This is a genomic window from Marinobacter sp., assembly GCF_040882185.1.
Lineage (GTDB): Bacteria > Pseudomonadota > Gammaproteobacteria > Pseudomonadales > Oleiphilaceae > Marinobacter.
In genome coordinates, this window is sequence record NZ_JBBEBW010000032.1 from 57,672 (window position 1) to 173,014 (window position 115,343).

Below are 115,343 nucleotides of genomic sequence, written 5' to 3' on the forward strand. Positions count from 1 at the left end.
GAGTGTTCGGACGCCCTGGTGTCCTGAGTCACGTTACTTGACCGTCAAGAGACTCAATTGCCGCTTTATTTGAAAGAGTAGCCCGGCGGGACACTAGATATCGTTCATCTGGCCAACTTGCCTGGCCAAACGCATTGATTCGTTCTCTTCCATTGCCAAAAGCTCCTCAAACAGTTCCTCTGCCTCGGGAATCTCTGCCCGGCCTGCGAGGTAACGGTAGAGCTCGGTTACCTGATCATGGAAATCGAAAATTTCCCGGCAGATACCGTCGAAATCCAATTTGGTGTAGTGCTCATTGCAAGTTCGATGGGTCTGGATCGTTTTATCGGCCATGTGATCGTACACACGGGTCTCGAGAATCTTTTTATCAGCTTGCCGCTCGAATTCCGAGACGATGCGCTCCAGTTCTGCTTCGTGTTTGGCGAGATAATCCAGCAGCGCCCGGGCACGCTCCTGTTCGTGTTTGTCGGCGCAATCAGCCAGACAGGCCGACAGGTTCCCATGCAGGTTACTCGTCCATTCGATCAGATCACGAAAGGTCTTTATATCCACGTGTCTCTCCTTGAGAAGGGTTGGCCACTCAGTATGCCAACCCCCGACCTGTCATGACAGCCATTCCAAAGCCACAGGATTACAAAGCGTTTAACCTCCCCTTTGGATATTTCTTGGCAGGTCGTCGTCTACGGAGAGTTCTGTCCGTTCCGGGTCGTGCGGTCATCAGATGCCATCAGCGCGCATTCAGAACATTACTCTCGCCCCGACCACCGCGAACCAGTCTTCGGTGCCCCCACCGGAAGCCCTCGAAAGATCCGCCGTGTCACTGTATTTACGCTCGTGAACCACGCCGATGTAGGGGGAGAAAGCGCGGTCGAGCAGATCGTAGCTCAGGCGCAGGCCCAGTTCTGTCGAATTCAGACCTTTGCCAACGCCGATTTCCCTGTCCTCCGACAGTGCGACCAAGGTTTCGAAAGTTGCAGACACGATCCAGTAGTTGGTCACCAACAGCTCATACTCTGCTTCAAAATCGACCGACGCATCGCCTTCGTCACTGACATAAAGATTGGTATCTATCTCAAACCAGTATGGCGCCAGTCCGCTGAGCCCCAACACCCCGTACACCCGGTCCGGTCCTTCCGGAGTATCAACACGGAGTCCGGCCTTGGCATCCCAGAAATCATCCACTGGCATCTGGCCGACAAACTGGTTTTCCAGAGTTTCCCAGGCATTGTGGGCTTCTTCCCATTCACCGCTGAACAACCAGCGGAACTTCAGCTCGTCGGTGCCATAAAAGGCATCGCCTTCTATAACGCCCAGTTCCTCATCGGAATCGCTGTAGCGATATTCCAGTTTTTCCGCCGACACGCCCCAGAAGGTTTTTGCCGTCTGGGTTTCCTTGGCGGGGTCTTGCTGAGCCTGCAACGGCCCGACGGCAGTGACCATTGCTATCGCGAGACCGGCCAGGGGGAAGCGGCGTAAAAAATTCATGACTCACCCCCTGGTTGCACGACCTGGCCGCCCCCGGCCATCTGATCGTCAGGGCCACCCTCGACAATGATCTTGCGGAACATGCCAGACGCGGCGTGGTAGGAGAGGTGGCAGTGGAAAGCCCATTCGCCGGGGGCATCAACTTCTGTTTCCATATACACGGTTGTGGCCGGGGCAACGCTGATCACGTGTTTGATCGGGTTCCACTTGCCTTCCCCGACATCGAGAATCGACCACATGCCGTGCAGGTGCATCGGATGGGTCATCATGGTTTCGTTGACGAATTTGAAGCGTACCCGCTCGCCGTATTGCAGCACTATGGGTTCTGCATCCTCGTATTTGACGCCGTTAATGCTCCACTCGTAGCGCTCCATATTGCCAGTCAGGCGTAACTCGATTTCCCGGCCCGGTTCGCGATCTTCGAAGAGCGGCTTCAGAGCTTTCAGGTCCGAATAGGACAGAAACTTGCCACCATTCGCGGCGGTCGGGGTCAGCCCACTGCCACTGGCGTAGAACGGATCGGTCGGCATGGAGTTACCGTCTGCGCCATGTCCCATGGCTGAATGGTCCATGCCTGCCATATTCGAGTGATCCATACCTTCCATTTTTGAATGGTTCATGCCGTCCATTTTGGAGTGATCCATACCCTTCATGTTGGAGTGATCCATGCCTTCCATATTACCGTGATCCATATGACCGGCCATGTCCGCCATGGTCAGCAGCGGTGCATCCCGCATGTCCGGCACTTCCGCCGACATGCCTGCCTCTGGCGCCAGGGTGCCACGGGCATAGCCGGAGCGGCCCATGGATTCGGCAAAAATGCTATAGGCTTTCTCGTCCTTGATATGGACGATCACGTCGTAGGTTTCAGCCACACCGATCCGGAATTCTTTAACGGTCACCGGCTGCACGTAGTTACCATCCGCTTCGACCACAGTCATCTCCAGACCGGGAATACGAATATCGAAATAGGTCATGGCTGATGAGTTAATAAAGCGCAAGCGCACCCGTTCACCCGGTTCAAACAGGCCCGTCCAGTTTTGCTCTGGTCCCTTGCCGTTAATCAGGCCGGTAAAACCCTGCACGTCTTCGACATCCGCTTTCATCATCCGCATGTCGCCCCACATCATGCGGTCCTTCAGTGTGGTCATAAATCCCTGTTCCGCCGATTCGCTGAAAAAATCACCCACCGTCTGCTGCTGACGGTTGTAATAATCGGCAGACATTTTCAGATTCCGCATGATGCGGTCACCGGAATGCGGATGCTTGTCCGTCAGCTGCACCACGTAATCCCGGTCATACCGGAACGGCTCCCGGCCGACCGGCTCAATGACGATAGCCCCGTATGCACCGTTAGGTTCCTGAAAGCCGGAATGGCTGTGGAACCAGTAGGTGCCGTTCTGGATAATGGGGAACCGGTAGGTAAAAGTTTCGCCCGGCGCAATACCCGGAAAGCTGATACCCGGCACACCATCCTGCTCAAACGGCAGGATCAGGCCATGCCAGTGAATAGAGGTCATTTCATCCAGATTGTTGGTGACATTGATGGTCACTTCCTCGCCTTCTTTGAAGCGCAGCTCCGGACCGGGTGAGGCACCGTTGTAGCCGATGCCTTCCTTGACGAAATCACCGGTATCAATCTGCACCCGGTCAACTGAAATATTATACTCGCCTGCCGTTGCCGCCAGCGGCAGCAGGCTGGCAATCAGCCATGTCGAAATAAACGTTTTCATCACAAATTCCTGTTATCGGACTTATTCGAAACGGATATCACCGTACATGCCAGCCTGGTAGTGGCCGGGGACATTGCAGGCAAACTCAAGATCAGTGGCATCGGTGAATTGCCAGATAATCTCCTGAGTGTCGCCGGGCTCCATCAGCACGCTATTCGGGTCGTCGTGCTTCATTGAATGGCCACCACCCATATCCATTGCCATCATTTTGTGGTCGATACGGTCGCCTTTGATCACACCGTGCTCCACCATCATCTGCATTTCTTCCTGGTGGGCCTCATGCATCGCAGCCGTGCCAATGTTGAACTCGTGAACCAGGGCGCCCTCGTTACTGACCTTGAACCGGATGGTCTCGCCGTTTTCCACCGAAATCGTTTCCGGCTCGTAATAGTTATCAAACATGGTCACCTCGATGGTCCGGGAGACATCTTCGGCCTTGCCCGGCTCGCCGGTAGCGCCACCATGGTGACCGCCATGCCCCGGTGCAGCGAACGAAGTGAAAGAAAACGAAATTGCAGAAAGACTTAACACTGACATAAGAAAAAGACGCTTCATTTGCAGTATTCTCCACTTGTGAAAACAAAAGGGCTCGGTGACGGTCCCGTTCTGGACTGGTTGCATCTTGACGCCTGAACCTGAATTCTTGCTGAAACAAGTTTCGGAAAATGCCAGATAAAATGTGGATACCATCCAATGAGATTACTGCTGGTTGAAGACGACAGCTTGCTTGCTGACAGCCTTGTTAACCGACTGACACGGGAAGGTTTTGTGGTGGATCATACCCCCTCTGCGGCGACCGCTTTTGCACTGGGTGCTCAGGAGGACTATCGCATCATTGTGCTGGATCTCGGGTTGCCTGACGGCAATGGCCTTGATGTGCTGGCGCAATTACGCGAAAAACGGCTGAACATGCCGGTCCTGATCCTCACCGCCCGGGGTGGTTGGCAGGATAAGGTCAACGGTCTCAAAGCAGGTGCCGACGATTATCTGGCGAAGCCTTTTCAGGCCGAAGAGCTGGTTGCCCGGCTGCACGCACTTATCCGGCGCAGTGAAGGCCGCGTGCGAAGCAATCTTATTGTTGGGGACTACCAGTTGGACGAGACCCGTCAGCGGGTTAAAACGCCGGACGGCAAAGATCATACCCTGACCGGCACCGAGTTCCGCTTACTGCGATGCCTCATGAGCCGGCCCGGTCAACTGTTCTCCAAAGACGAGCTGATAGAACAACTTTACAACCTCGACGACTCCCCGTCCGGCAATACCATTGAAGCCTATGTACGGCGAATCCGGAAAATACTGGGTCAGCACGCTATAACCACCCATCGCGGCCAGGGTTACAGTTTCGATGGCGCACAATAAGCCCTCGCTCACTCGCCAAAGATCCATACGTGCCATATTGCTTGGCCTGCTTCTACCTGCCGCGCTGGTATTCATGGGTGCTGCCTGGCTGGTACATGGCGCTTTGTTGGATCGCATGGCCAGAACCTTTGTGGAAGACAGGCTCGCTCAGGAAGCCCAGTTCCTGGAACAGCAACTGCGGGACTCCTCCATTGAGGGCAAACCGACGCTTAGCGCCGGACGTTACTTCGAAGAGGTGTTCCATCACGCCCATGCGATTCGTTACGGTCAACAGCAAACGATTTCGCCAGCTACCTGGCAGCCTGCACTCGAACCATTGCTGGAGGACGCCGCCGACGGCTTTATCGATAAGCAGATATCCAGTGGGCTACAAGCCGGACCCACCCATTTTCTCGCCTATCGCAGTACGGTAGACATCAATGGCCAGCGCGCCATTATTCTGGTGGCAGAGGACCTTACCGCCCTGCACCATGGCCAGCAGGAATTGCATATCTGGACGGCGGTTGTGTCCGGAGGCTTGCTACTTATGCTGGGCGCTGTGATATTTCTCGCTGTTACCCTGGCGCTCCGCTCGGTCCGGAATATGCAGCAGGAACTGGCGGCACTTCAGCACGGCCAGCGACTCCGCCTAAGCGATGAAGCCGCCAGTGAATTCCGCCCTTTGACCGGACAAATTAATGAGCTACTGGACACCCTGGATCAGCGGCTGGAGCGCTCCCGGCTGGCAGTTGCCAACCTCTCCCACAGTGTCAAGACCCCGATTGCCGCAGTAAAACAGTTGCTCACGGATTACCAGCGGCCCTTGGACCTCGCCATGCGCGAGCAAATGGCCGACCGGCTGGCGGATATTACCCGCCAGTTGGAAACCGAGATGAGTCGTAGCCGTTTCGCCGGCCCTCAGATCGGTAAAGCCGCCTGCCCTGTTCTTCAGGCCCGGGATCTGCTCTGGACACTGGGCCGGTTGCACCCGGATAAACACTTCGAACTGGACACCAAACTTGACTCGGAGCAAACCTGGGGCATTGAAGAGCAGGATCTGGGCGAAATACTCGGCAACCTTCTGGATAACGCCGGTAAGTGGGCGCGCTTCCAGGCTCTGTTGAACCTGGCCATCGTACCTGGCGCCGGGGGGACTTCAGATGCACTAAGGATACAGGTTTCCGATGATGGCCCCGGTGTAGAGGCCAGGGAGCGTTCGGGGCTTGGTACACGAGGCTTACGGCTGGACGAACAGACTCCGGGCCACGGGCTGGGGCTTGCCATCGTGCAGGAGATCGTCGCACGATACTCTGGTTCGATAACCTTTGATGTCAGTCATGCCGGAGGGTTAAAAGTACTGGTTGTGCTCCCGGGTACAATTGGAAAATAACCAGGGAGCGTTCATCCTCGGCCGGGACAGCAGGAAAACATTATGAAAATCGGTGAAATATCGAGTATGACCGGTATACCGGTAGAGACTATTCGCTATTACGAGAAAATCGGATTGTTATCCGAACCCGAGCGGGAAGCCAGCAGTTACCGGCGTTATCAACATCACCACGTGGAGCGGTTGCTGTTTATCAAGCGTTGCCGCAATCTGGATATGGCTCAGGATGAAATCCGCGATCTGGTAAAGCTAGCGGAGCAACCCGGCGCCGATTGTGGCGAAGTGGATGCCTTGCTGGCTCGCCACCTCCATCATGTTCGCGAGCGGCTTCAAGAACTCAATCATCTCGAAAAAACCTTGGAGCAGTTGCAAAAAGCGTGTTCTGAAAACCGCACCGTCAGCGAGTGCGGCATTCTTGACGAGCTGACAGCCGACCTTGATAACGAACCCGCAATTGCCCGCCACAATCATATCCCCCGCAGCCACGGCAAGCGCTAGCGTAGTGATCAAACACTGCGAAGAAAATATTCATAGAGCGTTGACTCTGTAGTTGCTACAGGGTTTTTAATAAGAAGCATCTAACCCAAGAGGTGCTTATGGCCAATTGTTGTTCTCCCCCTGACCCGAAGTCGCCCGCTCCCGGTTTTCGAAAAGCCCTGTGGATTGCGCTCTGGATCAACCTCGCGATGTTCCTGATAGAGGGCCTGGCGAGCCTGCAGTCCGGATCTGTCGCCCTGATGGCAGACGCCATCGACTTTTTTGGTGACAGCGCCAACTACATACTCTCTCTCAGTGTGCTCTCCCTGGGCATGCTCTGGCGTGGACGCGCTGCCATGGTCAAGGGCATAACCATGTTATTGTTTGGCATCGCGGTGCTGGCCAGAGCGATCTGGGTGCTTCAAAGTGAAACTACGCCGGAACCGCTTACCATGGGCGCGGTCGGGCTGTTGGCGCTGGTGGCCAATGTCATCGTAGCGCTGACGTTGTTCCGCTTCCGTGAAGGCGACTCTGACATGCGCTCGGTCTGGCTATGCAGCCGCAACGACGCCATCGGCAACCTTGCCGTGATGGTTGCTGCACTGGGTGTTTTCGGCACCGGTACTGCCTGGCCGGACCTTGCGGTTGCTGCCATTATGGGAGGTCTTGCGATCACCTCAGGCATCAGCGTGATGCGACATGCCCACAGTGATATAAACCAGGCCTGCCTCGCAGCGCAGTAAACGCGAGCATCCGTTTACTGCGCTGCGCGTAAAACCGGGGGATGTTTGCAGAATTACCCGATAGAATGGATACTCCTGTTGCCTCCACAGAGCCTCAGACGCTCCGTAAACACGTACTCCGGTGATTGAATGTTCTCGCTAGAAATGCTGCTCCCCTACGACTTCTCGCCGCTAACGGTCATTGTTTTCGTTACGGTTCTCGGGTTGTATGTCACAGGGTTGAGATTGATGCCCTCGGAAGACCGACCCGGTGCTTTGCGCATTTTCACCTTTCTGCTGGGACTCGGCATCTGTTATGCCGTCATGCAAACCGTCTTCGATTACTACTCCCAGTACATGTTTTTTGTCCACCGGGGCCAGCATCTGATTCTGCATCATCTGGGACCTTTCCTGATGGCGCTGGCAAACCCACTGCCGGTGATCCGCTTCTGGAATCGCCAGATACCCCAGCGGGTCCGACCCTTCCTGACCCCTTTTGGCCTGGTTTACCGGGCGCTCCAGCAACCCTTCATTGCTGCGTTTCTGTTTGTCGGCCTGATCTACTTCTGGCTGTGGCCGAGCATTCATTTCGACGCCATGCTGAGCCGCGACCTGTATTGGATTATGAACTGGTCCATGTTGCTGGACGGAATGTTGTTCTGGTGGTTGATCTTTGATCCCCGTTCTCCGGCTCGATCAGACGCCGTCGGCTACGGCAAACGGATGTTGATGCTGGCTCTGGTGGCACTGCCCCAGATGTTTCTTGGCGCCTGGATCGTTTTTAACCGCGGCATGGTCTATGACGTCTACGAAGTGTGCGGCAGGGCCTGGCCCATGGCACCGGAAACCGATCAGCTGATTGGCGGCGTCATTACCTGGGTGCCGCCAGCTATGATGAGCATTATCGCTATTCTGATCATACTGAGGCGGGCGATGCATGAGGATAGCAAAATGACCGGCAAACGGGATTGGAAACCACAAGAGGCTCATCAATGAGATCAAACGCCATTACTCAGTGGAAAAACATCTTGCCCCGGGTCGCTGTCGTGCTTTCCCTGCTGTTACTTGCAGGCTGCTTTTCCAATGATGACCAGTGGAATGCCAAAGACATCAGCAGCTTGATGCCAGACCTGCAGTTCGACCTCACCGGGAGCAATGGCAACCCCGTGAAAGCAGAAGATCTCAGTGGGGAGGTGAGACTGGTATTTTTCGGATTCACCCATTGTCCCGACGTCTGCCCCACCACTATGGTGCAGCTAAAACAGGCCATCGAGCAGATGCCCGACGAGTTGCAAGAGGATGTTCGCATCATCTTCGTCAGTGTGGACCCGAAACGGGATACCCCCGAACAACTGGCTTCCTATGAATCGTTCTTCGGGGATCGAGTAAAGGCACTGACAGGCGCAGAGCCACAACTGCGGGAACTGGCCAAGCGTTACCGCACCACGTTTGGCTATGGCACGCCGGACGAAAACGGACATTATGACGTCTCACACAGTAACGCAGTCTACGTGTTCGACCAGCAAGGCAAAGCCCGGCTATTGATTCGCGATGGGCTTCCCACCGCGAAAATACGCGAAGACCTGACCTCGCTGGCAGCCCAGAGCTAAGGGCCTACTGGGGAATGATCCACGCCACCATCAGCGGGATATAGGCCAGCGCGAACAGAGTGCTCAGCAAGGTCGTCCCCGCAGCTTGTCGTGGCGATGCGTCCAGCAGCGTCGCGATGACCACCGTGTTCGCCGCCATCGGCGTAATGGAAACGAGAAACAGGGCCTGGTAAACCGCCAGGTCGTAGATCTGGAATAGCCAGCTATCCAGTCCCCAAAGCAAAAGGGCCACAACCGGCCAGACTACAAACTTGCCGAAGAACGCCAGCCCAGTAAAACGCATGTTACCGGCCAGCCCGCGAAAACTCAGAATACTCATACCAATAATCATCATGCCAAATATGCTGTAGGCGCCCCGCAGATTATCAAACAGGGGCGTCAGCACATCGGGAATTCCGACCCCTGACAGATTCAACGTAACGGCCAACGCAAAGGCATATATGGAAGGCAATCGGGCCACTCGGCGCAGGCATTCCGGCACTCCGTAGCGGCCTCGAGCGGCGAGGTAAAACCCGACAGACGTTTCGTACAGCGTCGTGCCCAACATGCAGACGATATAAACGCCCACACCCTGTTCGCCAAACAGCAAAAGCGCCACCGGAATACCGAAATAGCCTGTATTGCCAGTGCCCGCAGCCAAAGGCAGGATATTGGCACTACCATCGCTTAAAAGCCGCCGGCCGATCAGCAAATGGGCCACGCCAATCACCGTTGAAAGCACAAACGTCAGCAAGGGAAGCAGGACTACCTCAAATGATAGCGGCGCCTTCATCACGCCATAAAAAATCACAGAAGGGGTGATGATGTAGAGCATGATTCCGGCAATATGCTTGCCGCTGGCCTCAAGATAGCGCCCGGCAATCCACCCCAGGGCCACGGTGATGTAGAGGGGGAGCAGCTTGAAAAGCAGGATAAAAGCCGCGGCCATGGCAACTCCGGAGAAAGTTTATTCAGCAAAGTTTACCAGCACGTTGGCACGAGAGCATTGCCCCGTCAGGACAAGCTATCGCCTCGATAACCCAGTCGTTAATGCCTGAACTTCCAATTGCGGTATAATCCAGACACGCCAAATTAATACCTGACTAATTTAGTCTGATATTGTACAATCAGTCATCAAAAGCCTCATCTAACAACGACCTTTAAAGCGTACAGCGGAGTCCGGATTCGGCCCCGACAAGCACTTGAGGCAAGACATCCAGAGTTTCCAGGCAGGGTCCCGAAGACTCATTCTGGTAAAACAGCGGGCCTGGCGGCCCCAATGAGAGAATACGGAGCGACGATCATGGCGAACAGCGACCAGCAGGTGAACGAGCTGATCAAACGGGAATATGAGCACGGTTTCGTCACAGAAATCGAGGCTGATACGTTTGAGCCTGGCCTGAATGAAGATGTTATCCGGCGCCTGTCAGCCATCAAGGGTGAACCTGAGTTCATGCTGGAATGGCGACTGAAAGCTTACCGTCGCTGGCTTGAGATGGACGAGCCGGAATGGGCTCACGTGCATTATCCAAAGGTCGATTACGACAGTATTTCGTACTATTCAGCCCCGAAGAAGAAAGAAGATATGCCCCAGAGCCTGGACGAGGTTGACCCCGAATTGCTGCGCACCTATGAAAAACTGGGCATTCCCCTGCACGAACGCGCCGCCCTGGCCGGTGTTGCAGTTGATGCGGTATTCGACTCAGTATCTGTGGCGACGACTTTCAAAGAGCCGCTGGCCAAAGCCGGGGTTATCTTCTGTTCGATTTCGGAAGCCGTAAAAGAGCACCCGGAACTGGTAAAAAAATATCTTGGCTCGGTAGTGCCTGCGGGCGACAACTTCTTCGCCTGCCTTAACGCGGCGACCTTTTCCGACGGCACTTTTGTCTATGTGCCCAAAGGTGTGCGCTGCCCGATGGAGCTGTCCACTTATTTTCGGATCAACGCCGCCAATACTGGCCAGTTCGAGCGCACGTTGATCATTGCCGAAGCTGGCAGCTATGTCAGCTATCTGGAAGGCTGTACAGCGCCCATGCGGGACGAGAACCAGCTCCATGCGGCCGTTGTTGAACTGGTGGCCATGGACGATGCCCAAATCAAATATTCCACGGTCCAGAACTGGTATCCGGGCGACGAAAACGGCAAGGGTGGCATTTACAACTTTGTCACCAAGCGTGGCGCCTGTATCGGGAAAAATTCCAAAATTTCCTGGACGCAAGTTGAGACCGGCTCTGCGATTACCTGGAAGTACCCAAGCTGTGTATTGCGCGGTGAGAACAGTGTCGGCGAATTCTATTCCGTCGCACTGACCAATAATTATCAACAGGCCGACACCGGCACCAAAATGATTCACCTGGGCAAGAACACCAGTAGCACCATTATTTCCAAGGGTATATCGGCTGGGCACAGCAGCAACGCGTATCGCGGCCTGGTGAAATTCGGGCCAGGCGCCGAAGGCGCACGAAACTTTACCCAGTGCGATTCCCTGCTGATTGGTGATAAGAGCGCCGCTCATACGTTTCCGTATATCGAAACCAAGAACAAGGGCGCCATTCTTGAGCACGAAGCGACCACGTCAAAAGTGAGTGACGAGCAAATGTTCCTCTGCCGCCAACGTGGCATTGATCCGGAACAGGCGGTATCGATGATCGTCAATGGCTTCTGTCGGGAAGTGTTCAAAGAGTTGCCGATGGAGTTTGCGGTCGAGGCTGGCAAACTTCTCGAAGTGAGCCTCGAAGGCTCGGTGGGCTAATACCGCCTCCGAAGCGACCTGGAATTCAGACAGATTAAACGAGAGAGAAATCGATCCATGCTGAGCATAAAGAACCTGCACGCCACCGTTGAGGGAGAAGAAATCCTCAAGGGCATCAACCTGGAAATCAAGGCCGGAGAAATCCATGCCATTATGGGTCCTAACGGCTCAGGCAAGAGCACCCTGTCCCAGGTGCTTGCAGGCAATGAAACCTTCACTGTGACACAAGGTGAAGTGCTGCTGGACGGCAACAACCTGCTGGAACTGGAAACCGAAGAGCGGGCACGGGAAGGCATTTTCCTGGCATTCCAGTACCCGGTGGAAATTCCCGGCGTCAGCAACATGCAATTCTTGCGCACGGCGGTGAACGCTCAACGTCAGCACCGCGGCGAACCTGAAATGAATGCTGCCGAGTTTATGAAGCTGGCTAGGGAAACCTCAAAGCAGGTCGACCTCGACCCCAGCTTTCTGAAGCGTGGTGTCAATGAAGGCTTTTCCGGGGGCGAGAAAAAACGTAATGAGATTCTGCAGGCCCTGCTGCTTCAGCCCAGACTTGCAATTCTGGACGAAACCGATTCCGGGCTCGATATCGACGCCCTGAAAGTTGTTGCGGACGGCGTCAATGCGCTCAAATCCAAGGACCGGGCGGTACTGATGGTGACCCATTACCAGCGTCTGCTGAACCACATTGTGCCGGATTTTGTACACGTGCTGGCCGATGGACGTATCGTCAAATCCGGCGGCAAGGAACTAGCCCTGGAACTGGAAGAGCGTGGATACGGCTGGCTCGGCATTAATGAAGCCGCCACCGTCAGCTAAGGAGAATGCAGGAATGATCGCAGCACCCAAACTTTCCAGCACGTTCCTCCAGCCTTCGGGGAATACCCTGCCGGAGCCATTGCTGGCATTGCGCAAACAGCGGGGCACGGCGTTGGTCGATATGCCGTTACCCACGCGCAAGACCGAGAACTGGAAGTATTCCAGTCGCTACCTGAAGATGGACGACGTGCTGGCCCCAAGCCTGCCCGCTGCTGGCAAAGCTGGCCCGGGGCTGGCGGTTGCAGGTTATCACGTGGTGTTTCACAACGGGATAATGGTACCTGAAGCCAGTGACTATCCCGATGTCGAAGGCATCGAAATTCAAAGTTTTGCGGATCTGGATGACGACGAAGCCCGGGAACTCGCCGAGCGGCTCGACAATACTCTCGACAGCACCGCCGTGCAGTTGGCGCGCCTGAATAGCGCCCGCTTTGAGGACGGTTTGTATATTCGCCTGAACGCAGACGCCGTGCTTGATCAGCCGCTTTACATTGTGTGCGAGACCGACGCCAACTCTCCGGGTTCGGCTTATCCGCGCATCTATGTTGATGCGGGACGCCACAGTAAAATCACGCTGGTGGAGGAATATATAACCAGCGGCGCCGAGTCCGCCATGGTCAATACCGTAACGGAATTTGCGCTGTCAGAAGGCGCCCAGGTAACCAGCATCCGGCTCGCTCTGGACGGAGACACGGTGCAACACATCGGCGCGACCGGTGCGCGACTGAAGAACAACGCGCGCTTTGAGAGCCATACCGTCGGATTTGGCGGCCCTCTTCGCCGTCATGACCTGCAGGTTCGCCTTGAAGGTCCAGGCGCGGAATGTGTGCTCAACGGCGTGGTCGTAACCCAGGGCAAACAGCATTACGACAATCACACGAGCATTGAACACGTAGCGCCGCACTGCAACAGCGAAGAGACCTATCGCAACATTGCAGCGGACGAGTCCCACGCCATCTTCAATGGCCGTATCCATATACATCCGGATGCCCAGAAGTCGAATGCCAACATGAGCAACAAGAATCTGTTGCTCTCAACCGGCGCAGAAATCGATACCAAGCCAGAGCTTGAAATCTACGCTGACGACGTTAAATGTGCCCATGGCGCTACTGTTGGCCAGCTCAATGCAGATTCGATTTTCTACCTGGTCTCCCGCGGCATTGGCCGGAGGGAGGCGCGGGCGCTGCTGAGCATGGCATTTATCAATGAGCTGGTTGAGCGCATTCCGGTCGAGCCGGTCAAAGAGACCGTCCAGGCCCGTCTCAACCTCTTCTTCGAACAGACGTTTAACGAGGCCTGATCGCTATGACGGACCTTTCCGTGGCTAAAGCAGTTTCCAGACCGGGGTTTGACGTTGAGTCCGTGCGACAGGATTTCCCAATCCTGTCGCAAACGGTCCAAGGCAAGCCGCTGGTGTATCTGGATAACGGTGCATCGTCCCAGAAGCCAACGGCCGTGCTGGACGCCATGGATCATTACTACCGGCAGATGCACTCCAATGTTCACCGTGGTGCCCATACCCTGGGCGACCGGGCAACAGCAGCGTTTGAAGGCGCTCGTGAAACTGTTCGGGCATTCCTGAATGCCCCCAGCACCCGGGAAATCATCTGGACCCGCGGCACCACCGAAGCGATCAATCTGGTTGCTAACGGCCTTGCCAGCAAACTTGGGGCCGGTGATGAAATCCTCGTGAGCGTGATGGAGCATCACGCCAACATTGTGCCCTGGCAGATGCTGGCCGAGCGCACTGGCGCGAAACTGATCCCTGTTCAGGTAACGCCTGGGGGCGAACTGGACATGGCATCCTTCGACAGCCTGCTGGGTGACAACACCCGGATTCTGGCACTGACCCATGTGTCGAATGTGCTCGGGACGGTGAACCCGGTGCAACAGCTGGTGGCGAAAGCCCGAAAATTTGACGCCATCACTGTCATCGACGGCGCCCAGGCAGTGCCGCACTTCCAGCCGGATGTACAGGCGCTGGATTGTGATTTTTACATGTTCTCCTCCCATAAAATGTTTGGCCCCACCGGCATCGGTGTGCTCTACGGTCGTGAGTCGCTGCTGGACGCCATGCCACCCTATCAGGGCGGTGGTGAAATGATTGAGCGGGTCAGTTTTGAGAGGACTACCTGGAACACTCTGCCTTACAAGTTCGAAGCAGGCACGCCAGCCATTGCTGAGGCCGTAGGTCTCAGTGCTGCCATCAACTACCTGAATACGCTGGACAGAGTCGCCATGGAGCAAGCAGAGCAGGAACTGCTTGCCCGGGCCAACGCTCTGGTTGAGACGGTGCCGGGCATGGAAGTGATTGGCACTGCCGCCAATAAAGTACCGGTGATGTCCTTTAAAATTGCCGGATTGCACCCCAGTGATATAGGAACACTGTTGGATCAGCAGGGTATCGCGATCCGCACCGGCCATCACTGTGCCATGCCCCTGATGGATTTTTATGGTGTGCCTGGTACGGCCAGAGCATCTTTTGCATTTTACAATACGCTGGATGAAGTCGAGCAGCTGTTTACCGCGCTCAAGAAAGTCCAGCGTCTGTTTTCTTGATGGAGGCGACACTATGACGGCTGAAACTTTTACCCCGACAGTTGGTGTCACCATGACGCCCACCGCCGTGAATCACGTCCGGAAGCAGCTCGCCAAAAAGCCGGATGCCAAGGGCATTCGTCTTGCGATTAAAAAGAGCGGTTGCTCCGGCTTCAAATACGAGACCCACTGGGTCGAGGAAGTTTTGGAGGACGACCAGGTGTTCACCGTGGAGGGTGTCGATATCTACGTCGAGCGCAAGCACCTGCCAGTGGTGAACGGTATTGAAATTGACTTTATCACCGAGGGCGTCAACTCCATGTTTTACTTCCGCAACCCGAACGCCACGGCTGAGTGCGGGTGCGGCGAGAGCTTTTCAATCGCTTAAGCGACACCCCTGTTAACCGGCGAGGCCAGAAAGATTCATGCAAGAACGGGAAGTTGTTCTTACCAAACGCGAGGTGGAAGCCCGCCTCGTGCCTACCGGCACCGAAATCATGATACCGGCAGACACCTTTGTGACCATCACGCAGTCGCTCGGCGGCAGTTTCACGGTCGCGGTTAACGGTAATCTTGCCCGAATTGAGGGCCATGAAGCCGATGCCCTCGGTAAAAAGCCTCTGGAAAGCAGTTTCGACACCCCCACCGACGGCACCATCAACGAAAATCAGATATGGGAAGCCATCCGCAACTGCTATGACCCGGAAATTCCGGTCAATGTGGTAGATCTGGGGCTGATCTATGACTGCCAGATCACCAACGGTGAAGCGGATGGCAACGAGGTCTTTATCAGGATGACCCTCACAGCCGCAGGCTGCGGCATGGGTCCGGTGATCACCGAGGATGTCAAACGCAAGGTGGAACACGTGCCCAACGTGGACAAGGTGACCGTCGAGCTGACCTTTGATCCGCCCTGGAACAGCGATATGCTGACCGATGAAGCCAAACTCGAACTGGGTATGTTTTAACTCCCACTGCACGTTCGCCAGGAGACAAGTAATTAATGACTGCGGCACCGGAAACGTTCATCAACAACCCTCTCGGCAAAAGCGTCACCATTGAGGACGTTACCGAGGATTTTGAGTTTCTGGATGACTGGGAAGAGCGTTACGCCTACATCATCGATCTGGGCAAGCAGTTGCCGGAGTTTCCGGATGATGAGCGTCAAGAAACCAACTACGTTCATGGCTGCCAGAGCCAGGTATGGCTGATCCACTACGTTGATCAAGCCAGTGGCAAGCTCTATCTGCTGATTGATTCCGACGCGATGATTGTCAGAGGGCTCGCCGCCATCATCCTGATCGCCCTCAATGGCCGGGAGCCTCGGGAATTACTAACCACCGATATCGACGAACTGTTCGAGCAACTCGACCTGTTCCGTCACATTTCGCCCACTCGGGGCAACGGACTGAGATCAATGGTTGGAAAAATACGGGACATTGCAGCGCGGGAATGCGCATAGTCTCTTGACCGCCTAATAAACCACCGCATAGTCACCCGCCTGAATATTAATGACACCCCCATATTCCGGCATCCAGGCGCGGCTGGTATCCAGACTCAGGCTATGGATGTGCAGTTCAACGCCGGTATCCCAAAGCTGGGGTGGGGCATCGGCCAGTGCCAGAGAAGACTCGCTTCTCAGGACGCTCATCCGCGCCCCTGGCAGCATCCCGGAATCCGTACCGACATCCAGTAGAATATCCTTCCCATCGACCTGGAGAATGGGCACAAGCATGGGCTGGCAGGCCAGTTTGAAGACGATTTCCTCAGTGATATCACCCAGCGCTTGCTCTACTGCCTGGCCGTAGCCTGTGCCGAGAAAGCGGCTACCACCAAAAGCAACTTTCTCTGTCCGAGGCACATCCCATCGACCCTCAGTCGAAAAGCGCTCTTCCATGACAATTTGGCCAGTGAAGCCATCATGTACGACCACATCCACCACAAAGGCCCTGCTGGTATCCGCACTGAACAGGGCCCGCTTCACATTGCTGTAAGTGGACGTATTCCAGGCATTTTTATCATGGACATCCAGATCACGAATGACTCCGGAGACCACGAACTGGACACCCATCTCCCGGCTCACGGCTGAATATTTACCCAGTCGGTTATCCTGGGAAAGACGGGTAGGCGCCCTGTCCAGGCTGGCAAACATTTGCCAGTTTTGCGCTAAAAAAGGCTGCACTTGGTCAGTGCGTTGAAAATTCTGATACAGCAGTTCAGCGACATTCTCTCCCGCGTCATGAAAACTGCCCCACGCACCGTGCTGTGGGGACTCAACAGTAAAGCCTGCCACCGCGATTTTCTTACGGTAACGAGGCGCGTTGTCATTAGGACACTGAGTATGAGGTACAAACTCAGGATGTTGCTGCTCCCGCCGTATTGTAGTGGCAAACTTGTCAAGCTTGTTCTGGGTGACTCCAACTTCTTTGGTAATGACCAGATGGACAGGCTCTAACTCTCTGTTTTCAGCTTCAGTCTTGGGGCCTGCTTCCTGGGGAGTAGCTTGTATGAGTGCTGCTTTCCGGGGAGACTCTTCAACAGGTACATGCGCCACTGCCACCCAAGGGCTCAAGGTTAAAAGCACCCCCAAGGCAAGAGCCTGGCACTTTGGGACCTGGCCAGGGCGTGTTCGTTGTGTGGTAATCGCCATTCGATGTGCTCCGGCGTGATTGACTGGTAAGAAATCGTATGGAGATATCCAAGACTCCATCGACGATGTCTTGGATTACGGGTTACAGGCTTCGCTCCGAACATGAAATATCCGTGCCATAATAAAAAAACGTTGAGTTCGCAAGCCCTTGGATTTACCCGCTCACTTATTTCCCGCTCTGACCTGTGATTTTCCTCTTTCCCACCGGCCATCGATTGCCGTCGTCCTCACCGATTTAAGATAAATCACTTAAAGTTCGCAGCCTTTTTCGATGAAAACCTGGCGGTGCACCCGGACACCACCTGTCGTTTTTACAAGGCCAATACAATCCGTTACCGCACTGCTGATGCTGACAACCCAGCAATGCCCTACCCTAGCGAGCATTGCTGTGCTGATGAATCAAAAACGCCTGCATTCTTAGAAGGCAGGCGGCTCAAATTAAAATAACGGAGCTGTACCCCCCATGCATTCAGTGTCTCGACTTACTCTCGTCATAGGACTGTCTCTGGCAACCACAACCACGCTGGCAGGCGCTCAGAAGTTCCAGACTGCCCGGTCATTGGGCATGGCGGGCACCGGGGTTGCGGTTGCACATCCGGGCACCGCCAATAGCACCAACCCGGCAATGCTGGCAGCACCACAACATGGGTGGGCAGATGATTTTGCCATTATTCTGCCTTCAATCAACGCCCGGGTGGCGGATAAGAAAAAAACCGTCGACCAGATTGACGACATTCAGGAAACTATTGATCGTCTTGAGCAGGACACGGATGCTCTTAATACTGGGGCGGCCCAGCAGAGCGCGGGCGAGCTTCGTGACCAGCTTCAGGCGTTCGATCAGGATACCGTGCGCCTCGATGCTGGCGCTGGTCTCAGCATTGCCTTGCCGGGGCCTTCACTGGCAGCGGGCATCTTTACCAATGCATCCCTTCGCGTGACCGCTCGCGGTGAATACGACGAAGACGATGATGCGAGACTGGCAGCGATTGAAGCCGGGGTCCTGAACCCGAATTTTGCTGACGAGCTGGAGTCCCGGGGTCGTGTGCTCGCCTCGGCGCTGGGTGAAGTGGGCGTCAGCTTTGCGCACTCCCTGGAACTGGCCAGTGGCAATCGATTGCAGCTTGGCGTCTCACCTAAATATGTTCAGATGAGAACCTTCCAGTACACTCGGACGGTTGTCGAATTTGAAGATGACGAATTCGACAGCGGCAATTCTGAGACTGACAAAAGCGGCCTTAACTTTGACCTCGGCGCCGCTTACGCTTTCGGTCACAGCCAGCAGTGGAATAGTGGCATTGCCATTAAAAATGTGATTCCTATGGAGCTGGATTCAGCTGCCTCCCGTCCGGACGACGACGTTCGCACTTACGAACTTGACCCCCTGATCACCGTAGGCATAGCCCATAGCGGTGACTTCCACGTTGTCACCGCTGATCTGGATCTGACCGAAACTAAAGCTTTCGGCTTCGGTGACGATACCCAATGGTTGGCGGTTGGTGCGGAGTTTGATGCCTTCCGATATGCCCAGTTGCGCATGGGGGTGCGGCAGAATCTGGCCAGCAACGATAACAACGAAGGCATCGAAGAGGAGACCCAACTGACATTTGGCATTGGCCTCTCACCTTTTGGCGCCAGGCTCGATGTTGCAGGCCTGGTAAGCGATGCTGACACCGGCGTAGCCCTCGAATTAGGGGCTGCGTTCTAGCACACCACATTCTTCGGGTCCGCCCACCGAAGGCTAACCGGACCCGGTAAACGGACACGAATTTCATGGGTGCAATCCAACTACAAACAGAGCACCGCGATCATTGGCACCCTGAATTCCGGCGTTTTTTTCGGCCGATGGTCTGTTTTATTTTAATGCTGCTTATCACCGCCGCCAGCTTACCCCTCCAGGCCCGTAATCTCAGCGTACAAGTAGACGAGCCACGCCAGTCGCTGGCAGGTCATGTCCGTTACCTGATGACGGACGTTGATACCGAGTTGGCAGAGGTTCTCAGGCGTCCAGCGTCCGAATGGCAGCAGGCGCCGGATGACATTAATCTTGGTTACCACCAACAGACCCACTGGTTTTTAATTTCCGTCACCAATGCCGTCGCAGAGCACCTCGATCATTATCTCGAACTCGGTTATCCAATGCTCGATTCCGTGGCCTTTTACCAGGTCCGCCAGGACGAAATTATCCATGCCGTAGAAACCGGGGACGCCAGACCATTTGGCAGCCGTGCCATCGAGCATCGGAATTTCATCTTCCCGGTCAGCATGCCAGCGGGTTCGACGACATCGATTTATTTGCGCGTTCAGACTGAGGGGGCCTTACAAGTTCCTCTGATGTTGTGGCAGGAAGACGCGTTCCATGCAGCGAGCGAACGGGCCCTCACTCTGCAAAGTATGTTCTACGGCATTCTGCTAGTAATGGCCGCGTTCAACCTGTTCCTGTATTTCTCATTTCGCGAACGCGCCTATCTCTACTATGTACTGATTGTTACTTCTACCCTCGGGCTGATGACTGGCCTGAGCGGCTTTGCATTCCAGTATGTATACCCGGAACTGCCCGGGGTGCACCATGCCCTGATCCTCACCATTGTGCCCTTCAGCCAGTTCGCAATGTGTCTGTTTGCCCGGGAATTTCTGGAACTGGAGGACCTGCACCCGGGGTGGAGCCGGATCTTCCTGGCGATGATGGCCGCAGCACTTTTGTGTATGGCAGGTGCGCTGATACTTGATTATGGCCTCTCAACCCGGCTTTCAGTATTGCTGGCGATTCCCGTCGCGCTGATCAATCTTTGGGCAGGCATCCATCTTTGGCTTCAGGGTGATCACAACGCCAAACTGTTCTCCGTAGCTTGGCTGGCATTGTTGACCGGCAGCCTGCTTACCGTTTTGAACAAGCTCGGCGTACTGGGAAGCTCTGTTTTGACAGAGCACGGCATTCCCATCGGGGCGTCCACCCAGGCAGTATTGTTTTCCTTTGCGCTAGCCGATCGGTTCAACCGCCAGCGCGATGCCTACTTACAGGAAAAGCAGAATTCTCTCGACGCAATGGAGCAACAACGGGAAGCCGAACGAGCGCTTCACCATGCATCCACTCATCACGAACTGACAGGTTTGCCCAACCGAACCATTTTCGAGCGGGTAACCGAAGCAGCGCTACGACAAAACCCTGAGCTGGAAACAGGTATTTTTCTACTGCACCTGAAAAACTTTGACGACGTCAATAAAACTCTGGGGCACAAACAGGCAGATACCCTGCTGCAGGATTTCGCTCAGCGACTGAACGGGCTACTATCCAGACAGGGCGGTGCCCTGCCCCTTGACGCCTACGACCACCGGTTTTTCTGTGTTTCGCACGTCGAGGGTGTGAGCTTTGCGTTTACAGTCCAGGGAAGCGATCAGCAAGCTATCCTGGCTCGCATCGACGCTCTGGTTGATCAGTTCTCCAAGCCGCTCGAATTCAAAGGACTGGCGCTTGAACTTGGTCTTGTATTCGGATGTAGCTTTGCCAGTGAGACCGAGCGCGAACCGCAAGTGTTATTGCGACAGGCCTTTATTGCTTTTGACCAGACAGTGTTCGGCGACGGTAACCTGCCGGTCTATGCGCCGGAAATGAACCCCTACAGCCCCCGGCGTCTGACCCTGATGACCGAGCTTCGGGAAGCACTCCGCACCGAAGGTCTGACACTGCATTTCCAACCGCAGATTCACCTTATGACTTCCCGGGTCGCAGGCTTTGAGGCACTGATTCGCTGGCAGCATCCTGAGCACGGTTTCGTACCACCGGATGAATTCATACCGATGGCCGAGCAGACCGGCCTGATAAAACCGGTCACCCGCTGGGTGCTGAACGAAGCCCTGCTGTTTTGCACCCGGCTGGACGAGGCCGGCTGTGATGCCACGGTCTCGATCAATATCTCAGCAGTCAATTTGCGGGAGCCGGGGTTCTGTGAGGACGTCTGTGCCTTGCTCAAGAAAAATCGGGTCGCGGCCCAGCGTCTGGTGCTGGAGGTTACGGAAACCGCCGCCATGCTGGATCCGATCCTCAGCCTTCAAGCCCTGCGGGCGTTGCGGGCTGCAGACGTCAGAGTGTCCATTGATGATTTCGGTACCGGACACTCGTCGTTGTCATACATTCGCAAGTTACCGGTCAATGAAATCAAGATCGACCGATCCTTCGTTATGGAAATGGACCGCAATAAAGGCGATGCGACGATTGTTCGCACCACCGTTAACATGTGTCATGACCTCGGTTATGAAGTGGTAGCGGAAGGTGTGGAAAACGAAAACATCCAAACCCTGCTCAAAACGCTTGGCTGTGATCTCATTCAGGGCTACCACATAGCCAGACCCATGAGCAGTGATGCGGCGCTGGCCTGGCTGGCAGTAACATCCTGGTCAAAAACCCGGACGCCGGTGACTGGATAGCCAATAGCAACGGTGGTCTGCCTCGCAAGTTTGCGATCCCGCATCAAGGCGCTGATAATCACGGTTTCAAGCGACTCACCTCAGGACTCTACATGGAAACCTACCTCGTTGGAGGCGCTGTTCGTGATGCTCTGCTCGGCCTGGATGTAAAAGACCGGGACTGGCTGGTAGTTGGCGCCACCCCCGAGGAAATGCTTGCCAAGGGGTTCCGCCAGGTGGGTGCGGATTTTCCGGTGTTTCTTCATCCCCAGAGCCAGGAAGAGTACGCCCTCGCCCGCACCGAGCGAAAACAGGGCCGCGGCTACCACGGCTTCAGTGTTTACAGTGCCCCGGACGTGACGCTGGAAGACGACTTGTTGCGGCGGGATTTAACCATCAACGCAATGGCCCAGGCTTCCGATGGCAGCATCATCGATCCGTTCGATGGTCAGTCCGATCTTGCCAATCGCTCGCTGCGCCATGTATCGGACGCTTTTGCAGAAGACCCCTTACGAATCCTCCGGACCGCACGCTTCGCTGCTCGCTTCAACGCTATAGGCTTTACGGTGGCGGCTGAAACCCGGCAACTTATGACCGAAATGGTCCAGGCTGGCGAGGTAGAGCACCTGGCTCCGGAGCGGATCTGGCAGGAAATCGCCCGGGCGCTTCAGGAACAGACCCCCCCGGTTTTTTTTGAAGTTCTTCAGGCCTGTGGCGCACTGGCTCGACTTATTCCCGAACTGATGGACCACGCACGTCTGCAACAAAGCATGAACAGCCTTGGCTGTACCTGCCGCGCCCCGGCCTCTACCGATGTACGCTTTGCAGCCCTGCTGTCAGTATTGACTTTCGATGAAGTCACAACAAGGGCGGCCACCATGAAGGCGCCAAACGAGTGTCAGGAACTGGCACAGGTAACCGTGCGGTTGGGCGCCCGACTTAGCCTGGCAACGTCGCCAGAGGAGAAACTCAGTTTATTGAACGAAGCGGATGTCTGGCGCAGGCCAGAGCGGTTCGAGCGTTTATTGACAGTATGTCGTTGTCTGCCCAAACCTCTGACGCAGGACCGGGCGAATGAGTTCCATAAAGCGCTGGCCGCCGCCCAAAAGGTTCAGGCCCGTGAATTGATGGCTCAAGGCTATGAAGGCAAAGCCCTGGGCGAGGCCATCCGGCAGGAGCGCCTGCGTCGTATTACAGAGCTTTAACTGCACTAGTGTCCCGTCTGGTTAATTCGCTAACCTACTGAGCCTCTGATTAACTCCTGGATCGTCGCTGGCTGAAGTTCGCAGCCTCAACATGTAAACCGGCGTCGCCACAGGTGGTACACTATTTTCCACTGATCTCAGATACGAGGAGCTTTGTATGCGTGACGTAGTGATTGTTGCTGCCAAAAGGACGGCTGTTGGTGCATTCGGGGGCGGACTGTCCAGTTTGCGAGCAGATGAGCTTGGTACCGCTGTGATCAAGGCCCTGCTTGAAGAAACCGGTATTGCCAGCGACCAGGTTAACGAGGTCTTGCTGGGGCAGGTGCTGACGGCCGGAGTTGGTCAGAACCCTGCAAGGCAATCTGCCATCAACGCAGGTTTGTCCGCCTCAGTGCCTGCCATGACGATTAACAAGGTGTGCGGTTCCGGGCTCAAGGCCGTTCACATGGCCGTTCAGGCGATCCGCTGTGGCGACGCCGAGCTGATTATAGCGGGTGGCCAGGAGAGTATGAGCCAGGCACCCCATGTGCTGCCAAACAGTCGCAACGGCCAGCGCATGGGTAATTGGACCATGATCGACACCATGGTCAATGATGGCCTGTGGGATGCGTTTAATGGCTATCATATGGGCATCACCGCTGAAAATATTGTCGAAAAATACGGCATCAGCCGGGAAGAACAGGACGAGTTTGCCGCTGCTTCCCAGCAAAAGGCGGTTACCGCCCAAAAAGCCGGTTATTTTGACGGTCAGATCGTGCCTGTCAGCGTGCCCCAGCGTAAGGGCGACCCGATAACCGTCAACCAGGATGAAGGCCCTAGGGAGGGCGTGAACGCAGAAGGCCTTGCGAAAATGCGGCCAGCCTTTAAAAAAGACGGCTCGGTGACAGCAGGCAACGCCTCGTCCCTGAATGATGGTGCCGCTGCAGTCATTGTCTGTAGCGCAGAAAAAGCCAAAGAACTCGGACTGACGCCGCTGGCCACTATTCGCGGTTATGCCAACGCAGGCGTTGATCCCGCCATCATGGGCACCGGGCCCATTCCTGCTACCCAGCGCTGCCTCGAACGCGCAGGCTGGTCAGTGGACGATCTTGATCTGATCGAAGCCAACGAGGCGTTCGCCGCCCAGGCCATTTCCGTTAACCGTGATCTGGGCTGGGACACCGCTAAAGTCAATGTGAACGGCGGTGCTATCGCTCTGGGGCACCCTATCGGTGCTTCCGGCTGCCGTATCCTGGTCAGCCTGATTCACGAAATGACCCGTCGCGATGCTCATAAAGGTCTGGCTACGCTGTGCATCGGGGGTGGCATGGGCGTGGCACTGGCGATCGAACGCTGATTCGCGGTGTTTAATGTTGTCCTTTACGAGCCGGAGATACCGCCGAATACCGGTAATATTATCCGGCTCTGCGCCAACACCGGCTGTCGCCTGCACCTGATTGAACCTCTAGGATTTACCCTTGAGGATAAACAGCTCAGGCGGGCAGGCCTGGATTACAGTGAATACGCAACTGTTCAGGTACACCCGGGCTATGAGGCCTTTCTGCAGGCGGAACAACCCCGAAGGCTTTTTGGGCTGACCACCAAAGGCAGTCTGCCGTACCAGGAGGTGGACTATCAGGCTGGCGACTATCTGATGTTCGGCCCGGAAACCCGGGGCCTGCCAGAGGTTATCCGTAATCTTTTGCCGACTGAACGGCGGATCCGCGTGCCCATGCGCCCGGACAGCCGTAGCCTGAATCTATCTAATACCGCAGCGCTGGTGGTCTACGAAGCCTGGCGACAACTGGGTTTCAATGGCGGAGGCTAGCGTACTGATCATCTTATTAGCGGACACAGAAAAGCGAGCTTGCGAGCTCGCTTTTCTGTTTGCATAAATCTGCTGCTCAGTGCGTTTTTTCTTCCTGACTGGCCTCACCTTGGGCTTCGTCCTGCTTACGTTTGACGGCCTGGGCGTAGATAGCGTCGAAGTTGACCGGCGCCAGCATCAGAGCCGGGAAACTACCCTTGCTCACAATGCCATCGATCGCTTCCCTGGCGTAGGGGAACAGGATAGTGGGGCAGTAGGCGCCCAGCATCTGACCCAGTTGTCCGCCTTCAATGCCTTTTAGCATAAAGACACCGGCTTGCTGGATTTCTACAATAAACGCCACTTTCTCATCAATCTTCGATGTTACCGTCAACGAAAGCACGACTTCATACTGATTGTCGCTGACCTTGGTATGCTTGGTGTTCAAGTCCATGTTGACCTGAGGCTTCCACTGGTCCTGAAAAACTAGCGGGGAGTTCGGTGACTCAAAGGACAGATCTTTAATATAGATGCGCTGCAAAGCAAACTGCGGTTGATTTGTTTCTTCGCTGCCTGCTGCCGCCTGCGGGTTCTCAGCCATGTTCAATCCTTTCGTTTTCTTTCGCGGGCCTCAATACGACCCGATTGTAATTGAAGACCGGGCCGTCGCTTGCTCGCCCGACCCGCGTGATGATATGAAACAGTGCGTCAGATTACGCCCTAATACAAGATCAGCCTGCCTGAGCTATTTTTTGACCAGCGGCAGATTATTGCTTTTCCAGTCAGCAATGCCGCCGTTAAGGCGCGTTACATTAGTATAACCCTCTGCATTCAGAACCTTGACCGCGGTAGCAGAATGCTGGCCCATCTTGTCAACAACGATGATCTGCTTGTCCTGGTGTTTCTTGAGTTCGCTTGCGCGTTCTTTCACCGCGCTCAAGGGAATGTGCAGGGAGCCTGTGATACGACCTTCGTTGAATTCCTTTCGTTCCCGAACATCGACCACAATTGCCTTGTCCCGGTTAATCAGGTTAACAGCAGCTTGAGCACTGACTTTCTGCCCTCCACGACGGGTTTCGAGAACGAACAGTGCCGCCAGCAGCGCCACGAATGCTGACACCAGAATGTAGTGATTAACGATAAATTCAAACAACCTGTCCATTAACGCGCCCTGCTGATTTTAATTTGGCGAGATTATACACATCCGGGGGCGGTGACAGAAGGCAAGAGCATTAGCCGGAAACCACCAAAGCGGGTAGAATCGACCCTTTCATTCTTCAGGTAATCCCTGCATCCGCTGCAAGCGGTTACCCACAGCAACCGGATTGAGTGATGACTGACACACGCACACCAACTGCCCTTATTATCCTTGACGGCTGGGGGCACCGCGACCCGGCTGATGACAACGCCATCAGTAATGCCAGCACCCCATTCTGGGACAAGCTCTGGCAGCACCAACCCAAAACCCTGATCAACACCTCCGGCATGTTTGTCGGGCTGCCCCAGGGCCAAATGGGTAATTCCGAAGTCGGCCACATGAATCTGGGTGCTGGTCGGGTGGTGTATCAGAGCCTGACCCGTATTGATAAAGATATTGAAGATGGTACGTTTCCCGACAATAAAGTCCTGTGTGACGCGATCGACAGGGCCATACGTAATGACCGCGCCGTGCATCTGATGGGACTGCTTTCACCCGGCGGCGTCCATTGCCATGAAGACCATATGCTTGCTGCGGCCGGTCTTGCTGCGGCTCGAGGCGCCAAAAAAGTTTATATTCACGCCTTTCTCGATGGTCGGGATATGCCGCCCCGCAGCGCCAGACCTTCCCTCGAAAAAGCCTCCGCAAAGCTGAACTCGCTCGGCGTTGGCCGGGTGGCTTCGATCATAGGCCGCTACTTTGCCATGGACCGCGACAATCGCTGGGACCGCGTTGAAGCGGCCTACAATCTGTTAACTCAGGGTGAAGCAGAGTTCTCTGCAAGCAGTGCCACAGAAGGTCTTGAGCAGGCTTACGAACGTGGTGAAAATGACGAATTCGTGAACGCAACCCGAATCCAGGCGAGCAATGAGCCGGACGCTAACGTAGAGGACGGCGATACCCTTATCTTCATGAACTTCCGCGCTGACCGCGCTCGTGAAATTACGCGAGCATTTGTGCAACCCGACTTTGACGGTTTCGAACGCCGCAAGCAGCCGAAACTCGCGGACTTCGTGATGCTGACGCAGTATGCGGCCGATATCAAAACCTCCTGCGCCTATCCGCCAGAGACCCTCACCAACGGCCTCGGCGAATACATGGCGAACCAGGGCAAAACTCAGTTACGCATTGCCGAAACCGAGAAATACGCCCACGTCACTTTCTTTTTTAATGGCGGACTGGAAACTCCGTTTGAAGGCGAAGATCGCATCCTGGTGCCATCGCCCAACGTTGCCACTTATGACCTGAAACCGGAAATGAGCGCGCCGGAAGTGACCGACAAGCTGGTAGAAGCCATCGGCAGCGGCAAGTATGACCTGGTAATCTGCAACTATGCCAATGGCGACATGGTGGGCCATACCGGCAAACTGGACGCCGCCATCAAAGCTGCTGAGTGCATTGATCAGTGCGTAGAACGTGTCACCAAAGCCCTCGAAGAAGTCGGCGGCCAAGCTCTGATCACTGCGGACCACGGCAACTGTGAACAGATGACCGACCCGAATTCGGGCCAGGTCCACACGGCGCATACCATTGGGCCTGTACCACTGGTTTATGTTGGCCCGCGCCGCATCGGGTTATCGGATGATGGCAGCCTGAGTGATATAGCGCCTACCCTGCTTCAGCTCATGGGCGTTGAACAGCCCAAAGAAATGACCGGGCATAGCCTGGCCAATCTTGACTGAATCAGTCGCCGTGAGGTTCAACTTCAACCAGCGACGCCAGCATTATGCCCGCTGAAGTCCGTGAAAGCGCCGGATACCCCCGGCGCTTTCACGTGATCAGAACCCCGAGAAATGCTCTGGGCCTTATCCTGACAGGCTGGCTGCTGTCCGCAGGCCAACCGCTAATGGCAGAGCAGGAGGTAACACCAGCCCAGGTCGCAGCTCTCAAAGAACAGATCAGTGACATTGATGAATGGCTTAAGGACGCTGAGGAAGATCGCAGTGATCTGGAGCAGGAACTGGTTGCAACCGAACGCTCCATCAATCAGCTAACCCGGGAGCGTCGATCGCTCGAAACCAGAGCCCGCCAGCAAAAAGAAAAACTGGACGAACTCCAGATACAGGCGTCCGAACTGCTATCGACCCTCGACCGGCAGCGGGAAAGCCTGAAAAAACAAATCCGGGCGGCGTGGATGGAAGGCGACGCTCCGGCAGTCAAGGTACTGCTGAACGAAATAGATCCGCAAACCATCGCTCGCACCATGACCTATTATGAATACCTGAGCAGCGATGCCATCCAGCGCCTTGAAGACTTCAACGCCACCCTGAAGAAGCTCAACGCCACCCAAAAGAGCACACGGGCAACTCAGGTAGAACTGACTCAGCTTCAGGCTCAGTTGGCCGAACGCCAATCCCAGCTCACGGATCGCAAGCAGCAGCGCGAGCGGACTTTGACAGCGCTCAAATCCGACATCAGCAGCCGGGAATCTGAGCGGGCATCACTGGAGGCCGATCGCAGCCGTCTAGAAGATCTGTTGCGGGAAGTCGAAGAAGCCATCGCCCGAATTCCATCGCCCAATGAGTCCAAGCCTTTTAAAGCACTGAAGGCGAAACTGCCCTGGCCCGCCCGCGGCAAGGTAAATCACAGGTTTGGTGATAGTCTGGCGCAGGGTAAACTCAAGTACAACGGCATACTGATTACCACCGGCAAAGAATCGGATATTGCAGCCGTGCACTATGGTCGAGTGGTGTTTGCCAATTGGCTAAGAGGGTTTGGACTGATGACCATCGTCGATCACGGGGATGGTTATATGAGCCTGTATGGCCATAGCAGCAGTTTGCTAAAAAGCCCCGGGGATTGGGTTGATGCAGGTGAAGCAATAGCCGTTGCAGGCCGCTCCGGCGGTACTGACGAGGCAAGCGTTTATTTTGAGATTCGCTACAAGGGTAAGCCACAGAACCCGCAAACATGGCTGAAGCGCTGATTCAAAACCGTTTTTGAGAGCTGACAAATGCCTGACGGACCGCCATACTGTCGGGGTGATGCGCCGATACTGGCGCTCGAAAGCACAACCAGTAGACAGGATGCGTAGATGATACGGGCCAGATGTAAGCACCAAACCGTTTTTTTTGCTGCTCTGCTAAGCGCGGCTAGCCTGCTGGCGCTGTCGGGTGCCACCTACGCTCAGGAACTGGACCCGGAGAGCCAGCAAATGCTGGAGGCAATCTCCGAAGGCAGGGAGCTCGAAATACAACTGCCCGACCCGGAAGAACAGTTGCCCCTGGATGATCTTCGGAAATTCACCGAGGTGTTCAGCCGCATCAAAGACGCCTACGTAGAAGAAGTCGACGACCGCACCCTGCTCGAGAACGCGATAAAAGGCATGCTTGGAGGGCTGGACCCTCACTCAACTTACCTCGAACCAAAAGCGTTTGAACAACTGGAAGAAAGCACCAGCGGCGAATTCGGTGGCCTTGGCATCGAAGTCGGCATGGAAGACGGGTTCATCAAAGTGATATCCCCCATCGATGATACCCCGGCCCAGAAAGCTGGGGTACAGGCAGGCGATCTGATCATCAAACTCGGTGACCGGCCAGTCAAGGGCATGTCCCTTGAAGAATCGGTTAACATGATGCGAGGCAAGCCGGGCTCCACCCTGACCCTCACCATCATGCGTGACAACGAAAGTGGCCCGATAGAAATAGATGTGGTTCGGGCCGTCATCAAGGTGACGAGCGTGAAATCGCGACTGATCGAAAGCGGTTATGGCTACATTCGCCTGACCCAGTTTCAGGCCGAAACCGGCCAAGAGTTCAGGGATGCGATCGACAAACTCGAAGCCGAAAACGACGGCACTCTGGACGGACTGGTCATTGACTTGCGCAACAACCCGGGGGGTATTCTGCAAGCCGCGGTTGAAGCCGCCGATGCCCTGATAGATGAAGGCCTGATTGTTTACACCGAGGGTAGAATTCAGAGCTCCCGGCTGCGGTTCAGCGCAAAGCCCGGCGATATGGCTGAAGGTACCCCGATTGTCGTGCTGATTAATGGAGGGTCCGCATCCGCCTCGGAAATTCTGGCAGGTGCATTGCAGGACCATAACCGTGCAGTGGTTATGGGCACGCAGTCCTTCGGCAAGGGTTCAGTGCAGACCGTCATCCCGCTGGACGAAACCCACGCCATCAAAATGACGACTGCACGCTATTATACCCCTGACGGTCGCTCCATCCAGGCCAAAGGCATCAAGCCGGACATCGAAGTCAAGCCCGCGCGTCTGACTGAAGTGGATAACCAGCCTTTCTTTACAGAAGCCGACCTGAGCGGTCACCTGCTGAACGGGGACGAGGACAAGCCTGTCAAAAAACAGGCTGATTCCGAGCAGAACACGGCCACTCCGGCGGCCAGCGATTACCAGCTCAGCTCTGCGATTAACCTGCTGAAAGGCTTACAAATACTTGATAAGAGGAAAGGCGGGACCGACTGAACCCATGCGAACCGCACTAAGAGTTACCCTTTTAATGCTGCTGGCACCACTGGTGTCAGCGCAGTCTTCCGTCAGCTCTTCCCTGGCTACGCCCAACTTCACTGACAGTCAGACCCCGCCCACCATCGCCATCATCATTGATGATATGGGTCACAACCTGAGTCAGGGGCGAAGACTGGTGGAGATGGAGTATCCCATTACCCTGGCTTTTTTACCCTTTCGGCGGCACACCACTGAACTTGCCAAGGCAGCTCATGCCCACCAGAAAGAAATCATGCTGCATGCTCCAATGGCCAACACCCGGAACATCGGCCTTGGCCCAGGCGGGCTCGATGGCTCCATGGATGAACCCGCGACAATTACAACATTAAGGCGCGCCATTCAGTCAATTCCCCATGTTCGCGGTGTCAATAACCATATGGGTAGTTTGCTGACCCAACTGCAGCCGAACATGGACTGGGTAATGACTGAACTATTTCGCTATCCGTTATATTTCGTCGATAGCCGCACGATTGCCACCACCATTGCCGGTGAGACCGCTGCAGCACACCAGGTACCAACCCTGACACGGGACGTGTTTCTGGACCATGAACAGACCGAAGAGTATGTCGACGCACAGTTTCAACTCTTGATAGAAACCGCAAAACGCAATGGCAGCGCTATCGGCATCGGCCATCCCCATAAAGTCACCGTCGACTACCTGATTAAAAAACTGCCGGAGCTGGACGAACAGGGTATTGCGGTGGCCACGGTAAGCGGGATCTGGGCTATCAGGAATAGCAATCGGGAGATGTTTAGCGTAGGCGAGAAGCAGGCCCTGCGGCCTGCCCTGGCGAAGAAAGACTGATTCAATCTCTTATTTCAATGCCTTGCGCTTTCATAAACGCCTTGGCTTCCGGGATCGTAAACTGACCAAAGTGAAATATCGACGCTGCCAGCACGGCATCAGCGCCCCCCACGGTAACCCCGTCCGCCAGGTGTTGGAGCTCACCGACCCCACCTGATGCAATTACGGGCACCGCTACCGCGTCACTGATCGCACGGGTCAGACCCAGATCAAACCCCGAGCGGGTGCCGTCCCGGTCCATGCTGGTCAGCAACAGCTCACCGGCGCCCATCTCCGTCATTTTAAGAGCCCACGCCACGGCGTCGAGGCCGGTCGGCTTGCGGCCACCGTGGGTAAAAATCTCCCAACGCGGAGACTCGCCTGCGCCGCTGACCTGTTTGGCATCGATGGAAACCACAATGCACTGGCTGCCAAAACGATCTGCTGCCTCGCGGACAAAGCCCGGGTTAAACACGGCCGCGGTATTGATGCCAACTTTGTCAGCGCCTGCATTGAGCAAGTTACGGATATCCTCTACGGTGCGAACACCACCCCCGACCGTGAGGGGAATAAAAACCTCACTTGCCATGCGCTCGACGGTTTCGTAGGTGGTGTCGCGGCTTTCGTGGCTGGCGGTAATATCCAGAAAGGTGATTTCGTCGGCACCCTGCTCGTTGTATTTGCGCGCGACTTCCACCGGATCGCCAGCATCCCGGATATCAACAAAGTTAACACCCTTCACAACCCGGCCTTTGTCGACGTCAAGACACGGAATAATACGCTTGGCCAGTGCCATTTCAGTTCCCCATGCCGTTCTGGGTGCTATTCCTGGCACTATTATGGGCGCTATCACCCAGGCTGTCGCACCAGGCCTGGGCCTCGGCAACGTCAAGCGTACCCTCATAGATTGCCCGGCCGGTTATGGCCCCTAGAATGCCCCGGTCGGCCACATCGGCCAACTGCATAAGGTCATCCATATTGGTAACCCCACCGGAGGCGATTACCGGAATACTGCACGCTTCCGCCAGCGCAGCGGTAGCTTCGACATTAACCCCCTGCATCATGCCGTCACGGCTGATATCGGTGTAAACGATGGCAGCCACACCGTCATTGGCAAATCGCTTCGCCAGATCCGTCGCTTTGACCTCCGAAACTTCTGCCCAGCCGTCGGTCGCAACCAGGCCGTCCTTGGCGTCCAGCCCGACAATGATATGGCCCGGAAAACGGCGACACATTTCAGTGACGAATTCAGGCTCTTTCACGGCTTTGGTGCCAATAATGACCCACTGGACACCTGCCTGCAGGTAGGCCTCAATGGTTTCAGCAGAACGAATGCCTCCACCGATCTGGATTGGCAGGTCCGGATATTTGCGCGCAATCGCCTGGACGATCTCGCCGTTTACGGGCTCGCCTGCGAATGCGCCATTCAAATCAACCAGGTGCAGGCGGCGTGCACCGGCATCAACCCAGCGAGTGGCGACGTCGACGGGGTCATCAGAGAAGACGGTCGAGTCTTCCATCCGGCCCTGGCGCAAGCGAACGCATTTGCCGTCTTTCAGATCAATGGCGGGAATAATAAGCATGGGGTATATCCGTTATCAGTGTGTCAGTCTGGTTTCAGCGCGAGTGACAGGCCCAATCGACTAGGCGCCCGTCCACCGAACAAAATTCTTCAGCAACTGCAGGCCCGCCCGATGGCTTTTCTCAGGGTGGAACTGCACCGCAAAAATGTTGTCGCGAGCAACAGCGGCGGCGAGGTCAACGCCATAATGAGTACGCCCGGTCATGTCCGGATTCCCTTCCGCCTCGGCGTAATAGCTATGCACAAAATAGAATCGATCCCCATCGGGAATGTTATGCCAGACCGGATGATCAGTGGTTTGATAGACCTCATTCCAGCCCATGTGCGGCACCTTGAGGCGAGTTTCACCCTCTTTCAGGTCATGACCGAAAAACCGCACTTCCGAGGGAAACAGGTTAATGCAATCTACCCAGCCGTTTTCTTCACTCCGGGACATTATAGCCTGCATGCCGACGCAGATCCCCAGCAAGGGGCGGTCTGCTGAGACTTCACGCACGAGGTCATCGACGCCCAGCCGCAGAATTTCCGCCATGCAATCGCGGATCGCACCGACGCCAGGCAGGATGACCCGGTCTGCCTCCCGGATATGGTCAGGGTCGGACGTTACCAATACACGGGTATCTGGCGCCACGAGCTCCACGGCTTTGCTGACGGAATGGAGGTTACCCATTCCGTAATCAATAATGGCGAGGGTTTTCATGTCAGGAAAACTCCGAAACGGTTAAAGCGAGCCTTTGGTAGAAGCAATAACTCCAGCCATGCGCTCATCCGGCTCGATCGCCATGCGAAGAGCGCGCCCGAACGCCTTGAACACCGTCTCAATCTGATGGTGAGTGTTCTTGCCCTTCAGGTTGTCGATATGCAGCGTCACCATGGAGTGATTCACAAAGCCATGGAAGAACTCGCCAAACAGGTCGACGTCAAAGCCACCCACGGACCCACGAGTATATGGTACATCCATGGTCAGGCCAGGCCGGCCTGATAAATCAATAACAACCCGTGACAACGCTTCATCCAACGGCACATAGGCGTGCCCATAACGGCGAATGCCTTTCTTGTCGCCAACCGCCTGCTTGAAGGCCTGACCCAGGGTAATGCCAATGTCTTCCACGGTGTGGTGATCATCGATGTGCAGATCACCCTTGGCAACGATATCCAGATCCACCAGGCCATGACGGGCGATCTGGTCCATCATGTGATCAAGAAAATGTACACCGGTCTCGAATCGGGACTGGCCCGTGCCGTCCAGATTGATTTCAACAGTGATTTGGGTTTCCAGGGTATTACGTTCTACCCGAGCCTTACGTTCGGCCATGGGGTCTCCAGGTCATTGAGCGGCTAAAGCCGGTAACTGATGGACAGAGATTATACCTGTTCTGTTTGCAGGCGTCCTGCTTCAATCCCGGCGTATCGGAGCTCTACCGACCGGATTGTCAAAACGCTTTTTTAAGATTCGCCATGTAGGTATCCACAAGACTGTTGAACTCGTGCTTGATCACCGGGCTGATGGCCAGTTTCAGCAGGCCTGGCAACGGCAGAGTCAGCTCCGCTAAAGTCTGGAACTTGGCTCGCGTCGTCCCTGTGTCTTTGCCGGTGAGGGTCCAGGAGCCTTTCACCACCCCGTTGCCCTCACCTTTTACCGGGGTCCAGTTAATTTTCCCCGCGTCTTTGTCGGCCACATATTTACAGGCGTATACCGACTGGAGGGAATGCTTGTCGACACCGACCTTTTCCATTTCCCAGCGATAAACGCCATCACCCAGGTCAATCAACTGGTTGACCTTCGGGAAGTGGCTGGCTGACCTCGGCACATCAGCCAGTAATGCAAATACGTCTTCAAAAGAGCCGGGGATCTCGATATCGCGATTCAGTTCAATGGATACGGTAATAGCCACGAAGGACTCCTATCTTATTATTGGTCTGCCCTGACGGACACTCTGGTTACCCGACTGGCACGACCAGCCGAATGGGCCTGCACCCTTTGACGTTGAATAGCGTATTCTCCCCTAACACTACCGTATTGTCATATGGCATGGCCTTTAAATTTGCCTTGTCTACGTTATCCTTGATGACATCCGGCATTAAAGCCCTGCCTCTACCCGAAAGGATGCTGAACCAATGAAAGTAGTCCGTAACATCGTTCTCGCACTGCTCGCAGTGATCGTTTTGGTGGTGATTGCCATTGGGGTAGCCATATTTGTGATTGACCCCAATACCTACAAGCCGCAAATAGAACAGGCCGTGGAAGACAAAACCAATCTTGATCTGGTTCTCGCCGGCGACATTGGCTGGTCGATCATTCCTCTGGGTCTGGAGCTGAACGATGTCGAAGCAACTCTTGATGGCGAGCGCCTGGTCAGGTTGGACCAGCTGGTTGCCCAGGTCGATTTCTGGTCCCTGATCGCCATGTCGCCACAGGTGAACACATTTGTACTGGACGGGCTGGATGCAAGATTGAGGGTTGCCGAGGATGGCACGGGTAACTGGACACGGGTAATGCCCGAGCCGGAAGCCGCCGCCGAGCCTGCCACAGCGGACACTTCTGAAACGGACGCCCCGGCTGACCCGGCCTCAAACCAAACAGAAACCGGCGACGAACCCCTGAAATTCAGCGTGGAAGATATTCGCATTACCAATGCCCAGGTGCACTACGATGATCAAAGCACCGGTCAGTCGATCACTCTTGAAGACTTCAGCCTCAGCGCAAGCCAGATCGCGCTGGGCAAAAAATTCCCCCTTGAGCTCGCCTTCCGATTTGCCACTGGCGAGCCCGAGTTCGATGTGGATGGTCGCATCAACGCCCAACTGTTCGCCAACGAGACTCTCAACGAATTTGAGATCAACGGGCTGGACAGCCAGTTCAGCCTCAGTGGTGCGCCGTTCGGCGACGAGACAGTGCAGGCAAGGCTGACGGGCGCCCTGAAAGCCAATACCGAAAACGAGACTGCCAGCCTGACAGATTTTCGGGCAGCACTGGCCAATATGGAGCTGATCACCAACCTGAACGTCAGCGGTTTTGGGGACCAACCTACAGTAAGTGGGGATGTAAATATTCCGGAATTCTCCCTCAAGGAATTACTCTCCACCCTCGGCCAACCCGCTCCTGAAACTCAGGACCCTGACGTACTCAACGACATCGGGTTCTCGACCGACATTGGCGGCCCGGCCGGTCAGGTGGAACTTAGCGACCTCACCATCAGAGTCGATGACACTACCTTTGAAGGTAACGCAAGCTACGCCCTGAGCAATAGCGCGATTGGGCTCAACCTGACCGGTGATAAATTCGACGCAGATCGTTACCTGCCACCCGCCAGTGAGGAAAGTGAGGCAGATTCGGGGTCTGGCGCCGGGGAAAGCTCTCCTGAATCTGCAGAAGCAGCAGAAACGGCGGAATCAGACCTGCTTCCGCTGGAAACGCTTCGTGAGTTGGCACTCGACATCAATCTCGGTCTTGATGAGCTCATCATCAGCAACCTGAACATTGCCGAAATCAAAACAGTCGTCACCGCCGATAAGGGCCTGCTCAAGGTGAACGAGTTCAGCGGTCAGCTCTACTACGGCGAGTTCAACGCCAACGTTACCCTGGACGCCCGCACAGACAATCCGAAGTGGGTAATCGCCAACCAGGTCACCAATGTAGAAACCTTGCCCTTACTGACCGATCTTGCGGAAGTGGACCTGCTTTCCGGCGCAGCCAACATGGATATGAACATCAACACCCGGGGCAATCGTATGTCGGCGATTCGGGAGCAAGCCAAGGGTGAGATCAACTTCAACCTCGCCGAAGGAAAATTCACCCGCATGAACATGACTCGCATGGCCTGCCAGGGTATCGCGCTGGTCAATGGTGAAACACTGTCAGCCTCTGACTGGGGCGAAAGCACACCTTTCAACGACATGAAGGGTACCATCCAGATAGATGGCAACACGCTGAATAATACCGATTTGGTGGCTGCACTCGCGGGTATGGAGCTGCGTGGCGACGGCACCGTTGACCTGAAAGCCTCCGAACTGGATTACGAAATTGGCCTTAGGGTCGTGGGTGAAATTCACCGGGATGAAGCCTGCCGCGTAACAGAATACGTGGAAGGCGCTGTTATCCCGCTTGAATGCCGCGGCAATTTGACCGAAGAGCCTGCGAGCCTGTGTTCTTTCGACGGCTCCCGATTCCGCGACACCCTCAAGGATATGGCTGCCAGCGCGGCCCGCCAGAAAGCCACCAAGGAAGTGGAAAGAGCCATCGACGACAAGGTCGGAAAAGAGCTTGAGAAGCGCCTTGACGGCGAAACGTCGGACAAAGTGAAAGACGCTCTCAAAGGCCTGTTCAACTGATGCCAGCAAGCTTTGCCGAACGACTGTTGCGCTGGTACGACAGCCACGGCAGGAAAAACCTGCCCTGGCATGATAACCGGACGCCCTATCGAGTCTGGCTATCGGAAATCATGCTGCAGCAGACCCAGGTGGCGACAGTCATCCCTTACTACCGGGCCTTTACGGCCCGGTTCCCGGACGTCCGGACCCTGGCTGAAGCTCCGGTTGACGATGTTCTGGGGCATTGGTCTGGCCTCGGTTACTACGCTCGGGCCCGCAATCTTCAGAAAGCGGCTCAGACCATAGTTCAGGAGCATCACGGAGAATTTCCCGCTGATCAGGAGCAACTCGAAGCCCTCCCCGGAATCGGGCGTTCTACCGCCGCCGCCATCCTGGCCCAGGCCTTCGACCACCGCGCCACCATTCTTGATGGCAACGTCAAGCGGGTACTGGCACGTCATCATGCGGTGCCCGGCTGGCCAGGAGACACCAAAGTTCTCAGACAACTCTGGGGGCATGCCGAAACCCACACCCCACACCAGCGAATTCGCGACTATACCCAGGCCATCATGGATCTGGGGGCCATGGTTTGCACTCGCAGCCGCCCCGCTTGCGAGCACTGCCCACTGACCTCGACCTGCCTGGCATACCAGCGCGGCGAGATGAAGCTCTACCCCGCCTCCAAACCCAAGAAAACAAAGCCTGAGAAAACCACCTGGATGGTGATACTGGAAGACCATCACGGCCGAATCCTGCTGGAACGCAGACCCCCAAGCGGTATCTGGGGCGGCCTCTGGAGCCTGCCGGAACTGGACGCTGCCTATAGTGCAGATGAGCTAAGCGAGGCTTGTGAGAGTAGTTTCGGCCTGGATTGCGGCGAGGCACAGCTCGATGCGGGTTTTCGCCACACCTTCAGCCATTACCACCTGCATATTCAGCCAGCCAGACTGACGGTTGCAAACAGGGCCTACAGCGCAGCAATCGCCGACCGAGACGACCAACGCTGGGTCTACCGGGATGAAGCCCTCTCCCTGGGCCTGCCAGCCCCTATACGCACCCTACTCACCTCCCCGGCGCAACCTGTGCTGCTCTGATCTGCTACCATCCGCTCAATCATCGACAATCGGCAACCGCCCAAAGGAGTTCCCATGAGCCGCACGGTTTTATGCCGCAAGTACAACGAAGAACTCGAAGGCCTCGACATGCCTCCGATGCCTGGCAAGAAAGGTGAGGACATCTACAAAACCGTTTCGAAAAAAGCCTGGCAGGAATGGCAAAGCCAGCAGACCATGCTGATCAATGAAAAACACCTCAACATGATGGACCCCAACTCCCGCAAATATCTGCAGGCTCAGATGGAGCGCTTCCTCAACAACGAGCCGTTTGATAAAGCCGAAGGTTATGTGCCGCCCGAACAATGAAATAATCGAGGCAACTTGAAATATGAGCTCAGCACCGCCAAAGAGCGGATTTACCAGACACGCCGTAGATCATCCTTGTAGGCTCGCAATTGCCATTTATGGCAATTGACGGTCTGGTAAATCCGCTCTTTGGCGGTGCTCTCAAGCTGTGGAAGTGACTAATCAAATTTTTCTGGCCAGCCTTGACTCAGGCATCCTAAACCGGTTTAATAGCGCCCCGTTGCACATCAGACCTGCAACATGCCCGGATAGCTCAGTTGGTAGAGCAGAGGATTGAAAATCCTCGTGTCGGTGGTTCGATTCCGCCTCCGGGCACCATTATTACAATGACTTAGCCCGCCTTGTGCGGGCTTTGTTGGTTCTGGAATTGCAGCACCTTGCCCCTTCCTCTAAGCTCCCCAACTAACTGTTTTGGAGGTTACCTGCTTGAGTTATTAAGGGATTCAATTCTCCGCGAGTGGCTGGACCTGTTGGCCATCGACAAGGACGGCAATCTGGTGATCATCGAGAACAAGCTCGATGACAGCGGCCAGGATGTGGAGCGGCAAACACCAACTATCAAGGAATCCTTGGCAGTTCGCCCGATTGATTCTGAGAGCCGTCTGGCAAAGGAATGACGCCTCGTTATACTGACCCTTTTACACCGAACGACAAGGAACAGTCATGACTGAACAAAAAGTACGGATTTTCACCTCAAGCGATGGCCAGGCGCAGCTGGAAGTGGCGCTGGATCAAGAAACCGTTTGGCTCAGTCTGGACCAGATGACCAGGCTGTTTGACCGGGAGAAATCTGTAATTTCCCGGCACATAGGCAGTGTTTTTAAGGAAGGCGAGCTCGACCGGGATTCAGTTGTTGCAAAAAATGCAACAACTGCCGCTGACGGCAAAACTTACCAGGTCGATTACTTCAACCTGGATGTCATCATCTCCGTTGGCTATCGGGTGAAATCCCAGCGTGGCGTGCAATTTCGCAAATGGGCCACCCAAGTTCTGAAAGACCACCTGGCCCAAGGCTAGACCCTTAACCAGCGCCGCCTCACCGAGCGCGGCATAGAGTTCGAGCAAGCCGTCAACCTGCTCAGTCGCACCCTGACCAATCAAGGCCTGGTATCCAACCAAGGCGAAGCTGTTGCCCGTGTGATCAGCGATTACGCCCGTTCCTGGAGCCTCCTGCAGGGCTACGACAAGCAGCAGTTGGCTGAAGTGGGCATCAAGCAGTTGGATATGCAGCCGCTGGAGCTGGATGAGGCGCTGCAAGCCATTAGCGAGCTCAAGCAGATCTTGATCGCCAAAAGCGAGGCCACCGAACTGTTCGGCCAATTACGCGGCGATGGCCTTACCTCTGCCCTTGCTACGATAGAGCAATGCTTCGGCGATGAGCTGTTCTATCCGAACATCGCCACCCGCGCCGCTCATCTGCTCTAATGTGTCATCAAGAACCATCCGCTGGCGGACGGTAACAAGCGCTGTGGTTCTTTTCTGTTTTTGTGGTACCTGCGCCGAAATGCGACATTACTGGCAAGGCCAGGAGAACAACTTATCAAAGACAATACCCTGGTGGCATTGGCCCTTCTGGTGGCTGAAAGCCTGCCGGATCAGAAAACCCGATGATCCGGCTGGTTGAGCACTTTCTGCTGTTGAAGGAGCCCGCTTAGGAAATAGGACGGTTGTATGACTGAAGATCAGTTGGAACAACAATGCCTGGAATGGTTCGCCGAAGGCCGCGGGGAAGTTGCCCACGGACCAAATCTTGCACCGGATGGTGAGTCCCCGGAACCGGCTGACTACCGGCAGGTGTTGTTACTGGCCGCTCGACTCAGTCATACCGCCACTCAAGGCATCCCGAAGATGGTAGGGGCTGATTGATGTATTGCGTTTAATTATTGAGCTACACCCTCCTGCTGCCCAGAGCCGATAGTCAGTAGAAGAATCTTAAAGACCTGTCGCGCCACAGACTCCATACGTTTTTATTCCCCGTTTTCTTTACCCAAATCTGCTAACAGTTCCGCCATAGTTCTTAAACAGTCTAATAACGCGATGATGTTCCTGCTGGATGGGCGCAAGATAGAAAGCGGAGTTTTATGGGGCAAGGAGATGGCTATGACTACGTTAGGGCAAGGAGATGGCTATGACTACGTTAGCGCAAGGAACGATTGACACCTTCAGAGGGCATTTAGGCGGCTCTGTGTTTGAGCCTGCAGATGCCGGATATGACGAGGCTCGTCAAATCTGGAATGCCATGATTGACCGGAAGCCTGCGCTGATTGCTCAGTGCCATTCGGCGGATGATGTGGTGGCCGCGGTTCACTTTGGGCGTGATCAGTCTATGCTGGTTTCAGTCAAGGGCGGGGGCCACAACATCGCGGGCAATGCAGTGTGCGACGACGGCCTGATGATCGACCTGTCGCAAATGAAGGACATTAAGGTCGATGCTGATAAACAACGTGCCTGCGTGGGGCCGGGCTGCACACTGGCAGATTTTGACGCAGCTGCCCAGTTGCATGGATTGGCGACGCCGCTGGGTATCAATTCCACCACGGGTGTCGCGGGACTAACCCTTGGCGGTGGATTTGGCTGGCTCAGTCGTAAGTTTGGCATGACTGTCGATAACCTGATTTCCGTGGACATGGTTACCGCTGATGGGCGTCGGACTCGCGCCAGTGCCACAGAGAATCCGGACCTATTTTGGGGTACGCGAGGCGGCGGCGGAAACTTTGGAATTGTTACCCGGTTCGAGTTCCAGCTTCACTCTGTGGGGCCGGAATTGCTGAGTGGGCTGATGGTTTTTCCGTTTGACCAAGCTACGTCGGTGGTGACTCAGTTTGCGCGATTCACTGAAACCATGCCCGATGAACTCAGCGTGTGGTTGGTAATTCGCCATGCGCCGCCACTGCCCTTTCTGCCTGAGTCGGTTCATGGTGAGCCGGTTGTCGCCTTGGCAATTTGCTATGCCGGGGACCCGGACGCTGGAGAAAAACTGATCGAGCCCCTGCGCTCCTTTGGCAAGGCGCACGGAGAGCATGTTGGAGTTCAGCCTTACGCTGATTGGCAGCAGGCGTTTGACCCGTTGTTGACGAAAGGTGCGCGGAATTACTGGAAGTCCCACAACTTCGTAAAGCTGACCGATGATGTAATTCAGGTTGCGCTGGAGTTCGGGGGCAAGCTGCCATCGCCCCACTGTGAAATCTTTATTGCTTCAATTGGGGGGCAGACTGGCCGGGTGGCGCACGACGCTATGGCCTATTCCAGCCGAGACGCAAACTATGTGATGAATGTGCATGGACGCTGGGAAACGCCCGAGGAAGATGAGCATTGCCGCCAGTGGGCACGCGCATTCTTTGATGCCGCCAAGCCTTATGCCAGCGGTGGCGCTTACATCAACTTTTTGACCGATGATGAGGCTGATCGGGTCGAGTTTGCCTACGGGGAAGCCTACAAGCGGCTGGTGGAGGTTAAGCAGAAGTATGATCCGGAGAACCTGTTCCGGGTTAATCAAAATATCCCTCCCCGCTGACAACTCCCTTGGCTTTGCAATTCGGGGGGAAACGCCAAGCCTAACTCAGCTTTTGGCTATGCCCCGCATCATTCCCTATTGGTTTTTGTAAGCGCGATTTAGCGTAAGACACTGAAGAAAAATATTTTATAGCACCGATGTGGTGCGGGAGGAATGATTACGGTGCGGAGTTGGCTGGCCGAAGGCCTGCAGCCGGACTTAACCCTCCAGGGTTGCCAGATGTACAAGTACAGATTGCCAAGGAGAGCCCGGCAATTGCAGACTACGCCCGAATCTCTCCTGCGATGCTCCATAAGGATAAATCATGCTTCTTGCCCTGCTCGCCATCTTTGCTGGTCTCGTTCTGCTGGTCTGGAGTGCAGGCCGTTTTGTGGAGGGCTCTGCCGTGACCGCCAGCCATTTCGGCATGCCGCCATTGCTGATCGGTATGGTAGTGGTGGGGTTCGGCACTTCGGCCCCGGAAATGGTGGTATCCGCACTCGCTGCGAGCCAGGGCAACCCCGGTCTAGCCCTGGGCAATGCTTACGGTTCGAATATTACCAACATTGCTCTGATCCTGGGGATCACGGCGCTGATCAGTCCGATCGCTGTCCACTCTCAGGTCATGCGCAAGGAGTTACCGATTCTGACGGCGATCACGCTGCTGGCGATCTTGCAGTTATGGGACGGCATGCTAAGTTTTATAGATGCGTTGGTTCTGATTGGCGTTTTCGTCGTCTTGCTGGCGTGGTCTATCCGTCAGGGAATGACTCAAAGGCTCGATCCAATGGGCTCCGACATTGAAGCGGAACTGAAAGCCCACTCTATGCCGGTAAAATCCGCGGTGCTCTGGCTGATTGTGGGGCTGGCACTGCTGATTGTAAGTTCGCGCATCCTGGTGTGGGGTGCGGTAGATCTGGCCTCTGCATTCGGTGTCAGTGACCTGATCATCGGCCTCACCATTGTGGCGGTTGGCACCTCCCTGCCAGAGCTGGCCTCGTCGGTCATCGCGGCCCGCAAGGGCGAGCACGATTTGGCGTTGGGCAACATTCTCGGCTCCAACCTGTTCAATACTCTGGCGGTGGTTGGTATTGCCGGGCTGATCTCGCCAATGGCTGTTGCGCCTGAGATATTGAGCAGGGACTTGATGGTGATGGCGGCACTGACCCTTTCACTATTTGTCCTCGGCTACGGCTTCCGTGGCCCAGGTTGCATCAATCGCGTTGAAGGTACGTTTCTGCTGGCGTGCTTCGTGGGCTATACCAGCTATCTGGTGGTCACGTCTTTCGGCCAATAGTGGGCGGCCAGCAATTTTTCACAAAAATTTAACCTATGTTATGCAAACGTGACAGATTGCCGTATAGGCTCTACTACCTATAGTCAGGACCAACACACCTGAAACATTCGCCCGAACCATTCCCTGAAAGGAATCGAGGCCCAACACTCACGTTAGCAGCAAGGGGCCTTAAGTGGTTGACCGCATATCTACAGGCATTCCAGGCTTGGATGAAATCATGCTTGGAGGCATGCTTCCCCAACGCACTTATATGGTTAATGGGGGTGCGGGAAGCGGTAAAACCACACTAAGCCTGCACTTTCTTACGCAAAATCCCGAAGAAGACTCGCTTTATATAACCTTCGACAAGAACAGCGACACGATTCAATGGCTAGCGGATACGTTGGGCCTCACCTCTCTCAAGCTTCATTTTCAGGACATGTCTCCAGGCTTGCTACACGAGGAAGTCAGCGCCGCCTTTGATGTGGTCCCAAGCTCCGAGCTGGGGCTAAGCCCGGTGTTGCAGCGAATCTGTGATGCGGTCGATGAATTCCGACCTGCACGGATCGTTATAGAGCCGCTGTCCTCGTTACTTTACCTGTCGCCGGATGGTTACCAGTTCCGCAGGCAATGCCAGGCGCTTTTTAATCACCTGGCGGCGACTGGCGCCACCGTCCTGTTTACCTCCGAAGCTGGTTCCGCCACCTTCAGTGAGAATGCAGGCGGCGATCTCCAGTTTATCTGCGATGGCGTCATTGAACTACAAAGCATGCAGGAAGGACGCAGCATCAGTGTTACCAAATTCCGAGGTTCCGGTTTCGCTGACGGCGCGCATTTCCTACGCCTGACCGCTAACGGCATGCGAGTGTTTCCACGATTGGTGCCAGAAGACCACGCTCGGAGCTTCGAACGACACCTTCTTAGTTCGGGCATTCCCCGAATTGACGAGATTCTGAACGGTGGCATCAATCGGGGCACGGTCACCATCATTTCCGGTCCCACCGGTGTGGGTAAGACCACATTGGGAATGGAATTTTTGCTCGCTGCCGTTAGGCGAGGCGAAAGCAGCGTGGTGTATACCTTTGAAGAAGACAACTGGACCATGATGGATCGCTGTCGTTCAATCGGGATGCCAATAGATGAAATAATCGAAACTGGCAAGCTGCATATCCGCCCTGTGGAACCCATGCGCTACTCCCCGGACGAATTGGCTTTGGCTGTCCGTGAAGAAGTGGAGTTACGCGGGGTGCAAACCGTGATGCTGGACAGTTCTTCCGGTTATCAGATGTCGGTATCTCGCCTGTCGGTGGCGGGAGACGAAATCATTGAACGTTTGCACGCACTGTGCCGTTACTTGACCGGTATGGGCGTAACGGTCCTGATCATCAATGAAACTCCAACGATCGCCAGCGATAACGTTCAGCCGACTGATCCTCCTATCAGTCATCTCGGCGATACTCTTATCCTGCTGCGTTACCGGGAGGATCGGGGCGAAGTGTGCAAAACCATCGGTGTACTCAAGAAACGTACCGGCGATTTCGAGAAAAGTCTGCGCGGATTTGAAATCAGATCTGATGGCATCTGGGTCGGTGAGCCGCTTTACCATCTTCGGGGAATCTTACGAGGAATTCCCTGGCAATCCCAGGATCATAATGGCCCAGATATAACAAGATCCTGACGAGGAGAAAGCGGTTTTGGCACGTTTACTGGTATCACTCACCCAGCCGGGCAACAAACAGGTTTTTCACGAATCCCTGCCTCAGCATGAAGTTATAGAGGCTTCAGGGTCCTGCCTACCGGACGAGTCGTTCGAAATAGCAGTGGTAGACCTGACCACGTTTTTGCTGTTGCGAAAGGATCTTCAAACCCGTCGGAGTGAGTTCGCTCCCGCGCTGCTGCCAGTATTGCTGCTTCTGCAGCGTGATCAAGCACCTTGGGTTCGCAACCTGTTAGGAACCGAAGTACATGAAATTCTGATCCGGCCTTCCTCCCGTTTGGAACTGGAAGCGCGAGTCGATAACTTGCTGAAGCTTCAGGCGCTTTCAGCGCAGCAGCGTGCGGATCTCAATCTCTCCGAGATTGCCCGTAAGCGTACCCACCGCGCTTATCAGGTGCTGGCTGCAGGAAACGAGCTGGTATTGCGTGGTGAGAGCGAGCAGCAGCTATTCCAATCGGTCCTCGACAGTCTGATCAGCCTCAGCGATTACGCGCTTGCCTGGATCGGAGTGACTCAGGAAGATCAGGCCCAGAGTATGAAAATTCTGGCCAAGGCCGGAGGTATCGGTGACTACGCCGACCAATTGCAACTGAACTGGCAGAATGGTCTGCACAGCAAAGGCCCAGGCGCGGTGGCGGTAAGGACTCAGAAACCGGTGGTCTGCCAGAACATTGCCATTGACCCTGTGTTTCGCCCCTGGCGCCGGCTTGCAAAAACCTATGGCATACAGTCTGCAGTGGCTATTCCACTGATATTCGGTAAGGACGAAGTTGGCTTGCTCGCCATCTACAGCGCGCAAGTACAGGCGTTCACGGATGACGAAGTCCACCTTCTCGAGCGTCTGGCGGCAAATATTTCCTTTGGCGTTGGTACCCTGCGAGTCCGAAGCCACCTCAAGGAGCAACGCGCCCTGGCCTGGAATAGCGCTTACCGAGACTCACTGACCGGGCTGCCTAACCGGCAGTGGGTCATGGAAGAGCTCCACAAGCTGGATGCAGAATTCGCCCGACACCATCGAGTGGCTGCCGTTTTGTTCATTGACCTGGACGGGTTCAAACGCATTAATGACAGCCTGGGTCACGAAGTGGGTGACAATCTTCTGCACGCTGTCGCACAAAGGCTCGAAGGGGTGGCACGAGACGAGGATTTTGTCGCCCGTTTGGGCGGGGATGAATTTCTCGTTCTGATGCGCTTCGACGAATCGGATGAGCTGATCACCAGCACCGATGATCCAGTCTCTGCAGTGGCACAGGCAGCGGCAAATCTGGCTCAACGCCTGATCGATGCACTCAAAAAGCCCTTCCAAGATGGTGTTCTGGAACACCACCTAGGGGCCAGCATCGGCATCAGCCTTTACCCCGCCGATACCACCAAGGCCAGCACGTTGGTCAATTGTGCCGACATCGCCATGTATGAGGCGAAATCGACAGGCCGGGGACGTTATCGCTTCTATTACACAGAGCTGTCGACCAGGCACCGCGAGAAGCTGGCCTTGAAGAACGACTTGTATCGAGCGGTTGACACCAGTGCGTTCCGTGCCTATTTCCAGCCCATTATCAACATCTGTTCCGGACAGGTTGAGTACATAGAAGCGTTGATGCGATTGGAACTCCCTGACGGCAGTGTCGCTACGCCCGCCTATTTCCTGCAGACGCTGGAAGAAACCGGGCTGATTTCGCGGTCCGCTCAGATGATGCTCAAAGAGGCCTGCAGCAGCCTCGCCCACTGCCGCCAGATATTGCCGAACCTGAAGTTGTCGGTAAATCTATCAGCTAACCAATTGTGGCAGGCCGACCTCATTGACCAATTGGAAGATATGCTCCGTAGCCACGACTTACCGGCCAGTGCACTAATGCTGGAAGTCACTGAAGGTTACATGATGGCGGATATTCGCAAGGCCGAAGGCTTTCTGGAAATCTTGCATGAGCGCGGTTTTGAAATTGCCATTGATGACTTCGGCACTGGGTATTCTTCCCTGAGCCGTCTCAGAGCGTTGCCCGTCAGTAAGCTCAAAGTTGACAAATCCTTTATGGACAAGGTGCCCGAAGACTGGGAGAGCCTGGAAATGGTTAAAGCCATTCTTCAGATGGCTAAAAGTCTGGGGTTGGATGTCGTCGCCGAAGGCATCGAAACCTCCTCCCAACTCCAGGCGCTTGTCGAGGCTGGCTGCAATCTTATTCAGGGTTTTCTGTTTGCTCGCCCCATGCCCGCTGATGAGCTACTGGCCTACCTGAATCTGCCAGCGACCGCTGCTACCCAAATCGCACGGCCTTCCGTATAGCTGAAGCAAGAGCACTCCGCTCAATGTGCCCATAACCTCGCCTGAAACGAACTCTGACGCCAGAGGGCGGCAACCCAAAGTGCATGCAGGTTGATCAGAAGTGCCAGCACCCATTCAAAGGCATCATCCATCTTGCTGTACAGATCAGGTACTACAGCTGTCAGGATAACGGAGAGGATTCCCACTGACAGCGTGACTTCGCACAGCCACAAAAGGCGTTTTCCACTTACATGCCAGCGCGGGTGACCTTTCAGTGCCGAGCTGATCAGCAGTTGCGCAATATACGTCAACGAAAAATACAACACGACGCCGATACGACGAGTGACATTAAAACCTTTTCCTTCATGGCCAAGCGCTAATGTGTAGGCGGCGAGCGCGACGCACGCCACCAGCCCCAGCCATGGAACCCAACGCCAGCCGCGGCCAGGTGCGGCCAGTTGCAGCAACCATCGGCCGTTAAGCCACCAGAACAATATACCGAGTAAAGCCGCAGGCAACATGGCACCTTTGAAGACAAAATAGGCCGTACCGTAACGCCCTGTTCGGCTGATGCTGGTGCAACTTTCCCAGTAGGGCACGCACCAGGATACGTAGCCTTCGAAGATCGAGATGGCGAAGGTCCCATGGATGGTGATCAGCGGGACAAGTCCGGCTGCGAGCGCCAACCACCATAATGGAATGCTGCGACTCCGGGTTGCAATATTCATCCCACCTCCGTTAACACAGATCTCTCCGAAATATTAGATGCAAGCGACACCCTCAGCCAACACCTGGCCACTTCCAATATTTGTAATGGGAATCATTTGCATCTTTGAAGCCAGGTGCTATTCTCCCATTTGTTGGTTGACTCTAATTCGCAACCAGGCAACCAGGAGACCATGTGATGAGCAGCAGAACAGCGACACAGCTGGCAGGCAACGCCAGTAGCATCTATCAGGCATGGCTGGATTTGAAGCGACAAACCAGTCCTGACACGCAAACCTCTTCAACGAAGAACGCCCTTCCTTCCAGCCACACCCCACGACGACGAAACACCTCACCATGACATTTTCAAACGTTGGTTTTGTGCGAGCGCTGGTCACGCTGGCCTGGCAATTTCAGCTCTGGCCGGACCCGAAAAATCTGCTAGCCCGCAACAACCCAGTTCCTGAAAGCTGACACCACTCCTGATAGCGCATTGATTGCAGCTTCATCCTCTTTTCATTGTGACAACCATCTTGTTTATTGGGCTTGGGATACACCACCAGTGCGCTGGCGGCCCCGGATTCAGCGACCAACTCAAGTTGTACAGGTGGTCCAACCAGCTATTCACTGCTAATTCTTGACACCAAAGTTGCCGAAGCCTTAACTCAGATCTCACAGACTGTTCAAAAATTCAAACAGCGGAGATACATACAATGATAAAAAAACCCCTGGTGGTCCTCACTACCCTGCTCGTCGCTTCACAGCTTCAGGCTCAGGGCGCAACCGACGAGACGCTGGAGAAACTGGGACAGTTCAAGGTGACCGGCAACTCTGAATTCACCACCATTGACCAGAACAGCAGTAGCGCGGACGCCCTCCGCAATGTATTGACTAAGATTTCAGTGCCCAAGGGTTTTGAAATCACTCTTTATGCTCTGGTGCCGGATGCCCGTCATATGGCAGTCGGTCCGCAGGGTGTGGCAACGTTTGTAGGCACCCGCAAAACAGAAGTGTGGGTGGTAACTGACCGGGACAAAGATCGGGTGGCAGACGAAGTGAAAAATTTTGCTCCATCGATTTCAAAGAAAATTCCCAATGGTCCCTGTTTCTCCCCAAGCGGGGTCCTGTACATTGCGGAGCAAAACCGGGTTCTGGCCTATCCCGCAGCTGAGTTCTTTTATGAAGGTACGGATGTCGTCGCCGCAGAGCTGATCGCCGGTGGCGAATTGGTTCCGGAGGAATACGTAAGCTATAACCATACTGCGCGCATTTGCGATGTGGGGCCGGACGACAAGGTTTATATCTCTCTCGGCCAGCCTCACAATGTGCCGCCCAAAGATTTATTGGAGGACTACCAGTCCCGGGGTATCGGCGGCATTATTCGCATTAACCAGGATGGTAGCGACCGGGAAGTTTATACCTTGGGTGTCCGCAATTCCGTTGGCCAGGACTTTAACCCTGCAACCGGCAACCTGTGGTTTACCGACAACCAGGTAGACGGCATGGGCGACGACATACCGCCGGGCGAAATCAATCGACAAACTGAGCAAGGACAGCATTTTGGCTTTCCTTACTACGGTGGTGGCGAGGTTCGCACAGCAGAATACAAGGGCGATGAGCCGCCAGCCGATGTAATTAACCCGGTGAGTGAAACCGTTGCGCACGCAGCGGATCTGGGGATGATGTTCTACACCGGCAACATGTTCCCGAAGGAATATCAGGGCGGCATTTTCTCGGCTCAACATGGGTCCTGGAACCGTTCCGAACCGGTTGGCGCCCGGGTAATGTTTACTCCGATCGATGCAGAAGGCAACGTAACAGGGGAAACCCGTCCGTTTGCTGACGGCTGGCTCACAGATAATGGTGAGTACCTGGGGCGCCCGGTGGATGTTGCCCAACTTAAAGACGGCTCGTTGTTGGTATCAGATGACCTGGCAGGCGCTATCTATAGGATCGCCTACACCGGCGAATAATAACGACCTCATCGGTTAGCGCTGACTGAGCCGATAGCACGTACCGGGGGCCCCTGCCCCCGGCTTTTTACAGGACTAATACCTTATGTGTTTTTCCACGTCGCTCGTCAGGCTCGGTCTGACTGCAATTGTGTTCCTGGCTGCCCCTCACACTCATGCTGCTGATCCTGCCCAAGGTAAAGTTTTGGCACGGCAATGTCAGACTTGTCACGGCCTCAACGGTATTGCCCAGATCCCCATCGCACCGAACATCGCCGGAGAAAGCCAGATCTACCTTGAGCGCCAACTCAAACGCTTTCGTGACGGTCAGCGCGAACATGAAATGATGACGGTGGTCGCCAAGAATCTCACGGATGCCGAGATAGAGGATCTGGCCGCCTGGTACGAATCCATTCAGGTAACAGCTGTTTTACCCGAATAAGGCGCTGCACCAGGGCAATATCAACTGCGAATTAGCCAGACGGGACACTAATCTGGGGCTCACCGACGTTTAACATTGATTTACATTTTAGAAGCTCTCTTCGCAGCTCGCACGAGTGCTGGAACTTCTCAGAAGGGATTGATTTCCAACGCAACAACCCGTAAAAAGTGAAGCCTTTGGCACCAGCCTGTAAAACTTGTTGCACCCTGCTTCACGCAGGGACAGGCAAAATCATTCGCGCGGGAAGTCGATCACCGCTATCGTTTAATAGCTTATTCAGTAAAGGTTACCCGACGAACCGGTCCCAGGAGTAACTCATGGCGGAGAACGCGCCTTTAATCTGCAAAGATATTTACAAGAGGTTTGACCAGCTTGAAGTGCTTAAGGGCGTCTCACTGGAAACCTGCAAAGGAGATGTCGTCTCGATGATTGGCAGTTCCGGCTCCGGCAAAAGTACTTTTTTACGCTGCATTAACCTGCTCGAAACACCCACCTCCGGCGACGTTATTGTGCATGGTGACCCAATTCGGTTCAAAACCGACCGAAAAGGGGAGCGTGTCCCGGCTGATAACAAACAGGTTGAGCTGATTCGTGCCAAGCTCTCCATGGTGTTCCAGAGCTTTAATATGTGGTCACACATGACAGTACTGGAAAACATCATTGAAGCGCCAATTCACGTCCTCAAGGTCCCCCGCAAGGAGGCCATTGAGCGCGCAGAAGCCTACCTTCATAAAGTCGGAATCTACGAACGTAAGGATTACTATCCCGCCCAGATGTCCGGTGGACAGCAGCAGCGGGCTGCCATTGCCCGGGCACTGGCGATGGAACCTGAGGTGATGCTGTTTGATGAACCCACCTCAGCGCTTGACCCGGAGCTGGTCGGTGAGGTTCTCAGAGTCATGCAGAGCCTGGCAGAAGAAGGCCGCACCATGATCGTAGTTACCCACGAAATGGCTTTTGCCCGGGATGTATCTACAAAGGTCCTGTTCTTGCATCAGGGGGTGATTGAGGAACAGGGTACCCCCGACAAAGTATTTGATCACCCTGACTCCGAGCGCATGAAGCAGTTTCTTGCACCGAATTTCTGAATAATGGAGCCTGAAACAACTGGTCCCGTGCTATACGGGGGCGACGCATGCTGCAACGGATGCTATCTTGATCATAGGCTTCGCAGGCTGACCCTATCCGTGTATGCGGCTTTCCTTTTAGGGAAACTAGGGTAACGAAATGGCAGTGGAAACACGCCAATAATAAAGCCGTACGGCAAACAACTGGAGAAGTAACACATGAAAAAACTGATTGTTGCAGCAAGCTGCGCACTCGCCCTGGCCGCTGGAAGCCTCCAGGCAAAAGAATGGAAAGAAATCCGTATCGCATTTGATGTGCCTTACGAGCCATTCGAATACCGCACCCCTAATGGCGAGCTCACAGGATTTGAAGTAGAGCTTGCGACCGCTATGTGTGAAGAGATGGGTGCCAAGTGCGAGTTTGTAGAACAGGCATGGGACGGCATGATTCCGGGGCTGCTGGCCCGCAAATTCGATGCCATCATGTCGTCGATGTCGATTACACCCGAGCGGGCAGAACGGGTTCTGTTCTCCGAAGCGTACTACAACACACCCGGCGGATGGTTCGGCCGCGAGGGCACTGATGTCGACGTGACTGACATGGACGCCATGAAAGGTATGGAAGTCGGTGTTCAGCGTGGTACCACCATGGATACCTACGTCACGGAAAACATGAGCGACGTCGTGAATATCAAGCGTTATACCACTGCCGATGACATGGTGCTTGATCTTGAAGGCGAGCGTCTCGACCTGGTATTTCTGGACTACCCGGTTGGCGAACAAACCATCCTGACCCGCGATGGCTTCAAGGAAGTTGGCGAGCCGGTCAAGTTGGGCGAAGGCGTGGGTGTTGCCATGCGTCAGCGTGATGAAGATCTGGCTGAACAGATTAACGCCGCCCTGGACACACTGAAAAACGATGGCACCTACGACACCATCATGAAGAAGTACTTCGAGTACGATATCAAGATGTAAATCCTCAGCGGCGGCTGACGGCAACTCCGGTTGGCATCAGCCGCTCTGATACTGGACTTCCCAATGCTCGACCTGAAGGGCTACGGCCCGGCTTTAATAGAAGGCGCCATCATCACCATCGAGCTGGCGTTTCTCTCACTCGCCCTATCCCTTTTCCTCGGGCTCGTGGGCGCTGCATCCAAACTGTCCCAGAACCGCCTGCTTCGTGGCGGTGCCACTGCTTATACCACCCTGATTCGCGGGGTCCCTGATCTGGTTATGATGCTGCTGTTCTATTACGGAGGACAGGTTGCAGTAAACAATCTTTCTGATTTTATCTATGAAGCCTACGATGTCGACTTCTTCTTTCAGTTTGATCCTTTTATAGCTGGCGTACTGACGATCGGGCTGATTTTCGGCGCCTATATGACCGAGACCTTTCGCGGTGCCTTCCTGGCAGTTGATGGAGGCCAGATTGAAGCTGCCAAAGCTTACGGTTTTACCCGCTGGCACACCTTCCGCAGGGTGATGATCCCCCAGATGATGCGTCACGCGTTACCCGGGCTTGGCAATAACTGGCAGGTTCTGCTCAAGACAACCGCGCTGGTATCCATTATCGGGCTGACCGATATGGTCCGCGTTGCGGAACAGGCGGCAAAAGCCGAGCGTTCTCCGTTTCTGTTTTTCATCCCGGTAGCGCTTATATACCTGTTGATTACAGCGGCCTCGGAGCTGTTTATCAAATGGCTCAACAAGCGGGCCAATGCTGGCGTAATCCAGGGAGATTGACACTATGCCGGACATGATCGCCGAATGGCTGAGTCAGAATGATATTTTCACGGCCACCACCATGCTGCATTACTGGGATGGGCTGGTTACCACCGTGCAGCTGGTGTTTCTTTCACTACTGCTGGGACTGATTATTGCGGTGCCGCTGGCGATTCTGCGCACCGTCAAAAACCCCTTTATTTCAGGTCCGATCTGGTTCTATACCTACCTGTTCCGGGGCACCCCGTTGCTGATCCAGCTGTATGTCATTTACTACGGCATTGCCCAGATTGAAGGCATTCAGGATACCTTCTGGTGGGAAATTTTCAGGGCGGCGTTTTACCCTGCATTGCTTGCTTTTACCCTGAACACTGCCGCCTACACGACTGAAATCCTGCGGGGAGCCATCCTGGCGACACCCCAGGGCGAAATCGAAGCCGCCAAAGCCTATGGCATGTCCTGGCTGATGCGCATACGGCGAATCGTGCTGCCCAGTGCGGCCCGCCGGGCGGTGCAGGCGTACTCCAACGAAGTTATCTTCATGCTGCACTCCAGCGCCATCGCCAGCGTTGTTACCATCGTAGACCTGACAGGTGCAGCCCGGAACATCTACTCACGCTTCTACGCGCCTTTTGATGCCTTTATCGCTGTTGCCCTGATCTATATGGTGCTGACGTTCGCTCTGGTCTATGGATTCAAACGTCTGGAGCACCGACTGCTCCGACACCTCAGACCGGTGGGAAGTTAAGCCCTCATGTCAGTGAGAGATACCTTGTTCGATGGCGAACCTGACTGGCTCACTCACACCCTTACCTTTGCCGGAAAAGTAGCTCAACCGGCCTCAGTGGTATTGCCGGATGGCGCCCGTATCGAGCGTCCAGAAGTCGGGGTACTACGGCTCATACCTGTACAACCGGAGATTGACGAGCGACTGATCGTGTCCGCTGGCGTTCATGGTAACGAGACCGCCCCTATCGAGGTTCTTAACGGGTTGGTGAATGGATTGCTCTCCGGTGAGTGGACGCTGCGACAGGAGGTTCTGCTGATCCTGGGAAACCCTCCAGCCATGGTCGAGGGCAGCCGGTTTGTCGAGCACAACCTGAACCGTTTATTCAGCGGAGTCCATCAAAAGGCCCCATACGCCGGCACTGACGAGGCCCGGCGAGCTGAAGCGCTCGAAGCCATCTGTCGTGAGTTCTCGAAACCGGCCCCTGCGGTTGCCCACTACGACTTGCACACCGCCATCAGGCCATCGAAGCGGGAAAAATTCGCACTCTATCCCTATGTCCCCGGGCGTAAGGTGCCCAATCGCCAACTGGCGTTTCTGGCAGAGTCCGGTGTTTCCACGCTATTGCTGCAGCACAAATCAGGCACTACCTTCGCATCATTTTCCTCAACCGAACTGGGGGCCGAAAGCTTCACCGTTGAACTGGGACAGGTACGACCTTTCGGGCAGAACGATCTGACCCGTTTTACGGGCATTGAGGCCAGCCTGAAAGCTTTGATGATCCAGCAACCCCTGGTGACCGAATCGGATGGCCGGATGGCCGTCATGGCAGTGTTCGAAGTGGTAGAGGAAATTTTAAATACCGGGCCAAACTTCCGTTTCCACATACCGGATGACGTCGCCAACTTCACCGAATACCCCCCCGGTGAAGTGATTTGGGAGGACGACAATGACTGCTACCGGGTTGGCGACCAGCCCGAAGCGATTGTGTTCCCCAACCGCGACGTCCCAGTGGGGCATCGGGTGGGGTTGATGGTGCGTAGGAAGCCTCTTATTCGCGAATGAAGTGGCAGTTATTCTTTCGCGACTGAAGTCGCTCCTACGGTTGGTTGTGGCTGGCTGTTTCTCGTTTCGGGGGCACGAAGAACCATTCGGCATATCGCAGGTACCACCAACAGCGTTAGCACTGTCGAGGCCAATAACCCCGAAATGATGGCCCAGGCCATTGGCGGCCACAGGGTTGAACTTGAGAACGCCAGCGGCAACAGGCCAGCCACCGTGGTGGCGGTGGTGAGCAGTATTGGCCGCGTTCTCTGCTCGACGGCGATCCTGACCGCATCGGTTATCGCTGCACCGGTCGCCAACTGCCGATCCATCACGTCCAGCAGTACTATAGCGTTATTGACGACAATGCCGACGAGGGCGATAACGCCCAACAGTGATTGAAAACCAAACGGCGACCCGGACAAGACCAGCCCCGGAATAATTCCCACCGTCGCCAGCGGCACCGTCAGCAGGACTATCCCTACCCTTCGGAACGAATTGAATTGCAGCAACAGGAAGAACAGTAGCAGCAGAATGCCAATCGGCGCCGTCGTCAGGATAGCGTCGTTGGCGTCGCCAGAACCCTCCGCATCGCCGCCGTACTCAATGCGCGAGCCCGCCGGGAGGGACTCACTCTCCAGGGTCTCCTCCAGGCTCGCCAGCACGTCACTGAAACTGTAGCCCTCCCCGAGGTTTGAGGTAACCGTGTTCACTCGAACGCCATTACGGAGATAGCGTGCAGCGGGCTCCCAGGTGGTCTCTGTGGTCGCAAGCGCCGACAACGGCACTGCTTCGCCACTGTCATTATAGATATTGATCGAAAGTAGCCGTGATAACGATAAATCGGTACCTTCTCGCGACCTTAGCACCATCGGAATCGGGTCCTCTTCCTGGCGATACTGCTCCGCCACCACGCCAAAACTCTGGCCATACAGACTCTGGGCCACATCCGAGCGGTCCACCCCATAGCGGGCGGCAATACCATCATTCACATTGATCGCGATGCTCGGCACCCCCAAGTCCCGGTCATGCCGGACATCGACGGCGCCCGGGCTTTGTCGCAGCGCCTGATACACCTGCTCGGTAGCCTCCGCCCTCAGCCCGTCGTTTTCATGATAAACGCGAATTTCTACTGGGGCAGCTCGTGGCGGGCCCTGCCCGAGCACACCAACCGTCAGGTCCAGTTCGGGCATTTCCAGAGCAGCATAGTTGCGAACCCAATGTACGAGCCCGCTGGTCGCCGCAAGGTCAGGCGTTTCAACCACCAGTCGCGCGCGGTTCGGCGCTTGCGGATAGCGCAGCAAATTATAGTAAAAACTCGGGCCGGTAAAGCCCACAAACCGATGGACCTTCACGGTCTCGGATTGTGTCCGGATGGCCCGTTCCAAACGTTCAGCGACTTCAGAGGTGCGTTGTTGGTCCGTGCCCTCCGGCATGTACATTTCAACAATGACCTGGGGCCGGTCCGCGTTCGGGAAAAACTGCAACTTCAGGAAAGGTGTTAACGCCAGGCTGACCGCAACCATCACCGCGCTGGCGATCACCAGTGATTTCGGAATGGTCGAGACCAGGCGACCCAGCGTTTCTGCCAGACCCGCCATCCGATCCCGGGCGCCAAGCTGTCGCGGCTTGAGAAACCGGGCTGCCAGCAAGGGGACCACGGAGATTGCCAACAGATAGCTGACCGAGAGCGTCAGCATGATCATCACCGGGATACCCCGGGTGAAATCGGCGGTGCCGCCTTTGGACAACAGCAGAGGCGCAAACGCTGCGAGGGTCGTGCCTGTCGAAGCTCCCAAAGGCCCCGCAAGTTCCCGAATAGCGCCAGCAAGTGAGTCTAGCCGTTCAGAGCCCTGGTCAAGCCGGGTCTGGATATTCTCCACCACCACGATGGCGTTATCGATCAGGATACCCAGGGAGATCACCATGCCAATCACGGCGATCTGGTGCAGCACTCCGCCCCCGAAATCATAAAGGCCAATACTGATGAGCGTAACCATGGGTAGGATTGAAGCCACCAGCAGACCCATTCGCAGGCCCATTCCAAAGAAAACGACCGCAATAATAATGGCCACACTCGCCAGCAGGCTCCACGCCAGGTTATCTAGCCTGTCGGACACCTGGTCGGGCTGAAAAAACACCTCCTCTACCGAGAACGGAGCAATCTGAGGGCGAAGCGTATCGAGATGGGCGCGGATGTTCTGGCCGAACTTGATAGCATCCGTTGAGCCCTCTCGCATGATCACCGACACCAGCACCACTCGCTCGCCATCCGCCCAGGTTTCCGGTTCACGGGGCTCGGCAGGACCCCGCCATATTTCGGCGGCCGCCGCCAGTGGCACCTGGCTACCATCGGGCAATGCAATAGGCGTTGCGCGGATGGCATCAAGATCAGCAAATTCGCTGTTGGGCAGAATTGACAGTCTGCGACCATCCGATACCACAAAACCGCCCGGTGTGACCTGATTGCGGCTGGCCAGGATATCAAGCACTGCCGCCGGCGAAATACCAAGGCGATAAAGCGCGGCATCATCCAGTGCCAGGGTAATCTGTTCGGTGACGTCCCCTTCCAGCTCGACGCGGGAAACGCCCGGCACGCCGGACAGCGAATGTTTTACTTTCTCCGCCGCGTCACTCAACGCAGTAACCGACGACGAACCACCGATTGCCAGCACGACGGCTGGAATATCAACAATGCGATCATCAAGGGCCATCTGCCCTACGCCGTCCGGAAACTCCAGCCGGGCACGATCCATAGCTTGGCGCACCCGGTCCCAGGCAGCGTCGGTATCGTAAATGTTGTCTTCAAGGCGAACCCGCATCAGAGCTACCCCGGTGCGAGCAGTTCCAGCAGCGACATCCACCTCTTCGACCTGCTGCAACTCCTCCGCCAGGGGCCTCAGGGCCAGCCGCTCGACCGCATCGGCGCTGGCCCCGGGGTAATTCACAGAAATCAGCCCGGCGCGCTGGGGAAACGAGGGGTCTTCCTGCCGGGGCATGGTGTTGTAGGCCGCATAACCCAACAGACACAACATGACGACAACCATTCCGAGCAAACGGCGGCAGCCCAGAAGCGCCCGCATCATGGCAGAATCTCCACCGCATCACCGTCAGCCAGACGGGTCAGGCCTGCGTATACGACCCGATCCCCCTCGCTCAGACTTTCCGAAGACACCACCACGTGTTCACCAATGATCCGGTGTACTGTCACTGCCACCCTCTGGGCATGACCTTCTGCGATGCGAAAAACACTGTTGCCTTCAGCCACCTGCATGACTGCCAGCACCGGAACGCGGATCTCACCCTGAATGGCCGGGACGATCCCCACTTCTACCGGTTCACCGGGCTGAAGCGTTTCTTCAGGTAAGCTGACCAGCAATGGATGCAATTCGCCCCTTACAGAGCCCGCCTGGGCAATTTCCGTGACCTTACCAATGACAGGTGCGGCATCCCGGCTTAATACCGACCACACGGGCATAAGCTGACCAACAGAAATCTGGCTCAGGAGAAACGCCGGGATACGGACTTCCACTTCCCGCCCGTTCGGGGATGACAGCCGCATAACCGGCTGACCAGCACCCACAAACTCGTCCCTCTCCACCAGCAGGGCCTCGACCCGACCTCCAAACGGCGCTTTGAGAATACTTTCATTGAGCATCTGGTTGGCTTCAGCCAGCTCGGCTTCCGCGGTTGCGACACTGGCGAGCAATCCGTCCCGGCGGGCGGTCAGTTGCTCCATCGACTGTTCTGATACCACGCCTTTTTCCCGCAGTCGGCTGGAGCGGTCCCATTCCCGCTGGGCCTGATCAAGCCGGGTAGCGAGTTCTTTCAAGCGCGCTCGGGCCGAGGCTCTCGCCGGTTCCAGGCCAGGGTTGTACAAACGGGCCAGAGTATCGCCAGCTTCAACCTTCTCACCCAGTTCAATGGCGCGTTCCACCAGATTCCCACTGACCTGAAAGGTCAATGTGGCTCGCTGCTGAGCCTGCACAATTCCAGAGAACCGCAACGGTTCAGCAACCTGGGTACCCGTTGAGACCAATGCCGTTCGGACCGTCACCGGGACCTGCTCCGGCTCCTGGGCTGACTCGGTCTGTCCGCATGCGGTCAGGACGATAAAGGTGAAGGCGCTCAGCGCCAGCGCAAATGGGCGGGTAATCTGTCCCATTGCCTGATTCTCTCGGTTCTCTTGCTGGCTCATATGGCGACTTTTCGTGTCACTCTCCGTGGCTATGCGCTTCATCCTTGCTTGCCCTTTTTCGCCCAATGGTTAATGATTCACGTAAAGATATACATGATGTCACTCTTTGACACTTTGTCAATTAATATTGTTGCACGAGCGACTGCCCTATGTTCAATCCGCGTCAGGAACCCTGAAAAACCATGGCAAATGAACTGAAATCTCGCAGGGAGCAGGAAAAACAGGCGCGTTATGACGCCATTCTGGATGCTGCCGAGCGGGTCTTTTCCGAGAAGGGATACGAGCGCACGTCCATGGATGACATCGCACGTACCGCTAACCTGAGTCGGGCACTACTGTATGTGTACTTCAAGGATAAGTCAGCCATTCAGCGCGGTATTGTGCTGCGGGCGGGCGAAAGTCTGCGTCGTTGCTTCGCTCTGGCCTGCCAGGGTACAGACAACGGACTGCAGCAGATCAGCGCCATTGGTCGCGCCTATTACCGCTTTTACCTTGAAGAGCCGGACTATTTCGCTGCGCTGACCAACGCTGCCACCGCTATGCAGGATGCAGATGAATTTCAGGCAGAGCAGATGGCTGGCTGTGATAATAAGACGATGGAGCTCATGGTGCAGGCGCTACAGACAGGCCTTGGAGACGGAACTCTCAGCAAGGCTCGTATTCATGACCCGCTGGAGACTGCGCTCTACTTGAGAGGCGCCCTGCATGGCGTCATTATGCTATGCCAGCAGGAACTGGCTGAACCTGGGCCGCTGGCAGGTTATCCCAGCGAACGGCTGATCCAGCACACCCTGGCGATGCTGATGTCCTCCATTGCCGCGTAATCTCCGCCGAGGGAAACCGGCAGTCCGATCAACTTGAATGGTCTTGCCGCGCCTTTCAGCGCTGGAAATCGTAGATCGAGCCAAGGCCCAGAATACCCGTTAACTCGTCAAGTGCATGACGGCTCTCATCCAGTAGCATGGGATCAGCCAGATCGGCCTGGCTTAACTCATCCCGATAATGCCCCTGAACCCAGATGTTCAGACGTTCGAACAAGGCGTCGTCCAACAGCACGCCCTGATGCATGGCTTTGAGCTCTTCGTCGCTGAGCGCAACTCTCAGCCGCAGGCAAGCCGGGCCGCCGCCATTGCGCATCGACTGCTTGACGTCAAACACCTCTACCGATGTGATCGGGCCGCCAGCAGTCACAAGTCCATCCAGGAAGCTGCTGACTGACGCAATTTCACGGCACTCGCCCGGTACTGCCAGCATCATGCCGCCTTCAGGTGTCGACAAAAGCTGGCTGTTGAACAGGTACGAAGCGACCGCATCCGACAGCGGCACATCACTTTCCATCACTTTGATGGCCTGCAGCTCAGCGCCACGCAGTCGGGTGCGGATATCAGCCAGCATCGATTTTTCATTCAGAAAGGCTTGTTCGTGGTAGAACAATACGTTGCCGTTGCCCACCGCAATGACGTCGTTGTGGAACACGCCCGAATCGATAGCCGCCGGATTTTGCTGAGCAAAGACCACATGCTCATCGGTCAGGCCATGCAGCCGGGCAATGGCCTGGGACGCCTCCAGCGTCTGGCGAGCCGGGAAACGCACGGGCGCCGGCCGGGACTCGTCGAACGCAGCCTGCCCATACACAAACAGCTCTACCCCTGGCGCGCCGTGAGAAGCGCACAGCCGGGTGTGGTTGGCCGCGCCCTCATCCCCGAACTGACCCACGGAGGGCAAGGCTTTATGGTGCGCAAAGTAAGCCTCATCACTGAAAATTGAAGCCAGCGCACGCCCGGTCACAACATGTTCGATGGAGCGGTGAAACTTGGCGCTCAGGTTAGCGGGAGTAAAATGTACCCGGTGATCTGTGGTATCGGCACTGGGTGAGACCGTGGCAGCATTAGCCGTCCACATGCACGAAGCCGAGGCCACCGCCGCCAGCACAACCGGGTTCTGTTTCGCGACGGCCTGCAGGATATCGGCGTCTGACCCGGTGAAACCAAGCGCTTTGAGAGTCGGCATATGGGGCCGTTCGTGAGGTGGCAGAATACCCTGAACATAACCCCTGTCCGCCAGCCTTTTCATCTTTTGCAGACCCTGCAAGGCACCCTCGCGGGGATTAGACACCGCATGAACGTTGGACTTGGATGCCACATTACCCCAGGACAGGCCCGCATAATTATGGGTCGGGCCCACCAGGCCATCGAAATTGGCTTCAATTGCATGTTTAGGCATGGCGCAGGTCCCGCTCGGTCAATGTGTTCTCAACGCGCGTGTCAGTCAAAGCTCAGGCCGGGGGCCAGATTTGACGGCAGCTCGCTCTTATCGGCTTCCAGCGAGGCCATTGGCCAGGCGCAATAGTCCGCCGCGTAATAGGCGCTGGCGCGATGGTTACCGCTGGCACCTATACCACCAAAGGGCGCCGCACTACTGGCGCCTGTCAACGGGCGGTTCCAGTTCACGATGCCAGCCCGGACCTCTTCTACCAACCGTTCATACAACGCCCGGTCATCCGTCAGAATACCTGCAGAGAGGCCATAGCGGGTGTTATTGGCCAGCGCCAGTGCATCCTCAAAACTGTTGTATCGGTAGACCGTCAGCAACGGCCCAAAGAACTCTTCATCAACAGTTTCAACGCCGGTCACATCGATGATACCCGGTGACAGCAAAGCGGTACCGGCTTCCACCTGCTTCATCTCAAGCAGACTGGTCGCACCGGCTTCAATGAGACTGGCCTGCGCTTCAAGCAGCTTGTCCGCTGCTTCGACTGACACCACTGAGCCCATAAACGGTTGCGGCTCGGCATCGAATGCCCCCACCTTGATCCGGCCAGCTACCTCCACCAGCCGTGCCAGCACTTTGTCACCCTTCTGGCCATGAGGGACGAGCAGCCGACGTGCGCAGGTACAGCGCTGACCAGCAGACAGAAAGGCGGACTGCAAGGCATGATGGACAGCACCGTCAATATCCTCGACATCCTGCACAATCAGCGGGTTGTTACCGCCCATTTCAAGCGCGAGAATTTTCTCCGGCTGGCCACCAAACTGTTGGTGAAGCTGGTGACCGACGTTGGAACTCCCGGTAAAGAACAAGCCGTCCATGCCCGGATGACCCGCTACCGCGATACCTGTGTCCCGGGCGCCCTGCGTGAGGTTGATGACGCCGCTGGGCAGACCGGCCTTGAGCCATAGGCGTACCGTCAGCTCTGCCACTCCGGGCGTGAGCTCGCTGGGTTTGAAAACCACCGTATTGCCCGCCAGCAAGGCGGGAACAATGTGGCCATTGGGCAGGTGTCCCGGAAAATTATAGGGGCCGAAAACCCCGACAACACCGTGGGGACGATGACGAAGTACCGCATGGCCAGCGGCCACATCGGATTCGCTATGCCCGGTGCGTTCCTCATAAGCTTTGAGGGAAATGCCAATCTTGCCGATCATCGCCGCAACTTCCGTGCGGGACTCCCACAGCGGTTTACCGGTTTCGAGGCCAATCTGATGGGCCAGGGTTTCCTTTTCAGCTTCAAGTTGCTCGCCAAACGCTTCAATGATGGCCAGACGTTCGGCGAAGGCCAGACGGCGCCAGCCAGGAAACGCCTCCCGAGCCCCCCGCACCGCCGCATCTACATCCGCAAGACTCGCGCTTTCTCCCTGCCAGACGGTTTCTCCCGTGACCGGCTGGACAGATTCAAACATCGGCCCATGGCCTTCCAGCCAGAGCCCGTCGAGTAAAAGCTCACCGGTGAGTTCCATGCTCATATATGCCCCTCCCGGGCGTTTAACTCAAAGAAGTCAGGTCGCACGTTAAATTCAATGCGCTATTGTCTGTATTGGTGACCGCCCACCATCTTTCAAGGGCGCCAGTCGCACCAGATCTCCGGAGGACACCTCCAGAGCTTCAGCCACTTCCGCGGGAATGCTGACTGTATCGGGCTTGATGCACTGCAACGGGATGGTAGTGACCCTGAAATTTCTGAATGAACGATTGGACACCATCACCCGCTCTTCCGATGGCAGGTCCAGGTTCATCGGCTTGCGGCTGATCAAAACATGGCGATTAAGGCTTTCACGAACCGTTCGGATATTATGGATGAAGGCTTCTACCAACGGACCACCATCGAAGATATCCACCAGCCCATTAAAGTTGAAACCCTCGGATTGAAGCATTCTGAGTGCTGGCGCCGTATTGTCATGAACTCTGCCGATCACCGCTCGAGCCTCTGTTGGCAACAGGGGCAAATAAATCGGGAACTTTGGCATCAGCTCGGCGATAAAGGATTTGTTGCCTACACCTGACAGATAATCCGCCTGGCTGAATTCCATATCGAAGAAGCGCGCACCTAGCGCATCCCACAACGGGCTGCGGCCACTCTCATCCGAGACACCGCGCATTTCAGCAAAAACTTTGTCCGAAAAATGCCGATGGAAATCATCAAGAAACATGAAACGGCACCGGGATAGCAGCAAGCCATTGCCACCCTTACGATGAGTGTCGGACAACAGCAGGGAACATATTTCGGTGGTGTCCGTCATATCATTGGTCAGGTGCAGGGTCGGCGTTCGCACATGCACGCCCAGCTCCCGGGAAGCATTGACCGTGGTACTCAAACGGTAGTTATAAAACACCTCCTCAAGCCCCACCCGGGCTTCGATGCCGCTGATGCCCACACACTGTTTTAGCTCGGTGTCTTCCAGGGCAAACAGATACATACCAGCTTCGGGGGCACAGCGCTGGTTAAAGGCATCCTGGGCACGGTTGATTTTACCGGTCAGGCGGTCCTTGTTGGCAGGTAACGACGTCAGGCCCTTGCCAGCGGACTGGGCCATTCGGTAAATATCCTCAAGGTCGGTTTCCTGCAGGGGACGAATAATCAACATAGCTGGCCCTCGAAATTCAGCCTCATAATGGCACCACCAACAACTCATCACCCTGAGCGCACTTGAGCTGTGTCTGGAGGCTGACCGGCATTTTGACGGTTTCAGCCAAGCCTTCGCTGAGTACGGTCAGTACGCAGCGGAACTCCTGGCCCTCACCAATACCCACCAGATACAGATCGCCGCTGATATCCTCACCGGTGCGCAGGGTTTTGCGATGGCTGCCGATGACGCTTCTCAACATATCCGTCCGCGCCTCCAACACCGGACCGCCGTCAAAAATATCCACGTAATTACCGGCCTGAAAGCCTTCCCGCCCAAGCAGGTCACAGGTCTGGGTCGCTATTTTATGGGGCTGGCCGAGAGCAGCCTGGGCAGCATCGGTTAGTAGCGTGACGTAAATCGGGTTAGGTGGCATCAGCTCCGCTATGAACGTTTTGCTCAGGGTGCCGGAATATGCGTCAGCGGTATCAAAATCCATATTGAAGAAATGGCGTCCCAGACTGTCCCAAAATGGCACTTCACCGGATTCCAACTGCACACCTTGGATTTCCACCGCCATCAGCTTGGCAAACAGAGGTCGATGACGGGCAACAAACAGCAACCGGGCGCGGGATAATAGCTCAAAGGCCTCGGTACCACGCAACTCGGGCGCTATCATGAAGGAGCATAAAAGGGTGCGATCAGTCAGGGCGTGCGAGGGATACAGCACATCCACCCGACTGGAAACCCCCAGCTCGTGGGAGGCATGAATCAAGGCGTCACGGCGGTAATTATAAAAGGGATGGCCGTTGCCCGCCCGGGCATCGATTCCGGCTGTGCCGCACACCTTGCCGGTTTTAGTGTCTTCCAGCACGAACGTAAGACGTTCATTGCCGGTCGTGTCGGGGTGACCCGCCAGGGACCGCAGAGAGTACTCTATTTTGTCAGCGAGTTTGGTTTCGTCCGCAGGAACGGTTGAGGATACGCGGGCCTTCAGCGCCGAGGCCAACGCTTGAATGTCGGGTAAATCTTCCAGCTGAGCCGGGCGAACAACCCACATGCGGATCACTCCTTAAATTGCAGGATTATAAGGGTCTTATGCGCATACCTTTTTGACCGCTCGCTCAAAGCGCTCCAGCGCCTCGTCGATGTCGGAATCCGGAATGATCAGGGAGGGCGCCAGGCGAATCACATTCACGCCCGCGATCAGGACCATGACGCCTTCATCGATCCCGGCATTGAGAAAATCCTTGGCTTTGCCCTGCCAGGCTTCTGTCAGCACACAACCTAACAGCAAACCTTCGCCGCGCACTTCACTGAAAATATCGTAGCGCTTACCGATGGCCATCATGCCCTTGCGAAGATAATCCGACCGGGCTTTGACACCTTTGAGAATCTCGGGCTGGGAGACCGTATCTATAACCTTCTGTGCAACAGCACAGCCGAGCGGGTTGCCGCCGTAGGTACTGCCATGAGTGCCAACCCCCAGACTGGCCGCAATTTTAGCAGTGGTCAGCATCGCGCCTATCGGGAAACCTCCACCCAGAGATTTCGCGGAAGACAGGATGTCCGGTGTCACTCCGTACATCTGGTAAGCGAACAAATGCCCGGTACGGCCTACCCCGGATTGGACCTCATCAAAAACCAGCAAGGCATTGTGCTTGTCACAGAGCGCCCGGAGCCCTTCGAGAAACACTTTGTCGGCGGGCATCACACCGCCCTCACCCTGGATCGGTTCGACTACAATGGCGCAGGTTTTATCAGAAATCAGTGCTTCAACCGAGGCCAGATCGTTGTAGGTAGCATGATGAATACCCCCCGGCGCAGGTTCAAACCCTTCCAGATACTTGGCCTGTCCGCCGACGCTGACGGTAAAAAGTGTACGGCCGTGAAAGCTGTTCCGGAAGGAGATGATTTCATTTTTCTCCGCTCCATAATGTTCCCACCCATAGCGACGAGCTAATTTGAAAGCTGCCTCGTTCGCTTCGCCACCGGAGTTGGCGAAAAATACCCGTTCAGCAAACGTCAGATCGCACAGGGTTTTTGCCAGTTTGAGGGCCGGTTCATTGGTGAGCACATTGGAGAGATGCCAGAGCTTTCCAGCCTGCTCGACCAGCGCCCCAACCAGGCCTGGATGGGCATGACCGAGTGAGGTCACCGCAATACCGCCTGCCAGATCGACGAATTCGCGACCGTCCTGATCCCAGACCCGAGAGCCTTTACCTTTGACTGGTATAATCTTGCCCGGTGCATAATTGGGTACCATGACTTCGTCAAAAAGCTCGCGAGTGATACTTTGCTTGTTCATTCAGGCCTCACCATTAACAGACGTTTCATACGAATAGTCTAGCCGCCGACGACCGCGTTGGGTATGGGAAATATACGGACTCATGGGGAGCAAACCGGAGAGGCCCCTGTCAGGGCATCAATACTTCGGGTTCGCCGATTCCAGGCAGCTCAATAACTTTTAGTTGGCGGCCATCCTGCCCCATCAGAGCCTTGACTACCAGTTTGTAGGAATCCAGATCAAACGTCACGCTGGCGCCCCGGACAGATATATCCTGAAGCTCATCCTCATGATGAACCGTCGTGATATGCAGCCAGTTGTAGATCACCAGGATGTCCGTTGTACCCGTACGCTGATCCCGCTCAACAACTCCCACCGGGCCCTGCCAGGGCCAGGTTCTCAGCCGCAGCCCGTGGAAGCCGATCTGCGCGCGAAGGTTATATCGCACTACATCCTCGCCGCCGTCGCAGGCGCCCTTACACCGGCCCAATGTGCGCTGGAAACACGGGCCCTCCCGCTCCGGCTCAAGCCCAAGCAGTTTGTTGCAGAGATCGTTTTTCTGGGCAATCCCACTGAGAGCCCGTTCGGCATCCTTTTTACTGCGAAACAGCCCGTAGTAGTCTCCCAGCCGATGGGGTTCAATTTCCCGCACCAAACGGGCTTGCAGGTAACCCGCGTGATTTGCTGCCAATTCAATGCTGACCAGGGTTTTTGCCGCCCGGGAGCGCCGGTTAAATAGCGGGCTCAGGCTTTTGATCTGCTTTAGCTCCAGCAGCAGGGCGCCCAGTTCACCGGCGGTCTGCGTCCAGTCGACACGGCGCAGGCTTTCGGAAATGCGAACGCCTTTGTTGGTGTTGTGGTCGCCGGAAAAATGCGACGCCACCCGTTGCTGGATGTTGGTGCTCTTACCAACATACAACAGCACGTCATTTTCGCCGTAAAAGCGATACACACCAGGACTGTGCGGTAAATCCGACAGAATATCGGGAGGCAGATGGGAAGGCACACTGGGACGCTTGAGCAAATAGCGAAGGGCTTCGTCAAAACGCTCCCGTCCTTTATCCGTCATCGCGTGATGGAAAAACTCGAACATCGCCGAAACGTCACCCATCGCCCGATGACGCTGCACCTGTGCGAGGCCATGGCGGGTTATCAGAGCATCCATGTTATGACGGCGGAATTCCGGGTACAGATGCCGTGATAACTTCACCGTACATAGCACCGGCGCCGAAAATGCCTGCCCTAACCGACGAAATTCGGACTTAACAAAGCTGTAATCAAAACGGGCATTGTGGGCGACGAATATAACCCCTTCGAGTTTCTCTTTAAGATCGTCGGCAATCTCGGCGAACACAGGGGCGTCCGCCACCATGGCATTGGAAATGCCGGTCAGACTCTCAATAAAGGGTGAAATTCGGGTTTCCGGATTAACCAGGGTTTGGTATTCGTCAATGATTTCGTCGTTTTGCCAGAAGCGAATACCCACTTCCGTAATGCGATCATAAGCAGCATTTCCGCCCGTCGTTTCGAGGTCGAGAAAGGCGAAAACTTCGGAAGTCGTAAAATATTTTTTCAAAACCATTCAATAATTTACACACAAGAGCTGATTTTACGCTACCTTAGAATGACGACATTCTGACGAGTCAGGTTAGACATTCGTCTAATTATTAATCGAAAATGTTTGATTTGTCACGAATTCGTAACTATTTTGGTGAAGACCCTACAAAAATAACGTGTGGAGACAACAACGATGCAAAGCAACAAACTCAGGATGGCAATTCGTGCGACGGCTGCCGCAGCAGTGCTTGGGGTAAGCGCTCAGGCTGGAGCCATCAGCTTCGAGACTGGCGGTTATGAAACCAGTATCTATGGCTACGCGCGCTTCAACGCAAGCTATGACTTCGATAACGACAATTCTCTCAGCACCCGCTCAGGCTCTTATGCAAATCTGGCAAACGACTCTGGCGTAGACGGCCACTTCGGCGCGGACGCGGTCCAGAGCCGGATCGGCATTCTGACAACCACCCCTCAAGGTGTGAAAATTAACGTCGAAGGTGACTTCCGCGGCGCTGGCAATACGATTCGCCTGCGTCACGCCTACGGTGAATATAACGGCGTTTTGATGGGTCAGACCTGGTCGAACTTCACCAGTTTTGTCGGCAATACCTCCACTCTGGACTTTGACTCACTACCCGGTGCCGCAGGCTTGCAGTCGCGGTCAGCTCAGGTCCGTTACACATCCGGCCCGCTTTCGCTTTCATTAGAACAGCCTAGCGGAGACTACTTTGAGAATGTAGGTGGCGCCGGCCCCAATCAGGTCCTGAATTCCGCTAGCAGCAAAGACTCCTTCCCAGCAGTTACCGCGAGATTGCAGGATTCAGCAGGCGGTCTCTCCTACGCCGCAGCTGTCCTAGCTCACCAGGTGGAGTATGACACTGGCGCTACTGACGATAGCTTTATAGGCTTCGCCACGTTTGGCTCCCTGAAAATGGCTCTAACGGACATGATCACCATTCAGGGTTCGCTGACTTATACCGATGGGGCTAACAGCTATCTGTATCGCTCTGGTGATAACTTCGGCGCAGCGAGTGCATACAGCAATCCAGCTAACGCCGACCTTGAGTCCGTATCAGGCTATGGCGGCCAAGTCGGCGCAGGTATCAATCTAGGCGGTGGCCGCAGCATCAACATCGGCTACGGTATGGTTGAAGTTGACTGGGACGACGCAGAATCCGATGGGGTGGTTAATATTGGCGGACAGAGCGAAAACAACTCTGCTATTATGACCAACTACCAGTGGACACCGATTGAGAACGTCATGATGGGCGTTGAATACCAGTTCCTGAAGCGTGAAAACGTAGACGGTTCTGACGGCGATGGCAGCCGTATCCTGTTCGCAGGTCAGTACAACTTCTAAGCCACACCTGGAAGTTTGAAAATGAGAAAGCCCCGGCACGCCGGGGCTTTTTTTGGTCTGGATGTTATGAAAGCGAAAATGGTGGTCTATCCGATTGATTCGGATCGAGTTCATTCTGGACTTCCATAAGCAGACTGGCCTCGCGAAAACCCCCTGATTGAAAGGCTGCAGAAATCAAACTATCCGCTTATTCCACATCATAGAAAATAGATTCGCTAAGAATAGTAGCCTGGGACAGATAACTGAGATCGCCCTCCGGCGTTCCGGCTTCGGAAAAAATGTCACGCCAATGCTCCCGGACGATATCAACCATTCGCTCGATCATCTCGCTGGCGTGATCCTTTTCGAGCCCAAAGCGACCACAGTCACTAATGGCGTTCTTCAGATTGGCCTGCCGCCCCCACTCACCGACAACCATGGCTTGATCCGCTGAAATGCCGGTTCTAGGCTGGGGGCAAACGTCATAGGCTGGCGTCAGATCCAGCCAATGACCATCCCAGAAGCAGGCATGATTGCGAGCGTGATCATCCACATTCCCGATAAGAATATTGAACACCATTCGGCGAAACAGCTCAGCGCCGTCTTGCCGGAAGTCCCGGGCATACTGGCGCAACACATCCGCCAGCTCAAGATAGCTTGAATAACCGGCCCGGACCGCGTATTCGTCCAGACTCAAAAGCGTCATGACTCTGATCATATGCCGGCGATAAACGCCCTCCGTGGTGACTGTGCGATCGAACCGACGCACCAGAATCACCCGCTTTTTCAACGCCTCCACAATCCGGGTTTCAGCAACATTAAGCCCAGCTTTCCGAGCCAGTTGCATGCCGCCGCCTTCAATGCCGACCATATCGGCGGAGTCCCTGCTGGAACTGAACTTGGCAATCCAGTACTCACCATTTTCATGCAGAAGCGCCTTGGGACGGGCCCCGCCTACGCTTGTTCCGTGATTCAGGGCAGAATCAAGATGCGGAGCCAGGGCTTTTCCCTGATCAATCCTATCGGCTGCTTCTAGCAGATGCTCCAGCGGCGCTGCATGGCTTTTCTTTGGAGTGTAGTGCTTCGGATCATTCGTAGCGTCCAGCGCCCCGATGCGATCCGGCCCCGCCCGGAGCAGGAAATCGATCTCACCCAGCTCGCTTTGTTTGCGACCCGGCGTATTTGCGAACTCTCTCAACATGACATTACGCCCCCAGGCGTCCGGGGAAGCATCGCGAATGGCGCAGTTCAGTTCGGCATCAAGCACTGTTTCATCATCAGTCAGCTCGCCCAGAGGACGGCCAGGAGGTGCCAGAGTGATAGCATTTTCACGATCAAGGTAGCTTCTTGCATAACGGAAAACATGCTCGTAGCCATTGAAAGCAACAACGCCACACACAACCGGTTCGATCTCCCCGGGAAGGTAAAGCCAAAGAAACGCCTCTTCAGAAATCATTATCGATCACCTTTTTCCGGTGAGCGGAAACGTTTCGAGTTACCGGGGCGGACGCCCGGGGCCTGGAGCGTGATGAAAGGTTTACCAATGCCTCAACCAGAGAGCTCACAGTTCCCGAGGACTCCTGAGCGTTGAGCGGGAGCGTAGAAAGAAGAGGCAGATTCAGAACCCAAAGCGCACTGACCACCAGGCCAAAATCTGTTGCTGGGTCGCCACTTTCCAGGGCACTGATATGCCGCCTGTCTATGCCTCCCAAGCGCTTGCCCAGCTCGGACTGACTCCACTTCCGCTCCTTTCGGGCGGCGGCAATGAGCTCACCGGTAGCTTTCAGGGCATCCTGAACTTGCCGGACATTATAGGTTTGTGCTTCTATTAATTTAGGCATTGTTCACCAAAACGTACAATGAATTACTGTGAGTGCATTTTAGTGACCACAAGACCAATTGCAAAGTTATGTGCACTTAAATGTACAGGTATATCGAGAATGTACGTGTTTATGGACTAGATGGCGAAAGAAGGGAGCGATATTACCAAGGAAAGAATAAGCGAGGCGGGTCCGGTTATTCAGAACCGTAGAGCGCCACGGATGGCGCGACCGAGCCCTACAGGGATGTATTTACGGGCGTGTTCCGAATAACCGGACCGGCCTCGCGAAAGCCCCGTAACCCGCAGACTACAGGGCAATCAACCACCAAAAGTCAGAGCAGCAGGGACCGAATATCCCCAAGCAACTGACTTAGCACAGAAGTAAACCGCGCAGCATCCGCACCATTCACCGCCCGGTGATCGTAAGACAGCGACAACGGCAACATTAGCCGTGGCTGGAAATCCCTGCCATCCCAGACCGGCTTCATCGCCGCCCTGGACACCCCAAGAATCGCCACCTCTGGCGTATTCACAATGGGCGTAAACGCCGTGCCACCGATACCACCCAGACTGGTAATGGTAAAGCAGGCACCCTGCATCTCCGCTGGCTTCAGTTGCTTGTCCCGAGCCTTCTGGGCCAGCTCCGCACTTTCTGCCGCAAGCTCCCACAGCCCCTTCTTGTCCACATCTCTGATCACCGGCACCATCAGCCCGTTGGGCGTGTCCACCGCAATCCCGATGTGAATGTATTGCTTGCGTACCACCTCCTTACGCTCCATATCCAGTGCCACATTGAACTGTGGCAGCTCCGCCAGCGCCGTGGCACAGGCCTTCAGCAGGAACGGCAGCGGCGTCATCTTCACGCCCTTCTTCTCACCGGCTGTCTTCTGGCCCTTGCGGAAATCCTCCATGTCGGTGATGTCCGCATCCTCGAACTGGGTCACGTGCGGTACGTTCAGCCAGCTGCGCTGCATATTATTCGCGGTGGCGAACATTATGCGGGACATGGCTTCACGTTTGACCTCACCAAACTGGCTGAAGTCGGGCAGCTTGACGCCCGGGATACCAGAGCCGGTGGTAACACCACCACTGCCCTGCTGAGCCTGCTTGAGCTGGCTTTTCACATAGTCGTGAATGTCGTCCTTCAAAATCCGGCTCTTGGGCCCACTGCCTTTGATTCGGGTCAGATCTGCACCCAGTTCACGAGCCAGCTTCCGTACAGCAGGGCCAGCGTGAACCTTCGTGCCTGCCGGTGGTAGCTCCGACTCAGGCTCCGCCTGGCGGTCTTCTCGGGCCGGTGCTTTGTCCTGTTTCGGAGCAGAAGTTGAAGACTCGTTCGATTCAGGCGCTTCCGACTTCTCGTCCTCGCCCTTATCATCACTGTCATCCTCATCCGACTCACCACCGGTTACCTGCATTTCCAGCAGATCATCACCCTGGGAGATATTGTCACCTTCGGACACCAGGATTTTGCCAATCTTACCGGCGAAAGGAGAAGGAATTTCCATGGTCGCCTTGTCAGACTCGACGGTAACCAGTGGATCGTCCTCAGCGACTTCGTCGCCTTCCTTCACATTGATCTCAATAATGGGCACGTTCTCGGAGCCGCCCATATCCGGTACCTGAACTTTCTCTTTCCGGGAGCCCCCACCAGAAGTCGCTTTTTTAGGCTTACTCTGAGTGTCACCAGATTTGCTGTCAGACGCCTCCGTTTTCTCCGGTTTCGGTTCTTCCGTCTTTTCGTCAGCCTTGCTGTCGTCGCTCTCGTCGTCCTTAGAGCTGCCAGCGTCATCGCCGGACTCCACTTCCATCATACCAACGACGTCGCCTTCCTTGACCTTATCGCCCACCTTGACGGTGATCTTGGTGATCTTGCCGGCAGACGGAGATGGCAACTCCACAGAGGCCTTGTCTGACTCAACAGTCAGGATCGGATCTTCTTCAGCTACGGAATCACCCTTGCCGACGGTGATCTCGATAACTTCGACCTCATCCGCCCCGCCGAGATCCGGAACTTTGATTTCCTGTTCACTCATGGCGGTCTCCTTAGCTCAACACCGGGTTCGATTTATTGCGGTCAATGCCATACTTGCGCATTGCCTCCAGAACCTGGTCTTGCTTCATTTCGCCGTCACGAGCCAGCGCTGTCAGCGCTGCCACAACAACGTGGTAACGATCCACCTCAAAGAAGCTGCGCAGCTTCTCGCGGGTATCACTTCGGCCAAAGCCATCGGTTCCCAGCGTAATATATGTGGCTGGTACAAACGCTCGCACCTGCTCAGAATAAAGCCTCATATAGTCTGTTGACGAGACCACCGGCCCTTGCTGCTTTTCAAGGCATTGGGTGATATAGGGAACCTTTGCCTTATCTTCAGGATGAAGCCGATTCCAGCGCTCAACATGCTGTCCGTCCCGGGTGAGCTCGTTAAAGCTGGTGACGCTCCAGACATCACTGGCAACGCCAAAATCCTCTCTCAGAAGTTCGGCACCAGCCCGCACTTCGTTAAGGATGGCACCGCTGCCAAGCAATTGAACTCGCGGCGCTTTCTTACGGCCCTTGGTTTCCTGTGACTCAAGCTTGTACATACCCTTGATGATGCCGTCCTCTACCCCTTTGGGCATGGCTGGCTGTTCGTAATTCTCATTCATCATGGTGACGTAATAGAAGACGTTTTCGTTGCGCTCGAACATGCGCTTCATGCCTTCATGAACCACTACTGCCATCTCGTAGCCGAAGGTAGGATCATAGGACACGCAGTTTGGAATCGTCTGCGCCAGGATATGGCTGTGACCATCCTGATGCTGCAGACCTTCACCGTTAAGCGTGGTTCGACCGGCAGTCCCGCCAATCAGGAAGCCGCGTGCCTGGATATCGCCCGAGGCCCAAGCCAAATCGCCTACGCGCTGGAAACCAAACATGGAATAGAACGCATAGAATGGAATCAGCGGAAAGTCGTTGGTGCTGTAAGACGTCGCACACGCCATCCACGCTGCCATTGAGCCATCTTCGTTGATACCTTCTTCGAGGATCTGTCCCTTCTTGTCCTCTTTGTAGTACATGATCTGCTCACGATCCTGAGGCACATATTTCTGGCCTTCAGAGGTGTAGATACCAAGCTGCCGGAACATGCCCTCCATACCAAAAGTCCGTGCTTCGTCTGGCACGATTGGCACCACCCGCTTACCAATACGCTTGTCTTTGGTCAGCGCAGTCAGCAATCGGACAAAGGCCATGGTCGTTGAAATAGCTCGGCCATCGGAGCCGTCGAGCAGGCTCTTGAAGATGCTCAGTTCGGGTATCTGCAGCGGCTGACAATCTTTGCGGCGTGACGGCACTGCGCCACCCAAGTCCTGTCGACGCTTCTTCATATAGACCATTTCAGGGCTGTCAGCGTCAGGGCGGTAGTAAGGCACACTTTCCAGCTCATCGTCCTTCAATGGCACCGCAAAGCGGTCCCGGAAGCTCTTGAGTTCGCTGATATCGAGCTTTTTCAACGAGTGGGTGGTGTTTTGCGCCTCGCCAGCACCGCCGAAACCGTAGCCTTTAATCGTATGAGCCAGGATAACCGTCGGCTTGCCATTATTGTTATGGACCGCGTGGTGATAAGCCGCGTAGACCTTATAGGGGTCGTGACCGCCCCGGTTGAGCTTGTTGATGTCGTCGTCCGACAGGTTGTCGACCAGACTGGCCAGCTCCGGGTATCGCCCAAAGAAATTCTTGCGCGTGTAGGCGGCGCCATTGCTCTTGAAATTCTGCAGTTCACCGTCGCACACCTCGTCCATTACGCGCTGCATGATGCCGTCCTTGTCCTTGGCAAACAGTGGGTCCCACATCCTACCCCAGACAACTTTGAGCACATTCCAACCTGCACCCCGGAAGATACCTTCCAGCTCCTGGATGATCTTGCCATTACCACGAACCGGGCCATCCAGACGCTGGAGGTTACAATTGACGACAAAAATTAGGTTGTCCAGATTCTCCCGACCAGCTTTGGAAATCGAGCCCAGAGTTTCCGGCTCATCGCACTCGCCATCACCAACAAAACACCAGACCTTGCGCTCGCCTTTATCGATCAGCTCCCGGCTGTCAAGATACTTCATCACGTGAGCCTGGTAGATGGCCTGCATGGGACCGAGGCCCATGGAAACCGTAGGGAACTGCCAGTAATCCGGCATCAGCCAGGGGTGTGGATAGGAGGATAGGCCAGTGCCATCAACTTCTTCGCGATAACTGTCTAGCTGCTCTTCGTCAAAACGACCTTCAAGGTAGGAGCGGGCATAGATACCCGGCGCTGAATGGCCCTGGAAATACACCAGGTCCGACTCGCGTTTCTCATCACCGCCATGGAAAAAGTAGTTGAAGCCTACGTCGTACAGGGTGGCTGCCGAGGAAAACGACGATATATGGCCGCCCAGATCTCCGGGCCGCTTGCCCGCCCTGACAACCATCGCCATGGCGTTCCAGCGGATCAATGAGCGAATTCTGCGCTCCATGAACAGGTCGCCAGGCATGCGGGATTCCCGCACCGAAGCAATGGTGTTCCGGAATGGCGTCGTGATGGAATAAGGCAGCTCTGTGCCATCACGGCTGGCTCTCTGTGAAAGCCGCTCCAGAATGTATTTAGCGCGATCAACACCTTCCTGTTCTATCAGAGACTCCAGTGCATCCAGCCATTCACTGGTTTCAACGGGATCATCGTCCTGGTACATCAAACCCTCCCCTAAACTTCTAAAGTGCAGCGGTTGCCGATAGAACAGGCAATCGAACGTGCGATGTGAAATTCAAACCAATACAAAATGCAGGCTCTAACTCAGATGTTTCCTATACAGCATAGAACAGGATCTTTAACTTTCCTGCCTAAATCGGACGCAGTTGCCAAGCCCAGGAAAAGCTCAGAAAAGGAATACCCTGAGCAAAACCTAATGGATCAGTCCTTTTTCCATTTTTGTAGTATTTTTACTACCAATTAGTCGGTTATTCCAAAAAATAGAGTCAGATAATGCCTTTAGTTCACATTTCAAACAACCTGCCTACGACCAATGTCGTAGCATTACGAATTGCGATCTCGATCCTTCATGCTCTAAAGAAACTTTTCACGATTTCGGCGGTGTTGGCTTTGCACTGATACTGAAGCCCCCATTCTTATATAGGGTTTGGCCCGAAATGCCTCTTAGCCTCCATGGGAATTTTCATTAGACCTGAAAATAGTTTCACATTTCTGTATACTTTCTCGCCTATTTTTAGTGCTGGACGGACCCCGAGCGAGCCCTCCGCCAACACACATGCAACTCGAGGACGTTTCATGAACTCTATCGTCAGCTTTCCGAACCGCATACCCGCTGTCGAATTCGAAGAACGGCGTTTTCAGGTTTATACCGACCGCCAGATGGACAAAATTGAAGTCATTCAAAAGCTGCCGGAAGCCACCTTATTTGAAATGAAAGTGGTGGCCAGCGTGTTGCCTTTCCGGGTAAACGAGTATGTGATCAATGAGCTGATCAACTGGAATAGGGTTCCTGACGACCCGATCTACCAACTCGTGTTTCCGCAAAAAGGCATGCTCAAAGACGAGCACTTTGAACGCATGGCACAGCTACACCGCGAAGGCGCTGACAAAAAACGTATTCAGGCTGTGGCCAAGGAAATCCGCGACGAGCTCAACCCCCATCCAGCAGGACAAATGGAAATGAACCTGCCCGAGTTCGATGGCGAGGTTCTTGAAGGAGTGCAGCACAAATATAGGGAAACCGTGCTGTTTTTTCCCTCCCAGGGGCAGACCTGTCACTCCTATTGCACCTTCTGTTTTCGCTGGGCGCAGTTCGTCGGTGACAAGGACCTGAAAATGGCTAGCACCGATGCTGGCAAACTGCACGGTTATCTGCAGGAACACCCGGAAGTCAGCGACCTTCTGGTGACCGGTGGTGATCCCATGGTGATGAAGACCAAACATCTGGTGCAGTATCTGGAGCCTTTGCTCGAACCGGAATTCGACCACATCCAGACCATCCGGATCGGCACCAAAGCACTCACCTTCTGGCCCTACCGGTTTGTGACCGACAAGGACTCCGAAGAACTGCTCGACCTGTTCGCCCGACTAGTTGACGGCGGCAAACACGTCGCGATCATGGCGCACTACAACCACTGGCAGGAGATCACCACCGACATTGCCGAGGAAGCCATCCGGCGCATCCGGGCCACCGGCGCCGAGATTCGGGCCCAGGGCCCGCTGATCAAACATGTCAACGATAACGCGGAGGCCTGGGCAAAATTGTGGAAGAAAGAAGTACAGCTCGGAATCATTCCCTACTACATGTTCGTAGAGCGTGACACCGGCGCCAAGAATTACTTTGAAGTACCGCTTGCTGAAGCCTTTCACATTTACCGGGAGGCCATCAAACAGGTCTCAGGCCTCGCCCGCACCGCTCGCGGCCCATCCATGAGCGCCGGGCCTGGCAAGGTGGAAGTTCAGGGTATTACCGAAATCAACGGCAAGAAGGTCTTCGTTTTACGCTTTATCCAGGCTCGCAATCCAGATTGGGTACAGCGGCCGTTTTTTGCCAAGTACAGTGAGACCGCCACATGGCTGCACGAATTGGAACCAGCTCTGGGGGATGAGAAGTTCTTCTTTGAGGACGAGTATGAGGAAATGAAGAGAGGCAACGGTTAGCGCTCAGTGTTTACCGGGGCGGCTCTCCAATAGGGGCCGCTTTTCCTTTCTCCCGTGTTTGATTACGATCACCGTTAACAACACCCTGCGTCTCACGAAAAACCCCACCCCAAGTTTGTAAAATTCTGCCAAATATCCTGGAAAAGTCACTTAATCCGACATTCATACACCATATGGGTGATGTCAGTTCCTTACGGTTTCTTCAGATTTAACGCGTCGAAAACCGATAACACCAATGAGGAATGACCATGGCAGTTTTCCATCGCACTATCGTGCATGCGTTGTCGCTATCCTTTCCTGAAGGAGGCACCCAATGACCAGTCAACACACTCTGCGTAAATGGCTTTTGCTGCTCACCGCGGCAGCGTCCCTTTCCCTTGCCGGCTGTGGGGGCGGAAGTTCCTCCGGTTCGGCCTCCCAAAACGACAACACTCCTGACGAAGATATTCGTGCGGTTGCCGGCACTGCTGCGGCTGGCGCTCCCATTTCAGGGTTCGTTGGAGCCCGCGATCTCAATAGCGAGACTGTCAACACCAATATTAATTCTGATGGCACCTTTGCGCTTGATTTGTCAGCACTCCAACCGCCGGTTTTACTGTTTGCCAGCGGTATTTCCGGTGGTAACGCCTATCAGCTTTTATCAGTCGTGTTCGAGGACGACCTCCATGGCACGGTCAATATCACACCGCTGACGGATTTAATTATAGGCAACGCCGTGGGCCAGGCTCCGGCAGAGTTTTTTAACAACCCGGATTTCGCTCTGATCGCGCAAGAGTCTGTGGAGACGCAGGAAGCGGCCCTGAGAACAAGACTCAAACCTCTGCTGGACGGCCTGGGCGTAGCTGACGACTTCGATCTGCGGAACTCCCCGTTTCTGGCAGATCGCAGCGGCTTTGATGCGGTACTGGACTTGATCGAAGTTCAGGTTGATCCAGCGGCTAATACCGCCACTATTGTCAACCGCGTCAATCGCGAACAGTCCATCACAAACAGCTTCACTCAGCCCGACAGCGACACCACGCCTCTTGAAGTGGATGAACAGACCCTCAACGACGGCCTCTCAAAACTTCAAACGGCAGGGGCCCTGGCATCGGCTGCGGCCACTGCGCTGGACACCAATGACCGCGCTACTCTGGAAACACTGCTTGCAGATGACTTTCTGAACAATGGCGAATTCGGTGCAGAATGGTTGGACCGATTACTGGGCACGGAGGATGCGGGTGAACTGGCCAATGACCTGCGCGACTGGTCATTGGAAACCGTCGAGAACAGCACGGTTAACCTCAACGTAGGTTCTCCGAACGGACCCTGGCAAGCCATCGACGATAACGGTGATTTGAAATTACGCGGCAACCAGGTTCAGTTCCTGGCCTATTCCGAGGCAACCCATATTGTCGAGAATGGCGCTGAGCCCGCTGTCGTTCGGGAGATTGCCACCAGCCTGTTAGCCAGTAATCCAATCGCGGAATTAGGCACCGTGGCCAACTCTGACGTGACAGTAAGCGGCCCCCAGGGCACACCTTTCAACGGACCACTTGAGGAGGGGTTTGGCGACCGGTTCAGCACCTTCTTCGTCATCGGGCCGAATGATCTGGGCCAGATTCAGACCGGCGACGAATACACCTTTACCTGGGTTGGCCCCAGCGCATCAGCTCAATCAACCTACACCGTCCGCCGTGGCCAGCCTCGGCTCAGTGAAGGCGCGCCAGAAATCACATCCACGTCGGCGGATCTGACTGCCGCCCAGTACAGTTTCGAGTGGACTCTGCCTCCGGGTTACGAGTCGGTGTCTGTGCGCAACAACTTCACCGGCCAGACCCCGGGCGGTCAAGGCGGCGGCTTTACCGGTAACCCCCTCGCCAATGAGGCACGTTCATTTACCGGTGACTTACCTGACGGTTTCTCGCCTCAGACCGATGACGAGCTCCGGCTGATCGCCCGCGATCCTTACGGTGTATTCGTTGCGGCGAGGCTGATCAATCCGTTTGCGGATCAAGTCCCAACCGTGCAACAAGACCGCCTGCTGGGGAGCTGGGTCTACGAAGAAGGAACCAATAAACGTAACATTTTATCGTTTATAAACGAGACCCATTACGTCATTTTCCACGAACACGACGACAGCGAAAGCCAGACTCCCGGTTCAGGCGAGTACGGCACCTATGTTTGGAATGTCGCTGCAGGGACTATAGCGTTTGATACAGAAATCGAATCCGACGGCGGGGGTGGTCTGAACTCGAGAACTGCCGAATCCGTAGAGCTGCTGGATGACACTCTTGCATTGGGTCTGGACGACGGCTCCATCGAGTTTTCCCGCGTTAGCGACGCATCCAATCAACTGGTCGGTGGCAGGCTTTATTACGAAGCCAGCTCAAACAATAATAATGTTCTCACAATCCTGAATGATTCTGAGTATGCACTCGTTCATACCAATAACCAGGAAACCTACCCAGGTGAAGCTGTTCAGGCGCTTTCAGGCGAGTTTGGCACCTACACCTATGCAAGTGGTGTTTTCTCTGTCACCGGAGCCACCGTTGATTCGGATGGTGATGGTGGCCTGTATAGCGAGGGCGGCGAGCAGTTTAGTGCTCCCATGACAGTAGAATCAGATGGGTCACTGGCTTTCAACCCGGCTACAGAAGACGCGTTCACCTTTGACAAACCGTAATCTGGACAGCGTCTGATGTACCATCAGCGTGATTGGCCGTTCCGATCAAGCTGATAGCCCCGCCCATGCGGGGCTTTTTTTAACTTCCCATACTCCGCGAATGCCAGAAGTTCCAGCAATTCATTCGCACCTACATCCATTTTATGCTTTACTCTGGAAACGCCATATGTACAGAAAATAGCCAGGAGTACCCGGTTTGAGAGTTCCGGAGTCGGCAGTTCCTCTATTGCTGAGCGATCTTTACGAATGCACCACAGACCATCAGAAGTGGACGGTCTTTCTCAGCAAGCTCGCCAACGTGTTTCGCTCCGACACCGCATCCCTGCGGCTGACTGACCTGCGTGATCCGGTGGTCTATCACTCCTGCACCATCGGTTTCCAGCAACACTCCAACCAGCGCTACGAATCTGATGCCGTCGAGCTGGATCCCTTTCGCGAGGCGCTGGCATCCGGCCCTGTAGGCAAAGTGCATGAAAGCACAGCCATCATCAGTGACCGGGATTTTGGGCGATCCGAACACTATCAGGCAGTCTTCCGACCGAACGGCAACTTTTATGCAATTGGCACCCAGTTCGAACGTGAGGGCGGCCGAGGCATGCACATAGGAATTCACCGGCCTAAACGCGAAGGAGCCTTCACCAGCGAGGAGCGCCGCGCCCTGGAACTGTTCAGTCCCCACCTGCGTCGGGTAGTCCGGCTCTCACACCTGATGAACAAGCTGAATCAGGCATTGGCGCAGGCGAATCACGCCCTGGATCAACTACCGTTCGGTGTCTGGCATATGGATGGGAGGCTGTGTGTGGAGTGGATGAACACGGCAGCAGAAGAAGCTCTCTCTGCCAGCACTTATGGGCTCGGCCTACGGGGTGGTTGCCTGCGAGCAGCTTCCGGAAATGCCCCCGATGCTCTCAGGACCCTAGCCCGGAAGCTGATTGAAAACCAGACCCCAACCGAAACGCTGAAGCTGGGTCAGACTGGTGCCACTCTGGTGATGACACAATCGCGCCAGTCCGAGACCGGGTTCCACATTGGGCGGCAGATGAACCCCGGCATACTCTGCTTTCTTTTGGACTCCGGTCGCCCAGCTCAACTGAACCAGAACCAACTCAGTATTATGTACCAGCTCACGCATGCGGAATACCGCCTTGCCAGCTTTCTGGTCAGCGGGCTCGACGTCTCTGAAGCGAGCGCGCTGTTGCAGATTTCCCCCAACACCGGCCGAACGCAGCTGAAATCCATCATGCAAAAAACCGGCGTTAATCGACAGGCCGCCCTGCAACGGAAACTACTGCTCTGTGCGGATACGTTGAGAAATCTGGATGGCTGATTCAGACACTCGACACATCCGACTGGCCGACGGCCGTAATATGAGCTATTCGGACACTGGCTCTGGCGAGAATGGCATTTGGCTGCACTGCCATGGCATTCCCGGCTCACGCAACGAACTGGCCCACCTGACGGATCGCGTCTCGGGAAAGGGCTACCGTGTAATCATTCCGGACCGACCCGGATACGGAAGCTCCTCCCCCCACCCCGATTACCAGTTCACCGACCACTCGGACGATCTGAAACAACTGAGTGATCACCTTAACCTTCGACATTTCGCGCTGACCGGATTCTCAGGTGGTGGGGTGTTTGCATTAACGGCAGCACACGATCTTGCCACCCGAGTCAGCGAGCTGGCCATTGCCGCAACGCCTGCGGTACCGTTGATGCAAAACCCGTTTGCCCACGCTTCAGAAATGACCGCCAGCATCTGGCACGCCGCCCTCAAGAATCCGACTGAATTAGCACAGGAGATGGAAGTCCTGACTGGCGACCCCGGCTCCCTGGCCGAAGCCCTGATCAGCGCAGCGGGTGCCGTAGAAGGCAGGTTCTTGTTATCCAAGGGCATACGGGACTATTTTACCGCCAACCTGACAATGGCTGTGGCCCAAGGAACCAAAATAGCCGCCCAGGCCCTGGTAAGAGATACGTGTTTAATGGTTTCTGACTGGAAAATAAAACCTGGAGATCTCAACCTGTCGGTAATTATCATTCACGGTGAAGAAGACCGCCTGGTCTACCAGGAACACCAGTCTGTACTGCTTGCCTGGTTGCCCACCGCACGCGGGCTAGTCTTGGCAAAATGTGGGCATTTTGAAGTGCTATCCGGCCTGATAAGAGACTCCTGACACACCGAATGGATGCACGAGCCGAAGCTAGGTTTTTTGCGGAGATACGTGCTGTTAAAAGCCCGTCTCTTTGCAGTTACCCGCTCAGAGCCAACCCCCTTTTGAACTGCAATCAATGCATCAGCGTATACAACTTCCGCCGATAGGTCCGCACATCCGCATTGTTATTACCAAGCTTGTCAAACAGCTCGACGAGTGTGGTTTTGGCGATGCCATTTTTATATCCTGCGTCTGACTGAATCAGACGAATCAGTAGGTCCATGGCTTCAGCGTTATTGTCTTTCAGCACATGCTGCAAGGCCAGCTGATGCAGCGCGGCGGAATCTTTTGGGTTGGCCTCAAGGGTCTTTTCGAGCTCCTGCATCGGCGGCACCTCACCAGCTTGCTTCATGAATTTCAGGCGGGCGGCAAGTTGGCGGGCTTGCGGCTGCATTTTCTCTTCCGGGGGTAAGCTGTTCAGCACTTGCTCTGCCGTTTCCATGTCACCAAGTTCGGCTTTGATCTGAGCAAGATCAATAAGCACTTTAAGATCGCTCGAATCATTCTGGTTCAATTCCGTCAGAACGGTGAGCGCGCCATCAAGATCGCCCTCTTCCCAGAGTCGGTGGGCTTTGGTATGGGGGTTCTCAGCGGGTGCTTCCACATGTTTGTCCAGCACCTTGCGGACCTCCCCTTCCGGCAAGGCGCTACTGAAACCATCCACGGCCTGGCCATTCTTGACGAGTATAACGGTCGGCAGGCTACGCACACCCAGACTGCTGGTCAGTTCCTGTTGCTCGTCGGCGTTGACCTTGGCGAGGACGAAGCCGCCTTTGTAATCGTTTGCAAGTTTCTCCAGCACCGGAGTCAACTGTTTGCAGGGGCCGCACCAGTCAGCCCATACATCCACCAACACCGGTGTCTGCATGGAGGCCTGCATGACTTTTTCCTGGAAGTTTTCAGCGGTGGCATTAAAAATATACGGCGAACTGCTCATGATTGGATCCCGATCTGCAATAAACAAAAATGATACTTCACTAAGTAGGTGCGGGCTGGGCAAATTCAAGCCCTGAGACAGGCCAGCCTTGAAATTACCGCCAGCGCCGTCACATAACGGGGATACCCTTTAAACCTGTTGAACCATATAGGGACTCACACGCCTCATGAATGACGATAGCCAGCAGGACCCACTTGATGATATCACCGAGTACATCGGTAAAGATGAAAGCAAAAGCAGCCTGACACTTGCCCGCCAGTCCATGCCGCGCCGCATGTACGTGATCCCGGTGTCCAATCGGCCATTTTTCCCGGCCCAGGTTCAGCCCGTGGTGGTAAATCAGAAGCCCTGGCACGAGACCCTCAAGCGTGTCAGTGAAACTGATCACCACATGGTAGGGCTCTGTTTTGTGGACAATCCCGATCTGGAGGGTCCGGTACCGGAGAGCGATGAGCTTGAGGCCATGGGCTGCGCTGTACGCGTGCATCATGCCCAGCAGGAAGGCGGCAAGATCCAGTTCATCGCCCAGGGGGTCCAGCGGATCCGGATTGTGCAATGGTTGCGCCGCAAGCCGCCGTACCTGGTCGAAGTCGAATACCCGGAGGAGCCCGAGGAACAGAAGGAAGAGCTCAAAGCGTACACCTTGGCCATCATCAGTGCCATCAAGGATCTGCTTCGCACCAACCCGCTATACGGTGAGGAGGTTAAACAATACCTGTCCCGTTTCGGGCCTGATGACAGCTCCCCGCTCGCCGACTTCGGCGCCTCCATGACCAGCGCTCGCGGCACCGAGCTACAGGAGGTGCTTGATACTGTGCCCCTGTTACGGCGGATGGAAAAAGTGCTGCTTCTGATGCGCAAGGAGCAGGAAGTGGCGCGACTCCAGGCGGAGATCAACGAAGAGGTCAACGACAAGGTCCAGAAGCATCAGCGTGAGTTTTTTCTCCGGGAGCAGCTCAAAGTTATTCAGCGTGAACTCGGTATGGCGAAGGATGACAAAACCGCCGACGCCGAACGGTTTCAGGCCCGGATGGCAGAGCTTTCACCTCCGGACCATGTTGTGAATCGGTTTGAGGACGAACTGGAAAAGCTGCAGGTGCTGGAGCAGGGATCACCAGAATACGGCGTCACCCGAAATTATCTGGATTGGCTGACCCAGGTGCCTTGGGGCCAGACGTCGAAAGACCACTTTGACCTTGCTGAAGCCCGGCGCATTCTCGACCGGGATCATGACGGCCTGGGCGATGTTAAGGATCGCATCGTGGAGTTCCTCGCGGAGGGAACCTTCAAAGGCGAAGTTTCGGGGTCGATCCTGCTACTCGTTGGACCGCCGGGAGTGGGCAAAACCTCAATTGGGCGCTCAGTAGCTGATGCGCTCGGCCGGGAATTCTATCGCTTCAGTGTTGGCGGTATGCGGGATGAAGCCGAAATCAAGGGCCACCGCCGCACGTACATTGGTGCCATGCCCGGTAAGTTTGTCCAGGCATTGAAAGACGCCAAAGTGGCCAACCCGGTGATCATGCTGGACGAGATCGACAAAATCGGTGCGTCTTATCAGGGCGACCCGGCATCGGCTCTGCTGGAAACCCTCGACCCCGAGCAGAATCGAGAGTTTCTTGATCACTACCTCGACCTGCGAATGGACCTGTCCAAGGTGCTGTTTATCTGCACCGCCAACCAACTGGACACCATCTCTCGCCCCCTGCTGGACCGAATGGATACGATTCGCCTGTCGGGCTATATCACTGAAGAAAAGCTGGTGATCGCCAAACATCACCTGCTGCCACGCCTGCTGAAAAGAGCCGGGCTATTGAAGAAGCAGTTCAACGTAACGGATGCTGCTATTCGTCAGGTTATCGAGGGCTATGCCCGCGAGGCCGGTGTTCGGGGCCTGGAAAAGCTGCTTCACAAACTGGTTCGCAAAGGCATCGTGCAACTGCTGGAAAAGCCCGCCACTCCAGTAAAGATCAATATTTCCGACCTCGTGGGTTATCTGGGGCAGCCCAATTTCAAGCGCGAAAAAGCCATGAAGGGTACGGGGGTCGTGACAGGGCTGGCGTGGACGGCCATGGGCGGGGTGACGTTAAGCATCGAGGCATCGCGTATCCACAGCAACCAGCGTGGTTTTAAACTGACGGGGCAGCTCGGCGACGTGATGAAAGAGTCGGCAGAAATCGCATACAGCTATGTGTCGTCAAACCTGAGACGCTTCAAAGGTGACCCGACCTTCTTTGACAAATCTTTTGTGCACCTTCACGTGCCGGAAGGCGCCACCCCGAAGGATGGGCCCAGTGCCGGTATCACCATGGCTACCGCACTGCTGTCCATCGCCCGGGGGGAGGCGCCGCAGCAAAATATTGCCATGACCGGCGAGCTGACATTGACTGGGCAAGTGCTGCCCATTGGCGGGGTGAGAGAGAAGATCATCGCGGCCCGGCGACAGAAAATCGACACCCTGATATTGCCTGAAGCCAACCGGGGTGACTATGAAGAACTGCCGGACTACCTGAAGGAAGGATTAGAGGTTAACTTCGCCAGGCATTATTCCGATGTTTACGCGGTTTGCTTTGGCAACAAGCCCAAAAAGGGTGCCAGCGTCCATTAGCGCGGGCTTTGGCTTCGCCTGGTAGGAGCGGTTTTAACCGCGATGCTGTATGCCAGCCGCTGACTTTTCTCGACTGAAGTCGCTCCTACGGAAACACCTGCAGGCTTTGGCTTTGGCTTGGTCTGGTAGGAGCGTTTTCAACCGCGACTATTTCAGCTGTTATCTTTCCAGCCGTCTTCCCTTAGCATCGGCCCAACGTCCAATACCGGCGAAGCATCTATGCCGTCCGCATCCATCATATTGGCCACCCGCTGTAGCGATGCAATGATCATGGTTTGTTCCCATTCGTGCAGGCTCTGGAACTTTTTTACAAACTCTTCCTGAAGAGGCTCCGGAGCGCGAGCGAGAATGTCGACCCCGTCTTCCGTCAGGTGAGCATGAACCTTGCGTTTATCCTGCGTGCTGCGAACCCGGTACACCAGCTTGCGGAGCTCAAGGCGATCAAGGATGGTTGTGACCGTAGCCTGGCTCAAACTGACTTTGTCCGCGATGGTGCCGATGGTGACCTCGCCGAGATCGCGGATGGATCTCATGATCAGCAATTGCGGACCCGTCAGTCCAGCGTGTTTGCTCAGCCGTTTGGAGTGCAGATCTGTCGCACGAATAACACGCCGGAGCGCAACCAGTACCTGCTCAAAATTATTCACATCACTACCTCACAGCGGACACTAAGCGCACAGAAAGGCCCAAACAGCGACCCAAGTTATTTGTTTATACCACTAACTATTAGAGGTCTTTGCATCATAAATTGCAACATTGCCGGGATTCAGGTTCTGGTGTGCCGTGAGCAAGCATGCTTTTTGTAAATTGCGCTATTTTAAAGCCATTCATTTCTCGCTGAACCATCATGATATTTGCACCTATAATGCCATGGACTACGCTTAAGAACCCGAGGCGAAATAAAGAACTGATTTGGTCCGGCGTTTACTCTTTTTGACTCCAGCCCATTCCCGCGCTTGACAACAAGCAAGGCCTGGTGTTCTTTTAATCCCTTGAGAACATAAGAATAACCCTGACCCAAAGTAGGACAGACCCAATGAATACATCCGTAAAGAAACTCGTAACAGGTATTAGCGCTTCCATTGCACTGATGGGCGCTGGCAGCGCGTTCGCTGAAATAAAAATTGGTATCGCGGGGCCCATGACCGGTCCCGTTGCCCAGTACGGGGACATGCAATTCTCCGGAGCCCGGATGGCGATTGAGCGCATCAACGCTGAAGGCGGCGTGATGGGTGAAATGCTTGAGGCGGTTGAAGTCGATGATGTGTGCGACCCCAAGCAGGCCGTTACCGTAGCCAACAGGCTGGTTAATGAAGGCGTACGATTTGTCGTCGGTCACCTGTGCTCCAGCTCTACCCAACCGGCGTCTGATATTTATGAAGACGAAGGCATCCTGATGGTCACGCCCGCGTCTACCAGCCCGGATATTACCGAGCGTGGTTATGAACTGATTTTCCGTACCATCGGCCTCGACAGCATGCAGGGTCCGGTGGCCGCTGAGTATCTGGCAAGTCTGAATCCAGAGCGCGTCGCCGTCATTCACGACAAGCAGCAATACGGTGAAGGTATTGCCACGGCCGTCAGGGATACACTTCGGGAAGCGGGCGTTGAAGTGCCCATGTTCGAAGGTATTACCGCAGGCGACAAGGACTTCTCCTCCCTGGTCACCAAACTCCGCGATGCGGACATTGATTACGTTTATTACGGTGGTTACCACCCGGAACTGGGTTTGATCCTGCGCCAGGCGCGCCAGGCTGATCTGGATGCGGTCTTTATGGGCCCTGAAGGCGTGGGCAATAAAGACATCAATTCCATCGCCGGTGAAGCCGCAGAAGGCCTTCTGGTGACCCTGCCGCCTGCCTTTGATGAGAAAGAGGAGAACCAGGATCTTGTAAAGGCGTTCAAAGACAAGGACGAAGATCCTTCCGGCCCCTTCGTACTGACCTCTTACACTGCAGTTCAACTGATCGCTGAGGGCATTGAACAAGCAGAATCCACCGATCCGTTTGACGTCGCAGAAGCGCTTCGCAGCAACACATACTCCACCCCGATTGGTACTGTTGAGTATGACGACAAGGGCGATATGAAGTCCTTTGAGTTTGTTGTGTACGAATGGCATTCAGATGGCAGCAAAACTCCGGTAAACTAGGCCGTGACCGTTAATTTACGGTAATGGAACACCTTCTCACCGCGATCCGGGAGAAGGTGTTTTTTTAAGCCCCCGGAAGTTTTCACTTCACCCATGACGGCACACCGGCAAGGGTGAAGTGAAAACCGAAAGGTGCAGGTTTTCGGAGCCCCCAAATAATGCAAGACCTCCTGTACTTCATTCAGCAGCTCATTAATGGGCTGACGATCGGGAGCGCCTATGCCCTGATCGCCATCGGCTATACGATGGTTTACGGCATTATCGGCATGATCAACTTCGCCCATGGCGAGGTATACATGATTGGTGCCTACACCGCGCTCATTACCATAACCGGCATGGCCGCGCTGGGCGTCGCCTGGTTGCCTCTTATTCTGCTGGTCGCCCTTGTCTGTGCAGTCATTGTCTCCAGTTCAATGGGCTGGGCCGTGGAACGTATCGCGTACCGACCGGTGCGAGGACGACACAGACTGATTCCTCTAATATCCGCCATTGGCATGTCGATCTTTCTCCAGAACTACGTGCATCTCGCGCAAGGCTCAAGAAACCTGGGCTTTCCGTTGCTGATCGAGGGCGGCTTTCGGTTTGGTGCAGAAGATTCATTCCAGACTTCTATCTCCTACATGCAGATCACCATTTTCATCACCACTCTGATCTGCATGACGGCGCTGTCGTTGTTTATTTCCCGCTCCCGAACCGGTCGGGCCTGTCGCGCCGTCTCCCAGGACCTGGGCATGTCCAACCTGTTGGGTATCGATACCAACAAGATCATTGCGGCCACCTTTGTTATCGGCGCCGCCCTGGCTGCCGTTGCAGGCTTGCTGCTTGGCATGTACTACGGCTCCATTGACCCGCTATTCGGTTTCATCGCTGGCTTGAAGGCCTTTACGGCTGCGGTTCTCGGTGGCATCGGCAGTATTCCCGGTGCCATGTTGGGTGGACTTATTCTCGGCGTGTCAGAAAGCATGACGTCGGGATACCTGAGTGGTGAGTACAAAGATGTAGTGTCGTTCGGACTGCTCATTCTCATCCTGCTCTTCAAACCCACCGGGCTGCTCGGTAAACCGGAGGTGGAGAAGATCTAATGGCTACCCACAACGTTAAACACGCGCTTTTTTGCGCCTTCATCACTCTGATTGTTTCTTTTCCCATCATGGGCCTTAATCTGGAGGCTGAAGGCATCAGCATCAGACTGACGGGGGCGAGCCCATTCATACTGGCCGCCATCGTGATCGCGGCGATCGTCGTCTTCCTGTTCCAGACTTTTCGCGACAACATCATGGCCGCACTCGGACAGATGCACACCCTAAACCGGTTTGCAGACCGAAAACCGATGCCCCAGGAGAAACGCCTTAAGCTGGAAAACATTTTTCTGATCGTTTTGGTCGTCGGCGCTCTTTTATGGCCGTTCATCGCCTCCCGGGGCTCCGTCGACCTGGCCACGCTGGTACTGATTTATATCATGCTGGCGCTGGGACTGAACGTAGTCGTCGGCCTGGCTGGTCTGTTGGACCTGGGCTACGTTGCTTTTTACGCAGTCGGGGCTTATACATTCGCCTTGCTGTCCCAGTATTTTGGCGTCTCGTTCTGGGTGGCACTCCCGACTGGCGCCCTGTTCGCGGCGTTATTCGGCTTACTGTTGGGATTTCCCGTGCTACGTTTGCGAGGTGATTATCTTGCCATTGTGACGCTCGGGTTCGGTGAGATCATCCGCATCCTGCTGAATAACTGGACCTCGCTCACTGGCGGTCCTAACGGTATTGGTGGCATTCCCGACCCAACACTATTCGGGATGGAGTTCGGTCGCCGGGTCAAGGAAGAAGGCAACATTTCGTTCCATGATTATTTCGGTATTGCCTACGACAGTACCCACAAGATCATATTCCTGTACCTGATTGCCGTTGTGCTGGCGCTGGTCACCTTCCTGATTATTCGCCGCCTGATGAAAATGCCGGTGGGTCGTTCCTGGGAAGCTCTGCGGGAGGATGAAATCGCAGCCCGCTCCTTGGGCTTGAGCCGCACCGGCGTCAAACTCTCTGCCTTCACAATTGGCGCTTTCTTTGCTGGTTTCGCCGGCACTGTATTCGCTTCCAAGCAGGGGTTTATCAGCCCTGAATCCTTCGTTTTCCTGGAATCAGCCATTATTCTGGCCATTGTGGTACTCGGCGGTATGGGATCGCAGTTCGGCGTTATTCTTGCGGCCGTTGCCGTTACCATCCTGCCGGAGCTCGCCAGGGAATTCTCTGAGTACCGGATGCTGATATTCGGTGCTGCCATGGTACTGATGATGGTCTGGCGTCCCCAGGGGCTCATGCCGATGCGCCGAATCCATATACTACTTAAAAAGCAGGAGTGACGGATCATGCTTGAAGTACGCAATCTGTCTATGCGTTTTGGCGGCCTGCTCGCGGTGGACCAGGTATCCCTGGACGTTCAGGAACACGAAATAGTCTCGATTATTGGCCCCAACGGAGCCGGTAAAACGACGGTATTTAACTGCATGAGCGGGTTCTATCAACCCACCGGAGGGCAGATCCTGTATGAAGGCAAGGAGATCCAGGGTACCCCGGATTACAAAATTTCCCGCATGGGCATGGTCAGAACCTTCCAGCACGTCCGGTTGTTCGGGAAAATGTCGGTCGTTGAAAACCTGCTGGTTGCCCAGCATCGTCACCTCAACACTAATTTGTTGTCCGGCCTGATCAAGACGCCGAATTATCGGGAAAAAGAACGCAAATCTCTGGACCGGGCTGCTTACTGGTTAAGCAGGGTTGGCTTGCTTGATCATGCCAACCGGGACGCCGGTAACCTTGCTTATGGGCAGCAGCGCAGGCTGGAAATTGCCCGTTGCATGGTCACCGAGCCGAAGCTGCTGATGCTGGACGAACCGGCAGCGGGATTGAACCCGGCCGAAACCCGGGAACTCAATGAACTGATCATAAGCCTCAAAGAAGATTATCGCGTCTCCGTTGTGCTTATCGAACACGATATGAGCCTGGTAATGGAAATTTCAGACCGTATCAACGTCATCAACCAGGGCAGGCCACTTGCCAGCGGTACCCCGGAAGAAATTCGCCGGAATGATGACGTTATCAAAGCCTACCTGGGCGAGGCCTGAGGAACTCACATGCTTTTACTAGAAGACATCCATACCCATTACGGCAAGATCGAGGCCCTGCATGGGGTCTCCGTTGAGGTGAAGAAAGGTGAGATCGTTTCTCTCATCGGCGCCAACGGAGCAGGCAAGACCACGTTGCTGATGACAGTCTGCGGAAGCCCCCAAGCCACCTCTGGCCGGGTGATTCTGGAGGGCAAGGATATCACTCGTGACAGAACGTCGGACATCATGCGCTCGGGAATTGCCATCGTCCCGGAAGGACGCCGGGTCTTCCCCGGGCTCACGGTGGAAGAAAACCTGCACATGGGCGGTTTTTTTAACAGTAAAACCGAAATCCGCAAAAGCCAGCATTACGTGTACGAGCTTTTTCCCCGGCTCAAGGAGCGCGAGTACCAACGCGCCGGCACCATGTCTGGAGGGGAACAGCAAATGCTGGCCATTGGGCGCGCCCTTATGACCAAGCCCCGGATGATCATTCTGGATGAGCCATCACTTGGACTGGCGCCACTCATTATCAAACAAATTTTCGAAATTATCGGTCAACTCCGTGAGGAAGGCATAACGGTGTTTCTGGTCGAGCAGAATGCCCACAAGGCCTTGCACTTGGCGGACCGGGGCTATGTACTGGAAAATGGACGTATTCGTTTGCAGGATACTGGCGCCAACCTGTTGGCCAACCCCGATGTTCAGAACGCCTATCTCGGCGGCTAGGGGCCATCTTGGCGTTTCCAATTTCTGGTCTATACTGACAGCAACGGTTATCCCGCTGCATTATGGATTCAGGAGCGTTATGGAGTCAGGACCGTTAACGCACTGCCTTCCCTCTCAGTTTTTGACGCAGGGATAGCATGGCGTTTAAGTGCGACGACAGCTAAAAAATCAATCAAGGAGTGGACAATGAAGAAACTGATCGCAGGTGCATTGCTTATGGGTGCTTCAACTCTGGCGCTTGCCCAGCCAGGTTGCGGTGTCGGCGCTATGATCTGGAAAGGCCAGTCCGGTATTGCACCGCACGTCCTTGCCGCTACCACGAACGGTACATTCGGTAACCAGACATTCGGCATGACAACAGGCACTCTGGGCTGCCAAACCAACGAGTCTGTTCAGTCCATGGCGATGTACATGGACAGCAATATCGACAAGGTTGCCCGTGACATGTCGCGCGGCAGCGGTGAAAACCTTGATACGCTTGCCGTTCTGTTAGGTGTTGAGGAAGCAGACCGTGATGCCTTCCGAGGTATTTTGCAGGATAACTTTGCTACCATTTTCCCATCATCAGACACCACCTCTGATCAGGCAGTTAACGCCATTGTTGCTCTGCTTGAAAAGCACGAGTCTCTGAACAAGTACGTGACAGCATAGACAGGCCGGCTCTGAAGGACTGGAATGGCGCCAGGGACGGCGCACGCTTCCTACTTACACTCCGACATTCGACCATTCATGCGCTTACTGCTCCGACTCGGGCTGGCTGTTCTCAGCTTCGCCACTTGTACGTCTTCCCTGGCCGATCCGGTAGCAGTGCCTCCCGGTCTCTATCAGGACTCTACGTGGCTGATGCTCGGCCATTATCATACGGACCCATTCGGGAATGGCTACACGAGCCAGGCCGACGATGCGGCGTTCTTTATCAGCCCGAACGGGAAATATTCCCCGAAAGCCGAACTTGACGCTACGCTTGCCGCTATCCAGTTACCCGGCAACGGCGACAATCATGCCCGCTGTCGCTTCCCCGCCCGAGACAAATGGCTGAGAGCACAACTCGGTCTGCCCCAAGAGCCCGCAAAATGCACGGATTACCGTGAATGGCGAGAGAAACTCAATACCGCAACGGTCACCCTGGTCTTCGCCGCTTCTTACCTCAACAGCCCCTCCTCCATGTTCGGCCATACCTTTATTCGCCTGGACCCGCCGGAGGACGAGGAAGGCACCGATCTGCTACTGGCGAACACAATATCGTACGCCGCAGACGCGGAAGCTCACGACAGTGAACTGATGTTTGCCTACCGCGGTATCTTCGGCGGTTATCCGGGGATTACTACGATCCAACCCTATTACGAGAAAATTCGCCTCTACTCGGACATCGAGAATCGCGATCTGTGGGAGTATCAGCTCAATCTGGAACCCGACGAAATCGATACCATGCTGGCCCACGCATGGGAGATACGGGATCGGAATTTCGACTATTATTTCTTCGATGAGAACTGCGCCTACCGGCTACTCGCATTGATCGATGTGGCCCGGCCCGGCACGGATCTCCTCGACGAGGTCAGCACCCATGCCATTCCATCAGACACCGTGCGCTGGGTGGTCGATAAAGAGCTGGTAGCATCGGTGCACTACCGCCCCTCTGCCGCCACCAGCGTCAGTTATGCTCTTGACCAACTGAGCGACGACAACCAGACCCTGGCCGCGGCCATCGCCAATGGTTATGTTGCTGTCGATGCCAACGAAGTTACCCAGCTCGAACCCGAAATACGCGCGCAACTGATCGATGCTACCTACGATTACGTTCGCTACCAGACCGAAGCAGAGGGTTGGCCCAGGGATCATGCGGCGCCACTCTCCCACGACCTGCTTGGTGCCCGCAGCCAGATTCAGGGGGCGGAGCCGCTTAAGAAACCGCCAGTGCCGGAAGTTCGTGATGATCAGGGCCACGATACCTTTCGCGTTTCGCTCGGCGGTGGGCAACAGGGAGACCGACATTATGCCCAGCTCACCCTGCGCCCGGCCTACCACGACCTGCTGGACCCGCCAGAAGGCTATCGTCCCGGTGCTCAACTCCAATTCCTGAGACTGGACGCGAGATACTATACCGACAACGATGAATTACAGGTTGAACAGCTTACTGGTGTAGAAATCCGCTCGTTGTCGCCTCGCAATCAGTTCTTCTCTCCCCTCTCCTGGCAGGTGGGTTTTGGCGGGCGCAGAACCGAGCTCGATTCCGGCAAGCGCGCATTTACGCCCTATCTCGAAGGCGGAGCCGGTGGTAGCTGGCGACTGGGTCAACAGACACAGGCACTGGCAATGGCCACCGCCGATCTTGAGATCGACGATGATATCCGTCGTGGTTATGACTTTGCCCCCGGTGCTGACCTTGGTCTTCTGCACCAGAGCAATCGCGTCAGCTTGCTGACCGGTGCCCGCACCAAAGCCTGGCTAGTCAGCAGCCAACATCGTCAGGATGAGCTCTATATCGGCGCTAACTGGCACTTCGGGCGAAACCTCAGCCTTGGCGCTGAACTCACCCGGCAACATCACTACGACAGGTATCAGACCCAATGGCAGCTCGGCCTAAACGTCTACTTCTAGGACTGATCCTGGCAACCAGCCTGCTTCTTCAGGCTGGCTGCAGTGGGCTGTTCTTCTATCCGGATCGCAACGTCTACATAACCCCTGACCGGCTCAACCTGAGTTACGAGGATGTCTATCTCGAGACCGGCGACGGCGAAACCCTTCACGGTTGGTGGCTACCCTCTGAGGGTGCAGCAAAGGGCCATATCTACTTTCTCCATGGCAACGCACAGAACATCAGCAGCCATCTGATGAACGTCGCGTGGCTGCCCGAGAGAGGCTACAACGTCTTCCTCATTGATTATCGCGGCTACGGGAAATCTACCGGTGCTCCTGATATCGAGGGCACGCTGCACGATGCGGAAACTGGCCTGCGCTGGTTGATTAATAACCGGGATAGCAAACCCATCGCCCTGTTGGGTCAGAGTCTTGGTGGCGCACTGGGCATAGCGTTGGCGAGTGAGTGGAGTCAGCGCAACGAAGAGCCAGCGTTGGACGCCGTCATTCTCGATGGCACTTTCTCGGGATTTCGCACCATTGCCCGGGAGAAACTCTCAGCGTTCTGGCTTACCTGGCCGCTTCAGATTCCCTTGAGCTGGACCATACCGGACAATTACGAAGGATCCGACTACATTGAAGATATCAGCCCCACCCCGGTCATGATCATCCATAGTGTAAGAGACGGCATCATCCCTTTTCATCACGGTCAGGCTCTGTATGAGGCCGCCCGCGAACCCAAAGTCTTTCTGCAAACAGACACCCCTCACGCGGCTACGTTTGTAATACCGGCTTATCGGGACAAGGTTATTGAGTTTATAAGGCAATAAAAAACCCACCAACCGTTGCCGGGAGGTGGGTTTCTGGTCTCACTAGGCTAATCAGATAGCAGCAAGATCGGTTGGCTGCTCGCCTTCCTTGACTTCCTTCATGGACAATTTGACTCGTCCGCGAGCGTCAACGTCCAGCACCTTGACCAACACTTCCTGACCTTCGCTCAGCTCGTCAGTCACGTTCTCGATGCGACGATCAGAGATCTGGGAAATGTGTACCAGACCATCTTTACCCGGCAGGATGTTCACAAACGCGCCGAAATCGACGATGCGCTCAACCTTGCCCTTATAGATCGCACCTACTTCGATTTCCGCGGTGATTTCCATCACACGCTTCATCGCCGCCTGGGCCGCTACTTGAGTATCGGCGTAAATCTTCACGTAACCATCGTCGTCCAGATCAATCGATGCACCGGTCTCTTCGCAGATACCACGGATGGTAGCGCCACCCTTTCCGATCACGTCACGGATCTTCTCCGGATTGATCTTGATGGTGGTGATGCTGGGCGCACGATCCGACAACTCGGCACGGGGGGCTGAAATCACCTTGGCCATCTCGGCGAGGATATGCAAACGGGCACCGTGAGCCTGCTCAAGTGCCATTTCCATGATCTCATCGGTGATGCCGTTAATCTTGATATCCATCTGCAGAGCTGTGATGCCCTCAGCGGTACCGGCAACCTTGAAATCCATATCGCCGAGATGATCTTCATCACCCAGAATATCCGTCAGGATGGCGAATTTGTCGCCTTCCTTGACCAGACCCATGGCAATACCTGCGACCGGCGCCTTGATGGGTACGCCAGCGTCCATCAGCGCGAGGCTTGAACCACATACGGAAGCCATCGAGCTGGACCCGTTGGATTCAGTGATTTCCGATACCGCCCGAATGGTGTACGGGAACTCTTCGATCGTCGGCATAACTGCTGCGACACCACGCTTTGCGAGACGGCCATGGCCCACCTCACGCCGACCGGGTGTGCCCACACGGCCAGCTTCACCAACGGAGTACGGAGGGAAGTTGTAATGGAACAGGAACGGATCGCGACGCTCGCCTTCCAGTGCATCAATGATCTGCATGTCACGGGCGGTACCCAGCGTAGTGGTCACAATCGCCTGGGTTTCACCTCGAGTGAAGAGCGCCGAACCGTGAACGCTTGGCAATATGCCCACTTCAATCTCGATAGGACGGACAGTTTTGGTGTCACGACCATCAATACGGGGTTTGCCGTCGATCACGTGGTTACGAACCACGGACTTCTCGACTTTGCCAAAGTACTTTTTGACCTCATCCGCAGAAGGCTTGCCTTCTTCTTCGCTGGCCAGTTTCTCGACCACTTCCGCTTTCACAGTGCTAAGACGGGCATAGCGCTCCATCTTGTCACGGATAGCGTAAGCTTCTTCGATCGCACCCGCGAAGCCTGATTTAATTGCCGCCATCAGTTCGGTATTTTCAGTCGCTGGTTGCCAATCCCAACGGGGCTTGCCTGCTTCGTCTGCGAGCTCCTGAATCGCCTTGATAGCGGTCTGCATTTCCTGGTGAGCAAACAGCACACCACCCAGCATTTGATCTTCATTCAGGCCTTTGGCTTCTGACTCCACCATCAGAACCGCATCTTTCGTACCCGCAACCACCATGTCGAGCAATGACGAGTCGAGCTCTTCAAACGTCGGGTTCAGAAAATATCCGCGTTCGTTGGTATAAGCCACACGGGACGCACCCACCGGACCGTCAAACGGAATACCGGAGATGGACAAAGCTGCCGAGGCGGCCAGCATGCCCGCCATGTCCGGATCCTGGGTTTTATCAGAGGACATGACCGTCAGGATGACCTGGACTTCGTTCATGAACCCGTTAGGGAACAGCGGACGAATCGGACGGTCAATCAGGCGAGAGGTCAGTGTTTCTTTCTCGGACGGACGACCTTCCCGCTTGAAGAAGCCACCGGGGATTTTGCCAACAGCGTAGGTTTTTTCGAAGTAGTTGACGGTCAGTGGGAAAAAAGGTTGACCGGGCTTGGCTTCCTTGGCGCCAACCACGGTGCCGAGAACAGAAATATCGCCAATCGTGACCAGAACCGAGCCAGTCGCCTGGCGAGCGATACGGCCCGTTTCGAGAGTGACGGTCTTGCCGCCGAGTTCAAATGTCTTTTTTACCGGGTTCACGGTAACTCCTTATCTATCGTGTCAGTTCAGTCTGATAGCACACCCATGCGCGCTATCTCGGTCGCTGCAATACGTCCCTTCCGGATGAATGACGAAGGCATGCCGGCCTGAAAGCTAACAGGCTGTTGCAAAAACCCGGTATGCAACCGCCGGGCGTTTCAACAACCTGCTATTGTTTTGGCTTTCGGTTACGACAGACATCCTGCGGATATCACCGGACAAATCCGGAAAACAGCGTTGCTGGAGGCGTGGCTACTGCACCGGAGCACAGACTACACAATCAGCACGTTAAGCGGCCCTCCTGATCAAGCGGGAGAACCGAATGGCGAGAAGCACAAACAGCGGGGGCAAGCCCCGCGGTTTGTTGAATGGCGCAGCATGCGCTGCACCACCCTGACAGATCACTGGACCCAAACGGATCAGCGACGCAGACCCAAGCGCTTGATCAGCTCAAGATAGCGATCAGCGTTTTTCTTCTTCAGGTAGTCAAGCAGCTTACGACGCTGGTTAACCATTCTGATCAGGCCACGGCGGGAATGGTGATCCTGCTTGTTGACCTTGAAGTGACCCTGCAGCTTGTCGATGTTGGCGCTAAGAAGGGCCACCTGAACTTCAGGGGAACCGGTATCGCTTCCATCTTGCTGGTAGTCTTTTACAATCTGTGACTTCTCTGCGGCAGAAAGTGCCATTACTCACCTCATAGTTTGCGATGCGAATATAACATCCGGCCGAACCGCGCATCTCTGCAGCCCGGCTAGACAGTGACGTAATCCCAAAAGGAAAACCTCAGCTGTTTTTTACCAGACGACGGGGGACAATTTTCATGTCGCCGTCATCGGGAATTCCTTCACCCAAACCCACGAACCGGTCATCACCATAAAGGCGAACCAACCCGGAAACAGTCTGGTCCGACATTCTAACGGGTTGTCCGTTTAATATCGACCGCAACCTGTCCGACTCCAGCTCAAGGCTGGGAAACATCGACAGGGCAGCGTCCGGCTCCACTAAAAGGGCATCCAGTGATTCGTCACGTGCGCGAATGGCTTCCAGAGCGCCAATGGTGTGAGCCTGCTCCAGGGTGAAGCCGGAGGCCATAGTGCGGCGTAATGCCGTGACATGCGCCCCACAGCCAAGTGCCTGACCAATATCTTCCACCAGTGAGCGAATATATGTGCCCTTGGTGCAGCTCACCGCGATGTCGAATTCGTTGTCACGCAATGCCAGCAAGCTAAGTTCGTAGATCGTCACCGGTCGGGCCGGTCGTTCAATTTCAATCCCCTCTCGAGCGTATTCGTACAAAGGTCTGCCTTTGTGCTTGAGCGCCGAATACATGGAAGGCACCTGCTGGATATCGCCACGGAATGCCTCCAGCACGTCTTCCAGACGGGCTTCGGTGAGATCAGTCGGCACTGTTTTTTCCAGCACAACCTTGCCTTCGCTGTCCCCGGTCTCTGTGGTAATTCCCATCCGGGCCGTGGCCACGTAGGCCTTGTCGCTGTCGAGCATCATTTGGGAAAATTTGGTAGCTTCGCCGAAACAAAGCGGCAGGACACCCGTCGCCAGCGGGTCCAGTGCCCCCGTATGTCCGGCTTTGGCGGCACCAAACAAGTGCTTTACCTGTTGCAAAATCCCGTTAGACGTCAAGCCGATGGGCTTATCGATCACCAGTATGCCGTTGACATCGCGGCCTTTGCGACGACGACTCAACCCCTTGACTCTTTGGCATCATCAGCCTCATCACCAGGGCTCGTTTCCTGATTAACCACGACCGCTGATTTCTTACCCACCGCCTCATTGATCAAAGCGTCCATATGACGACTCTTGCCAAGCAAAGCATCAAAGTGAAAGCGCAGGTTAGGTACCATGCGAAGCTTCATCGCGCGGCCCAATTGACCCCGGAGGAAGCCTGCGGCCTTGTTGAGGACCGCTAGCGATTCTTTTACCGACTCCGATTCCGCCGTCAACTCTTCGGTGGTCAGCAGCGACACATAGATATCCGCGTATCCCATGTCACGACTTACTTTGACCGCGTTGACTGTCACCATTCCTACTCGCGGGTCTTTGATATCCCGCTGAATCATCTGGGCCAGTTCGCGCTGTATCTGATCGCCAATCCGATCAATACGGCTAAATTCCTTGGGCATAATAAGGCCTGTAATAGTCAGGGCGCCCTGTTCCCAGCGCGCCCTGTGTCAATCAATGATCACCTGGCTTCGTTCAGCCTGCGGATTCCAGCTTACGCTCAACCCGGACACGGTCGAACACTTCAATCTGGTCGCCCACTTTGACGTCGTAGCCTTTCACACCGATACCACATTCCATGCCGTTACGGACTTCAGCGGCATCATCTTTATAACGGCGGAGCGATTCCAGCTCACCTTCAAAGATCACCACATTGTCCCGCAGCACACGGATCGGCTTGTTACGATATACCGTACCTTCCGTCACCATGCAGCCAGCAACCTGGCCAAATTTCGGTGAACGGAAAGTCTCACGCACGTCCGCGATACCAATGATATCCTCACGGAACTCCGGCGCCAGCATGCCGGTCAGTGCAGCCCGCACATCATCAATCATGTTGTAGATGATGCTGTAGTAGCGAATATCCAGGCCTTCCTGCTCAACAAGACGCTTGGACGCCACATCCGCGCGTACATTGAAGCCGAAGATAACGGAGTTAGTGGCCATCGCCAGACTGACGTCGGTTTCCGCAATTCCACCAACACCAGAGGTAACGATTTTAACCTGTACTTCGTCATTGCCCAAGTCCTGAAGCGCCTTGGTAATGGCTTCCAGGGAGCCGCGCACGTCGGTTTTGAGCACAACGTTGAGGGTTTTGACCTCGTCCTTACCCATATTCTCGAACAGATTTTCGAGCTTGGCTGCCTGCTGTCGCTGAAGACGGTGTTCACGTTCCCGGCCCTGGCGGAATTCCGCCAGTTCTTTCGCCTTGCGCTCATCAGCAACAGCGAAGAATTCATCGCCTGCATCCGGCGTGCCATTCAGACCCAGAATCTCAACAGGGATTGACGGGCCAGCTTCCTTGGATGGCTTGCCTGCTTCGTCGGTCATGGCTCGCACTTTACCAAAGTAGGCGCCTGCGACGACCATATCTCCCTGCCTCAAGGTACCATTCTGAATCAGCACCGTTGCCACAGAACCGCGACCACGCTCAAGGCTGGATTCGATAACCACACCCTTGGCCGGGGCATCGGGTACGGCAGCCAGTTCAAGTACTTCAGCCTGCAGAAGAATAGCTTCGAGAAGATCATCAATACCGTCACCACTGTGGGCTGAGACGGGTACAAACTGGACATCACCACCCCAGTCTTCCGGTATGACTTCCATACCTGCCAGTTCGGTTTTGATCCGGTCCGGGTCGGCGTCTTCCTTATCCATCTTGTTAATCGCGACAACAACTGGCACCCCGGCTGACTTCGCATGCTGGACCGCTTCCTTGGTCTGCGGCATAACGCCGTCATCTGCGGCTACCACTAGGATCACGATATCTGTGCACTGAGCGCCCCGGGCACGCATGGCAGTGAATGCCGCGTGGCCTGGGGTATCCAGGAAGGAGATCATGCCGTGATCAGTCTGCACATGGTACGCACCGATATGCTGGGTAATGCCACCGGACTCACCGCTGGCAACCTTGGTACGCCGGATGTAGTCAAGCAGCGAGGTCTTACCATGGTCAACGTGACCCATAACACTGACGACGGGTGCACGCTTGACCTTTTCGCCTTCAAACGAAATCTCCCTCAACACGGACTCTTCAAATGCGTCATCACTAACCGCTTTGGCTTTGTGGCCAAGCTCTTCAGTCACCAGAATCGCACTTTCCTGATCCAGCGGCTGGTTAATGGTTGCCATGACACCCATGCCCATCAAGGTTTTAATCACATCGGCAGATTTAACAGCCATGCGCTGCGCAAGATCACCCACGGTGATGGTCTCAGGAATTTCAACTTCTCTAACCATCGGTTTGGTTGGCCTCTCGAAAGCGTGTTGCTTTTCTTTCGGTTTCTTTTTCGCCCGCAATGGCTTGCGAAGCGTTGTATCTTCTTCGTCATCAGAAAGAACCACCTTGGGCTCTTCAACCGGACGATTTCTCGGTCCACGATGACCCGCTGATTTCTTCTTCGGCTTGCCGTCATCGGGCTCATCCACAACGCGCTCGCGAGCCTTTTCCTTCTTTTTCTTCGGCTTACGATCTTTGTCTTTCGCGTTTTCCGGGTCCGCAGGCGGTATAGGCATATCCGGATCAATCAGGTCCTGCGGCTTGTCAGCTGCCGGTGTCTCTTTCGCCGACTTTGCAGACTCTTCGGTAGCAGGGGCTGCCTCTGGCGCTGCGGGCGATGTTTCTTCCGTTACAGCGGGTTGCTCCGGCGCTTCCGTCTGGGCCACCTCAGCAACTTCCTGAACTACCGGTTCGACTTCCGCCTCCGGCTGATTCTCTTCGCGCTTTATGTATGTTCGCTTTTTCCGAACTTCGACGTTAACTGTTTTGGCGCGACCTGCCCCACTGCCAGCTTTCAGCGTGGTTGTGGTTTTGCGTTTGAGCGTAATCTTCTGCGGTCCTGAATCTGACTCGCCGTGGTTCTTTCTCAAAAACGCAAGCAGCTGCTGCTTCTCATCACTGGATACAGAGTCATTTTCAGAGCGGGCTTTCAGGCCTGCCTCTACAATCTGACGCAGCAAACGATCCACGGGAGCGCCTACATCTGCGGCCAGTTGTTTTACCGTTACTTCAGCCATACTGGTCCTCCTCCCGATTAAGCCTGGTCCTGAAACCAGGGGGCACGTGCTGTCATGATAAGCTGACCGGCACGCTCTTGTTCCATTCCGTCAATTTCAAGCAAGTCATCTACAGACTGCTCAGCAAGATCTTCCATGGTCCGGATGCCCATGCCCGCCAGCTTGAACGCCAGCGAACGGTCCATCCCCTCCATGGTCAACAAATCTTCTGCGGGCTCACTGCCCTCAAGCGCTTCTTCACTGGCCAGGGCCTGGTTCAACAAGGCATCCTTGGCGCGACGACGAAGCTCAGTCACCGTATCTTCATCAAATCCGTCGATTGCCAGCATTTCCTCCATCGGTATATAGGCCACTTCCTCAATGGAGGTAAATCCTTCATCGATCAATACACCGGCAAATTCTTCATCGACATCAAGGTGACTGGTAAAATGCTCAAGCAACCGAGTCTGCTCCTGCTCCTGCTTCTCACCCGCTTCTTCTTCCGTCATTACGTTCAGCGTCCAACCGGTCAGCTCACTGGCCAAACGAACGTTCTGTCCATTGCGACCAATCGCTTGCGCCAGATTGTCTTCGGCGACCGCAACTTCCATCGTGTGGCCATCCTCGTCCATGACAATAGAAGCAACTTCTGCTGGCGCCATTGCATTGATAACCAGTTGTGCCGGATTGTCGTCCCAGAGCACAATATCCACTCGCTCACCGCCGAGCTCATTAGATACGGCCTGCACACGCGAACCGCGCATGCCGACACAAGCGCCTACCGGATCAATACGGCGGTCGTTGGTCTTGACGGCGATTTTTGCCCTTGAGCCGGGATCACGGGCGGCGCCGCGAATTTCAATCAGCTCTTCAGCAATTTCCGGCACTTCAATGCGGAATAGCTCTATCAGCATTTCCGGACTGGTGCGACTGAGGATCAACTGGGGGCCCCGGTGATCCGTGCGGATTTCCAGCAGCAAAGACCTTACCCGGTCGCCCATACGGAAGGTCTCACGAGGAATTAACTGATCCCTCGGCAACAGCGCTTCCGCGTTAGACCCTAAATCGACAATCACATTATCGCGGGTGACCTTCTTGACGGTACCGGATACCAATTCACGAACCCGATCACGATAGCTGTCTACGATCTTTGCCCGTTCGGCTTCACGAACTTTCTGGAAAATGATCTGTTTGGCTGCTTGGGCCCCAATCCGCCCAAAGGCGACAGACTCGACCTTTTCTTCGTGGGTATCACCTGGCTGAAGCGCTTTATCGATTTCTTCGGCTTCCTGCATGGTGAGTTCGCTACCCAACGCTGGCACCGCATCGTTATCTACAATCAACCAGCGACGGAAGGTTTCGTATTCACCGGTGCGTCGATCAATCGAAACACGGATATCAGCCTCTTCATCGTCGTAACGTTTTTTGGCGGCAGTGGCGAGCGCCAATTCAATGGCCTCAAAAATAACATCTTTATCGACACCCTTCTCGTTCGAGACGGCCTCAACCACCAGCAAAATCTCTTTACTCATTAGATTGCCCTGCCCTTTAATTTAGACTCGCAGTCAACCGATTTACTCGAAAACCGGAATGATGTTTGCCCGCTCAATACTATCGAATGGAAGCAGGTACTCATGGTCATCGACAACAACCACAACATCCTGATCCTCAACACCTTTGAGCAGTCCCTGAAACTTTCTGCGTCCTTCGAACGCCATACGGAGACGGACCTGCACGTTATGGCCCACAAATGCCTCGTATTGTTCGAGACGAAACAGCGGCCTGTCCATACCTGGTGATGAGACTTCAAGGGTGTACTCGGACTGGATCGGATCTTCTACATCCAGTACACCACTGACCTGACGGCTGACTTTTTCGCAGTCTTCGACCCCGATACCATCCTCGGCATCGTCAATAAATACCCGGAGAAGGGACTGGTAGCCCTGAGACCGAAATTCAAGACCCCAGAACTCATACCCCAGGCCTTCTATAACCGGACGCAATATGGTTTCAAGTTGCTGTAACTTAGCTGACAAGTGGCTCACGTCTCCGTAACAATTTTGGTTGCCCCAAAAACAAAAAAAGGGCTGTTTATCAGCCCTTTTCATGCACCAGGGCCTGCTGCGCCAGGCCCCGTAATCAAAAAGCCCCTGACACTCAGATGCGCTGGAAATACTCAACGCGATCTGCCTTGGGGCTCCTTGTAGCAAGAACTAGCAGGTGCCTCTACCACAGCCCCTGCCGACAGACACCTGGCCTGTCTTGAGCGAATCTGGCACCGCCAAAACCCGCTGCAATAATCGCCGGAGTATAAGGACGCCAGCCATACTGGTCAAGGACTGACCAAAAAAAACGGCTTGGGTGTTCCAAGCCGCTCTTCAAAAGTGGTGCCGATGGCCGGACTCGAACCGGCACAGCTTTCGCCACTACCCCCTCAAGATAGCGTGTCTACCAGTTCCACCACATCGGCTACAAACTTCACTCGAGCTCGGGGATAGAAGACTCGTCCCCGCTCTCGTCTTCACTGGAACGCATTTCACCGGCAGGCGCCTCATCTGCGGCCGCTGGCGATTCTTGAACCATCGGAATACCCGCCTGACCAGCAACTTCCGCGCGCTCCTTGGCAAAAATTGCCAGAGAAAAACTCGTCACAAAAAACACGATCGCCAGAAGGGTTGTGGCCCGAGTCAAAAAGCTGCCACTGCCCTGACTTCCGAATACTGTCTGTGAGGCTCCGCCGCCTCCAAAAGCCGCACCGGCATCCGCACCTTTGCCGTGCTGGATCAGAACAAGACCCACCAGCGCCACCGCGATCACGACATGCACAACGACTACCAGTGTTTCCATCCAATCCATAAATTATCTCTCAAAACTCGCTTGAAACTTAGGGCTTTAATGTCAGACCGCGCGACAAATATTCACGAAATCGTCTGCTATCAGCGATGCCCCGCCAATCAGGCCGCCATCAATATCGGGTTGCTCAAACAGCTCGCGGGCATTATCAGGTTTGACGCTGCCTCCGTAAAGGAGGGAAACATCAGAAGCTGGAGCACCCATTGAACCCAGCACGTTTCTCATATGGAGATGCATTGCCTGGGCGTCCTTCGCGGTTGCCGTCTTACCGGTCCCGATGGCCCAAACCGGCTCATAGGCGACCATTACTTTATTCCAGGAATTGCTGTCCAGACTCTGCAAAGCTGCCTGTAATTGCCTTGATACAACGTCTTCTGCCTGACCTGCCTGGCGCTCTGAAAGCGTCTCGCCTATACATAGCAAGGCAACCAATCCGGACTTCAAAACCTGCTGAACCTTATCCGCCACAACCTGATCAGACTCACCGAATAACTGTCTGCGCTCAGAGTGCCCTACAAGCACATACTCACAACCAACATCGGCAGCCATTTTCGCTGAGACCTCGCCAGTGTAGGCACCTTGATCCCATTGTGCAGTATTCTGGATACCAACCGTGAATGAGGCATCCGATATCAAACGCCGGATCTCTGCAACGTAAAGTGAGGGAGGAATAATAACAACCTCAACATCTTTATCAAGCACTGAAAGCTGAACTTTCAATTCACTAATCAGCGACTTGGCAAAGCCCCCTGATCCGTTCATTTTCCAGTTTGCTGCTACTATTTTACGTCGCATCTTAACCCCATAAATCACGGGAGGCGGAACTATACAGCAGTCAATTCAATCAGACAACCGGATTCAGGCCGAGGAATTGGAAACCACAGCCGCAAGATCTTCGGCTATCCGCGCTATCAAGGCTGCATCCTGACCTTCGGCCATAACCCGTATCAGCGGCTCGGTGCCAGAAGCCCGCAACAGGATTCGACCGGTACTTCCGAGCTCACGCTCTGCCGCAGACACTGCATCAACAATGTCTTCCCGTGCGAGCGGATCAAAGCGCTCGGCGATGCGCACGTTGATCATGGTCTGCGGCAGTTTGGTCATCGCCTGGCGGAGCTCACCCAAAGACTTTCCCGAACGCCAGATCGCGAGCAGTACCTGAAGAGCAGACACGATACCATCGCCCGTAGAGGTACAATCCCGAAGAACCAGATGGCCGGACCCTTCGCCACCCAGCACCCAGCCATTTTTGACCAACTGCTCCATGACATAACGATCGCCAACCTTTGCACGTTCGAAGGCAATACCCTGATCCTGCAGCGCCAATTCAACCCCAAGATTGGTCATCAACGTGCCCACCACTCCCCCTGACAACGTGCCTGCGGCTTTGCGCTGGGAGGCAATAATAAAGAGCAATTCATCGCCGTCGACATATGAGCCGTCACGATCAATCATCAGCACTCGGTCACCATCGCCGTCAAATGCGATACCAAGATCGGCGTTCTTCTCCGCAACGGCATTACGAAGCGACTCCATATGCGTGGAGCCGACATTAAGATTGATATTCAGCCCGTCCGGATCAGCACCGATTACAGAGACTTTAGCTCCCAACTCCCTGAACACTTTGGGAGCCACGTGATAAGTCGCTCCATGCGCACAATCAAGGACGATCTTCAGTCCTTCAAGCGTAAATTCGTTGGGCACGGTGCTTTTACAGAATTCGACATAGCGCCCCGGTGCATCATCGACCCGGAACGCTTTGCCCAACTCACCCGAATCACAAACTACGATCGGCTCACTCAGCCAACGTTCAATTTCAGACTCGAGGTGATCGTCAAGCTTCGTCCCGGCAGCCGAGAAAAACTTGATGCCATTATCGTGGTGCGGATTATGGGACGCGCTGATCACGATCCCCGCCGATGCCCGAAAGGTTCGGGTCAGGTATGCGATAGCGGGAGTTGGCATTGGCCCCAGCAGCTTTACATCGACGCCAGCGGCAGAGAGCCCCGCTTCCAGCGCGCTCTCAAACATGTAACCGGATAAACGGGTATCTTTACCGATTAATACGCTGTTGCGTTGACCGTCGCGCTTGAAGGCCATGCCCGCTGCCCAACCCAGTTTGAGCATGAAGTCAGGCGTGATGGGTGCCTCGCCAACCCGGCCTCTAATGCCATCAGTACCAAAGTATTTTCGCTCTGTCATTGAACCACCTCTTCCATAGCCGCGACGACCTTGACCGCATCAACGGTTTCCCTTACATCGTGAACCCGAATAATGGATGCACCTTTCATGGCCGCTATTGTCGCGGCTGCGAGCCCAGCAGGCAACCTTTCCGAAACATCTCTCCCGGTGATCTCACCTAACATACTTTTCCGTGACACCCCTACCAGAACCGGATAGCCCAATGCCCGCATCTGCGCCAACCCAGCCAACAACTCGAGGTTGTGGTTGAGGTTCTTGCCAAATCCGAAACCAGGATCCAGCAGGATATGACGCGCCAGAACGCCAGCCTCTTCAACCAAGCGCACACGTGACATCAGAAAGCTGGCAACCTCACGGCTGACATTGTCGTATTCCGGCTTAACCTGCATGTCACCGGGCTGACCTTTCATGTGCGTCAGGCACACCGGGACACCTGCCTCAACCGCAGCCTTCACAGCGCCATCACGTTGCAACGCGCGCACATCGTTGATAAAGCTGGCCCCAAGGCGTACCGATTCTGTCATTACTTCGGGAGTGCTGGTATCTACCGAGATGACAGTATCCAGCTCGGCCGCTATCGCCTCCACAACCGGACATACCCGGTCGAGCTCTTCCTGAACCGATATCGAGGCTGATCCCGGCCGGGTGGACTCGCCACCGATATCCACAAACGCAGCACCATCATTTACCATTCGCCGCGCCTGCACCAGAGCTGCATCTCGTTGATTGAAACGCCCCCCATCAGAAAATGAGTCCGGTGTTACGTTAAGGATTCCCATCACGTGGCAGCGAGCAAGGTCCAGAGATCGTCCGGCAAAATTCATCAACATATTCAGAAATCCCCAATTGGGCTGGAGAAATAGCAAAAAAAACGCCGCCCGTTTCAAGGGCGGCGCTTATTGGATACTGTCACAACTGAGTTGGCCAACAATCACCGCTTGGCTCGTGACAGAAAGTTTGGCTAATGCTCTCCGGCAGGGCGACCAACGCTTCCCGTGGGGCGACCGTCATCCGGAGTTCCATCAGGGGCAGCCTGACCACCCGATCCTTCAACCGGCACGCCACCACTGGGACCGCTATCATTCCAACCCTTGGGCGGACGCGGTGTACGCCCCTCCATAATGTCGTCAATCTGCAATCGGTCGATGGTTTCATACTTCATCAGGGCGTCGGCCATATCATCGAGCTTGTCCCTGTTATCTACCAGCAACTGACGAGCTTTTTCGTAACACTCATCAATAATGCTTCGAACTTCTTCGTCGATGCGCTGAGCAGTTTCAGGCGAGTAGATCGTCTGGGCCTGTCCGGCGGAACGACCAATGAAAGGCTCTTCAGCATCAGTATCGTACTGCAACGGCCCCAGTTTTTCGGAGAGACCCCAGCGGGTAACCATATTACGAGCCAGTTTTGTGGCCCGCTCAATATCGTTGGATGCGCCGGTTGTTACCCCATCAAAACCAAGCGTAAGCTCTTCGGCCAGGCGACCACCAAACAGACTGCAGATCTGGCCAATCAGGAAGCGCTTGCTGTGGCTGTATTTGTCCTCTTCTGGCAGGAACATGGTGACACCCAATGCCCGCCCCCGGGGAATGATACTCACCTTGTAAACCGGGTCATGCTCAGGCATCAAGCGACCGATGATTGCGTGACCGGATTCATGGTACGCGGTGTTCAATTTTTCTTTCTCATTCATCACCATGGACTTACGTTCAGCGCCCATCATGATCTTGTCTTTCGCCAGCTCCAATTCTTCCATGGTAACCAGACGCTGATTGCGACGGGCTGCGAACAAAGCGGCCTCGTTAATCAGGTTAGCCAGGTCAGCACCGGAAAAGCCAGGTGTGCCCCGTGCTATCAGTGCAGGCTCAACACCATCCGCCAAAGGTACCTTCTTCATATGCACCTTAAGGATTTGCTCACGACCGATGATGTCCGGCAAACCGACCACAACCTGCCGGTCAAAACGACCCGGGCGAAGCAGCGCAGGATCAAGAACATCCGGACGGTTGGTAGCAGCAATGACAATAACGCCTTCGTTGCCTTCAAAGCCGTCCATTTCCACCAGCAGCTGGTTAAGTGTCTGCTCACGCTCGTCGTGACCACCACCCATACCGGCACCACGATGGCGGCCAACGGCGTCAATCTCGTCGATAAAGATAATGCACGGGCTCTGCTTCTTGGCCTGCTCAAACATATCCCGGACCCGGGACGCACCCACACCCACGAACATCTCGACGAAGTCCGAACCGGAAATTGAGAAGAAAGGCACCTTGGCTTCACCCGCAATAGCCTTGGCGAGCAGGGTTTTACCAGTACCGGGCGAGCCGACCATCAACACCCCTTTCGGAATACGACCACCGAGACGCTGAAATTTGCTGGGATCGCGGAGAAAATCAACGATCTCCTTGACGTCTTCCTTGGCCTCATCAACACCGGCAACGTCCGCGAAGGTCGTCTTGATCTGATCTTCGCTCATCAGGCGAGCCTTGCTTTTGCCAAAGGACATTGGTCCCTTGCCACCGCCGCCGCCCTGCATCTGCCGCATAAAGAAGACGAACAGAGCAATAATAATGAGTATCGGGAAGGCAGCCACCAGGAGCTGCGTCCAGATGCTCTGGCGTTCCGGCTCTTTACCGACGATTTCAACGTCGTTAGCCAGCAGATCATCCATCAGCTTGTTATCAGGCACCTGCGGACGAATTGTTTCGAACCGGCTGTTATCGCCTGACGTGCCCTGAATTTTAAGACCATCAATAGTGACTTGCCGCACCTGGCCCTGCTGGACCATCTGTACGAACTCCGAGTAATTAACTTGCTGACCGCTGGTTGTCGGTGTGAAGTTCTGAAACACCATCAGCAGCACGGCGGCTATTATTAGCCATAAAACCAGATTTTTTGCCATATCGTTCAAGGATCGTCACCTGTGAATTGAAAGGTCGCGTGTCAGACAGACCTTTTTCGACACCTTACACTACTTGTACGTCTGTCCACCAGAAACAGCCCATCCATATCGACCCCAAGGCGTGCCTCAACCTTTGAAACCTTTACAGACCTGATATATCTCCCGGGAGCGCGATCGGGAGGACTCCGGCTTTCGACTTACCACGCTGCTGAACGACTGACGCATAGCCGCCAACAATGATTCGAAACCCTCGCCCTGAAACACTTTGGCCACCAGTACACCCCCAGGAGTAAGTACTTGTTGCGCCATATCCAACGCCAGTTCGATCAAACCCATGGCTTTTGGAATATCTACCGCAGCCATACCACTCATATTGGGTGCCATATCTGAAATTACAACGTCCGCACGGCGATCTCCCAACAATTTCAACAAAGAATCCAGCACTTCCTGCTCAGTAAAGTCACCCTGCACAAAGCGCACCCCAGCGATTGGATCCATTGGCAAGATGTCACTGGCGATCACCACACCCTCATCCCCAATCCGCTCAACCGCTACCTGGGACCAGCCGCCGGGGGCCGCCCCCAAATCAACGACAACCTGGCCAGGCCTAAAAAGCCGATCCTTCTTATCAAGCTCAATAAGCTTATAACTGGCCCGGGAGCGGTAGCCGTCAGCTTGTGACTGTTTGACCCAGGCATCATCAAAATGTTCCTTCAGCCAGCGGTCGCTGGACTTTGAACGGGCCAAACTACACCTCCAGCAAGGGATTTCTGAATGAACGTCACCATAAGTGGTATCGACAATTTAACCACCGGCCGACTCTGATATAATCAGACTATTATACGGATCTGACGACCAGCATGTCGCCGACGATTTACTAATAACCATCATCAAGAGATTGAATTATGAGCCTGTCGCCTGAACAGCGTCGCGAGTACCGGACGATTGCCCACAACCTGAAGCCTGTAGTAATTATCGGCGACAAGGGCCTGACAGAGAACCTTCAGCAGGAACTTGACCGGGCGCTGAATGACCACGAATTAATTAAAGTTAAAATTGCCAGCCCGGATCGGGAACAACGGCAGGAACTTACCGACGCGCTCTGCAAAGCCTCCGGCGCGCAACTGGTTCAGAGTATCGGTAAAATCGCGGTGATTATGCGTCGCGCTGCCAAACCGAACCCTAAACTGTCGAACCTGCAACGCACGCAATGAGTCAGCGCTGAGCGCGGAAAGAAAAAAGCCGATATCAGGGGGCCCTGTGCTGGCTTTTTCGTGCTGGTGGCGGAGTCTATACGTGCTCCACTTCTTCAATCTCATACTCGACAGTGCCGGAAGGTACGCGAATGGCCACTACGTCGCCCTCACTCTTACCGATCAGGGCCCGGGCAATCGGTGAGGACACAGACAACCTGCCAGCCTTGATATCCGACTCATCTTCACCGCAAATCTGGTAGTGGACCTGCTCGTCGGTATCCACGTTCAACAGGTGCACGGTGACCCCGAAAATAACCTTGCCGGTATTTTCGATAGTAGTGACATCAATCACTTGGGCCGCTGACAGCTTGGATTCAATTTCCTGAATCCGCCCTTCAATAAAACTCTGCTGCTCGCGCGCCGCATGATATTCAGCATTTTCTTTCAGATCGCCATGTTCCCTGGCGGTGGCAATTGCCTTAATTACCCGCGGACGATCCTCAGATTTGAGCTGCTTAAGCTCTTCCCGAAGGCTGGCTTCGCCAATAACAGTCATAGGTACTCGGGTTGTCATAACGTTCACTTTCCTGCGTGCAGTTCCTGGAGCCGGCGCACCGTTCTCTCAGGCCCAAAATTAATTGCCCGGCAGAAAGCTTCGCCTCCCGCCAGCGTTGTTGTATAGGCCACTTTACGTTGCAAGGCGGACTGGCGAATTTGCGCGGAATCCGATATTGCCTTGCGGCCTTCTGTTGTATTGATAATCAACTGGATCTGATCATTCTTGATCGCATCAACAATATGCGGTCGACCCTCACGCATCTTGTTGACACGCTCAACGGCAATGCCCGCAGCGCGTAACGATTGCGCGGTGCCGGTCGTGGCAATCAGCTTGAAACCCGCGGCTACCAAGTCACGGGCCACTTTGAGCGCGCCAGGCTTATCCACATCGCGTACTGAAATAAAGGCAGTCCCCTGCACCGGTAAGCGCTCACCCGCCGCCAGTGCAGCCTTGGCAAATGCTTCATCAAAGCTGTCACCGATTCCCATCACTTCGCCGGTTGACTTCATTTCCGGCCCAAGGATCGGATCCACCGCAGGAAACTTGCTGAACGGAAACACGGACTCTTTCACCGCAAAGTGAGTGGGGATGATTTCCGTGGTGAAGTTCTGCTCCACCAACGAAGTTCCCGCCATGCAGCGCGCCGCCACCTTCGCCAGTGAGACACCGATGGCCTTCGAAACGAACGGAACTGTACGAGAGGCTCGCGGGTTCACCTCAATAACGTAAACCTTGTCGTCCTGCCATGCCAACTGCACGTTCATCAGGCCAACAACATCGAGCTCCAGGGCCATCTTGCGAACGGTTTCCCGCATTTCGTCCTGCACGGCTGCCGGCAAGGTATAAGGCGGAAGCGAACAGGCCGAGTCGCCGGAATGAACCCCTGCTTGCTCGATGTGCTGCATGATGCCCCCAATGACCACGTCCTTGCCGTCGCAAATGGCGTCAATATCAACCTCGATAGCGGCGTTAAGAAAGTGGTCCAGCAATACAGGGCTGTCGTTAGAGACTAGCACCGCGCTGCGCATATAGCGCACAAGCTCGGCTTCGTCATAGACGATTTCCATTGCGCGCCCGCCCAAAACGTAGGAGGGACGCACCACTAAAGGATAGCCAATCTCACGGGCAGCCAGAAGCCCCTCCTCCTGGCTTCGCACGGTAGCGTTCTCAGGCTGAAGCAGGTTGAGCCGGGTAATCATCTGCTGAAACCGCTCCCGGTCCTCAGCGCGGTCGATCGCATCCGGACTGGTACCAATGATAGGTACACCAGCGGCTTCAAGACCTCGGGCCAGCTTCAAAGGCGTCTGGCCACCGTACTGGACGATCACACCTTTGGGCTTTTCGACGTGAATGATTTCCAGCACGTCTTCGAGGGTTATCGGCTCGAAGTACAAGCGATCGGAGGTATCGTAGTCCGTCGACACCGTTTCCGGGTTGCAGTTGATCATGATGGTCTCATAGCCGTCTTCCCGCATAGCCAGAGCCGCATGCACACAGCAATAATCGAACTCAATGCCCTGACCGATACGGTTCGGGCCACCACCAATCACGACGATCTTCTCTCGATTCGTCGGCTCCGCCTCGCACTCTTCCTCATAGGTTGAATACAGGTAGGCTGTGGAGGAGGCAAACTCAGCCGCACAGGTATCAACGCGCTTGTAGACCGGACGGATATTCAACTCATGCCGCAGTTTGCGCAGGCTGACCTCAGAGATGCCCAACAGCTTCGCAATCCGACCATCGGAAAAGCCTTTGCGTTTCAGGCGGAACAAGGTTTTGTAGTCGATATCGGCCTTACCGACAGTCTTGAGCTCGACCTCCTCTCGAATCAGGTCCTCGATCTGCGCCAAATACCACGGATCTACCTTGGTATGCTGGAAAACTTCATCCACCGACATACCCTTACGAAACGCATCGCCGATATACCAGATCCGCTCGGCACCAGGGACGTTGAGTTCACGGGTGAGATTTTCACAGCCGTCTCTGGTCGAAACATCGACCATTTCTTCAAAGCCTTCAGAGCCTACTTCCAGACCACGCAACGCTTTCTGGACCGATTCCTGGAACGTGCGGCCAATAGCCATTACTTCACCCACGGATTTCATTTGGGTGGTGAGTCGGGCATCTGCTTGCGGAAATTTTTCAAAGGTAAAACGCGGAATTTTGGTTACAACGTAATCGATGCTGGGCTCAAACGACGCTGGCGTAATCCCACCGGTGATTTCATTCTGGAGCTCATCCAGCGTGTAACCCACCGCTAACTTGGCGGCGACCTTGGCAATCGGAAAACCGGTCGCCTTGGAAGCCAGCGCCGATGACCGGGAAACCCTGGGGTTCATCTCGATCACCACCATGCGACCATTTTCCGGATTGATACCGAACTGGACGTTGGAACCGCCAGTTTCCACACCTATTTCGCGCAGAACCGCCAGGGAGGCGTTCCGCATGATCTGATATTCTTTGTCGGTCAGGGTCTGAGCCGGGGCCACGGTGATGGAGTCGCCAGTGTGTACACCCATGGCATCGAAATTCTCGATCGTACAGATGATGATGCAGTTGTCGTTACGATCACGCACCACTTCCATCTCGTACTCTTTCCACCCGATCAGCGACTCGTCGATCAGCAGTTCATTAGTAGGTGACAAATCGAGGCCGCGGGTACAGATCTCTTCAAATTCATCGCGGTTGTAGGCGATACCGCCACCGGACCCGCCCATGGTGAAAGACGGGCGGATAATACAGGGGAAACCAATGCTGTCCAGCACCTGGAAGGCTTCTGCCATGGAATGCGCCATCGACGCCCTGGGTGTATCCAGGTTAATGGCCTTCATAGCCTTGTCAAACCGATCACGGTCTTCAGCCTTATCGATGGTGTCCGCGTTGGCACCAATCATTTCGACACCGTGCTCCTGCAGTACGCCGTGCTTCTCGAGATCCAATGCGCAGTTCAAAGCTGTTTGTCCGCCCATAGTAGGCAGCAGCGCATCGGGCTTTTCCCGTTCAATAATCTTGGCAACGGTTTTCCAGGTGATCGGCTCAATATAGGTAGCGTCTGCCATCGCCGGGTCGGTCATGATAGTCGCCGGATTCGAGTTCACCAGAATAACGCGAAACCCTTCCTCACGGAGAGCTTTACAGGCCTGAGCCCCGGAATAGTCGA

At 55.1% G+C, this 115,343-nt stretch carries 100 protein-coding genes and 2 tRNA genes (2 of these 102 cut by a window edge); 57 read left to right on the forward strand and 45 right to left on the reverse strand.

The window, feature by feature from the left end:
- From WEB64_RS15325 to WEB64_RS15345, 5 genes are all read right to left on the reverse strand, one after another.
- A protein-coding gene (locus tag WEB64_RS15325; protein ID WP_368060708.1) for a YihY/virulence factor BrkB family protein crosses the window boundary here: on the reverse strand, positions 1-32 show its 5' end (the start). The gene continues 826 nt to the left of window position 1, outside the view; 32 of the gene's 858 nt are visible here — the first part of the coding sequence; the start codon lies at positions 30-32; its stop codon lies beyond the left edge, outside the window.
- Positions 33-93: 61 nt separating this feature from the next.
- On the reverse strand, positions 94-552 hold the full coding sequence (locus WEB64_RS15330; RefSeq protein WP_368060706.1) for an ATPase: 459 nt from the start codon (positions 550-552) through the stop codon (positions 94-96).
- Positions 553-738: 186 nt separating this feature from the next.
- Positions 739-1,485, reverse strand: a complete 747-nt coding sequence (locus tag WEB64_RS15335; protein ID WP_368060704.1) for a copper resistance protein B — start codon at positions 1,483-1,485, stop codon at positions 739-741.
- On the reverse strand, positions 1,482-3,218 hold the full coding sequence (locus WEB64_RS15340; RefSeq protein WP_368060702.1) for a copper resistance system multicopper oxidase: 1,737 nt from the start codon (positions 3,216-3,218) through the stop codon (positions 1,482-1,484). The genes WEB64_RS15335 and WEB64_RS15340 overlap by 4 nt, the downstream gene beginning before the upstream one ends.
- A gap of 21 nt (positions 3,219-3,239) precedes the next feature.
- On the reverse strand, positions 3,240-3,773 hold the full coding sequence (locus WEB64_RS15345; protein ID WP_368060700.1) for a cupredoxin domain-containing protein: 534 nt from the start codon (positions 3,771-3,773) through the stop codon (positions 3,240-3,242).
- Positions 3,774-3,911: 138 nt separating this feature from the next.
- Here WEB64_RS15345 and WEB64_RS15350 point away from each other — a divergent pair, with 138 nt between their 5' ends.
- From WEB64_RS15350 to WEB64_RS15375, 6 genes are all read left to right on the forward strand, one after another.
- Positions 3,912-4,577 (forward strand): response regulator transcription factor, encoded by a 666-nt coding sequence (locus tag WEB64_RS15350; RefSeq protein ID WP_368060698.1) that lies wholly within the window; start codon positions 3,912-3,914, stop codon positions 4,575-4,577.
- Positions 4,564-5,946, forward strand: coding sequence for an ATP-binding protein (locus WEB64_RS15355; protein WP_368060696.1), 1,383 nt, complete (start codon positions 4,564-4,566; stop codon positions 5,944-5,946). The genes WEB64_RS15350 and WEB64_RS15355 overlap by 14 nt, the downstream gene beginning before the upstream one ends.
- 42 nt (positions 5,947-5,988) lie before the next feature.
- Positions 5,989-6,441: a Cd(II)/Pb(II)-responsive transcriptional regulator gene (cadR, locus tag WEB64_RS15360; protein WP_368060694.1), complete on the forward strand. Its 453-nt coding sequence runs from the start codon at positions 5,989-5,991 to the stop codon at positions 6,439-6,441.
- A gap of 98 nt (positions 6,442-6,539) precedes the next feature.
- A complete protein-coding gene (locus tag WEB64_RS15365; RefSeq protein ID WP_368060692.1) occupies positions 6,540-7,163 on the forward strand; it encodes a cation transporter in 624 nt (207 codons plus the stop codon).
- Between the two features lie 129 nt (positions 7,164-7,292).
- Positions 7,293-8,138 carry a cytochrome c oxidase assembly protein gene (locus WEB64_RS15370; protein WP_368060690.1) on the forward strand — a complete coding sequence of 282 codons (846 nt, stop codon included), beginning with the start codon at positions 7,293-7,295 and terminating at the stop codon, positions 8,136-8,138.
- Complete coding sequence (locus WEB64_RS15375; RefSeq protein WP_368060688.1) at positions 8,135-8,752, forward strand: SCO family protein; 618 nt, start codon at positions 8,135-8,137, stop codon at positions 8,750-8,752. Before WEB64_RS15370 ends, WEB64_RS15375 begins: the two co-directional genes overlap by 4 nt.
- 4 nt (positions 8,753-8,756) lie before the next feature.
- Here the strand turns inward: WEB64_RS15375 and WEB64_RS15380 are convergent, their stop codons facing one another.
- Positions 8,757-9,680 carry an AEC family transporter gene (locus WEB64_RS15380; protein ID WP_368060686.1) on the reverse strand — a complete coding sequence of 308 codons (924 nt, stop codon included), beginning with the start codon at positions 9,678-9,680 and terminating at the stop codon, positions 8,757-8,759.
- A gap of 354 nt (positions 9,681-10,034) precedes the next feature.
- Here WEB64_RS15380 and sufB point away from each other — a divergent pair, with 354 nt between their 5' ends.
- From sufB to WEB64_RS15415, 7 genes are read left to right on the forward strand one after another with little or no spacing between them, the layout of a single operon-like run.
- Entirely contained in the window at positions 10,035-11,483 is a 1,449-nt protein-coding gene (gene sufB / locus WEB64_RS15385; protein ID WP_368060684.1) for a Fe-S cluster assembly protein SufB, read from the forward strand.
- Positions 11,484-11,540: 57 nt separating this feature from the next.
- Entirely contained in the window at positions 11,541-12,302 is a 762-nt protein-coding gene (gene sufC / locus WEB64_RS15390; RefSeq protein ID WP_368060682.1) for a Fe-S cluster assembly ATPase SufC, read from the forward strand.
- A gap of 13 nt (positions 12,303-12,315) precedes the next feature.
- Entirely contained in the window at positions 12,316-13,602 is a 1,287-nt protein-coding gene (gene sufD, locus WEB64_RS15395; protein ID WP_368060680.1) for a Fe-S cluster assembly protein SufD, read from the forward strand.
- 5 nt (positions 13,603-13,607) lie between these two features.
- Positions 13,608-14,861 carry an aminotransferase class V-fold PLP-dependent enzyme gene (locus WEB64_RS15400; RefSeq protein WP_368060678.1) on the forward strand — a complete coding sequence of 418 codons (1,254 nt, stop codon included), beginning with the start codon at positions 13,608-13,610 and terminating at the stop codon, positions 14,859-14,861.
- Positions 14,862-14,874: 13 nt separating this feature from the next.
- Entirely contained in the window at positions 14,875-15,228 is a 354-nt protein-coding gene (locus WEB64_RS15405) for a HesB/IscA family protein (protein ID WP_368060676.1), read from the forward strand.
- A 37-nt stretch (positions 15,229-15,265) separates the two neighbouring features.
- Positions 15,266-15,808: a putative Fe-S cluster assembly protein SufT gene (sufT, locus tag WEB64_RS15410; protein WP_368060674.1), complete on the forward strand. Its 543-nt coding sequence runs from the start codon at positions 15,266-15,268 to the stop codon at positions 15,806-15,808.
- A 35-nt stretch (positions 15,809-15,843) separates the two neighbouring features.
- A complete protein-coding gene (locus WEB64_RS15415) occupies positions 15,844-16,302 on the forward strand; it encodes a SufE family protein (protein WP_368060672.1) in 459 nt (152 codons plus the stop codon).
- Between the two features lie 12 nt (positions 16,303-16,314).
- Here the strand turns inward: WEB64_RS15415 and WEB64_RS15420 are convergent, their stop codons facing one another.
- Positions 16,315-17,490: a flagella assembly protein FlgT middle domain-containing protein gene (locus tag WEB64_RS15420; RefSeq protein ID WP_368060670.1), complete on the reverse strand. Its 1,176-nt coding sequence runs from the start codon at positions 17,488-17,490 to the stop codon at positions 16,315-16,317.
- A gap of 463 nt (positions 17,491-17,953) precedes the next feature.
- Between WEB64_RS15420 and traF the strand changes: the two genes are divergently transcribed.
- From traF to trmL, 5 genes are all read left to right on the forward strand, one after another.
- Positions 17,954-19,195 (forward strand): conjugal transfer protein TraF, encoded by a 1,242-nt coding sequence (gene traF / locus WEB64_RS15425; protein ID WP_368060668.1) that lies wholly within the window; start codon positions 17,954-17,956, stop codon positions 19,193-19,195.
- Positions 19,196-19,260: 65 nt separating this feature from the next.
- The gene (locus tag WEB64_RS15430; protein ID WP_368065676.1) at positions 19,261-21,912 is read left to right on the forward strand and encodes an EAL domain-containing protein; all 2,652 of its coding nucleotides are present in this window, start codon (positions 19,261-19,263) and stop codon (positions 21,910-21,912) included.
- Positions 21,913-22,004: 92 nt separating this feature from the next.
- Positions 22,005-23,096 (forward strand): multifunctional CCA tRNA nucleotidyl transferase/2'3'-cyclic phosphodiesterase/2'nucleotidase/phosphatase, encoded by a 1,092-nt coding sequence (locus WEB64_RS15435; protein ID WP_368060664.1) that lies wholly within the window; start codon positions 22,005-22,007, stop codon positions 23,094-23,096.
- 157 nt (positions 23,097-23,253) lie between these two features.
- A complete protein-coding gene (locus tag WEB64_RS15440; protein WP_368060662.1) occupies positions 23,254-24,432 on the forward strand; it encodes an acetyl-CoA C-acetyltransferase in 1,179 nt (392 codons plus the stop codon).
- 6 nt (positions 24,433-24,438) lie between these two features.
- Positions 24,439-24,903 (forward strand): tRNA (uridine(34)/cytosine(34)/5-carboxymethylaminomethyluridine(34)-2'-O)-methyltransferase TrmL, encoded by a 465-nt coding sequence (gene trmL, locus WEB64_RS15445; RefSeq protein ID WP_368060660.1) that lies wholly within the window; start codon positions 24,439-24,441, stop codon positions 24,901-24,903.
- 76 nt (positions 24,904-24,979) lie between these two features.
- Here trmL and secB read toward each other — a convergent pair whose 3' ends face one another.
- Both secB and WEB64_RS15455 read right to left on the reverse strand, forming a co-directional pair.
- Positions 24,980-25,483, reverse strand: a complete 504-nt coding sequence (gene secB, locus WEB64_RS15450) for a protein-export chaperone SecB (protein ID WP_368060658.1) — start codon at positions 25,481-25,483, stop codon at positions 24,980-24,982.
- A gap of 144 nt (positions 25,484-25,627) precedes the next feature.
- A complete protein-coding gene (locus WEB64_RS15455) occupies positions 25,628-26,044 on the reverse strand; it encodes a rhodanese-like domain-containing protein (RefSeq protein ID WP_368060656.1) in 417 nt (138 codons plus the stop codon).
- A gap of 170 nt (positions 26,045-26,214) precedes the next feature.
- Here WEB64_RS15455 and gpmM point away from each other — a divergent pair, with 170 nt between their 5' ends.
- The 4 genes from gpmM to WEB64_RS15475 all read left to right on the forward strand — a co-directional run bounded on the left by gpmM (position 26,215) and on the right by WEB64_RS15475 (position 31,353).
- The gene (gene gpmM / locus WEB64_RS15460) at positions 26,215-27,762 is read left to right on the forward strand and encodes a 2,3-bisphosphoglycerate-independent phosphoglycerate mutase (protein ID WP_368060654.1); all 1,548 of its coding nucleotides are present in this window, start codon (positions 26,215-26,217) and stop codon (positions 27,760-27,762) included.
- A 44-nt stretch (positions 27,763-27,806) separates the two neighbouring features.
- Complete coding sequence (locus tag WEB64_RS15465) at positions 27,807-29,006, forward strand: murein hydrolase activator EnvC (RefSeq protein ID WP_368065677.1); 1,200 nt, start codon at positions 27,807-27,809, stop codon at positions 29,004-29,006.
- Positions 29,007-29,234: 228 nt separating this feature from the next.
- Positions 29,235-30,506, forward strand: coding sequence for a S41 family peptidase (locus tag WEB64_RS15470; RefSeq protein ID WP_368060828.1), 1,272 nt, complete (start codon positions 29,235-29,237; stop codon positions 30,504-30,506).
- A gap of 4 nt (positions 30,507-30,510) precedes the next feature.
- Complete coding sequence (locus tag WEB64_RS15475; protein ID WP_368060650.1) at positions 30,511-31,353, forward strand: divergent polysaccharide deacetylase family protein; 843 nt, start codon at positions 30,511-30,513, stop codon at positions 31,351-31,353.
- A gap of 1 nt (position 31,354) precedes the next feature.
- Here the strand turns inward: WEB64_RS15475 and hisF are convergent, their stop codons facing one another.
- The 5 genes from hisF to WEB64_RS15500 all read right to left on the reverse strand — a co-directional run bounded on the left by hisF (position 31,355) and on the right by WEB64_RS15500 (position 34,809).
- Positions 31,355-32,128, reverse strand: a complete 774-nt coding sequence (gene hisF, locus WEB64_RS15480) for an imidazole glycerol phosphate synthase subunit HisF (protein ID WP_368060648.1) — start codon at positions 32,126-32,128, stop codon at positions 31,355-31,357.
- A gap of 1 nt (position 32,129) precedes the next feature.
- Positions 32,130-32,915 (reverse strand): 1-(5-phosphoribosyl)-5-[(5-phosphoribosylamino)methylideneamino]imidazole-4-carboxamide isomerase, encoded by a 786-nt coding sequence (gene hisA, locus WEB64_RS15485; protein ID WP_368060646.1) that lies wholly within the window; start codon positions 32,913-32,915, stop codon positions 32,130-32,132.
- 60 nt (positions 32,916-32,975) lie between these two features.
- Positions 32,976-33,614 carry an imidazole glycerol phosphate synthase subunit HisH gene (gene hisH, locus WEB64_RS15490; protein ID WP_368060644.1) on the reverse strand — a complete coding sequence of 213 codons (639 nt, stop codon included), beginning with the start codon at positions 33,612-33,614 and terminating at the stop codon, positions 32,976-32,978.
- 21 nt (positions 33,615-33,635) lie between these two features.
- Positions 33,636-34,229: an imidazoleglycerol-phosphate dehydratase HisB gene (gene hisB / locus WEB64_RS15495; protein ID WP_368060642.1), complete on the reverse strand. Its 594-nt coding sequence runs from the start codon at positions 34,227-34,229 to the stop codon at positions 33,636-33,638.
- A gap of 118 nt (positions 34,230-34,347) precedes the next feature.
- On the reverse strand, positions 34,348-34,809 hold the full coding sequence (locus tag WEB64_RS15500; RefSeq protein WP_368060640.1) for an SRPBCC family protein: 462 nt from the start codon (positions 34,807-34,809) through the stop codon (positions 34,348-34,350).
- Positions 34,810-35,032: 223 nt separating this feature from the next.
- Between WEB64_RS15500 and WEB64_RS15505 the strand changes: the two genes are divergently transcribed.
- The 12 genes from WEB64_RS15505 (at position 35,033) to WEB64_RS15560 (ending at position 47,413) form a co-directional block, all read left to right on the forward strand.
- Positions 35,033-37,246 carry an AsmA family protein gene (locus WEB64_RS15505; RefSeq protein ID WP_368060638.1) on the forward strand — a complete coding sequence of 738 codons (2,214 nt, stop codon included), beginning with the start codon at positions 35,033-35,035 and terminating at the stop codon, positions 37,244-37,246.
- Positions 37,246-38,319 carry an A/G-specific adenine glycosylase gene (mutY, locus tag WEB64_RS15510; RefSeq protein ID WP_368060636.1) on the forward strand — a complete coding sequence of 358 codons (1,074 nt, stop codon included), beginning with the start codon at positions 37,246-37,248 and terminating at the stop codon, positions 38,317-38,319. Before WEB64_RS15505 ends, mutY begins: the two co-directional genes overlap by 1 nt.
- Positions 38,320-38,373: 54 nt before the next feature.
- The gene (locus tag WEB64_RS15515; RefSeq protein WP_368060634.1) at positions 38,374-38,646 is read left to right on the forward strand and encodes an oxidative damage protection protein; all 273 of its coding nucleotides are present in this window, start codon (positions 38,374-38,376) and stop codon (positions 38,644-38,646) included.
- A gap of 242 nt (positions 38,647-38,888) precedes the next feature.
- Positions 38,889-38,964, forward strand: a tRNA-Phe gene (locus WEB64_RS15520).
- Between the two features lie 59 nt (positions 38,965-39,023).
- Positions 39,024-39,263, forward strand: coding sequence for a hypothetical protein (locus WEB64_RS15525; RefSeq protein WP_368060832.1), 240 nt, complete (start codon positions 39,024-39,026; stop codon positions 39,261-39,263).
- A 46-nt stretch (positions 39,264-39,309) separates the two neighbouring features.
- Positions 39,310-39,663 carry a virulence RhuM family protein gene (locus tag WEB64_RS15530; protein WP_368060632.1) on the forward strand — a complete coding sequence of 118 codons (354 nt, stop codon included), beginning with the start codon at positions 39,310-39,312 and terminating at the stop codon, positions 39,661-39,663.
- A gap of 120 nt (positions 39,664-39,783) precedes the next feature.
- Positions 39,784-40,071, forward strand: coding sequence for a hypothetical protein (locus WEB64_RS15535; RefSeq protein ID WP_368060630.1), 288 nt, complete (start codon positions 39,784-39,786; stop codon positions 40,069-40,071).
- A 246-nt stretch (positions 40,072-40,317) separates the two neighbouring features.
- Positions 40,318-40,512 carry a hypothetical protein gene (locus tag WEB64_RS15540; RefSeq protein WP_368060628.1) on the forward strand — a complete coding sequence of 65 codons (195 nt, stop codon included), beginning with the start codon at positions 40,318-40,320 and terminating at the stop codon, positions 40,510-40,512.
- Between the two features lie 262 nt (positions 40,513-40,774).
- The gene (locus WEB64_RS15545) at positions 40,775-42,160 is read left to right on the forward strand and encodes an FAD-binding oxidoreductase (RefSeq protein WP_368060626.1); all 1,386 of its coding nucleotides are present in this window, start codon (positions 40,775-40,777) and stop codon (positions 42,158-42,160) included.
- 304 nt (positions 42,161-42,464) lie between these two features.
- Positions 42,465-43,436, forward strand: coding sequence for a calcium/sodium antiporter (locus tag WEB64_RS15550; protein WP_368060624.1), 972 nt, complete (start codon positions 42,465-42,467; stop codon positions 43,434-43,436).
- A 172-nt stretch (positions 43,437-43,608) separates the two neighbouring features.
- Positions 43,609-45,093, forward strand: a complete 1,485-nt coding sequence (locus tag WEB64_RS15555; RefSeq protein WP_368060622.1) for an ATPase domain-containing protein — start codon at positions 43,609-43,611, stop codon at positions 45,091-45,093.
- Positions 45,094-45,109: 16 nt separating this feature from the next.
- A complete protein-coding gene (locus tag WEB64_RS15560) occupies positions 45,110-47,413 on the forward strand; it encodes a putative bifunctional diguanylate cyclase/phosphodiesterase (RefSeq protein ID WP_368060620.1) in 2,304 nt (767 codons plus the stop codon).
- A 20-nt stretch (positions 47,414-47,433) separates the two neighbouring features.
- Here WEB64_RS15560 and WEB64_RS15565 read toward each other — a convergent pair whose 3' ends face one another.
- Complete coding sequence (locus WEB64_RS15565; protein WP_368060618.1) at positions 47,434-48,120, reverse strand: hypothetical protein; 687 nt, start codon at positions 48,118-48,120, stop codon at positions 47,434-47,436.
- Between the two features lie 690 nt (positions 48,121-48,810).
- Here WEB64_RS15565 and WEB64_RS15570 point away from each other — a divergent pair.
- The 7 genes from WEB64_RS15570 (at position 48,811) to astE (ending at position 55,072) form a co-directional block, all read left to right on the forward strand.
- Positions 48,811-50,070 carry a sorbosone dehydrogenase family protein gene (locus WEB64_RS15570; protein WP_368060616.1) on the forward strand — a complete coding sequence of 420 codons (1,260 nt, stop codon included), beginning with the start codon at positions 48,811-48,813 and terminating at the stop codon, positions 50,068-50,070.
- Between the two features lie 85 nt (positions 50,071-50,155).
- A complete protein-coding gene (locus WEB64_RS15575; protein ID WP_368060614.1) occupies positions 50,156-50,491 on the forward strand; it encodes a cytochrome c in 336 nt (111 codons plus the stop codon).
- Between the two features lie 317 nt (positions 50,492-50,808).
- Positions 50,809-51,579, forward strand: a complete 771-nt coding sequence (locus WEB64_RS15580; RefSeq protein WP_368060612.1) for an ABC transporter ATP-binding protein — start codon at positions 50,809-50,811, stop codon at positions 51,577-51,579.
- A gap of 198 nt (positions 51,580-51,777) precedes the next feature.
- On the forward strand, positions 51,778-52,533 hold the full coding sequence (locus WEB64_RS15585) for a transporter substrate-binding domain-containing protein (RefSeq protein WP_368060610.1): 756 nt from the start codon (positions 51,778-51,780) through the stop codon (positions 52,531-52,533).
- A 63-nt stretch (positions 52,534-52,596) separates the two neighbouring features.
- On the forward strand, positions 52,597-53,301 hold the full coding sequence (locus WEB64_RS15590; RefSeq protein WP_368060608.1) for an ABC transporter permease: 705 nt from the start codon (positions 52,597-52,599) through the stop codon (positions 53,299-53,301).
- Positions 53,302-53,305: 4 nt separating this feature from the next.
- Positions 53,306-54,028, forward strand: a complete 723-nt coding sequence (locus tag WEB64_RS15595; protein WP_368060606.1) for an ABC transporter permease — start codon at positions 53,306-53,308, stop codon at positions 54,026-54,028.
- 6 nt (positions 54,029-54,034) lie between these two features.
- Positions 54,035-55,072: a succinylglutamate desuccinylase gene (astE, locus tag WEB64_RS15600; protein WP_368060604.1), complete on the forward strand. Its 1,038-nt coding sequence runs from the start codon at positions 54,035-54,037 to the stop codon at positions 55,070-55,072.
- An 8-nt stretch (positions 55,073-55,080) separates the two neighbouring features.
- Here the strand turns inward: astE and WEB64_RS15605 are convergent, their stop codons facing one another.
- Both WEB64_RS15605 and WEB64_RS15610 read right to left on the reverse strand, forming a co-directional pair.
- Positions 55,081-58,137: an efflux RND transporter permease subunit gene (locus tag WEB64_RS15605; RefSeq protein WP_368060602.1), complete on the reverse strand. Its 3,057-nt coding sequence runs from the start codon at positions 58,135-58,137 to the stop codon at positions 55,081-55,083.
- Positions 58,134-59,291: an efflux RND transporter periplasmic adaptor subunit gene (locus WEB64_RS15610; RefSeq protein ID WP_368060600.1), complete on the reverse strand. Its 1,158-nt coding sequence runs from the start codon at positions 59,289-59,291 to the stop codon at positions 58,134-58,136. Before WEB64_RS15610 ends, WEB64_RS15605 begins: the two co-directional genes overlap by 4 nt.
- A gap of 140 nt (positions 59,292-59,431) precedes the next feature.
- On the opposite strand from WEB64_RS15610, the gene WEB64_RS15615 reads away from it, so the two are divergent.
- Complete coding sequence (locus WEB64_RS15615) at positions 59,432-60,073, forward strand: TetR/AcrR family transcriptional regulator (RefSeq protein WP_368060598.1); 642 nt, start codon at positions 59,432-59,434, stop codon at positions 60,071-60,073.
- A 55-nt stretch (positions 60,074-60,128) separates the two neighbouring features.
- On the opposite strand, the gene astB is transcribed toward WEB64_RS15615, so the two are convergent.
- From astB to WEB64_RS15645, 6 genes are all read right to left on the reverse strand, one after another.
- Entirely contained in the window at positions 60,129-61,472 is a 1,344-nt protein-coding gene (gene astB, locus WEB64_RS15620) for an N-succinylarginine dihydrolase (protein ID WP_368060596.1), read from the reverse strand.
- A gap of 41 nt (positions 61,473-61,513) precedes the next feature.
- On the reverse strand, positions 61,514-62,986 hold the full coding sequence (gene astD / locus WEB64_RS15625) for a succinylglutamate-semialdehyde dehydrogenase (RefSeq protein ID WP_368060827.1): 1,473 nt from the start codon (positions 62,984-62,986) through the stop codon (positions 61,514-61,516).
- Between the two features lie 57 nt (positions 62,987-63,043).
- Complete coding sequence (gene astA / locus WEB64_RS15630; protein ID WP_368060594.1) at positions 63,044-64,111, reverse strand: arginine N-succinyltransferase; 1,068 nt, start codon at positions 64,109-64,111, stop codon at positions 63,044-63,046.
- Positions 64,112-64,133: 22 nt separating this feature from the next.
- Positions 64,134-65,150 carry an arginine N-succinyltransferase gene (locus tag WEB64_RS15635; protein WP_368060592.1) on the reverse strand — a complete coding sequence of 339 codons (1,017 nt, stop codon included), beginning with the start codon at positions 65,148-65,150 and terminating at the stop codon, positions 64,134-64,136.
- A 36-nt stretch (positions 65,151-65,186) separates the two neighbouring features.
- Positions 65,187-66,398, reverse strand: a complete 1,212-nt coding sequence (locus WEB64_RS15640) for an aspartate aminotransferase family protein (protein ID WP_368060590.1) — start codon at positions 66,396-66,398, stop codon at positions 65,187-65,189.
- 109 nt (positions 66,399-66,507) lie between these two features.
- A complete protein-coding gene (locus WEB64_RS15645) occupies positions 66,508-67,959 on the reverse strand; it encodes an exonuclease domain-containing protein (protein ID WP_368065678.1) in 1,452 nt (483 codons plus the stop codon).
- 168 nt (positions 67,960-68,127) lie between these two features.
- Between WEB64_RS15645 and WEB64_RS15650 the strand changes: the two genes are divergently transcribed.
- Positions 68,128-69,294, forward strand: coding sequence for a DcaP family trimeric outer membrane transporter (locus WEB64_RS15650; RefSeq protein WP_368060586.1), 1,167 nt, complete (start codon positions 68,128-68,130; stop codon positions 69,292-69,294).
- 187 nt (positions 69,295-69,481) lie between these two features.
- On the opposite strand, the gene WEB64_RS15655 is transcribed toward WEB64_RS15650, so the two are convergent.
- From WEB64_RS15655 to aceE, 4 genes are all read right to left on the reverse strand, one after another.
- On the reverse strand, positions 69,482-70,729 hold the full coding sequence (locus WEB64_RS15655) for a type II toxin-antitoxin system HipA family toxin (RefSeq protein WP_368060584.1): 1,248 nt from the start codon (positions 70,727-70,729) through the stop codon (positions 69,482-69,484).
- On the reverse strand, positions 70,719-71,114 hold the full coding sequence (locus WEB64_RS15660) for a helix-turn-helix transcriptional regulator (protein ID WP_368060582.1): 396 nt from the start codon (positions 71,112-71,114) through the stop codon (positions 70,719-70,721). The genes WEB64_RS15655 and WEB64_RS15660 overlap by 11 nt, the downstream gene beginning before the upstream one ends.
- A 313-nt stretch (positions 71,115-71,427) precedes the next feature.
- On the reverse strand, positions 71,428-73,131 hold the full coding sequence (gene aceF / locus WEB64_RS15665; RefSeq protein ID WP_368060580.1) for a dihydrolipoyllysine-residue acetyltransferase: 1,704 nt from the start codon (positions 73,129-73,131) through the stop codon (positions 71,428-71,430).
- Between the two features lie 10 nt (positions 73,132-73,141).
- Positions 73,142-75,805 (reverse strand): pyruvate dehydrogenase (acetyl-transferring), homodimeric type, encoded by a 2,664-nt coding sequence (gene aceE, locus WEB64_RS15670; protein WP_368060578.1) that lies wholly within the window; start codon positions 75,803-75,805, stop codon positions 73,142-73,144.
- Positions 75,806-76,398: 593 nt separating this feature from the next.
- Between aceE and WEB64_RS15675 the strand changes: the two genes are divergently transcribed.
- The 4 genes from WEB64_RS15675 to WEB64_RS15690 all read left to right on the forward strand — a co-directional run bounded on the left by WEB64_RS15675 (position 76,399) and on the right by WEB64_RS15690 (position 82,602).
- Positions 76,399-77,763, forward strand: a complete 1,365-nt coding sequence (locus WEB64_RS15675) for a KamA family radical SAM protein (RefSeq protein ID WP_368060576.1) — start codon at positions 76,399-76,401, stop codon at positions 77,761-77,763.
- Between the two features lie 313 nt (positions 77,764-78,076).
- A complete protein-coding gene (locus WEB64_RS15680) occupies positions 78,077-80,428 on the forward strand; it encodes a hypothetical protein (RefSeq protein ID WP_368060574.1) in 2,352 nt (783 codons plus the stop codon).
- A gap of 196 nt (positions 80,429-80,624) precedes the next feature.
- Positions 80,625-81,755: a helix-turn-helix transcriptional regulator gene (locus WEB64_RS15685; protein WP_368060572.1), complete on the forward strand. Its 1,131-nt coding sequence runs from the start codon at positions 80,625-80,627 to the stop codon at positions 81,753-81,755.
- A complete protein-coding gene (locus tag WEB64_RS15690; RefSeq protein ID WP_368060570.1) occupies positions 81,748-82,602 on the forward strand; it encodes an alpha/beta hydrolase in 855 nt (284 codons plus the stop codon). Before WEB64_RS15685 ends, WEB64_RS15690 begins: the two co-directional genes overlap by 8 nt.
- 112 nt (positions 82,603-82,714) lie before the next feature.
- On the opposite strand, the gene trxA is transcribed toward WEB64_RS15690, so the two are convergent.
- Positions 82,715-83,578: a thioredoxin gene (gene trxA, locus WEB64_RS15695; protein ID WP_368060568.1), complete on the reverse strand. Its 864-nt coding sequence runs from the start codon at positions 83,576-83,578 to the stop codon at positions 82,715-82,717.
- Positions 83,579-83,744: 166 nt separating this feature from the next.
- Here trxA and lon point away from each other — a divergent pair, with 166 nt between their 5' ends.
- On the forward strand, positions 83,745-86,183 hold the full coding sequence (gene lon, locus WEB64_RS15700; RefSeq protein ID WP_368060566.1) for an endopeptidase La: 2,439 nt from the start codon (positions 83,745-83,747) through the stop codon (positions 86,181-86,183).
- A 152-nt stretch (positions 86,184-86,335) separates the two neighbouring features.
- On the opposite strand, the gene WEB64_RS15705 is transcribed toward lon, so the two are convergent.
- Positions 86,336-86,830 carry a MarR family winged helix-turn-helix transcriptional regulator gene (locus tag WEB64_RS15705; protein ID WP_368060564.1) on the reverse strand — a complete coding sequence of 165 codons (495 nt, stop codon included), beginning with the start codon at positions 86,828-86,830 and terminating at the stop codon, positions 86,336-86,338.
- A 389-nt stretch (positions 86,831-87,219) separates the two neighbouring features.
- On the opposite strand from WEB64_RS15705, the gene WEB64_RS15710 reads away from it, so the two are divergent.
- From WEB64_RS15710 to WEB64_RS15745, 8 genes are all read left to right on the forward strand, one after another.
- Entirely contained in the window at positions 87,220-88,332 is a 1,113-nt protein-coding gene (locus tag WEB64_RS15710) for a branched-chain amino acid ABC transporter substrate-binding protein (protein ID WP_368060562.1), read from the forward strand.
- 158 nt (positions 88,333-88,490) lie between these two features.
- Entirely contained in the window at positions 88,491-89,414 is a 924-nt protein-coding gene (livH, locus tag WEB64_RS15715) for a high-affinity branched-chain amino acid ABC transporter permease LivH (RefSeq protein WP_368060560.1), read from the forward strand.
- Positions 89,414-90,685, forward strand: coding sequence for a high-affinity branched-chain amino acid ABC transporter permease LivM (livM, locus tag WEB64_RS15720; protein WP_368060558.1), 1,272 nt, complete (start codon positions 89,414-89,416; stop codon positions 90,683-90,685). The genes livH and livM overlap by 1 nt, the downstream gene beginning before the upstream one ends.
- Before the next feature lie 6 nt (positions 90,686-90,691).
- Positions 90,692-91,447, forward strand: a complete 756-nt coding sequence (livG, locus tag WEB64_RS15725) for a high-affinity branched-chain amino acid ABC transporter ATP-binding protein LivG (RefSeq protein WP_368060556.1) — start codon at positions 90,692-90,694, stop codon at positions 91,445-91,447.
- 9 nt (positions 91,448-91,456) lie between these two features.
- Positions 91,457-92,158 (forward strand): ABC transporter ATP-binding protein, encoded by a 702-nt coding sequence (locus WEB64_RS15730; RefSeq protein WP_368060554.1) that lies wholly within the window; start codon positions 91,457-91,459, stop codon positions 92,156-92,158.
- Positions 92,159-92,344: 186 nt separating this feature from the next.
- On the forward strand, positions 92,345-92,809 hold the full coding sequence (locus WEB64_RS15735; RefSeq protein ID WP_368060552.1) for a DUF3015 domain-containing protein: 465 nt from the start codon (positions 92,345-92,347) through the stop codon (positions 92,807-92,809).
- 78 nt (positions 92,810-92,887) lie between these two features.
- Positions 92,888-94,756, forward strand: a complete 1,869-nt coding sequence (locus WEB64_RS15740; RefSeq protein WP_368060550.1) for a DUF4105 domain-containing protein — start codon at positions 92,888-92,890, stop codon at positions 94,754-94,756.
- Positions 94,726-95,565 carry an alpha/beta hydrolase gene (locus WEB64_RS15745; RefSeq protein ID WP_368060548.1) on the forward strand — a complete coding sequence of 280 codons (840 nt, stop codon included), beginning with the start codon at positions 94,726-94,728 and terminating at the stop codon, positions 95,563-95,565. The genes WEB64_RS15740 and WEB64_RS15745 overlap by 31 nt, the downstream gene beginning before the upstream one ends.
- Before the next feature lie 51 nt (positions 95,566-95,616).
- Here WEB64_RS15745 and pnp read toward each other — a convergent pair whose 3' ends face one another.
- The 14 genes from pnp to rlmE form a co-directional block, all read right to left on the reverse strand.
- On the reverse strand, positions 95,617-97,734 hold the full coding sequence (gene pnp, locus WEB64_RS15750) for a polyribonucleotide nucleotidyltransferase (protein ID WP_368060546.1): 2,118 nt from the start codon (positions 97,732-97,734) through the stop codon (positions 95,617-95,619).
- A 419-nt stretch (positions 97,735-98,153) separates the two neighbouring features.
- Positions 98,154-98,423: a 30S ribosomal protein S15 gene (gene rpsO, locus WEB64_RS15755; RefSeq protein ID WP_152205268.1), complete on the reverse strand. Its 270-nt coding sequence runs from the start codon at positions 98,421-98,423 to the stop codon at positions 98,154-98,156.
- Positions 98,424-98,520: 97 nt separating this feature from the next.
- Positions 98,521-99,441, reverse strand: coding sequence for a tRNA pseudouridine(55) synthase TruB (truB, locus tag WEB64_RS15760; RefSeq protein ID WP_368060544.1), 921 nt, complete (start codon positions 99,439-99,441; stop codon positions 98,521-98,523).
- Positions 99,438-99,878, reverse strand: coding sequence for a 30S ribosome-binding factor RbfA (rbfA, locus tag WEB64_RS15765; RefSeq protein WP_368060542.1), 441 nt, complete (start codon positions 99,876-99,878; stop codon positions 99,438-99,440). The genes truB and rbfA overlap by 4 nt, the downstream gene beginning before the upstream one ends.
- Before the next feature lie 73 nt (positions 99,879-99,951).
- Positions 99,952-102,492 (reverse strand): translation initiation factor IF-2, encoded by a 2,541-nt coding sequence (infB, locus tag WEB64_RS15770; protein ID WP_368060540.1) that lies wholly within the window; start codon positions 102,490-102,492, stop codon positions 99,952-99,954.
- Between the two features lie 17 nt (positions 102,493-102,509).
- Positions 102,510-104,003, reverse strand: a complete 1,494-nt coding sequence (gene nusA, locus WEB64_RS15775) for a transcription termination factor NusA (RefSeq protein WP_368060538.1) — start codon at positions 104,001-104,003, stop codon at positions 102,510-102,512.
- Positions 104,004-104,045: 42 nt separating this feature from the next.
- Complete coding sequence (gene rimP / locus WEB64_RS15780; RefSeq protein ID WP_368060536.1) at positions 104,046-104,507, reverse strand: ribosome maturation factor RimP; 462 nt, start codon at positions 104,505-104,507, stop codon at positions 104,046-104,048.
- A gap of 349 nt (positions 104,508-104,856) precedes the next feature.
- A tRNA-Leu gene (locus WEB64_RS15785) sits at positions 104,857-104,941 on the reverse strand.
- Positions 104,942-104,949: 8 nt separating this feature from the next.
- Positions 104,950-105,327: a preprotein translocase subunit SecG gene (gene secG, locus WEB64_RS15790; protein WP_368060534.1), complete on the reverse strand. Its 378-nt coding sequence runs from the start codon at positions 105,325-105,327 to the stop codon at positions 104,950-104,952.
- Positions 105,328-105,369: 42 nt separating this feature from the next.
- On the reverse strand, positions 105,370-106,119 hold the full coding sequence (gene tpiA / locus WEB64_RS15795; protein WP_368060532.1) for a triose-phosphate isomerase: 750 nt from the start codon (positions 106,117-106,119) through the stop codon (positions 105,370-105,372).
- Between the two features lie 63 nt (positions 106,120-106,182).
- Positions 106,183-107,526 (reverse strand): phosphoglucosamine mutase, encoded by a 1,344-nt coding sequence (gene glmM / locus WEB64_RS15800; RefSeq protein ID WP_368060530.1) that lies wholly within the window; start codon positions 107,524-107,526, stop codon positions 106,183-106,185.
- On the reverse strand, positions 107,523-108,356 hold the full coding sequence (gene folP / locus WEB64_RS15805; protein WP_368060528.1) for a dihydropteroate synthase: 834 nt from the start codon (positions 108,354-108,356) through the stop codon (positions 107,523-107,525). Before folP ends, glmM begins: the two co-directional genes overlap by 4 nt.
- A 131-nt stretch (positions 108,357-108,487) precedes the next feature.
- Positions 108,488-110,428, reverse strand: coding sequence for an ATP-dependent zinc metalloprotease FtsH (ftsH, locus tag WEB64_RS15810; protein WP_368060826.1), 1,941 nt, complete (start codon positions 110,426-110,428; stop codon positions 108,488-108,490).
- 126 nt (positions 110,429-110,554) lie between these two features.
- Positions 110,555-111,175, reverse strand: coding sequence for a 23S rRNA (uridine(2552)-2'-O)-methyltransferase RlmE (gene rlmE, locus WEB64_RS15815; protein WP_368060526.1), 621 nt, complete (start codon positions 111,173-111,175; stop codon positions 110,555-110,557).
- Between the two features lie 158 nt (positions 111,176-111,333).
- Here rlmE and yhbY point away from each other — a divergent pair, with 158 nt between their 5' ends.
- On the forward strand, positions 111,334-111,642 hold the full coding sequence (gene yhbY / locus WEB64_RS15820) for a ribosome assembly RNA-binding protein YhbY (RefSeq protein ID WP_368060524.1): 309 nt from the start codon (positions 111,334-111,336) through the stop codon (positions 111,640-111,642).
- A gap of 76 nt (positions 111,643-111,718) precedes the next feature.
- On the opposite strand, the gene greA is transcribed toward yhbY, so the two are convergent.
- Together greA and carB are read right to left on the reverse strand one after the other, a co-directional pair.
- Positions 111,719-112,198, reverse strand: a complete 480-nt coding sequence (gene greA / locus WEB64_RS15825) for a transcription elongation factor GreA (protein ID WP_368060522.1) — start codon at positions 112,196-112,198, stop codon at positions 111,719-111,721.
- 5 nt (positions 112,199-112,203) lie between these two features.
- On the reverse strand, positions 112,204-115,343 hold the 3' portion of the coding sequence (gene carB, locus WEB64_RS15830; RefSeq protein ID WP_368060520.1) for a carbamoyl-phosphate synthase large subunit. Its footprint extends 76 nt past the window's final position; 3,140 of the gene's 3,216 nt are visible here — the last part of the coding sequence; the start codon falls outside the window, past its right edge — the gene reads right to left on this strand; it ends in the stop codon at positions 112,204-112,206.

Excerpts from the sequence above, each read along its gene's own strand:
- livH (WP_368060560.1), top strand. The coding sequence starts at position 88,491 with ATGCAAGACCTCCTGTACTTCATTCAGCAGCTCATTAATGGGCTGACG.
- WEB64_RS15585 (WP_368060610.1), top strand. The coding sequence starts at position 51,778 with ATGAAAAAACTGATTGTTGCAGCAAGCTGCGCACTCGCCCTGGCCGCT.
- WEB64_RS15455 (WP_368060656.1), bottom strand. The coding sequence starts at position 26,044 with ATGGACAGGTTGTTTGAATTTATCGTTAATCACTACATTCTGGTGTCA.
- WEB64_RS15475 (WP_368060650.1), top strand. The coding sequence starts at position 30,511 with ATGCGAACCGCACTAAGAGTTACCCTTTTAATGCTGCTGGCACCACTG.
- WEB64_RS15565 (WP_368060618.1), bottom strand. The coding sequence starts at position 48,120 with ATGAATATTGCAACCCGGAGTCGCAGCATTCCATTATGGTGGTTGGCG.
- astB (WP_368060596.1), bottom strand. The coding sequence starts at position 61,472 with ATGCCTAAACATGCAATTGAAGCCAATTTCGATGGCCTGGTGGGCCCG.
- WEB64_RS15655 (WP_368060584.1), bottom strand. The coding sequence starts at position 70,729 with ATGATTTCTGAAGAGGCGTTTCTTTGGCTTTACCTTCCCGGGGAGATC.
- sufC (WP_368060682.1), top strand. The coding sequence starts at position 11,541 with ATGCTGAGCATAAAGAACCTGCACGCCACCGTTGAGGGAGAAGAAATC.
- WEB64_RS15640 (WP_368060590.1), bottom strand. The coding sequence starts at position 66,398 with ATGAACAAGCAAAGTATCACTCGCGAGCTTTTTGACGAAGTCATGGTA.
- aceE (WP_368060578.1), bottom strand. The coding sequence starts at position 75,805 with ATGTACCAGGACGATGATCCCGTTGAAACCAGTGAATGGCTGGATGCA.
- WEB64_RS15380 (WP_368060686.1), bottom strand. The coding sequence starts at position 9,680 with ATGGCCGCGGCTTTTATCCTGCTTTTCAAGCTGCTCCCCCTCTACATC.
- astD (WP_368060827.1), bottom strand. The coding sequence starts at position 62,986 with ATGGAACTCACCGGTGAGCTTTTACTCGACGGGCTCTGGCTGGAAGGC.
- greA (WP_368060522.1), bottom strand. The coding sequence starts at position 112,198 with ATGACAACCCGAGTACCTATGACTGTTATTGGCGAAGCCAGCCTTCGG.
- WEB64_RS15570 (WP_368060616.1), top strand. The coding sequence starts at position 48,811 with ATGATAAAAAAACCCCTGGTGGTCCTCACTACCCTGCTCGTCGCTTCA.
- secG (WP_368060534.1), bottom strand. The coding sequence starts at position 105,327 with ATGGATTGGATGGAAACACTGGTAGTCGTTGTGCATGTCGTGATCGCG.
- WEB64_RS15735 (WP_368060552.1), top strand. The coding sequence starts at position 92,345 with ATGAAGAAACTGATCGCAGGTGCATTGCTTATGGGTGCTTCAACTCTG.
- WEB64_RS15465 (WP_368065677.1), top strand. The coding sequence starts at position 27,807 with ATGCCCGCTGAAGTCCGTGAAAGCGCCGGATACCCCCGGCGCTTTCAC.
- mutY (WP_368060636.1), top strand. The coding sequence starts at position 37,246 with ATGCCAGCAAGCTTTGCCGAACGACTGTTGCGCTGGTACGACAGCCAC.
- sufD (WP_368060680.1), top strand. The coding sequence starts at position 12,316 with ATGATCGCAGCACCCAAACTTTCCAGCACGTTCCTCCAGCCTTCGGGG.
- WEB64_RS15435 (WP_368060664.1), top strand. The coding sequence starts at position 22,005 with ATGGAAACCTACCTCGTTGGAGGCGCTGTTCGTGATGCTCTGCTCGGC.
- WEB64_RS15340 (WP_368060702.1), bottom strand. The coding sequence starts at position 3,218 with ATGAAAACGTTTATTTCGACATGGCTGATTGCCAGCCTGCTGCCGCTG.
- WEB64_RS15645 (WP_368065678.1), bottom strand. The coding sequence starts at position 67,959 with ATGGTTTTGAAAAAATATTTTACGACTTCCGAAGTTTTCGCCTTTCTC.
- WEB64_RS15635 (WP_368060592.1), bottom strand. The coding sequence starts at position 65,150 with ATGTGGGTTGTTCGCCCGGCTCAGCTGGAAGATTTACCCGACATTCAA.
- astE (WP_368060604.1), top strand. The coding sequence starts at position 54,035 with ATGTCAGTGAGAGATACCTTGTTCGATGGCGAACCTGACTGGCTCACT.
- tpiA (WP_368060532.1), bottom strand. The coding sequence starts at position 106,119 with ATGCGACGTAAAATAGTAGCAGCAAACTGGAAAATGAACGGATCAGGG.
- astA (WP_368060594.1), bottom strand. The coding sequence starts at position 64,111 with ATGTTGATTATTCGTCCCCTGCAGGAAACCGACCTTGAGGATATTTAC.
- WEB64_RS15400 (WP_368060678.1), top strand. The coding sequence starts at position 13,608 with ATGACGGACCTTTCCGTGGCTAAAGCAGTTTCCAGACCGGGGTTTGAC.
- hisH (WP_368060644.1), bottom strand. The coding sequence starts at position 33,614 with ATGAAAACCCTCGCCATTATTGATTACGGAATGGGTAACCTCCATTCC.
- WEB64_RS15740 (WP_368060550.1), top strand. The coding sequence starts at position 92,888 with ATGCGCTTACTGCTCCGACTCGGGCTGGCTGTTCTCAGCTTCGCCACT.
- folP (WP_368060528.1), bottom strand. The coding sequence starts at position 108,356 with ATGTTGATGAATTTTGCCGGACGATCTCTGGACCTTGCTCGCTGCCAC.
- WEB64_RS15515 (WP_368060634.1), top strand. The coding sequence starts at position 38,374 with ATGAGCCGCACGGTTTTATGCCGCAAGTACAACGAAGAACTCGAAGGC.
- WEB64_RS15610 (WP_368060600.1), bottom strand. The coding sequence starts at position 59,291 with ATGAAGCGCATAGCCACGGAGAGTGACACGAAAAGTCGCCATATGAGC.
- WEB64_RS15530 (WP_368060632.1), top strand. The coding sequence starts at position 39,310 with ATGACTGAACAAAAAGTACGGATTTTCACCTCAAGCGATGGCCAGGCG.
- aceF (WP_368060580.1), bottom strand. The coding sequence starts at position 73,131 with ATGAGTGAACAGGAAATCAAAGTTCCGGATCTCGGCGGGGCGGATGAG.
- WEB64_RS15550 (WP_368060624.1), top strand. The coding sequence starts at position 42,465 with ATGCTTCTTGCCCTGCTCGCCATCTTTGCTGGTCTCGTTCTGCTGGTC.
- WEB64_RS15575 (WP_368060614.1), top strand. The coding sequence starts at position 50,156 with ATGTGTTTTTCCACGTCGCTCGTCAGGCTCGGTCTGACTGCAATTGTG.
- WEB64_RS15730 (WP_368060554.1), top strand. The coding sequence starts at position 91,457 with ATGCTTTTACTAGAAGACATCCATACCCATTACGGCAAGATCGAGGCC.
- WEB64_RS15590 (WP_368060608.1), top strand. The coding sequence starts at position 52,597 with ATGCTCGACCTGAAGGGCTACGGCCCGGCTTTAATAGAAGGCGCCATC.
- WEB64_RS15440 (WP_368060662.1), top strand. The coding sequence starts at position 23,254 with ATGCGTGACGTAGTGATTGTTGCTGCCAAAAGGACGGCTGTTGGTGCA.
- WEB64_RS15420 (WP_368060670.1), bottom strand. The coding sequence starts at position 17,490 with ATGGCGATTACCACACAACGAACACGCCCTGGCCAGGTCCCAAAGTGC.
- WEB64_RS15745 (WP_368060548.1), top strand. The coding sequence starts at position 94,726 with ATGGCAGCTCGGCCTAAACGTCTACTTCTAGGACTGATCCTGGCAACC.
- livM (WP_368060558.1), top strand. The coding sequence starts at position 89,414 with ATGGCTACCCACAACGTTAAACACGCGCTTTTTTGCGCCTTCATCACT.
- lon (WP_368060566.1), top strand. The coding sequence starts at position 83,745 with ATGAATGACGATAGCCAGCAGGACCCACTTGATGATATCACCGAGTAC.
- WEB64_RS15405 (WP_368060676.1), top strand. The coding sequence starts at position 14,875 with ATGACGGCTGAAACTTTTACCCCGACAGTTGGTGTCACCATGACGCCC.
- WEB64_RS15540 (WP_368060628.1), top strand. The coding sequence starts at position 40,318 with ATGACTGAAGATCAGTTGGAACAACAATGCCTGGAATGGTTCGCCGAA.
- rpsO (WP_152205268.1), bottom strand. The coding sequence starts at position 98,423 with ATGGCACTTTCTGCCGCAGAGAAGTCACAGATTGTAAAAGACTACCAG.
- WEB64_RS15355 (WP_368060696.1), top strand. The coding sequence starts at position 4,564 with ATGGCGCACAATAAGCCCTCGCTCACTCGCCAAAGATCCATACGTGCC.
- WEB64_RS15680 (WP_368060574.1), top strand. The coding sequence starts at position 78,077 with ATGACCAGTCAACACACTCTGCGTAAATGGCTTTTGCTGCTCACCGCG.
- trxA (WP_368060568.1), bottom strand. The coding sequence starts at position 83,578 with ATGAGCAGTTCGCCGTATATTTTTAATGCCACCGCTGAAAACTTCCAG.
- hisF (WP_368060648.1), bottom strand. The coding sequence starts at position 32,128 with ATGGCACTGGCCAAGCGTATTATTCCGTGTCTTGACGTCGACAAAGGC.
- ftsH (WP_368060826.1), bottom strand. The coding sequence starts at position 110,428 with ATGGCAAAAAATCTGGTTTTATGGCTAATAATAGCCGCCGTGCTGCTG.
- traF (WP_368060668.1), top strand. The coding sequence starts at position 17,954 with ATGCATTCAGTGTCTCGACTTACTCTCGTCATAGGACTGTCTCTGGCA.
- WEB64_RS15605 (WP_368060602.1), bottom strand. The coding sequence starts at position 58,137 with ATGATGCGGGCGCTTCTGGGCTGCCGCCGTTTGCTCGGAATGGTTGTC.
- nusA (WP_368060538.1), bottom strand. The coding sequence starts at position 104,003 with ATGAGTAAAGAGATTTTGCTGGTGGTTGAGGCCGTCTCGAACGAGAAG.
- WEB64_RS15365 (WP_368060692.1), top strand. The coding sequence starts at position 6,540 with ATGGCCAATTGTTGTTCTCCCCCTGACCCGAAGTCGCCCGCTCCCGGT.
- WEB64_RS15505 (WP_368060638.1), top strand. The coding sequence starts at position 35,033 with ATGAAAGTAGTCCGTAACATCGTTCTCGCACTGCTCGCAGTGATCGTT.
- WEB64_RS15675 (WP_368060576.1), top strand. The coding sequence starts at position 76,399 with ATGAACTCTATCGTCAGCTTTCCGAACCGCATACCCGCTGTCGAATTC.
- livG (WP_368060556.1), top strand. The coding sequence starts at position 90,692 with ATGCTTGAAGTACGCAATCTGTCTATGCGTTTTGGCGGCCTGCTCGCG.
- hisB (WP_368060642.1), bottom strand. The coding sequence starts at position 34,229 with ATGGCCGAACGTAAGGCTCGGGTAGAACGTAATACCCTGGAAACCCAA.
- WEB64_RS15350 (WP_368060698.1), top strand. The coding sequence starts at position 3,912 with ATGAGATTACTGCTGGTTGAAGACGACAGCTTGCTTGCTGACAGCCTT.
- glmM (WP_368060530.1), bottom strand. The coding sequence starts at position 107,526 with ATGACAGAGCGAAAATACTTTGGTACTGATGGCATTAGAGGCCGGGTT.
- WEB64_RS15470 (WP_368060828.1), top strand. The coding sequence starts at position 29,235 with ATGCTGGAGGCAATCTCCGAAGGCAGGGAGCTCGAAATACAACTGCCC.
- WEB64_RS15430 (WP_368065676.1), top strand. The coding sequence starts at position 19,261 with ATGGGTGCAATCCAACTACAAACAGAGCACCGCGATCATTGGCACCCT.
- secB (WP_368060658.1), bottom strand. The coding sequence starts at position 25,483 with ATGGCTGAGAACCCGCAGGCGGCAGCAGGCAGCGAAGAAACAAATCAA.
- WEB64_RS15375 (WP_368060688.1), top strand. The coding sequence starts at position 8,135 with ATGAGATCAAACGCCATTACTCAGTGGAAAAACATCTTGCCCCGGGTC.
- WEB64_RS15580 (WP_368060612.1), top strand. The coding sequence starts at position 50,809 with ATGGCGGAGAACGCGCCTTTAATCTGCAAAGATATTTACAAGAGGTTT.
- sufB (WP_368060684.1), top strand. The coding sequence starts at position 10,035 with ATGGCGAACAGCGACCAGCAGGTGAACGAGCTGATCAAACGGGAATAT.
- WEB64_RS15615 (WP_368060598.1), top strand. The coding sequence starts at position 59,432 with ATGGCAAATGAACTGAAATCTCGCAGGGAGCAGGAAAAACAGGCGCGT.
- WEB64_RS15690 (WP_368060570.1), top strand. The coding sequence starts at position 81,748 with ATGGCTGATTCAGACACTCGACACATCCGACTGGCCGACGGCCGTAAT.
- yhbY (WP_368060524.1), top strand. The coding sequence starts at position 111,334 with ATGAGCCTGTCGCCTGAACAGCGTCGCGAGTACCGGACGATTGCCCAC.
- cadR (WP_368060694.1), top strand. The coding sequence starts at position 5,989 with ATGAAAATCGGTGAAATATCGAGTATGACCGGTATACCGGTAGAGACT.
- WEB64_RS15660 (WP_368060582.1), bottom strand. The coding sequence starts at position 71,114 with ATGCCTAAATTAATAGAAGCACAAACCTATAATGTCCGGCAAGTTCAG.
- rbfA (WP_368060542.1), bottom strand. The coding sequence starts at position 99,878 with ATGCCCAAGGAATTTAGCCGTATTGATCGGATTGGCGATCAGATACAG.
- gpmM (WP_368060654.1), top strand. The coding sequence starts at position 26,215 with ATGACTGACACACGCACACCAACTGCCCTTATTATCCTTGACGGCTGG.
- WEB64_RS15595 (WP_368060606.1), top strand. The coding sequence starts at position 53,306 with ATGCCGGACATGATCGCCGAATGGCTGAGTCAGAATGATATTTTCACG.
- sufT (WP_368060674.1), top strand. The coding sequence starts at position 15,266 with ATGCAAGAACGGGAAGTTGTTCTTACCAAACGCGAGGTGGAAGCCCGC.
- WEB64_RS15650 (WP_368060586.1), top strand. The coding sequence starts at position 68,128 with ATGCAAAGCAACAAACTCAGGATGGCAATTCGTGCGACGGCTGCCGCA.
- WEB64_RS15710 (WP_368060562.1), top strand. The coding sequence starts at position 87,220 with ATGAATACATCCGTAAAGAAACTCGTAACAGGTATTAGCGCTTCCATT.
- WEB64_RS15370 (WP_368060690.1), top strand. The coding sequence starts at position 7,293 with ATGTTCTCGCTAGAAATGCTGCTCCCCTACGACTTCTCGCCGCTAACG.
- infB (WP_368060540.1), bottom strand. The coding sequence starts at position 102,492 with ATGGCTGAAGTAACGGTAAAACAACTGGCCGCAGATGTAGGCGCTCCC.
- WEB64_RS15415 (WP_368060672.1), top strand. The coding sequence starts at position 15,844 with ATGACTGCGGCACCGGAAACGTTCATCAACAACCCTCTCGGCAAAAGC.
- WEB64_RS15545 (WP_368060626.1), top strand. The coding sequence starts at position 40,775 with ATGACTACGTTAGCGCAAGGAACGATTGACACCTTCAGAGGGCATTTA.
- WEB64_RS15335 (WP_368060704.1), bottom strand. The coding sequence starts at position 1,485 with ATGAATTTTTTACGCCGCTTCCCCCTGGCCGGTCTCGCGATAGCAATG.
- hisA (WP_368060646.1), bottom strand. The coding sequence starts at position 32,915 with ATGCTTATTATTCCCGCCATTGATCTGAAAGACGGCAAATGCGTTCGC.
- WEB64_RS15345 (WP_368060700.1), bottom strand. The coding sequence starts at position 3,773 with ATGAAGCGTCTTTTTCTTATGTCAGTGTTAAGTCTTTCTGCAATTTCG.